Genomic DNA, 83,427 nt, shown 5'->3' with positions numbered 1-83,427 from the left:
GGAAATAATTAATTAGCATAACAATAAATGTATAGCAGTAACTGATTAGGTATTTAATGTGATAGAGCTTTATTTTTATGCAAGAAATACATTTTTCAGAAAGAATGTACTAAAGATGATACATTTTTGAAAAGAGATTAAAAAAAGAGCTGTTCGCATCAATTAAATAAGCTGACACGAACAGCTCTTTTCACATGCTTTGTGAAAATCCTTAATCAAATATAGTAATTAAACTAGTTTCCTGAAATTGAATTAATAATCTTCCAATTATTATTTTCCTTTTTAACGGTAAGTGCGCCGCTAAGTTTCATTTTCTTTGTTTTTTTAGTATCTTTATTTACCTCACTAAATTGGTACGTATAATTATAAGTTATAGTTTTAGCTTTCTTATCCTTTTCTGTTCCTGTAATCTTTATGCTGCTGATTTTTGCAAAGTAATTGTTATTAAAAGCATCTGCTATTCTTGTATAAGATGCTTTTTTTTCATCAAAAAACTTATAAGATGAGTTGCTTAAATATTGCTTGAATTTTTTAGTGTGCGATTCATAACTTTTATTATATTCATCGTCACCAGATGCTTTAGCATCGTTTGCCATCTGCTGATAATAATCAAAATCCTTTTGGTTAACTGTGTAATAAGCTTTCAAGAAATTTAATACAGTTTTTTCTCCATTATCAGTTTTGCAGGATACAAGTAAAGATATTGCAAACAATAATGTTATAATAAGTACAAATCTTTTTTTCATGTCGATTCCCCCTAGAATGATTTTTGTGTCAAATTAAAAGCAGCAAATAGGATATTTGATAGGATAAGAAATTTGACACAAAGTATATTATAATAGATATGGATGAGTATTACAACATAGTAAATATTAATCATACATATAAAATTATTCATGTAATTCTAAAGAGTATCATGTAAATACTTATTGTATATGGGTTCTTTATAAATTAATATAATATTATAACTGTTACATATAGGTATAAGGAGGATGAAACTATGGCAGTTCTAGATGTTAATTTTTATTCAAATGTATTAATGAGACCAGTTATCTATAAGGCCATAATTCCTATAGATGGACCGGTATTTCCAGGTACGGAAGCTAAAAAAACAAAAGAACTTGAGACGGTATATCTTTTACATGGAATTATGGGAAATTGTAATGATTGGACATTATACACAAGGGTAGTTAAGCTGGCCGAGCAGTATAATGTGGCTGTAATTATGCCATCTGGAGAAAACAGTTTCTATGTTGATCAGGAAACGCAATGGAATCATTATGGTGAATACATAGGAAAAGAATTAGTGGAAGAAACAAGAAAATTATTTCCACTGTCACATAAGAAAGAGGATACTTTTATAGCAGGCCTTTCCATGGGAGGGTACGGCGCTATACGAAATGGGCTAAAGTATAATGACACGTTTGGAGCTATAGCAGCTTTATCAGCCGCACTGGTGACTGACCAGGCATTGGAGGCTGACGAGAAAGCTGAGTGGTTTTTTTCTAAAAAGAGTTACTATGAGACTATTTTTGGAGATTTATCTAAATTAAAAGGAAGTGATAAAGATCCAGAATGGTTAGTTAAGAATATTAAAGCACAAAATGGTAGTATGCCGAGGATGTATTTGGCTTGCGGAACAGAAGATGATTTGCTAGTTGTTAACAGGCGGTATAGAGATTTTCTAAAAGCAGAGAATGTTAAGCATACTTATGCTGAGAGTAGCGGAATTCATGATTGGAAGTTCTGGGATGAGTATATCGAGAAAGCACTGAAATGGGTGTCTAATATTGGATAAATATGCAGTAGTATATTAGGATACAGGTATAAAGTGTTTATGCTGATGATTCTAGTACCATTACCTGCAGTTTTATTTGTATCGCTGCAAGGAGTACTAAAGCTTAACACTACCTATAGAAAATTAACAAATTTATACTATGAAAAAATATACAAAGCTGATGGACTTATATTAAACTCAGATAGAGATATGTATCAATCTTTGATAGCATTAAAAGCATTATCACAAAAAGGGGTTAGTAAGGTTGATAGAAAAAATGAGATTGTTGATTTGAATGAAAATGTTAATCAGACAAGAGACAGAATGAAAAACGCTATTGATATATTGACGGCAATTAAATCTGAAATAAGGGAAAGCAAAGATAAGGATACCAATAAAAATGTATTTGAAAGTTATAATGAATTTGTACTGAATTATGAACTTTGGCTAAAGCAATTTGATATTAGTACTGGCAAAATATCTGATCCACACCAATTTAATGAAGCTTTTGATGCTGCTAGGGGAAATATAGATACGATGACAAATACGTTAGATTTGGTAGCGCAAAACAGTAAAATTCATATGAAGGAATATATCAATACTACAATAGTTCAATTTTCCATATTAGCCTTTTCAGTAATAGCGATTACTCTGATTTTAGGGGTAATCATATCTAGAGATTCAACTAAGGTACTAATAAAAATAAAAGATCTTGCAGCAAGACTTTCAAATTATGACTTTTCAAAAGATCTTATGCTAAAGCGAAGTGATGAATTTGGTCAAACTGCAGATATTTTAAATAGAGCACAGCAAAATGTTAGGGTACTTGTAGATAGTATAATCGATAAAACTAAGAATATAGATTCGGACAGTCAGCAGCTAGCTATTTGAATAAATGATATAGGTAGAGATTTTGTAGAAGTAAATAAGGCTACAAGGATTATAAATTTGGGGGTTCAGGAGAATAGTGCACTGGCGGAAGAAATTTGAGCATCAGTGGAAGAAGTTAATTTAAATGCTGAAATATTATTTACAAAGGCTGCAGAGGGAGCTAGTAATGCAATTGATATTAAGGAAAGAGCAAACAATGTAGTTAGTAGCAGCAGCAGAGCTATTGAAGATATTAAAAAGTGTATGAAGAAAAAGAAGTAATGATAGTAAAATCAATTGAAGGGGGTAAAGGTGTAGCTGAACAATTAATTTGCTTTCTCTAAATACAGCAATAGAAGCTGCAAGAGCTGGTCAACATGGAAAAGGATTTGCTGTAGTAGCAGAGGAAGTTAGAAAATTGGCGGATCAATCCTCGGAAGCAGTACAAAATGTAAAAAGTATCATTGATAGGGTAGAAAAGTCTTTTGGAGATTTATCTCAAAATAGCAATGAACTTTTAAGATTTATGGAGAATGAAGTAAATAGCCAATTTAAAGATTTCTTAAAAATTGGTAACCAGTATTATAATGATGCAGAGCTTTCAAATGGTTTAAGTGATATGGTAAATAGGTTTAAGATAAAAATATAAAAAAGTCCAATATAAAAACAGTGAATTTATAAGAAGTTCAAATTATTTAGATTTCTTATCAATTCATTTTTTTTATTAAGAGCAATTTTATCAAAAAACACTATACAACTACATAATATCTGATTAATCACATAGATGGTAGTAAGCTATAGATAAATAGTACAAATATTTTTTCAAAAAAGAAGGAAAATTGACATTTATATTGAATATACTATAATATGAACCAAAATATTGTAACATATCAAATCAATATAATATAAATGACTAATTTAATATATATGATAATATTTGGAGGTGATACCAAAAAGTGTTAAGACTTAGTTGGATTGAAATATTTTTAAGATTGATTCCAGAAATGCTGCTTGTGAATTGGGGAATTTGTGTAGTCGCTAAGCAGAAAATAAGTGCTAATAAGTACATCGCCTCAAGTGTTATAATGGGATTCGTAACATTCATGGTCAGGAAATTACCCATATATTATGGAGTTCATACATTTATAATCTTGATTCTTACAATATGTTCTATGGCTATTATAGGGTTGCCAATTATTAAAGCTATGTATGGTACATTGGCAATGTTTACCTTACTCTCTTTTAGCGAACTCATAAATGTAGTATTGTTAGATATTTTTAGCATAAATACGAGTAGCAGGTTTACTAATGTAATTGTAAAATCTATTTGTGGGATACCTTCTATAATTATTATGCTTATTGTTATTAAATCTGTAGATTACTTTGTTAGAAAGGGTTTAAAACTGAAAAATGTCAATAACTGAAAGAATAGCTATTAGTTTTGGAAAAAAAACTAAGGATTACTTAAATATTAATGATGATAGAGAGGAAATTATTGTATATGGTGCAATAAGTTTATTGCAGACTATATTTTCAATTTTATGCGTAGTTGCTATGGGTGCAATGTTAGGAGTTTTATATGAAACACTTCTATTCTCCATAGCCGGTGCTTTGCTAAGAAAATATTCTGGTGGAGTCCATGCGTCATCTTCTTCCAGATGCATAATAATAGGTACTTTTGTATCTGTTATGTTTGGAATTTTCATAAATAAAATCCAAGTACTAAACATTCACTACGTATTGATATTGTGTATATTAAGTATGATTTTCGCTTTAATAACTGTTTTGAAAAATGCACCTGTTGATAGCATAAACAAGCAGATAGACAGTTTAGTTATGCGAAAAAAATTTAAGAAATTATCTGTTATTATTGTTATATTATTCTCTATTGTTATATTTACCGCTGGTTTATTATATAGCATAGATAATAATTCATACTATGTGAAAACAGCTGAATGCTTTGCATTAGGAAGTTTTTGGCAGGCTGTTACGCTTACCAGAGCAGGTACAATAGCTTTTAACAAAGTAGACTTTGTTTTAAAATATATTATGGAAAGGAAGTAACAGTAATGAAAAAAATCATGAAAAAAGCCATAGTTAAGGTAGCTGCAAAAGTTTGTTCATCTATGGCAACTTCAGTTTCAGCATCAGCATGCCTTTGGGGAGCATATCAACCTAAAGAACCAAAGAGTCTAAGAAAGTAGGCTTGAAATTAACAACAAGATTAAAGTTATAGTGAAAATTACTAATTGTATTATTGGTAATTTTTACTTTTTATGTGGTATTTAATCTATATTTTGGTGTGAAACTACATAAAGTAGGGGCTTCATATAAGATACTTTCAAATTAATAAAGTAAAAATGATTATTTAAGATAAATTATAATTTTAGACAAATTGTGCGTGACATTTATAGTGGAGGAGGATATTTATGAATAGTACTAGTGAAAATGTTGATGACAATGTGCTTAAGATGTTATCAGTTTTAAAAATGTCAATAGTAGCGTTTCTGATAATTATGATATATATGGATACACCTGAATATTATAAGATATTTAGAGCTAGATACGATTGGAAGTTTAATTTATATACAATAGGACTTCTTCTACTTTTGATGGGTTTAATATATGCTGTTTGGATATTGATAAATTTTAGGTTAAATGTATCAACGTTAACGTTTAAAATCTCGTGGACAATTGAAAATGCATTTTTCGCTTTGTTGATATGCTCACCTATATATCTATGTACAACTTACGATAATGTCTACAAATATCTATTTTTATTGCTCATAATATCCTCAGTTATTCAATATGGTTTAAAATATGGTATCATGACAGCACTGTTTTCTTCTGGATGTGTACTTGGCGCTGATCTTTTATACGCACCTGAGAAAAACGGTATCAATGTATATTTTCAGAAAGATTTAATTTTGGTGGGAGTTTTTATCTTTGTTGCATGGGTGCTGGGTTACTATGTTGAGTTAGAAAATGAAAACAAAAATAAAAAGGATAAACAGCTTAGAGTACTAAATGATGAGCTTCAGGAGCAGAATTCAGAAAGACTGATTTTTGAGGAATCATTGCTAAAAAACAAAATATGTTATGATATTTTGTTTGAAAATGCTCAAAATGCTATAATAGTACATTCTAACGGACTAATATTATATGCTAATAAAAGTGCGGCTAGACTATTTGGATATCAAAATCCTATGAAACTAAATGGTAAGTCAGTTTATGATCATTGTAACGAAAAAAATATACAAGCTGTATCCGAAAGATTCTCAAATATAGTTAGCAATAAGCTATCAAAGGTTACTTACGAAGAAGACATAATAAATTGTAGGGGTGATTCAATTTCTGTACGTAATACCTCTTCATATTTTATTTATGATGGAGAAGCATCAGTGTTGACATTTTTACTTGACATAACATCAGAAAAACAAATTGAACTATTAAAGCATGATGTAGAGGAGAATTTAAGACTATTAAATAAGTCAAGAGAATTTAATACACTTATTACAGAATTTTTTACTAATATATCGCATGAGTTCAAGACACCGGTTAATGTAATTTCGGTAGCTGTACAGACGATGAATTTATATCTTAATGATTTTAATGTTGATAACATAGACAAGTTTAAGGTGTATTTAAAAATGATAAAGCAAAATTGTTTTAGAATGACGAGACTAATAAATAATCTTATGGATATTACAAAGGTCGATTCTGGCTTTATTAAATTAAATAAAAAAAATGATAATATAGTAAGTGTTGTTGAGGACATTACTCAGTCAGTAGCAGCATATGTAAAAAGTAAGAATATTGAATTGGTATTTGACACAGATGTGGAAGAGAAAATAATGGCTTTTGATCATGATAAGATTGAACGTGTAATTCTTAATTTATTATCAAATGCTTTTAAATATACAAATGCGGATGGACATATATTTGTAACAATAAAGGATTTAAGTGGACAGGTTTCTATAAGTGTAAAAGATGATGGTGAGGGTATACCGAAAGATATGCTTAATATAATATTTGAACGATTTGGACAGGCTAATAGGTCACTGTCAAGACAATGTGAGGGAACAGGAATAGGATTGTATCTCGTTAAAACTTTTGTCAAAATGCATGGCGGAACAATAAGTGTTTTCAGTGAAGAAAAGCAGGGGTGTGAGTTTAGAATAATATTACCAGCAGACAAGGTTGAAAATGAAGCTGCTGAGGAAAGTAGAGATTTATATAAGAGCAATGTTGACAAGATAAATATAGAGTTTTCGGATGTATATTCGGTAACTATATAATTTGCGAACCAACGGTGGGGGCATGACCTATCGGTCATTGCGCCCTTCGGGTTCTGTAAATTAAATAGATGCAAATTAGGAAGTGTATCTTTTAAATATCAATTAATATTATGGCTATCACCGCATTTTACAGCTGGTATTTTTATTTCTACAGTAGTACCTTCAGATAATACACTCTTGTAGGTAAGACCATATTGTTCTCCATAGGATAGTTTAATTCTATCATCAATATTTTTTAGACCATAGCCGCTCCCTTTTTGGCTGTTTATTTCACCAGATAGTATTTTGTCAAGCATATCTTCGGGAATTCCAATACCATCATCTTTTACAAAGATTGTTATAATATCGTCATCAGTTTCACTGGTTATTGAGATATTACCACATTCATTTCCACGACCTAATATGCCATGAATAATTGAATTTTCCACTATTGGCTGTAATGTAATTTTAGGAATATCATAATCTTTGATTTTTTCATCAATATCTATAGAAAGATTTATCCTGTTTGAATACCTCATATTCTGTATCTCTACATATAATGAAACATGAGTTAATTCATCTTTTATTTTAGTTATAGCTTTTCCCTTATTTAAACTAAGCTTATAAAATTTTGCTAAATTTTTTACGGCTTCGCTAATTTCCTTATTCATATTTTTATAAGACAGCCAATTTATCATATCTAATGTATTGTACAAGAAATGAGGATTTATCTGGGCCTGCAAAGCCTTTAGCTCGGCATTTTTTACTGCCTTACCTGATTTGTATTGCTTCTCAATGAGAATGCCCATTTGACTTAACATATAGTTATAATTTTCAATGAGCTCGCCAATTTCATCACTGCTTGTATTATTAACAAAAGAATTCAAATTTCCCTCATGTACCTTTCTCATTGCTTTGATCAATTTGTATATTCTCTTTGTAAGTGAGTTTGAAAAATAAAAAGCAAGAGTAAAAGCAATAGTGCCTATAATTAATAGTAACAGTATAAGATCATTTCTTATGGATCTTATCTTTGAAAAAATGCTGTCTGTTGGTATGATGGTTACCATATACCAATCGGTGTTAGCTATTATAGAACTCTCAACAAGGCAGTCATTACCATGTATATTTACAGTAGACAATTTATTTGTGTTATTTGATAATCTCATTGCTAGTTTTGTAGTAATTTTATACTTTTTTAATAATTTCATATTTGAGGCAGTAACTATTGTACCTCTGGAGTTTTGTATATAAGTAAGACCTTTGTCTATGGTGTTTGCATTTTTAATTATTTGATCTATCATGCCCTTTTGAAAATCAATTCTAACAAAACCAATATCTTGACTGTAATCATTAGGATTTCTTATTGAAGTAACTACAGAAAGCAAATTTGGATCAGTATCACTAATTTTATCAAGGTAAGAGCTGGGGCACCATAAATTTTTTTTACCGCTTTGTTTTAGTATTCCATACCATCTTGAATGTTTTGCCTGATAATTGCCCAATATATTAACATTTTCTGAAGAGTAAGTAAATACATCATTTAGATAGACTCTAACCTTATATATGTCTACAGTGTCCTGAAAAGAATCTAGAAATTTACGCAAATTTGTCATATCTTTAATTTGATCGTGTATGTCATATTCATATGGATTCTTAGCTAATATTGAAATTAAATTATCATCAATACCGACTACGTTACAGACATTTAAAAATCTATATAATTTATATGATAAAAATAAATTAGTTTGATCAAAGGCTTGCTTTGATGAATAAGTTATATAGCTTTCAATCAGAGTAGATACCTTTTGATACGTCAACATTGATAAAAGCAATAGTGGAATTATTATAAGTAAAAAGTAGGACAAAAGAAATTTATGCATTAATTTAATCTGAGAAAAAAACTTTATTTTCATGAAAAAAACTTTTGCCTGTATTCTGAAGGCGTTAAGCCGGTATCCTTTCTGAATATTTTAGTAAAATAATTTCCATCACCATATCCTACTTTAGAAGCTATTTCATTTATCTTCATTGTCCTATCCTTTAGAAGCTTTTTAGCTTCATTAAGCCTGTATTCAAGAATATATTTGTTAACAGTCATTCCAGTCTTGTTTTTGAAAATAGTACATATATACGCAGTCGTCAGATAAGTATTTTCACTAATTTTCTGAAGCGATAAGTCTAAATTATCATAATTTTTATGAATGTAATCTAATACACTTGATACAGGATTATCATGTGTACTCTTTTGAGCCATATAATTAAAAATAGTCTCGATTTTGTCTGTTACGTAGGCTTCAGTATCATATATAGTATTAAATTCCAAAAATTTTTCAAACGGAATAGAAGCACTTAAATCGTTATCACTGACCCCTAGATTTCTTTCTGATGCAAATGACGTAAGTTTTAGAAACAATCTATAGTATATATCTTTTATATAATTAACAGGAGTAGCTGTATTCTGTTTAATATCACAAGTTAATCGCTTTATGGTAAGAAGACATTCCTGCTTATTTTCGGATATAAGCTTGTCATAGAAGTTGTTAAATAAATTATCTTCACTTTGATAAATGGAAGTTTTGTGTTCTGAATAGTATATTATTGAATTATGATAATAGTAAAAACACTCACTCATTGCGTCCATAGAAGTCTTATAAGATTTTGATAATTCACCAAGAGCAGGAACCTTTTTCCCTACAGCTATAAAAAAATTCGTATAACTGCTTAAATAGTCAGATATTGCTGAAAAAAGCTGATGCAAATATTTATCCTTAGAAAGGTTTAATTTATTCTTAATCCAGAATATGTGGACTACGATTCTTTTATCATCAATAAAGCTGCAAATACTTTCATAGCCATTTTTTTCAATCAGCTTTTCTACATTAGAAAGTATATCTTCTTTAATAAATTCATCATCGCCAATAAAGGATATGATAAGTGTCACGAAATTGGATTGCATGAGTTTATTGTATAGTTTTGCATCTATGGTATCTTTTAAGTCATCAATTTTTAAATCCTTCTCAGTAAGTTCTAATGCAAGCTGTTTTTTCATATTCTTGTTAGTCTGCATACTTTTAGATTTAGCACCTATGGCGTTTTTTAGTGATACTTGAAGTTCCTCTATGTCTATAGGTTTTTCTACATAACTTACGGCTTTTAACTTAATAGCCGCTTTAAGATATTCCTTATCTGAATATCCACTCATGAAAATGATTTCACAAGATGGCAGCATATCTCTGAGTCTAAAGGACAATTGTACTCCATCCATTCTAGGCATTCTAACATCTGTAAGAAGAATGTCAGGACTGAAAGTTGAAGCTATTTCTAAAGCATCTAATCCATCAAAAGCTTGTCTTACTTCCGAGACGCCAAGTTCATCCCAAGGTATTTGTTCTATAATACCTTCACGGGTAAAAATTTCATCATCTGCTATAAGTACCTTGAACATAAAAGCCTCCTATACGTTTAAATGTTTACAAGTTAATTATATAACCAGTTGCCACATAACACAATGAATTATTCGATATGTAAAAATATGTAATATGAACAGTAAAATATTTTACTATAATCTAAATATTTTACTAATGTAAACAGTTTAATTAGATGTTAATATTTTATTAACGAGTTGAAAACGTATTACTAACATTGGAAAGGGTGATATAAGTGGAGAAACAAGGTTTTATTTATAAAGTCAAAAAAAATAAAACGTTATTATTAATGCTTCTTCCAGCAACAATCTATTTCTTTATATTTGCTTATTTGCCTATGGCGGGAGTTGTTATAGCATTTAAGAGTTTAGATTATAGTAAAGGTATATTCGGAAGTCCTTGGGTTGGATTTGATAATTTTAAATTCTTTTTTATTTCAGGACAAGCTTTTAGCGTAACAAGAAATACTATTTTGTATAATTTAGCTTTTATTCTTGTTAATACATGTCTTCAGGTAACGATGGCCATATTCCTTGCAGAAATAAAGGGAAAATATTTTAAGAAAATTACTCAATCATTAATGTTTCTTCCGTATTTTATTTCTTGGGTTATAGTTGGAGTAATGGTATATAACTTATTCAATTTTGAAAACGGTACATTAAATTCATTCTTAAAAGCGCTGCACCTTCATACAATAGATGTTTATTCAAAGCCAACAGCTTGGATTTTCATAATAATAATTTTTAGTGCATGGAAAAATGTAGGGTATGGTACGGTGCTGTATCTAGCTGCTATAATGGGTGTTGATGCTGAGATATATGAAGCTGCTGAGGTTGATGGTGCCAATATTTTTCAAAGAATATTTAAGATTACTATACCTTGTTTAAAGCCTACAATGATTATTCTTATTCTGCTTGCTATAGGAAATATATTTAAAGGCGATTTCCAGATGTTCTATCAGCTGGTTGGAAATAATGGTCCTCTATTTAATGTTACAGATGTTATAGATACATTTACATTCAGATCATTAATTCAAAACAGTGAAGCTGGAATGGCAGCAGCTGCAGGATTATATCAATCAGTATTCTGCTTTATAACAATTTTGACAGCGAATTACTTGGTTAGAAGATATGATGAAGACTATTCATTATTCTAGAAAGGGGGGAGTAGAACATGAATAACAAAACGAAGATTAAAAAATCTAGCGACAAAGTAGCTTTTAACATAATATCATATGCTGCACTGATATTTGTAGCACTAGTCTGTTTCTTACCCTTCTTAATGGTAGTTTCAGGTTCATTCACATCAGAGCAGTATATTGAAAAACACGGTTTTGGACTATTACCTAAAGATTTTTCCACAGTGGCTTATTCCATGGCACTTAAGGATCCTATCGCAATACTTAGGGCCTATGGAGTTACTATAAGTGTAACTGTAATTGGAACTGTGATTGGGTTATTTATAACAGCTATGACTGCCTATGTGTTGCAGCGTAAAGATTTTGAGTGGAGAAATAAGTTTGCTTTTTACTTCTTCTTTACTACGTTGTTTAGTGGAGGACTTGTACCATGGTACATATTGATGGTGAAATATCTTCATATGAAAAATAACTATTTAGCACTTGTAATTCCTCCAATGCTCAGTGTATTTAATATGTTAGTTATGAAAAGCTTTATGAGCAGTATCCCTGGAGCAATATCGGAATCGGCGAAAATAGATGGTGCAGGAGATTTCACTATTTTTGTAAAACTGATATTACCTTTAGCTAAACCGGCACTGGCTACAGTAGGATTATTTACAGCATTAGGATATTGGAATGATTGGTATAATTCTATGCTGTTCATGCAGAATGAAAAATTATATAGTTTGCAATATTTTTTATATAAAATAGTTAACAATATAGAAGCATACAAACAGATAGTGTCACAGCATGCATCAGTAGATGTGAATATAGAGCTTCCGAGCGAATCTTTCAAAATGGCACTTACTGTTATAGTTACAGGTCCAATAATATTGCTATATCCGTTTGTTCAGAGATATTTTGTTCAAGGAATAACAATTGGAGCAGTAAAAGGATAGTTCCCTATAAGGGGTTATCATAGATAAATAATTTAAGGGGTGAATTTTAATGAAAAGATCAATAAAAAAACTTACTTTAGTAGTAGCTTTAGCTGTTTCATTAACTTCAGTACTAGGGGGATGTAGTAAGAAAAATGACAGCAGTAAGGCAAGCACCGATGTAAAGAAATTAAGTCCTGTTAAACTTAAAATGTACTTACTTGGAGATAAACCTAAGGATTATGATGAGGTTTATGGTGAAATAAGTAAGAAAATGAAGAAGAAAATAAATGCTACTATAGATGCTCAATTTATTTCCTGGGGTGACCAAAGTACAAAATATCCTTTACTATTCTCTTCAGGAGAAGATTTTGACTTAGTTTTTACAGCTGCAGGCTGGTGCTATTATAACCAGATGGCTACAAGAAATGGATTTTATGAATTAACTACCGACATGCTAAAAAAATACGCACCTCAAACTTGGAAAAATGAAACTAAGATAGCGTGGGATCAAGCAAAGGTAAAAGGCAAGATATATATGGTTCCTAATGACCAGGATGAATATGGATACAGAGTCGTAGGTGTAAGAGGCGACTTGATGGAAAAATATGGTATTTCAAAAATTGAGAGCCAGGCAGATCTTGAAAAATATTATGATGCAGTGGCAAAGAATGAAAAGAATATAGCTCCTATAGTTAATGGAGGCGGACAAAACCTTCAATATCCATATGAATTTGATGCAAATGGCTTGATTGGTGTAAATGGAACATATGCAGTCGATCCTGTTATAGTATATGATATAAATGATGCATCTGGAAAAGTATTCCCAATAGTAGGTACATCACAATTTAAGACTTATGCTGAAAAAATGAGAGAATTTGCAGTAAAGGGCTATTGGTCAAAGAATTCTATTTCAAGCAAAGAGACAAGAAACGATCCATTTATTAATGGTAAATCAGCATCTATGGTATGGAATGTAGGTTCTGTTGCGAACGCTTTAACAGCTATAAATAAGGCACATTCATCCTGGAAGCCTCAAATTGTAGATATAAATACTGGAGTAAAGAAAGAGGTAAATCCTTATACCAATAATGGTATGGCAATAAATGCAAGTTCTAAAAATCCAGAAAGAGCTTTAATGGCACTTGATTTATTAAGATATGATAGAGATATACAGGATTTATCCTTCTATGGAATAAAGGGTAAGCATTGGGAACCAGTAGGCACAGATAAATATAAAACTTTAGATGCAACTGCAAACTTCCCTGCTGGAAATGTATGTCCATGGGGTTGGCATACAAGCATTACTCGTCAAGATGCTAATCAACCTGCTATTGTAAATCAATATGTAGATAAATGGAAAAAGAATGATACTGTTCATCATCCATTAGAGACTTTTACATTTGACGATTCTAATGTTAAAAACGAAATGGCAGCTATTAATAATGTAGTAACTCAATATGGTCTTCCACTAAACTTAGGAATGATAGCAGATGTTGATAAGGGAGTTACTCAATATCAGCAGAAATTAAAACAGGCAGGTTTGGACAAAGTGTTAAAGGAAGTTCAAACACAGGCAACTGACTATGCAAAGGCGCATCCAGTAAAATAATAAAATAAAGATTTGATCAATCATGGCAGATGGCTTAGATGCAAATTGTTGCATGCTGTCTGCCATATTTAATAAATTGTTTTTTTATAGGAGATGTCATATGGATATTAGAACTAAAAGAAAAAGGTATAGTTTTGATTCAGGGTGGATGTTTTTTAAAGGTGACATTGATATAACTGATGTAAATAAGCTAAGCCATGATGAATGGCTTAATATAAACATTCCACATGATTGGAGCATAGATGGCCCATTTGATAAAGATAATCCGGCAGGTGGGGATGGAGCGTATTTACCTGCAGGAACAGGATGGTATAAGAAATATTTTTATATACAAAATAGACGTCAAGGTAAAAAGATATGGTTAGAATTTGATGGTATATATATGAATAGCGATGTATGGATAAATGGCGTCCATCTTGGAAATGAACCTTATGGTTATACTAACTTTTATTATGATATAACGTCTTATGTAAACTATGGTGAAAAAGAAAATGTAGTCGTAGTAAAAGTAGATAATTCTAAGCAGCCTAATTCCAGATGGTACAGTGGTTCTGGTATATATAGACATACTTGGCTGTCGTATTTAGATTATCTTCATATAGACTACTGTGGTATATTTGCATATTGTACAAATATATCAGAATTTGAAGCAGATGTTAATGTTAAAGCAACACTCGTGAATGAATATGATAAAGTAGTTGACTTGAAATTTGAAAGTTATATTTTAAATCAAAATGGTATTATAGTTGCTCAAACAAGCTCTTCAACATTAATGCAATTGAAGAGTAATACGGAACTTAAACAAGTACTAAAAGTTCAAGATCCTAAATTGTGGTCTCTGGATGAACCGTATATGTACAAACTTGTTACAGAAGTAAAATATGAAGATACCATAGTGGATAGTTGTACTACTAATTTAGGTATAAGAGAGATAGAATTTGATTCAGATAAAGGGTTTTTGTTAAATAATAAGAAGATTAAGCTTAATGGAGTGTGTATTCACCATGATGGAGGATGCGTGGGTGCAGCTGTACCAGAGCGAGTGTTGGAAAGAAGATTAGAACTTCTAAAAGATATGGGCTGCAATGCTATAAGGATGAGCCATAATCCTCCAAGTCCCGAACTGCTGGATATGTGTGATAAAATGGGTTTTTTGGTTATGGATGAAGCCTTTGATGAATGGAATATATCAAAAAATAAAAATGAAAGAAATGAATATGGCTATCATGAATATTTTAAGGAACATAGTGAGAGGCATTTGCTGAACATGTTAAGACGTGATAGAAATCATCCAAGTATAGTCCTTTGGAGCGTCGGAAATGAAATACCTGAGCAGAAGGAAAAAGGCGGAGAAGAGATTTTAAAAAGATTAGTTCAGGTGTGTCATGATGAAGATCCAACTAGGATGGTGACTTCAGCCTGCGACAATATAAAATCTGAACCCTGTGAGGCGACAGAGGAATTTCTTTCTTCATTAGATGTAGTCGGTTACAATTATGTAGCAAGATGGAGGAATAGAACTGAAACCTTCTATGCAGATGACCACCATAGGCAGCCTGAGTGGAGAATCATAGGAAGTGAGAATCCTTCCATTTGTACTATTCGAGGAGAATATTCATTTGATAAATCGAAGACTATGTGGTGGCAGGGGCCGTATAACACAACAATGATAAATGCAGAACAGTTATGGAAATTTACGAAATCTCATGATTATGTATCAGGTGATTTTATGTGGACTGGTATTGACTACCTTGGCGAATCTAGGTGGCCCCATAAGAGTTCTAGTTGTGGGGTTATTGATATGTGTGGTTTTCCTAAAGATTCATATTATTTTTATAAAAGTCAATGGACTAACAAGCCTATGGTACATTTATTCCCGCATTGGAATTGGAGAGGATATGAAGGAAAAGTTATACCTGTTTTATGTTATACGAATTGTGATTCTGTTGAATTATTTTTAAATGGCAAATCTTTTGGTATAAAAAGCTATGAATTTCCAAGACAGGGTATGTCTAAGGATTATGGGCATTTTGATAAGCCATACTTGTGTACAACAACTTCTGACTTGCATTTAAGCTGGGATGTTCCATACGAGCCTGGAACGTTAAAAGCAGTGGGCAAAAAGGACGGCAAAACTGTTTGTGAACAAGTCATTGAAACAACAGAGCCACCAGCTGCAATACAATTGCTCTCAGATAGAGTAAAGATAAATGCTGATGGAGCAGATGTATGCAATATAACTGTAAGAGTAGTTGATGGAAAAGGTAGGCTTGTACCTGATGCGGATAATCTTATAAATTTTGAAATTAAAGGCAAGGGACAAATAATAGGAGTAGATAACGGAAAACCAGATAGCATTGAATCATTTAAAGCAAATTACAGGAAAGCATTTAATGGTTTGGCTTTAGTAGTTGTGCAAGCAGGAATAGAAAGTGGAGAAATTTCTTTAAGAGCAGAAGCAGATGGGTTAGAAGCGGCGAAAGTAATTATTGAAGCAGAAGAAATTAAATAATGGGATAAAGATAACAGCTAAGGGTATGGAGTGCTCTGCCATTAAATTAGTGTCTATTCTTGTGATAAATCTATAAAAAAGTATAATATATATTGAAGTGTTTTTTACTTTTAAATAGAGTTTATAGCTAAAAAACGTAGAATTAGACGTATATGGGGTAAATTATCGAATGTTTATTGATCTTACATCGCATATATGTTAAAAACTATAATTGTTTAGTTATATCACAGAGAGGAAATCAGATATATGCAGGAAATAGTTCAATCTATCGACAGAGCATTGTGCATTATAGAAGTATTATCAGATTATGAGAACGGCCTTGGTATTAGTGAAATAAGTGAAAAGGTAGCTTTACATAAAAGTACAGTTCACAGGCTTTTAAACACATTAATATATAAAGGATATATAAAACAAAATCCCAGCAACAGCAAATATAGTTTAACATTAAAACTATTTGAATTAGGATATAAAAAATTGGCAGGCATGGATTTGGTTACTGTGGCTAGACCATATCTTAACGAGTTGATGAAAGAAATAAATGAAGTTGTTCATTTAGTAATTAGAGATGGATTTGAGATTGTATATGTTGCTAAAGTTGAACCACAAAAGTCAATAACCATGTACTCAAGAATAGGAATGAGAAAACCGCTTTATTGTACTGCAGTTGGAAAAGCTATGATGTCTTATATGTCTGAAAGTGAAATTAATGAAATATGGAATAAAAGTGATATAACGAAGCTTACCGAAAAAACCATTGTTTCTTATAGCCAGTTAAAAGAAAATCTTACGGAAATTAGGGAAAAGGGATTTGCACTTGATGATCAAGAAGTTGAAACAGGAATAAGATGCGTGGCTAGTGTAATCAAGGATCATAGTAACAGTGTTTGCGCTGCTATAAGTATTTCTTCGTCTATATTCACATTTACTGAGGAAAAAATAGATTATTATGCTAAGCTGATAATGGAATATGCAGATAAAATATCAGCAGAATTAGGATACAAAAAACAAAGGAAATAGTAATTTTACCTAGTGTAAATGTACTATATTTATTACCTGATATATCTTTTGAATAAGTAACAGAGGAAGGTGTAAAATACTATGAAAAAAGTTATAGATATGAAATCATTTCAAGTCAGAGAACTTTTACCTATCCCAGATTTTCAAGGAGTATCTCCTAAATATGGGGAAGTGTCTGTAAATGAAAAATATCTGCTAAAGAATCAAAAGCCTTGGCTGCCTATTATGGGAGAATTTCATTATTCAAGGTACCCGGAGGAATTCTGGGAGGAATCCATATTAAAGATGAAAGCTGGCGGTATTGATATTATTTCAACTTATGTTATATGGATTCATCATGAGGAGCTTCAGGGACAGTTTGAGTGGCAGGGCAATAAGAATTTACACAAATTTATAGACTTATGCAAAAAACATGAGGTTATGGTGTTTCTTCGTATTGGCCCCTGGAGTCATGGTGAATGTAGAAACGGTGGATTCCCGGACTGGCTGCAGCATATGGATATAGAACTCCGCTCTAATGATCCAACCTATATTAAGTTTGTTGAAGTGTTATACTCACAGATTTATGATCAGGTGAAAGGGCTGTTTTTTAAGGACGGCGGCCCGATTGTAGGAATTCAGTTGGAAAATGAATATGGACACTGCGGCGGACTAAACGGAAAAGAAGGAAAAGCTCATATTAGAAAACTTAAAGAAATAGCTGTCAAAATAGGCTTTGAAGTACCACTATATACAACTACAGGTTGGGGAAATGGGGTAGTTGTTGAAGGTGAGACTTTGCCAGTGCTTGGAGGTTATGCGGATGCTCCTTGGACTCAAAATACAAAACCGCTGGATCCACCCAAGGAATATGTTATAAGCCATATCTTAAAGGACACTACTATAGGCAGTGACTTGATGAAAGAAGGTCCCAGTGAATATGACTATGATGTTAGTAAATATCCTTATTTTACTGCTGAACTCGGAGGAGGAATACAGGTTACAGCGCATAGGAGACCACTTGTATCGGCCGCAGATGTAGAAGCAATAGCTTTTACAAAACTAGCTTCTGGTGCTAATTTGTTAGGCTTCTATATGTATCATGGTGGGACAAACCCCATGGGACATCTATCAACGTTGCAGGAATCAAGGGCAACGGGATATCTTAATGATCTTCCGGAGTTTTCTTATGATTTTCAGGCACCTATAAGAGAATTTGGCCAGATTTCGGATAAATATAGATATCTTAAGATATTAAGTATGTTTGCTAGAGATTTTGGTGAAGGAATGGCAGCAGCTGCATGTTTTATTCCAGAGGATACCTCAAATGATGCAAAAGATAGTAATACACTACGATATTCTGTTAGATTAGGTGAAAATGCTGGTTATGTTTTTGTAAATAATTATCAACGCTTTGCCGAAATGGCCTGCAGACAGGAATTGGAGTTTGAAATTAAATCGCCTGTAGGAAAATTTGAAATTCCGGCAGTTAATCTTCCAGACAAGAGCTATATATTTATGCCTTTTAATATGAAACTCGGTAATATAAGATTAATTTCAGCTAATGTTCAACCACTGTGCACTATAACAAGTTCTGTGGAAAAAGCTTATGTATTTTGGGGAGTTCCATCTAATAAAGCTGTTTATAATCTATCAGCAGAAAATATAGCATTGGTATCCTACAGAGGAAATAAGATAAGCTGTGAGAATAATAGGTATACTATAGAAATAGAAAATTGTGATGCTAAAGAGGGTATTGATATTACAACTGCATCAGGAGAAAAAATCACTATAATAACATTAAGCCGTGAGAATGCAGAAAATGCATGGAAAATAAAGAAAGATGATAAGGAATATCTTATTATATCTAAGTCAGATGTTATTCAAAGTGAGAAGGATATAACAGTGAGCAGCAGAAGATGTAAAAATGATATGTTTATATATCCTAATACAATTAAGCTAAAGCGTACCAATGGAGCTGACGTAAAATTTATTGCAAAGAATGATAAATTCAGCCGCTATGAAATAACGTTTGAAAAAGTTCTTCCAACTGTTTCGGCTAAACTAATTGAGAAGGACAAGGGTATTAAAACGTATGAGCTGAATGTGGAGAAATTTATTAATGACAGCGTAGATGATAACTTTCTATTAATCAATTTTGATGGTGATACAGCAGAGTTATTTATTGAAAATGAGAAGGCTGCAGATTGGTTCTATAATGGAGAAACCTTGGAAGTTGGACTAAAAAGATATTTGGGTAAATTAGCAAACTCAAAATTGAAACTGGTGATTCATGAACTAAAGGGCACAGATGATATTTATTTTGACGTTCCGCCCGAATTTAGCGAAACCAGTGTTTGCTGTATTAAGAATGTGGATATAGTACCAGAATATAAATGTACAATTGAATTGTAGGTTAATTGCAGAGTGTATAAATAAAAAATAATAGATTCTGATTAAGCCGTTAAACGCTGTATGTTAGTCAATTACATACAGCGTTTTAATTTTTATGCATGAGAAATAATATATTGATATAAATTTGTTATTCACTATTGAAAAATAGTAGATACCTCCCTATAATAAAAGTATAACCACTATGTGAAAACAAGTTTCACATAGTGAAACGGTGACTTATAATTTAATATATACTGATCTAAAAAGTGGTTTGCTTGTGAGATAGTATGTTTATATACAATAATTCTAGGAGGATGAAGATGGAAAAATATAATACATTAAGAAAAATATTAGACAGTGGTATTGTAGCAGTTGTCAGAGGAAACTCGAAGGAAGAAGCAATTAAAATATCCGAAGCCTGTATAAATGGCGGAGTAAATTGCATAGAGATAACTTTTACTGTACCAGAAGCTGATGATGCAATTAAAGAGATAAATCATAAGTATAAGGATGTAGTAGTTGGAGCTGGTACAGTTTTAGATGAATGTACCGCAAGAATAGCTATTATGGCTGGAGCAAAATTCGTGGTAAGTCCATGCTTTGATGAAGCTTCAGCAAAAATGTGCAATCTTTATCAGATACCATATATGCCAGGTTGCATGACGATAAATGAAATGAAAACGGCATTAAAATCAGGTGTGGATATTGTAAAGTTCTTTCCTGGAAATGCATATAAGCCCGAAATCGTGAAAGCGTGGAAGGCACCAATGCCGCAGCTTAATATTATGGTTACAGGTGGAGTTAATCTGGATAATATTGAAAAATGGTTTAATAGCGGAGTGGCTGCTGTAGGTGCCGGAAGCAATCTCACAGGCTTATACAATGGTGATGATTATTCTGGAATAACTGATATGGCTAAAAAATACATAGAAAAGATAAAAGAAATTAAAGGAAGATAAAAATTTCTTACTAAGAAGGAGAAAATCTTAATGGTTAATGATGTTGTTACATTTGGTGAAGCAATGTGCATGTTAATTGCTGAGAAAACAGGAGATTTGATTGATGTAGAAAAGTTTTCGAGAAATATGGCTGGAGCAGAAACGAATGTAGCCATAGGTTTAGCGAGATTAGGGTTAAAATCCGGTTGGGTGAGCAGGTTAGGAAACGATATATTTGGAACTTATATAATCCGTACCTTAAAACAAGAAGGTGTAGATATTTCAAATGTAAGACTAATAGACAGTAATTCTACGGGGTTTTTATTTAAATCAAAGACATTGAAGGGTGATCCGCATGTAGAATATTTCAGAAAATATTCTGCATGTAGTACAATGTCAATAGAAGACTACAATGAGCAATATTTTAGTTCTTTTAAGCATTTGCACGTTACAGGAATTTCAATTGCTTTGTCACAATCTGTAAAGGAATTTGCTGAATTTGCTATGAAGAATATGAAAAATAAAGGTAAGAGTATATCTTTTGATCCTAATCTTAGGCTCAGTCTCTGGAATAATGAGAAGGAAATGGTACGTGCAATAAATAGTTTTGCAGAGGATGCTGATATTATTCTTCCTGGCATTAGCGAGGGAAAAATATTAACCGGCTACAATAGTGCTGAGGATATAGCGAAATTCTATTTAGATAAAGGATTAAAAGTAGTAGTCGTAAAAACTGGGAAAGAAGGAGCTTATTACGATACTGGAAAGGAATCAGGTTTTGTTCCAGGGTATAAAGTAGAAAAAGTGGTTGATACAGTTGGAGCCGGAGATGGTTTTGCTGTAGGAGTTATTAGCGGTCTTCTAGAAAAACTCCCGATAACTGAAGCAGTTCGAAGAGGAAATGCTATAGGTTCTTTAGCTGTTATGAGTGAGGGAGACAAAGATGGCTTACCAACAAGGGAGCAATTAAATAGATATATGTCTTGTTAAGAAAATTGTAATACATTTGAATAAATATATAAATAAGTGAGAAACTCAAAAAGTGAGTTTCTCTTTGTTTTTTGATTGTGAATAGATGTAGATAAAAAAAGTGATAATATATTATTGAATAGTAAATATTTTGCTTATAGGAGAAACTTAATATGGAGAATATAGATTATAATAATAAAAATAGCTCTAAGGAACTGAAAAAACATATTGGGATGAATCCCATAACTACCTTTAGTAAAGAAAGCATAAAACCTTCTATAGAAGATACAGTATTTGTTGGACCGTTTTCTTCTATAATTGGAGATGTAAGAATTCAGAAAAATGTGTTTGTTGCTTCTAATGTAAACATAAGAGCAGACGAAGGAACCCCATTTTATATCGAAGAAAATACGAATATACAAGATGGAGTTACTATGCATGGACTTAAAGATGAAACAATTAGTGTAGATGGAGAAAAGTTTTCAATATACATAGGTAAAAATGTTAGCTGTGCTCATGGATGTATTATTCATGGACCATGTAAAATCGAAGATAATGTATTTGTGGGCTTTAATGCTATCGTATTAAATGCAGTTATAGGCAGCAATAGTTATATTGGACACAATGCTTTAGTTACAGGAGGCGTAAAAGTAGCCTCAAATAAATTTGTGCCAGCTGGAGCTATTATAGATAGCCAGGAAAAGGCCAATAATTTATCGGATGTATCATCAGAACAAAAGAAATTTGCAAAGGATGTTCAAAACGTAAATAAAGAATTTTCCGCTTCGTATTTGCAGTCGATGAAGGCTTAAAGGTGAGAGTAATCGTCGTAAGCTTATCTTAGCTATTAGAGTTGACTCTCACCTTAATTTATTCAAAACAGATTCTAAGGAATTTACAGCGGCTAAGGAGATATGTATGGAAATAATCATGTGTATTACTCTGGCTTCAAGGTCTTGGACAAAGGTATGGTTTAATCTGGAGAAACATTGATTGATGGTCTTATTAAGATGTATAAACTTTCGAATATAAATCACGTAAGCAGAATAGAAATAAGTGAACTTATTTATCGTTCTCATTCTCAAACTATCAGAAATTTTCAAATTATTTCAAAGCCAATATAGGATATCAAATAGATAATTTATATATAAAGGAGTGTACAGATTATGAATAGCTTAGTCATATATTATTCTCTTGAGGGAAATACAAAGTATATTTCAGAATGTATAGCTAATGCTGTAAATGGAGATATATTGGAACTAAAACCTAAGAAAGACATATCTCCAAATGGATTTGCTAGATATTTCTGGGGAGGAAAACAAGTATTATTTAAAGAAAAACCTGAACTAAACAATATCGATAAGAATCCTTTAGATTATGATTTTATATTTATTGGATCACCTGTATGGGCAGCGACATATGCACCGGTTTTTAACAGCTTTTTTAAGCAAGTGACGATAAAAAATAAGAAAATAGCGCTATTTGCTTGCTATGGAGGAAATGAAGGAAAAATATTCAATAGTTTTAAAAATGTATTAGTAGATAATGAAGTTGTAAGTGAAATAGGTTTTAAAGATCCATTAACTAATGATAAACAAGCAGCTGCTAGTAAGGTAACTGCTTGGGCACAAAGTATTGTAGGTAAATCGCAAAAATAATGAATTAATATTTTGAAAATATTTTTTAGTAAAAAAGCAGATAATAATGCTGTGAGAATTAAAAAATATGAATACGGAGGGATTTTATGAAAGCTGTTGTTGACAAAGATACATGCATTAGCTGTGGACTATGCCCGACAATATGTTCAGAGATATTTGAAATGGATGATGACGGAAAAGCAGTTGCAAAAGATGAGGAAATACCTGATGAGATATTAGACTCAGCTAAAGAGGCAGAAGAAGGATGTCCAGTTTCGGCAATTACAGTAAAATAGAGTATAAAAGAGATTGCAGTTGCAGTCTCTTTTATACTTTACAAATCATTTCAAAGAATATTATCTGTAAGCAATGCTGCAATAAATTAAAGTGTGAATATATATCAGTTCTCAAACATAGAACAATAAAATATAAAGATTAAGGACAGGCGGTGTAAACCTGTCCTTAATCTTTATACAATCTTTATACATTTCAAAGTAGTTTTAACACAGTCTTTATATTATTGATGCTATCATATGAAATATAAAAATAAGTAATGGGGGATAGAAACATGTTAGATATGATTTTTATAGCATCACTTTGTTTTGGTTTCTTATCAATAGTTTTATTTACAAAATGGTGCGAAAAGCAAATTGTAAAAAAGTAATTGATATGGGGGAATAAAAATGTGGATTCTTGTTTCAATCATAGCTCTTTTATTTATATATTTATGCTATGTTTTGTTTAATCCAGAAAAATTTTAGAGACATGGGGGAAAAATAAATGGAATGGTTACAGATAATAATAACTTTAATATTATTTATGCTGCTGGTGGTTACGGTAGGAAGATATTTATATCATGTAGCTTCTGGAAAAAAGATGTTTGGGGATGTTTTTTTCAATAAAGTTGATGGTTTTATCTATAAAATCTGTGGAATAAATAAAGATCAAGAAATGAATTGGAAACAGTATGTATTTTCTTTAATTGCAGTAAATGCTGTTATGGTACTTCTTGGTTATATAATTTTGAGAATACAAAGTATACATTTATTAAATCCAAATAAAATAGGCGGGATGGAAGAAAGCCTATCTTTTAATACAATCATTAGTTTTATGACTAATACTAATTTGCAGGATTATAGCGGTGAATCAGGACTTTCTCATTTAAGTCAAATGATAGTGATAATCTTTATGATGTTTACCTCAGGTGCTACTGGCGTTTCTGCAGCTTTGGCTTTTATGAGAGGCATAATTGGAAATAAAAAGACAGTGGGCAATTTTTTCGTTGATTTAACTAGAGTTATAACTAGAGTTTTATTACCACTTTCAATAGTAGTAGGAATGATTTTGGTAAGTCAGGGGGTACCTCAAACTTTATCAGGTACTCAGACGGTGACTACCATAGAAGGGAAAATGCAGGATATAGCTTTGGGACCTGTAGCAGCACTTGAATCGATAAAACACTTAGGAACTAATGGCGGAGGATTTTTTGGTGCAAATTCATCACATCCTTTTGAGAATCCTACACCAATTTCTAATTTAATAGAATTATTATCCATGATGCTTATACCAGGATCATTGGTTTTTACATTTGGATTGATGCTTAAGAATAAAAAACAGGGATGGGCAATATTTGCGGCTATGTCCATATTGTTTCTTATAGGTCTTCCACTATGCTATTTTTCAGAAAAAGCAGGCAACCCGGCCTTGGCTCATATAGGGTTAAATCAGCTAATGGGAAACATGGAGGGCAAGGAAGTAAGGTTTGGTATAGGACAGTCAGCTTTGTTTACTACTGTAACTACAGCTTTTACAACGGGGTCAGTTAACAATATGCATGATTCGTTAACACCTTTAGGCGGTGTAGTTCCACTTATAAATATGATGTTAAACGTAGTGTTTGGAGGAGAAGGTGTAGGTTTTATAAACATGATTATGTATGCAATACTTACAGTTTTCCTATGCGGTCTCATGGTAGGAAGAACTCCGGAATTTCTATCTAAAAAAATAGAGGGAAATGAAATTAAGCTTGTAGCACTTGCTATAATTATTCATCCATTTCTAATATTGATGTTTTCAGCATTAGCATTAATAGTACCACAAGGTTTAGCGGGTATATCAAATCATGGATTTCATGGATTATCGCAGGTAGTATATCAATTTGCATCTTCCGCTGCAAACAATGGTTCAGGCTTTGAAGGACTAGGTGACAATACTATGTTCTGGAATACTGCTGCTGGGGTAGTAATGTTCTATGGCAGATATTTATCAATAGCTTTACTTTTAGCAGTTGCAGGTTCACTGGCATCCAAAAGAGCTATACCGGTAAGCAATGGTACATTTAGGACAGACAATGCTATGTTCACAATAACTTTAGTTTTTATAGTACTTATAATAGGAGCCTTGACATTTTTGCCGGCATTAGCCCTTGGACCTATCGCTGAACATTTGACGTTATGGCACTGACTTTGTATTAGCATGCAATAATTGAGCAAGGAGAATGATATCATGAGTGATAATAAAAATAAATCTAAATTTATTACAAAAGAGATCTTAAGAAATTCTATTTTTGAAGCTTTTAAAAAATTAAATCCTAAATATATGATAAAAAATCCTGTAATGTTTGTAGTAGAGATTGGTTTCTTAATATCTTTAATGCTTACATTTATACCTGACATATTTGGTGATAAAGGAAATAATTTAAGAATTTATAATCTGATAGTTGGAGTTATTTTATTTATTACAGTGCTTTTTGCTAATTTTGCGGAGGCTGTAGCTGAAGGGAGAGGTAAAGCACAGGCAGAAAGTTTAAAGAAGACTCGTAAGGATACTATAGCTAAACTATTGGATTCAAATGGAAATATTGAAACGATAAATGCTAATAAGCTAAAAAAAGGCGATGTGGTATTAGTTGAAAATGGGGATATAATTCCTAATGATGGTGAGGTTATAGAAGGAATAGCATCTGTGGACGAATCGGCTATCACTGGTGAATCGGCTCCAGTGATGAAAGAAAGCGGTGGTGATTTTGCTTCTGTTACTGGAGGAACGAAGGTTGTTAGTGACTGGCTGAGGGTTAAAATAACAGCTACACCAGGAAAATCATTTCTTGATAAAATGATATCCCTTGTAGAAGGAGCTTCAAGACAGAAAACACCAAATGAAATTGCTCTTAACACTCTGTTGGTAAGTTTAACTTTAATATTTTTAATTGTAATAGTCACATTATATCCAATGGCTGTTTATTCACATGTAAAAATACAGACATCTACACTTATTGCACTTTTAGTGTGTCTTATTCCGACGACTATAGGCGGTTTGCTATCAGCTATAGGTATTGCTGGTATGGATAGAGTGACTAGATTTAATGTTATAGCTATGTCGGGAAAAGCAGTTGAAGCCTGTGGAGACGTGGATACAATGATACTTGATAAAACGGGTACGATAACTTTTGGTAATAGATTAGCTGCTGATTTTATTACTGTAGGTAAAGCAGATACATTGGATCTAATAAATTATGCTGTCATTTCTTCATTGAAAGATGATACTCCCGAAGGAAAATCAATTGTAGAACTTGGAACTAAACTTGGAACAACAGTGGAAATTGAACAATATAAGAATCTGAATTTTATTGAATTTACCGCTCAAACAAGAATGAGCGGGGTAGATTTAAAAGATGGAAGTACAATAAGAAAGGGTTCCTATGATGCAATAACTAAAAGAGTAAAAGTGATGAATGGAAATATACCAATAGATTTAGAAAAAATCGCAAATAAAGTAGCTAAACTGGGAGGAACCCCGTTAGTGGTATGTGTTGATAATAAGATATATGGTGTGATCTATTTAAAAGATACAGTTAAGCCAGGTTTAGTAGAGCGATTCCAGCGCCTAAGAGAAATTGGTATTAAGACAATAATGTGTACAGGCGATAATCCTTTGACTGCTGCTACAATAGCTAAAGAAGCTGGGGTTGATGGATTTATAGCTGAATGTAAGCCAGAGGATAAGATAAAAGCTATAAAAAAAGAGCAATCAGAAGGCAAAATAGTAGCAATGACAGGTGATGGAACTAATGATGCTCCAGCATTGGCACAGGCGGATGTAGGACTTGCTATGAACAGTGGAACTACAGCTGCAAAAGAAGCTGCTAATATGGTAGATTTAGATTCTGATCCTACAAAGATCCTGGAAGTTGTTGAGATAGGAAAGCAGCTGCTTATAACAAGAGGAGCATTAACAACTTTCAGTATAGCAAATGATGTGGCTAAGTATTTTGCTATAATACCAGCAGTTTTTACTGCTGCTATACCACAAATGCAGGTTATGAACGTAATGAAACTTTCAACTCCATATAGTGCAATACTTTCTGCACTTATATTTAACGCTGTAATAATACCATTGCTTATACCTATTGCTATGAAGGGTGTAAAATACAAACCTATGAAATCGGAAGCACTGCTTTTGAAAAATATGCTTGTTTTTGGACTTGGCGGTATTCTTGTGCCTTTTATAGGAATAAAAATTATAGACTTGGTTATTACTCCATTAGTTAGAATTCTTAATTTAGCTTAGAGTATGGGAAAGGAAGATTTGTTTATGCAGGTAAAAAAGATGTATGTAGATATTATGAAAAAGGCATTTATTATAAGTGTAGTTCTTATGTTATTATGCGGAGTAATCTATCCAATAACGATGACAGGCATAAGTCAGCTTGTTTTTAATAAAAAAGCAAATGGAAGTATGGTTATAGCAAAGGGGAAAAAAGTTGGTTCACAGCTTATTGGCCAGAATTTTACAAGACCAGAATTTTTTAGAGGAAGAGTTTCATCAGTAAATTATAACACCTATGAAAGTAAAGATAAAAATAAATCTTATGGTGGAGTAGCATCAGGTTCACAAAATTTAGCACCTTCTAATAAGGAACTTCAAAAAAGAGTACAAAAGGATATAAAGGAATTTTTAAAAACTCATCCTGGGGTTAAAAAAGAGAATATCCCTACAGATTTACTAACTAGTTCGGGGTCAGGCCTAGATCCTAATATAAGTCCTGAAGCTGCAAAAATTCAGATACCATCAGTTTCAAAAGCATCTGGTATAAGTGAAGAAAAACTTAAGAGTATAGTAGATAAATATACGGAAGGAAGATCGCTTGGCATATTTGGACAACCTAGAGTAAACGTGCTGAAAGTTAACCTTGAGATATCTTCAATTATGAGCAAAAGATAGTGTTACTGCATATAAAATTAAAATTTTATAGATTTAAGGAGATTTGCTATGAAGAAGATATCATTGGTATTGTTAGCTATGGCAGTTATAATTTTTGTTATTGCTGGGTTTTGTAAAGCAATCTTCTAATCGTAAATTCTACATTTATGTAAAAGAGTAGTATACTATAAATAAAGTGCCACTTATTGCTCTGTTTACGGCAAAAGTTATTATATAATTGTAGTTTGTTATTCAAAAATGTGAGTTTATGCTGTATCAAAAATGAACTTAATCAATCAAGGAGTGATTGAAATAGAAATTAATAGTAGACCAGATCCTAATTATCTTTTATACCAGATAAATAAGGAGGATAGTAAATCACGAAGTGGAAAATTAAAGATATTCTTTGGTTATGCCGCCGGAGTTGGTAAAAGCTATGAAATGCTTATGGAAGCTCATGATATGAAGAAACTGGGGAAGGACGTAGTTATCGGATATATAGAGCCACATGCAAGACCAGAAACTATGGCATTGGTTCGAGGACTTGAAAATATAGGGCCCAAAATTATAGAATACAGAGGAATATGTCTAAGAGAATTTGATTTAGATAAAGCATTAAAAAGGAAACCTGAAATAATATTGGTAGATGAATTTGCGCATACTAACGCTAAATCAAAAAGACATAGAAAAAGATGGCAGGATGTAGAGGAACTATTACAGGCTGGTATTGATGTGTACACTACACTGAATGTCCAACACATTGAAAGCTTAAATGATATTGTTGAAAGTATAACTCATATTTCAGTAAGGGAGACAGTACCAGATAAAATATTTGATGAGGCAGACAAAGTTGAACTTATAGATATTGAGCCAGATGAACTTTTAAAAAGATTTAGTGATGGCAAGATATATAGCAAGGAGCAGACCAAAAGAGCCTTTAATAATTTTTTTACAAAAAAGAATTTGTTCGCGCTTAGGGAAATTGCATTAAGAAGAACGGCTGATAGAGTAAATTACGAGGTGGAAAGTGCCAGACGAGCTAAGGGGCAAATAACAGTAGTACCTACCTCTGATCCTATATTAGCATGCATTTCAACTTCACCTTCATCGTCAAGAGTAATTCGTACAGCGGCAAGAATGGCCGAGGCACATCATTCTAAGTTGATAGTGCTTTATGTTGAAACTACGGAATCTGAAAACTTAAGTAAAGATGATAAAGAAAGGCTGAATGCTAACTTTACATTAGCGGAGCAGCTGGGAGGAGAGAATGTTACTATATATGGAGATGATGTGGTTGAACAAATAATTCAATATGCTAAATTTAGAAATGTGACAAAAATAATAATAGGTAAAAATCATAATAATGCGATGAACTTTTTCAGGTTTTATGCGAGAGATATAGTTGATAAACTTATGGATTCAAATTCTTATATAGATGTTTATGTTATTCCAAATTCGGCGTATAATAAAAAGCTTCGCAAGCATTCAAAGATACGTAAAGGTATTTTTAAAATATCAATGAAGGATGTTCTTATTGCCTCGGTAATAATGTTTATAGCTACTTTAATTGCATTATTTTTAGATTATTATTTGAAATTCAGAGAAGCAAATGTTATTATGGTCTTCATATTGAGTATTATGATTATATATATAAAAACTACTGGATATATGTTAGGGTTTATATACTCTATAATTAGCGTGTTGCTATTTAATTATTTTTTCACAGCCCCTAGATATTCGCTTAGAATTTATGATAAAAGTTATTTGGCAACATTTCCAATTATGTTAATCGTAGCATTTATAATGGGAACCCTTACTAGCAAATTGCAAAGGGAGGCTAATAATTCTCTTGCCAGAGAGAGTAGAACTCAGATTCTATATAGAGTGAGTAGAAAATTATTAAGTGCTAATAGTACTTCAGATGTTGTAAGTATTGGTATAAAATATATATCAAGGCTTTTAGAAAAGACAGTGGTTTGTTATCTGTTAAATGAGGACAAGCTATCTACACCATTTGTTTATTATAAGGATAAAGACAAAAAAGATAGTACTTTGTTTAGCCGTGATGAAGAAGCAGTTGCATATTGGACTTTACTCAATGGAAAAGAAGCTGGTGCTGGTACAAATACATTTTATGCTGCTAAAGGGTATTATATGCCACTAAAACGTCAGGGTAAAATATTAGGAGTTATAGGAATTTCATGTGTTGATGGAATACTTTTACCTGAGCAAAAGTTTATTTTTGAAACGGTAGCAAGTCAAATTTCTATTGCCTTAGATAGAGAAGTGCTTTCTGAAATTGAGAAGAATTCTAAGATGGAAATAGAGAGTGAAAGATTAAGGAGTAATTTGCTACGCTCAATTTCTCACGATTTAAGAAGCCCGCTAGCTGGAATAAAAGGTGCAGTAACAACGATTATTGAAAACGGATGTTTAATTACTCAAGAGACAAGGAATCAATTGCTTCAAGGTATATATGATGATACGGAATGGCTTATAAGGTTGGTAGAGAATTTACTTAGTATGACAAGGTTTGAAGAAGGTAAAGTGAAAGTAAATAAAAATGTTGAATTGGTAGAAGAGGTAGTATATGAAGCTGTACAGAGAACTACAAAACGATTTAAAGATCATAAAATTAAAGTTACAGTTCCTGAAAATGTAATAATGGCACCCATGGATGGAAGCTTGATTGAGCAAGTGATAATAAATCTTATTGATAATTCATTGAAATTCTCACCTCAAAACTCTTTAATAGAAGTAAAAGCTTATGAAAAAGACGAAAATATTTTCTTTGAAGTTATAGATGAAGGTATTGGTATATCAGATGAGATATTACCTCATATATTTGATAGTTTTTTTACTAATGGCAGTAAAATATCTGATTCCAGGCGTGGTGTTGGACTAGGACTTGCCATATGTAAATCTATTGTAGAAGCTCATGGCGGAAGTATTGAAGCTTACAATAAAAAGCATGGAGGAGCTATTTTTAAATTTAATATTCCAAAGGGTAAGGAGGAAAATGGGGATGGATAATAAACCATGTATTCTTGTGGTAGAAGATGATAAGCCAATAAGAAATTTTATTACTGCATCTTTAGAAGTTCAGGGCTTCAAGTATATTGAAACAGATAAAGGAGCTGAAGCTATTGCTCTTTCTATGTCTCATAGACCGGATTTAATGATTTTAGATTTGGGACTTCCTGATATTGATGGTATAGAAGTTATTATTAAAGTTAGGGAATGGTCAAACCTTCCTATAATAATTGTTTCAGCAAGAGAAAATGAGAGGCAAAAGGTAGAAGCATTGGACAAAGGTGCTGATGATTACTTAACTAAACCTTTTGGTATTGGAGAGTTGTTAGCAAGAATTAGAGTGTCTTTGCGACATGCTATAAAAAGTGAAGGCCTTTCGGAAAATGTTGATGTTTTCAAGGTCAAAAGATTAAGCATCGATTTTAGCAAAAGGCAGGTAGTTATAGATAACGAACAGATACATCTTACTCCTATGGAATATAAAATAATGGCATTGCTTTGCAAATATCCTGGAAAAGTGTTGACTCATAATTTTATTATTAAAGAAATTTGGGGAGCTGCTGTAGGAAATGAAACTCAATCACTTAGAGTTTTTATGGCAAGTTTACGAAGAAAGATAGAGAAAAACCCTGCACAGCCTGAGTATATCTATACTGAGGTGGGAGTTGGATATAGGCTGGTAGATGAATAATTAAAGTAAATAGATTATTGTAGAGACGATAGGGCAAATCTTTTTAGCAGAAGATAGCCCTAATTTTTATTAGAAGTTATTGACATAATAGACAGACTGGTCTATTCTTGTAAGAGTGGAATTAATAATTTATTAAGGAGATGTTGCAATGAAAATATCAGCAGTTCATATGAATTCAGTTTTAGCAGATGTAGATCATAATATGAATATAGCAGAGAATGAAATAAAAAAAGCAAAAGAAAAAGGAGCAGAAATAGTTGTTTTGCCAGAGTTTTTTTCAACGGGCTTTGCATTTACTCCTAAAATACCGGAAGCAGTACTTAAATATGAAAATCCACAGATTAAGCTGAGTATGTGGGCAAAAAAATATGATATAATCATAGGCGGATCATATATTTGGTTTAATGGAAAAGAGGGACTTAACACATTTAGCTTAACTTTTCCAAGTGGCCAAATCTATACGCATAGCAAAGATATACCCACTGTATATGAGCATTTTTGTTATACCTATGGAGATAGAGATAGTGTTTTCCAAACTCCTATTGGAAACATAGGTGTTGCGATGTGCTGGGAGCAGCTTCGAACAGATACAGTTAAACGTATGATTGGAAAAGTAGATTTATTATTAACTTGTTCCTGTTGGTGGGGATTTTGTGAAGATGATCCTGAAGAACTGCAGGCACTTTCTGATTATCATCATGAGTTGGCAGTAAATGCGCCTATAAAACTTTCCAAGATATTTGGTGTGCCTGTTATTCATGCAAGCCATCACGCCGTGTTCGAGGGGTTAGCCTTCTTTAAGGGACAAAAAAGACAAACCCGCACAATAGTAGGAGCTACTCAAATTATTAATGAAAAAGGCGATGTAATTGATAGAAAATTGTTTAATGAAGATGGTGGTATTATAACAGCAGAAATAAATATTAATTCGCAATCAGATAAAATAAATGAATACAACGGGGAAAATTATTGGATACCAAATTTGCCGCCTGTATATTTGCGACTATGGGAAAAGGTTAACCCATTTTGTGAAAAGTATTATAATGATGTTACTAAAACTTATTATTTAAACAACTATAAATAAAGTAAATATTGCTAGGAGAAATTATGGATAATTTTTATTATTATGAAACAGAAATAGGTACAATAGGATTGTTTGAAAGTAATGAAGCAATTACAGAACTTTGTTTTGGGAAAAAAATATACGAGATTGTAATTTCCAAGAATCGGATTTAATCAAAGCTGCATATGAACAGCTTCAACAATATTTTGAAGGTCGGAGAAAGATATTCGATTTGCCGCTGACTCCACAGGGTACTGAGTTTCAACTTAAAGTCTGGAAGGCTTTACAGCAGATACCTTATGGTACAACCTGTAGTTATAAAGATATAGCAGAAAAAGTTGGAAATATTAAAGCATGCAGAGCTATTGGTATGGCTAACAACAGGAATCCGATACCTATATTTATTCCTTGTCATAGGGTAATTGGAGCTGATGGTAAATTGGTAGGCTATGGTGGAGGCCTTCATATAAAAAAGCGATTACTGGAAATAGAAAATGTAAAGTTGAAGGTAAAATAGATATGAACGACGATATAAGAATTTCTCTTTTTAATCTATGTGATGAAAAATATAAGACATTTCAAATGAAGTTGTGCCCTGATAATAAAAATATTATCGGGGTAAGACTGCCTGCTTTAAGAAAAATAGCAAAAAGCATAGCTAAAGGCAAATGGAAAGAATATCTCAAATCTGCGCAGAACGATTATTTTGAAGAAATTATGCTGCAGGGAATGGTTATAGGATATATTGATGTAGAAATAGAAGAGCGGTTGAAGCTTATTACTTATTTTGTACCTAAAATAGATAATTGGTCTGTATGTGATAGTTTTTGCAGTGGTTTAAAATTTGTGAAAAAGAGTAGAGAATGTGTATGGGAATATTTAGAGACCTATATTAATTCAAAAGAAGACTTTAGGCTGCGATTTGCTATTGTGATGATGATCTTTTATTTTATTGAAGATGAATATATTGATAGAGTACTTCAGATAGTAGATGGAATTAAACATGAAGGATACTATGTTAAGATGGCAGTGGCTTGGGCTGTATCCATTTGTTATGTTAAATTCCCAGAAAAAACTATGGAGTATCTTAAAAATAATTCACTGGACGATTTTACATATAATAAGTCTCTTCAGAAGATAATCGAGTCCTTTCAAGTTGATAAAGATACAAAGACGCTTATTGGCAGAATGAAACGAAATTTAACCAGAAGTTAAATTTCTAGAAAACATTCAACTACGAATCCATTGGTAAATAGGGCAGATTAGTTTATACTATGACTATAGGGCCCTTGAGAATTTAATGAGATGGAGTGGTAAAATGGATAAATTGTCCATAGGTGAAACTATCTTTAGACTTAGAAAAGAGAAGGGATTTACTCAAGACCAATTAGGCAGCTTTATTGGGGTATCTACGGCAGCGGTATCAAAGTGGGAGAGCGGCATTTCCTACCCGGATATAACTTTACTGCCTGTGCTGGCTTCATTGTTCAATGTTTCAATAGATAAACTGATGAATTATAAAGCTGAACTTTCAGATGAAGAAGTAATGAGTATATATGCTAAATGCGAAGCAATTTTCAGCGGTGGCAGCATAGAAGAAGCTGTAAAAACAAGTAAAGAATATTTAAAGAAATATCCTAATAGTTATTATTTGAAATTTAGAACTGGCTTTCTATTTGTTATGTATTCCTGGAAAACTAATGATGAGGAAGACACTAGAAATATGATAGCATTTGCGATTAAGCTATTCGAAGAGGTAGTAGAAAATTGCAGCAGAGAAGATTTGGTTGAAGCAGCATTATTTCAGCTTGGAGCACTTTATCCTCAGATGGACGAGCAAGATAAAGCAATAGAAGCACTTAATAAAATTCATAAAAGTAGTGTTGACCCTAATGATTTGCTAGCAAGTATTTATATAGAAAAAAATGAGCTTAAAAAGGCCAGAGAGATACTTCAAAGCAAATTATACAAATGTACATTTGATATAACGCTAGCTTGCATGTCCTTAGCTAAGTCTTATGCGAAAGAGGAGAAGGATTTATCAAAGGTCGAGCAGTATTTTAATCTTATGATTAATATTAAGAAGACTATAAATGATGAAAAGGGAGAAGGGCTAAGTTTATATAATGAATATCTTCATTTTGGAAGGTCATATTTATTATTTAATGAAACTGAAAAAAGTATGGAAATGCTTAATAACATGATAGAAGATATGAGACATCGTGATATCAACGAACCTGGAGAATTTAAATCGTGTTCTTTTTTTAATTATATACCAGTAAGTAAAAGAACTATAACAATGAATCTATATGATAATCTGCTTAAAATCTTTGAAGAGCCTATTTTTGATGTTATACGTGAAAGAGAAGATTTTAAAAGAATCCTTAGTGAAATAAACGATTTGAAAGAAAAACATTTAAGGTAAAATAGAATGGACTTGCTCTTGAGCGAGTCCATTTATTTTAGAAAAAGAACTTAAAACTTATGTTTTAATTTTCTAATCATAATATAATACGAAATCATAAGCAGTAGTTCTGCTCCGACCCAGGCGGATACTTCCGCAAAACAGATTCCAAGAAAACTTATAAATATTGGCAGAGTAAGACCAAATAATAGTCTTAATGCTAGTTCAAGCACACCTGAAATCATAGGTATTACAGTGTTTCCCATTCCTTGAAGGGCTGAACGATAGATGAATAAAAGTCCTAAATCGCACACAAAAATAGAAGTTACAATCATATATTGACCAGAAACCTTAAATACTCCAGTTTCAGTTGGAGAAACAAACAGGCTTATTATCTGATGTCTAAATATAATTATAAGTAAGCTTATAATTATATTAACTATAACTGACATTTTAATACATTTCCGTATTCCTAAACTAATTCTATCGTATTTTTTTGCACCAAGATTTTGACCTGAAAAAGTGGCCATAGCTAGTCCAAAAGTTATGCCAGGCTGTTCTACTAGTGACATGATCTTAGTTCCTGCAGTATATCCTGCTACATAAATTGCACCGTACCCATTTACAATCGCTTGAAGTAACATACACCCTAATGCAGTGACTGAATTTTGAATCGCAGCTGGAATGCCTAAAATAAAAAGCTTTTTTAATATAGTAAAATCTATTGTCCAATCTAATTTTTTTATTTTCAGCATTTCGTGTTTTCTAAGTACCATAAAACCAAGTATACAGGAAAGCACTTGAGCTGAATCTGTAGCTATAGCAGAGCCTGCAACTCCTAATTTAAAAACTAATATAAAAAGCAGATTAAATACTATGTTTGCTAATGATGAAATTATCATTATATAAAAAGGTGCTTTACTATTACCAAATGCTCTCAATATAGATGCGATAAGATTATAGGATATAGTTGCAATTATTCCGATATATATAATACTAATATAAAGATTTGCATCATGGATTATATTAGCTGGTGTATTTAATAAACGAAGCAGCGGCATTGAAGTGATTAAGCTTAATGCAGTAACTACTATAGCCATAAAAAGAGAGAGATATACTGACATAGTAACTGCTTTTTTTACTCCATTTTTATCATTGGCACCGAATCGCTGAGCAACCATTATGCCAAAACCGTTGGAAAGTCCAATGATAAAGCCTATTATCATAAAATTGATAGAACCTGTAGAACCAACAGCTGCTAGGGCGTCTACACCGATTGTTTTTCCAACAACGATAGTATCTACCATGCTATAAAATTGCTGAAAGAAGTTCCCTATAAGCATAGGTATAGAAAATTCTAATAATAATTTAGTTGGATTGCCTGAAGTCATATCTCTTGTCATAGTAAAAATTCTCTCCATTTCTATAAGTATGAGTACATTATTTTTGCTGCATCAATTATTATAGCATAAAGACTATTTTCACAAAAAGGTATTATATTAGCTTTAAATTTGAACTGATAAATAAATAGTAACCTACTTTTTTATAAAAAATGAAAAGTAATAATTGCAAAATAGATAAATATATTTTAAAATATAGTAAAACATTTAATATTTATATAACAATTAAAACAATTTAAAAGAAGTTTAAATAATGCTGATAAAAAAGAACATGTTTTTAATATGAAAGGGGATATTCTACCATGCTTAATGACAAATACCTTATAGCTAAATATAATTTTGATGATAATGCAAATGTAGGCAAAGACAGTTCTGGAAAGGGTAATCATGGAGTACCTTCTGGTAATATAAGACCTACGATTATTACAATAGGTGGGAGAAAGGCTGCAAAGTTCAGTGGCGGAACTCATAATAATTCATATATACAGTTACCTGAAAATCTACTGGGAGATATAAATGACAATACAGGCTTAACTGTTTCAACATGGGTGTATTTAGGTAAAGTATCAAGTGTATGGGAGAGAATTTTTGATTTCGGAAAAGGATCTAAAGGCCCATATGTTTTTTTAACAAGAAATTTAAGAGGGGTATGTTTTGAAGGAACGGAACTTGCAGCAGATCCTAGAAAAACGTATACACCAGGAGAATGGATTCATGTGGCACTTTCAATTACAGGAACAAAAGGAGGAACACTAAGCGGTGCTGGACCAATTGTCTATGTAAATGGCGAGAAAGCAGGTGACGGTTTTATCAGTCAAACTTCTAGTGGTAATTATGCACAATTACGTAAGTGGTTTGATACTTTTACTGATAGACAAAATTATACAAATAACACCATTGGGATGTCTCAACATGATATTGATGTTGATTTTTGCGGTTATCTTTCAGATTTCCGTGTTTACAAAGCAGGGTTAACTCAAGATGAAGTTATAGATGTTATGTGTGATTCTCTAAGTGATGAAAGCATTGTAAGATTAGCGGAAGCCAAATATCTTTCAGCTCCAGCTAAAATTGTAACTAAGGACATAGTATTTCCAAGATCTCTTATGAGCGGAAAAGTAGAAGTTTCATGGAAATCAGATGATGTAACTGCAATTTCTGACGAGGGCTTTGTAAAAGCTGTTAATAAACCTAAGGGTGTCACTATCACAGCGGCAATAAAGAAAGGCCAATTTAAATTAGAAAAGAATTTTAATTTAACAGTGCTGCCAGAGAAATTACCAGGGTACACGTTGAATATTGATGGAAATAATGAAGTGTTAGATATTAGTGATACATTATATGGCTTATTCTATGAAGATATCAATAATGCAGCTGATGGCGGAATATATGCTGAGCTTGTTAAAAATCGTTCGTTTGAATCCTTTATATATGATACTTATTCAGCTGCATCAGGAATGGATGCAAAGTCTACAGGAAGAAAGCATACACCACTTGATGGATGGTCAGGAGATTTAGATAAAGTTACTGTAAAAAATGCAGGCGGATTAAATGAATACTTTAATGTTCAGGATAAAGATGTAAATGCATATTATATAACTGCTGCTGATGGAACTACAATATACAATAAAGGTTTTGCAGATACTAATCGGAATTGTTCAATGTGTATCAGAAAAAATGAAAAATATGATTTTACAATATGGGCAAAATCTAAGAAGGGTGGCAAGCTGATATTAGAGCTAAAGGATAAAGATAATAAAGCTATTAGTAATTTAGTAGAAGTTCAAATAGAAGACGGAGATAAGTGGAAGAAATATGGAATAGATGAAAAAGTTGTTTTAACAGGTTCTTCGTCAGCTTTTGGTAAGCTTACTATATCATTTAGCGGCGAGGTTTCAGTTGATATGGTATCATTAATTCCTGAGGATGTTTGGGGGGCTAAGGGCGAACCAGACTCTAGAACGGCTCATTCAAATTACATTGGCAATCCAAATTACAGACTTAGAAGCGACTTAGTTAAGTCACTTCAGAAGCTTCATCCAACCTTTCTTCGTTTCCCTGGTGGATGTATTTCAGAGGGATCTTATATATGGGAGAACGTATATAATTGGAAAGAGTCTGTAGGTGATGTTGAAGTACGTAAAGAAAATTACAATGTATGGGGTTACGTTATGACAATGGGGCTTGGCTATATGGAATATTTTCAGTTATCAGAAGACTTAAATGCTAAACCTCTTCCTGTCATGGCTTGCGGAGTGTTGTGTCAGGCAAGGTCAGATTATGCTAATCCAGCTGGAGGAAAATTAAGAGATAAGTACATTAAGAATTTTACAGATTTAATCGATTTTGCTATCAGTACAGATTTTGAAAGCAATAAATGGGCGATTCTACGTAAAAAAATGGGACATGTAGAGCCATTTGATTTACACTATCTTGGAGTAGGAAATGAAAACTGGGGAACAGAATTTTTTGCAAACTTTGAGATATTTAAAGCTGAAATTGACAAGTATATGGAAAAAAATTATCCTGCCCATGAACTTAATATAATATCTACAGTAGGTGCTCAAGCAGATGATGATGCTTATCAACAAGGATGGAAGTTCTTGATAGGAAATTACAAAGGGTCAGCTAAAGTTAGTTTTACAGATGGAGAAAGCAGTATAGAAGAAAATGTTTCTTGGTATAAGGATCAAAAACATTATATGGAAACTATAGCTGATGAACATTATTATCGTTCTAATGATTATTTGCTGAATAATGCAGATAGATACAACTATTATTACAGAGCTTTTAATGAGGATGGCAGTATCAATAATGCTGAAACTTCCAAGGTATTTGTTGGTGAATACGCATCTACCGACAAGAATACTTTAGCAGGGGCTATTGCGGAAGCCGCAGTAATGACTGGGTTTGAGAATAACTCCGATGTAGTAAGATTGGCGGCTACAGCTCCATTGTTTAATAAAGTATTGACAGATAACAGCTACAGATGGACCCCAGATTGTATATGGTTTGATGATGAAACTGTATGGCTTACACCTACTTATTATGTACAGCAGTTGTTTGCAAAATATATTGGTAAGAAGCTATTAGCTACTTCATTTTCAACTTATGTAAATGGTAAGCTTAAAAAGCTCATACCTCATGGCGGAATTGAAATTGCAGCAGGAAATGGGGAGATAATTGTAAAGAATATTAAAGTCACATCAAATACAACGGGTGATGTACTTTTTAATCAGGACTTTACAGAAGCTTTAGATTCTGCATGGAAAGTTATACCTGATTCAATAGGCTATGAACTTGATGCTGAAAAAGGATTAATATTAAAAGGTCAAAGCGAAGGACTTAATGGTCTGTATATAATGAATGATAGCTGGACAAATTACAAGGTTGAAGTTGAGGCTGTAAAAGTATCGGGAATTGATGGCTTTTATGTAGGTGTAGGACTAACAGATATCATTCATAATAAAAAGGATGTAATAGAATACGCTGTTGGCTACGATGGAAATACGACTGCAGTAAAAGTGTATAAGCAGGGAGTGGAAGGTTATAGATTAGGCGATTATTCATCAAGTACAGCTGCTGGTAATCTAAGGGCTTGCTGCGATGAAGAAATAGCAAGCAATGTCCAGTATTCAATTACTGTAAACTATGGCGGAGTTAGTGGAAGAAATCTTATCTGCTTCTACAGAACTGATAAAACTACAAGCAGAGTTTTGAATTATAAATTGGAAGCATATAATAGAGATATATTCAGCTCTGTTACAAGAGATGATAAACATTTGTACATCAAACTTGTAAATCCAGATGATGTGGACAAATTAACTGAAATAAAGTTAAAAGGCCTAACAGCTGCTAAGGAAGGTAAGTTAATTAGTCTAACAGCTGATTCTGACCTTGTTAATGTTCAAGATGTAAACAAAAAGAATGATGAGAAAGTAGTACCTGTAGAAAATGAGATAGTGATATCTAACAATTCAGCAGTAATAACTGTAGCCGCTAATTCTGTAAATGTATTGGTAATGGATATCTAATTATAGATAAATTTACAGCAAATTAAAAATGAGGATAACTCTTGGATAGTGCTAAGATACTTTTATATAAAGTAAAAAAGGTGGTTGCTAAATGAAAAAACGGTACAGCATTTTTACGAAGAAGTTAAAAAGAAACAGTAATATATTTTGAAGTTAGTGAATTAAGATAAGAAGGCAACAGAAGCAGTATAATAAGAGTATTTTGTGAATATTAAGAGTCAGGGCATTAAAAATGGTTACACCCGACGGAGGCATTTGGAGTGAGTTTAGCAATTATCCGTGTCTTTTAGGCAAATTTCCGTTAAGATGGCGAATTGTTTGAGGCGCAGCCGAGTTATGAGCCATTAGGAAATTTGACTAAAAGATGCGGTGAAATTGCTTAACGCAGCGGAATTAGCCGACATAGGGTGTAACCATTTTTTATTTATTATGGGACAGTTTTGATCTCTTTGTATACTTTTTTCCATTCGAATGAGAGCCTAGTTTTACACCGTTTTCCATACCTATTTCGGCACCAATTTTAGGATACATTTTTCTTAATTCAGCATTAGATTTTGGATGGTCTTTTATTCTGCTTTTATTATTATCCATAAAAAATTGCCTGGTTTCTAAAACTATGACAATTAACTTTTCACAATTTTTAATTCACAGTTTTATCTTTTCGTTGAGATTTATACTCAACTTCCTACAGAAACCAGTTATACCTCCTCTCAAATTTTTATTGATTGTATATCTTTGTTTCTATTTTTTCTAAGTAGCTGTTATTTTCTAAAATAATAATGGATACTATTTTTTAGCATGCCACTAATAGATAAAAATATTCCCTTTCTTCAAAGTCACTAATAAATTGATAAAAATAGTGAAAATGATTACAAAATTAAAAAAATATATAGCAATATAATGAGATGTTGACAGTGAAATTAAGCTACAGTATAATTGTTAAAAGAGAACGGAGGTTTTCTAATGCAATATTTAAAAGATGAAATACGGGAAAAAATAATTGAAAAGGCTCTGATAGAATTTAGTAAAAAAGGATATAAGGGTGCATCTATTAGGGTTATAGCAAAAAATTCAGGCACTTCAGTTGGAAATATGTATAAATATTTTAATAGCAAAGAGAGTTTATATGAGACACTTATAGGTGGTGTATACAACAAACTTATGGACTATATAGGTCAATTTAGAAAAGTAGAAATTAACGAAAATGCACAAAAGATATTTATTGCTTTAATGGATAAGATTATTGAAATATTCAAAGAGAATAGTCTTGAACTTTCAATTTTGCTAAATAAAAGTGCAGGCTCAAAATATGAAAATTGTAAAAGCGTTTTTATTGATTATATAACGAGAATAGTAACAGAGAACATGAAATTCCGTATGAAGTTAACGAAGTTAGAACAAAAAAATAATTATATAATATATATTTTGTCTTATAGTCTGGTTGAAAGTATCAGCCTAATATTAAGAGAAAAGAAAGATGGAGAAGAGGTGAAACAATTAATCCTTAAAATAATCGATATCTTTTATACAGATTTAGAAATAAAATTAAATGAACAAATAAGCTATTAATAAATTATTCAGTAGATGTAGCAGTTCTTTTGACTTAAAAGCGAACTATGGTTCACAAAATGACTGGAAAGAAGGTATCATATGAGCAGTTTTATTGAATTAAAAAATGTTAAAAAGACCTATAAAATGGGAGAGGTTACTATCAATGCAGTGGAGAACGTATCATTTTCTATAGATAAAGGTGAATTAGTAATAATCCTAGGGGCTAGCGGTGCAGGAAAGTCTACTATATTAAATCTTCTAGGTGGTATGGATCAAGTCAGTGGTGGAAATATACTAGTAGATGGAAATGATATAAGTAAATATAACAAAAGGATGCTTACTAAATACAGAAGAGAGGACATAGGATTTGTTTTTCAATTTTATAATTTAATACAAAACCTGAATGCTTTAGAGAATATAGAAATAGCAGTAGAAATGTGTAAAGATCATATTGATCCTAAAGAAGTGATAAAAAATGTTGGGCTGGAACATAGAATGTTTAATTTTCCATCGCAGCTTTCTGGAGGAGAGCAGCAGAGAGTATCTATAGCAAGAGCACTGGCGAAGAATCCCAAGCTTCTTCTTTGCGATGAACCTACAGGGGCTTTGGATTATAATACTGGTAAATCAATACTGAAATTGCTTTCGGATACATCTAAAAAGCAGAATATGACTGTTATTATTGTAACTCATAACTCTGCTATAGCGCCAATTGCTGATAAGGTTATTAAAGTAAAAAGCGGGAATATTGAGAGTATTGCTGTAAATGCTGAACCTATTCCGATAGAAAGGATAGAGTGGTAAGATGGGCAAGACTTTCTATAAAAATATTTTTAGGGATATAAAGAAAACTATATCTCGATTCATGTCTATCGTGATAATAATAGCTTTAGGCGTATCGTTTTATGCAGGAGTAAGAGCTGCCAGTCCGGATATGAAACTGTCTGGTGATTACTACTTTAATAAAAATAATTTAATGGATTTTCAAGTGATGTCTAGCTTAGGCATAACGAAAAAAGATATATCAGCGGTAAAAAATATTGATGGTATAGCAAATGTGGAGGGAGCTTATTCGATTGATGCTGTGGTTGAGAAAGATAAAAAACCCTTTGTTCTAAATGTGAATTCATTGCCGCAAAAAAATGTAATAAATGATTTGAAAATAGTTAGTGGAAGAAGAGCTTTCAATAAGAATGAAGCAGTAGTAGAAGAAAGGTTTCTAAAACAAAATGGATTTAAGTTAGGAGATAGCATAACATTTACTTCGGGTGATGACAGTAATTTAAAGGATAGTTTAAAAAACATAAAATTTAAGATTGTTGGTACTGCAGATTCACCGCTTTATGTTTCAGCACAAAGACAGCTTAGCTCAGTTGGAAATGGTACTGTAAGTGGATTTGTATATATATTACCAGAAGTATTTAAGAGTAAAGTGTATTCACAAATGTATATTAAAACAACCTATAAGGAAGCAAAAAACAGCCTGTTTATTAATGAAGATTACAAGAAAGCATTAAAAGCTATTGAAAAGAAAATTAAAACTTTAGGAATAAGGCAGTCAGAAATAAGGTATTCAGATATTGTAGAAGATGCAAATGAAAAAATAGAAAGAACTGAAAAAAAGCTTAATAGTGCACAGAAAAAAGCTTCTAAGAAGTTTAATGAAGCTTCAAAGAAGATAAGGGATGCAAAGCAGGATATTATTGATAATAAAGATAAACTAAATAGTGAAGAGATAGCATTCAACAATAAAATAGCTGCTGGATATAAAAAAATTAATGATGGAAAGAACAAAATAAAACAGGCTCAGAAAGAAATCACTGCAAAATCGAAACAAATTACAGATGGAGAAAACAAAATAGCTGAAGCTAAGAAAGAGTTAGACAAAGGTCAAAATGATTTGATTCTCGGAAAGAAGCAGGCCGTAGACAGTATAAGAAAAGCAATACTAAAAAGTATAAATCAGGCTAAAGCTACAAATAATGTTCAACAGTATACCTTTTTAAAAACTGTATACGACAATGATATAAAAGAAAAAAACTTTGATAGTATGTATAGCTCTATGGAGTCAGATGGAAGTTTATTAATAATAAATAAATCTTTCGACATAAAATCCATAAAAGATAAGTTTAATAAGGCTAATGCAAAACTCATAGCAGGAAGAAAAGAGTTAGCGTCCAAGGAGAAGTTGATTAATTCTGGTAAAGAGAAATTGGATGCTGGTAGAAAGCAAATTGAGAATAGTAAGAAAGAGATTACTAAAGCAGAAGTTGAACTAAAAAAAGGAGAACAAGAAGGAAAAGAACGAATTCAGCAGGCTAAGGAACAGCTTTCTAATGGACAAAAAGAAATTCAGAAGAATGCTATAAAACTAAAGAAAAAAGAAAAAAAAGTTAATAGTAAATTTGCTGATGCAAAAGAAAAAATCAGAAAAAGCAAAGATAAGATAAAGGATATTAAGAGTGGCAAATGGTATGTACTCGGAAGATCTCAAAACTTGGGTTATGAGAACTATAGGCAGGATAGTAGTAGAATTGATAATATAGGAAAGGTTTTTCCAATGATATTTTTTCTAGTTGCAGCACTGGTAAGTCTTACAACGATGACTAGAATGGTACAGGAGAGCAGAATAGAGATAGGAACGTTTAAGGCTCTTGGGTATTCAAGGTTAGCTATAGCAGCTCATTATTTCATATATTCTATTTCGGCAAGTGCTATTGGCAGTATAATTGGAGTAATGTTAGGGTTCAGGATATTTACGTCACTTGTAATGAACGCATATAGTTCGCTATATACTATACCCTATCGTATAATGCCATTTAACGTTAGTCTGGCAATTCAGGCAGCAGCTATAGCTATAGTGTTTACATCTGCAGCTTCGGTTTTAGCAGCACTGGATGAATTAAGGGAAGTTCCTGCATCACTTATGAGAACGAAGGCACCCAAGGCAGGAAAAATTATATTATTAGAAAAAATTACATTTATATGGAGTAGATTAAAGTTTACTCAGAAAGTTACTGCTAGAAATATATTAAGATATAAACAGAGATTTTTTATGACGGTAATAGGTATATCAGCGTGTACTGGACTTATGCTTACTGGTTTTGGTTTGAAGAGTGGTATAACAGGCTCAATAGAAAGACAGTTTAATAAGATATATAGATATAACATGCAAACTACACTTACGGAGGATGTAAGCCGCAGCAGAATGGAGAAAGTAAAAGACAGAATAATGGCAGATAGTAATATTAAATCCGTATTGTTCACGCATTCCGAAAATGCAACGATTAAAAATAAAAATTCAGGAACAGAGGACATATATGTACTGGTACCTGAAGGTAAAAATGATATCAATAAATATATAGAGCTTAACAATAATAATAAACAAATAAAATTAAAGGACAATGGAGTTATAATAACTAAAAAGCTGTCTAAGCTTACAGGCAAAAAGCAAGGAGATATGATAGAGATAAAGCTGGATGATAAGACTATTGGTGCCAAAATAAATGATGTAACTGAACATTATATACAGCATTATGTATATATGAGTCCGCGCTATTATGAAAAATTAACTGGAAAAACGTTAGAGTTTAATGGATTTTATGGTTTGTTAAAAAATCTTTCGGATAACAGTCAGAATAAGACCTCAAAAATAGTTTCAAAGATTGATGAGGTAAACTCTACAAATTTTAAGAATAATTCACACTTTGATTTCAAGAAGAATATGAAGAGCATGGATAAGGTAGTACTTGTACTTATAATATCAGCAGGACTTTTAGCTTTTGTTGTAATATATAATCTAACAAACATAAATATTAATGAAAGAAAAAGAGAGCTTGCAACAATAAAACTTCTTGGTTTCTATAATAATGAACTTGCTGGATATGTATATAGAGAAAATATTATTTTAACTGTACTTGGAGCTTTTGTTGGATTGTTACTTGGAATAGTCATGGATAATTTTGTACTGAGTACTGCTGAGACAAATGTAATGCTTATGTCTAGATATATTAAACCGATTTATTTTTTATATGCATTTATTCTTACACTATGTTTTTCATTGATAGTAAATGCAGCTATGTATGGAAAGTTTGATAGAATAGATATGATAGAATCACTTAAAAGTGCGGAGTAGTATTTACATTTTGATTTAAAATGTATATAATAAGATTGTATTTATTAAATTTAGAAAACTTTGATTAATTGGGAGCATTAGCTTTTGAATGTTCCCTTTCATTAGAAGGAGATGGAGTCTGTCGTGTGTCAATTTATGGTTCTTGCAATTAGATTAGCTTAACAGAGGGAGGAGTCTACCCTTTTTTAGCTGCTAATTGAATAGAATTGTAAATTGATGACAGACTCTTTTTGTTTTTTGAGCATAGGTACCATGCTCAAAAGGAAAGTTTTCGAATTAATAACGATATATTGTAAATATCGTAATAAGATTTGGATTATATATGAAAAAGAAAGAGGAACTGTGTTCCTCTTTCTTTTTTGTTACTGGGGTAGAGTTAATGAAAAATTATAGTTTATAGCATCGACTTCAGTTATACCCGGTGATATTAGAAGGAGTGATATTAAAATGAGTGTATTAAGTTTAGAAAATATAAATTTTGGATTTGGAGATAAAACGATATTAAAAAATGTATCCTGCAAGCTATTAACAGGCGAGCATGCAGGATTAGTTGGAGCTAATGGTGCTGGGAAAAGTACTTTATTGAATATTATTACAGGAGAACTGATTCCAGATGAAGGAAAGATAACATGCAGTGCAGGTTTAGAGCATATAGGATATCTTCATCAACATATGGATGAAGGTGAGGATAAAAAAACTATAAATGAAATATTAAAGAGTGCTTTCGAAGAATTATATACGAAGGAAGAAAAGATGATTTCCATCGGTAACAGACTTTCACTTGCAACAAATAATGATGAGGAGACTGAAAGACTTATCAATGAAATGGGAAAGCTGCAGGATGAAATAAATGCTAGTGATTTCTATTCTATGGATAGTCTAATAGATAATGTGGCCCATGGACTTGGCATTCATAACTTTGGTATGGACACAGTAATGGGAAGGTTGAGTGGAGGACAAAAGACCAAAGTTAGGCTTGCAAAGCTGCTGTTAAGAAAACCTGATATTCTGCTGCTAGATGAACCAACAAATTATTTAGACAAAGAACATGTTGAATGGCTTGGGAACTATTTAACAAATTATAAAAACAGTTTTATTGTTATATCTCATGATACGGTTTTTCTTAATAGAATAACCAATGTAATTTTCAATATTGAATTTACTATTCTTAAAAGATATAAAGGTGACTACAATACGTTTTTAAAGCTTAAGGAGGCTGAAACTAAGAGGTATATAGAAGAGTATAATAGGCAGCAAAAGCAGATAGCTAAAATGGAAGATTTTATAAATAAAAATATTGTAAGGGCATCGACTACCAAAAGAGCACAAAGCAGACAAAAACAACTAAACAAAATTGACAGAATGGAAAAGCCTAAGACTAATCCTAAAGCTAATTTTTCATTTTTGATGAGCAGGCCGTCTGGAAAGCATATTCTACAGATTCGGGATATGAGCATAGGGTATAATCATCCTGTAATGAATAACTTGAATCTAAACTTGATGCGGGAAGATAAAATAGCAATAACAGGCTGCAATGGGATAGGAAAATCTACTTTGCTGAAAACCATAATGGGAGTCATTCCAGCACTAAGCGGAAAAATTAAATTTGGTGAATATGTTTATCCTGTTTATTTTGAACAGGAAACTAAAGCTAGTGATAGAACAGCTATGGAGGAGGTTAGAGAGGAGTTTCCGGATAAAACCAATAGAGAAATAAGAGAGGCACTAGCCAGATGCGGATTGAGGCAGGAACATGTTACCGAAAAAATGAGCAGTTTAAGCGGTGGTGAGCAATCAAAAGTCAGGTTGTGTAAGCTTATGATGAAGCCTGGCAATTGGCTATTGTTAGATGAACCAACCAATCATCTTGATGTTGAAAGCAAAAAGTCTCTAAAAGAAGCTATAATTGCTTTTCAAGGTACTGTAATTGTCGTTTGCCATGAGAAAGAATTTTATGAAGAGTGGGTCACAGATGTATGGGATATGGAGAATAGAAAATAATAAATTGGATGAATATAGTCTTTATGGGCTATATTTATCCAATTTATAACTATAACTAAATTCGATTTTGATTTTATACATAAAAATAAATAAATATTAATAAATTAATACAAATTTAATAGATTGTCTGCTCATAATTTACACATTGCCAAAATTTAAAGCTAATGAAAATAATATTCCATATTATGTTATAATTAGATTGTTTTATATAGGCATTTTCTAATTGGGGATATTTGAAGATTCTTAAATTATTGAGATGCTGAAAAGGGGGTAAAAAAATGAAGAATAAAAAACTTGTTAAACTAGTAACTGTTGCAATGCTTGTTTTTTCAACAATGCCAGCTGGAGCAGTTACAAAACGAGAAGGTAACAATAATGCAGCAAGTAGCAAAAATGAAGTGCTTACTCAGTATAAGAATTACAAAACTAGCCAAGCAAAATTACAAAAGGTGATTAATGAAAACGCTGCTAAGCCAAATTATAAGCCTGATCAGAATGTAAAGGTAATAGTTAAGCTAAAGAAATCTAGTGTACTGGATTTAGAATCTAAAGCTAATGGCGGAAAAATGGAAGCATTAACAGCTACAAACAAGTACAAGCTGTCCCAAAGTGTTGTAAAAAAGCAGGAAACATTAAAGAATAAAGTAACGGCAGTAGACAAAAATATAAAAATAAAAAGAACGTATACTTATGTTATGAATGGTTTTAGTGCAGAAGTAAAATATAAAGATGTGAGTAAAATTGAAAAAATAGCAGGAGTTGATAGTGTATCTGTAGCCCAATCATATAAGCCGGATATGACTTCGGCTAAAGAACTTACAAAAGTATATGATGTCTGGAAGAACTCAAAATATAAAGGACAGGGAATGGTAGTCTCTGTTATAGATAGCGGAATTGATGCTGATCATAAAGATATGAGACTTACAGATTCCTCTAAAGCTAAGATAAAGGATAAATATCCGGAAGGACCAGGAATATATTTAACTTCTAAAGTACCATATGCGTATAATTTTGCTGATAATGATTATGATGTCAAAGATTCTACTGGTGTTGACCATGGTATGCATGTTGCTGGTATTATAGCAGCTAACGGAAAACAAGATGAAGTAGATTCAGGCAAAGCGGTACAAGGTGTAGCACCTGAAGCTCAGCTTCTTGATATGAAAGTTTTCTCTAATGACAAAGATTATCCTTCAGCCTCAACGGATGATATAGTTGAAGCGATAGATGAATCAGTTGCACATGGGGCAGATGTAATAAATATGAGTTTAGGATCTTCATCAGGTTTTGTAGAAGATGATGAGCCAATGTCAGCAGCTATAAAAAATGCTGAAAAGCATGGAGTAGTAGTTGTAGTTTCTGCTGGAAATGATACCTATTCCACGAATCCATATAAATTGAGCGATGTCGTGGATACATCATTGGTAGGTGCTCCTTCTACTGCAAAAGAAGCTTTATCAGTAGCGTCCTATGAAAATTCAAAAGTTAAATATCCGGCTGTATCCTATACTTCTGACAAAAGTAGTGGAGATATACCATATCTTTTGTCAGTTAATAATCCAGTAGGGAGCCTTAAGGACAATTATGACATTGTGGACTGCGGTATAGGCGATACATCAGATTTTTCAGGTAAAGACTTAAATGGAAAAATAGCACTTATTCAAAGGGGAACAATAGATTTTACAACTAAAATTTTGAATGCACAAAAGGCTGGAGCAGTAGCTGCTATAATTTATAACAAGGATGGAGATAACAGTTATGTAAGTATGGTTACAGATCCAGCGGAAACTATACCAGCTATGTTTATAACAAACACAGATGGAAAGAAGCTTAAAGCATTAATTGGAAGCAATTTAAAAGGTAAATTTGAAGGAAATGAAGTAACAATAGATAATCCAACAAAAGACAACATGTCTGATTTTACTTCTTGGGGCCCAACACCTGATCTTGAGTTTAAACCACAAATAACAGCACCAGGAGGAAATATTTATTCTACTCTTAATAATAACAGTTATGGATATATGTCAGGTACTTCTATGGCATCGCCGCATACAGCTGGAATAACAGCTTTACTAGTAGAACATTTGAAGGACCTAAATCTAAAAGCATATTCAAAATACAGCAAAGCTGAATTAGCTAAAACGATACTGATGAATACTTCGGTACCCCAGATGGATACTAATACAGATAAAAAGCTTCCATTTTCACCAAGAAGACAAGGTGCAGGGCTTGCTGATGCTGAAGCAGCTGTAAATGCTGATGTAGTTGTAAGAAATAGCGATGGACTTTCATCGGTGGCACTTAAACAGCTTAAGGGCAACAAAGCTACTTTTAAATTAACCCTTACTAATATGGGTAAAGAATCTAGAACTTATGCTTTAAATGATTTCAGTGGTGTAATGACAGAGCAGGGAAACGATATAAATACTATGTCTTATGATGTTCCTGTAAGTGGGTCTAAGATTTCATTCAGTAAATCGAAGATAACTGTGGCTGCTGGCAAGAATGCATCTGTTAACGTTACTTTATCACTCTCAAGTAAAACAAAGAAGAATATTTTCGTTGAGGGCTTTGTGAAATTTATTTCAAAGGATGGAGGACAAACTCTTAGTGTTCCTTATATGGGCTTCTATGGAAACTGGAGTTCACTTCCAATTATAGATAAGCCTGTTTGGGATAAAGATAGTTATCTTGGAGTTACAGGAGTTTATGATACTGCTACAGATTATTTGCTTGGACAAGAGGCTGTAGATGAGAATGGAAACTCTGTTGTAAACAAAAAGAATATTGCGGTGTCAACTAAGACAGGGGATACAGTAGTTCCAAAGATTGCACTATTAAGGGATGCTAAAAACATGAAGCTGGATATAGTTGACAAGAATCATAAGGTAGTAAGAACGCTTTATGTTGATTATGACATGATAAAGGATCTATTTACTTCAAGTGCTGCTGATCCTCTTAAAGATGACAACTATTCACCTGATTCAAAATGGATATGGGACTTAACTGTGTATAATTCTAAAACTGGCAAGTATGAAAAGGTAAAAGATGGACAGTATTATTTTAAATTTACTACTAATATAGACTATAAAAATGCTAAGAGTCAGACCTTGGAACTTCCTATAAAGGTAGATTCGGTTGCTCCAGCATTAAATATAGTATCTTCAAAAATTGTTGGTTCAAAGAAATATACTTTAAAATTTACAGCTAAAGATGATTTCTCAGGTATTAATACTAATACATTTAATATAAAAGTAAATAATAAGAACTATACTGACAAGAATGGAAAGAGTATTTTGAGTCTTACTCCTGATAAAGATGGAGTGTATTCTGTAGATCTTGATCTTGATGGACAATTGAATGATATACAGGTAAATGTTTTGGATAATGCCGGAAATTTAGCTACAGCAAATTCGACTGCTGATTTGCAGGCAGTGAAGATTACTTCAATTACTGATTGGCAGCATTTTGACAGCGGGAAGGTCAACATAACATATGAACCAACTGGTGAATATGCTAGTACTATAAAGAGCTACAATATATATGTTGATGGTGTAGTGGCAGCTACCGGTATAACAGACACGCACTATGAATTAAAGAATTTAGAAGCAGGAACTCACAGCGTTAATGTAGCTGCAGTAGATTTTGATGGAAAGGTACTTTCAAATGATGGAGTTAATATAATTGTAAAAGCTGAAGATTTATATGTTAATTTCGTCGGTGTAAGAAGAGAAGGAACTTTCTATAATAAGAGTACCGTTAAAATAAAAGGTGAATTGAACACTGATGTAAATAAATTTACAATAGGTGGCAAAGATGTTGCTGTAGCTAAGAATTTATCATTTAGTACAACTGTGAAGCTTAAACAAGGATTAAATAAGATACCTGTTTATGTAGAAGATTGCACAGGAAAGATTCAGGAATATGCACTTAATCTATATTGTGATACAAAGAAACCAGTAATTAATGCAGAAACCAAAACGGTGTATGTGTCTAACTCTGCCAAGACTTATACAGTAAAAGTAAAAGCTGCAGATCAGTTCTATCTACCTCAGGTATATATTAATGGTGATGCTGTAAAGAGCAATGCAACTGATCTATACACTAAAAAAGCTGTATTTTCAAAGAAAATAATCTTGAATGGTACTAAGACAATTGTAAAAGTAAGAGCTGTAGACATGGCAGGTAATAGTACTGAAAAAATATTTACTATTGTTAAGAAATCTAAAAAGTAAATAAAAGAGAGTAAAGTCTCTACGTGTCTAAATGACCTTCCATATCTTTGGAGGGTCATTTTTATGTAAAAGTTAATCATTATTAAAAAAGTATAATATAAATTTTATACTAAATTGGTATTATAATATAAAAATATTATTAATTTGTAACTGGTGACATAACATAAATGAATTAATAACAAATTTACAAATAATATGAATAAAGTGTATAAAGTAACATTTTTGAGGTGTATAATCACATTTGTATATAATTACTACTAATATATAAAAAATGTGGCAATGATGATTATATGCTGTATAACGTAAAAACTATATTTACCATATACAGTTATATTTTTTCATAAAATTAAAAGGGGGTAAAAAAATGAAAAATAAAAAGCTCATAAACTTAGTGACAGTTACCATGGTAGTATTTTCTGCAGTACCAGCTCAAGCTGCTGCAAAGGATGCAAAGTTAACAGATGAAAAAAAACAACTGATTGTACAATATAATAACTATAAGAATAAGTTTCAAAAATCAATTAATGTTGTTAATGAAAATTCAGTAAAGAAAGACTATGATGCTAATCAAAAGGTTGATGTTATAGTACAGTTGAAAGGAAAGAATGTACTCGACTTAGAAGGTCAAAATAGCTCCGGGCAAGTCGATGCTATTGCAGCACAAGAGGATAGATATAAGCTTTCTAAAAATATTGAGAAGAAACAGCAAGCGTTTAAAAATAAAGTAAGTAATATTGATAGCAGTACTAAAATAAAACGAACTTTTACATATGTTATGAACGGGTTTAGTGCAGAGGTCAAATATAAAGATATTTCTAAAATAAAAAAGATGGCTGGTGTAGAAAGTGTTTCGGTAGCTCAAAGCTATGTTCCAGATTTAAATTATTCTAAAGAACTTACAAAAGTCTATGATGTATGGAAAAATTCTAACTATAAAGGACAAGGAATGGTAATTTCAGTAATAGATAGTGGAATTGATCCTACACATAAGGATATGAGAATTTCCGATCCATCAAAAGCAAAAATAAAAAATAAGAATCCAAAGGGACCAGGGAAATATTATACCTCCAAGGTTCCTTATGCGTATAATTTTGCAGATAACAATGATATAGTAAAAGATACAACGGGAGAGGATCATGGTATGCATGTATCCGGAATAATTGCTGCAAATGGTACTGATGAAGAAGTAAAAGCTGGTAAGGCAGTAAGAGGTGTGGCTCCTGAAGCTCAGCTGCTAGATATGAAAGTGTTTTCTAATGATACTGATTACGCGTCTGCATCTACAGATAATATAGTAGAAGCTATTGATGAATCGGTAGAGCACGGAGCAGATGTAATAAATATGAGTCTTGGTAGTCCTGCAGGCTATGTTGAGCCAGATGAACCGGAGAACGCTGCAATAGCAAATGCGCAGAAGCATGGAGTCGTTGTAGTATGTTCGGCTGGAAATGAACAGTACTCTACTGCACCAAGTAAATTAAGTAGCGTAATAGATACATCTGTTGTAGGATCACCATCAACAACAAAACAGGCTCTGTCAGTAGCTTCCTATGAAAATTCTAAATTAGTATATCCTGTTTTAGAATATAGCACAGATAAAGAAAGTGGGAAGATCCCGTATTTACTATCAGTGAATGACCCAATAGGTACCTTAAATGGGGATTATGAAATTGTAGATTGTGGTCTAGGCTCAGTAGATGATTTTGCAGATAAGGATATAAAAGGTAAAATAGCACTTATACAAAGAGGCGGTAATACTTTTGTAGAGAAAAAGCTTAATGCTCAAAATGCAGGCGCTATAGCTACGATTGTTTATAATAAAGATGGCGACGATACATATATAAGCATGCAGACTGATGCTAAAGAGGTAATACCATCTATGTTCGTTTCGAATTCTGATGGAAAAAAACTGAAAGCATTTTTAGATTCCAATGAAAAAATAAAATTTATTAAAGAGACAGTAGTAAAAGACAATCCAACTAAAGGTGATATGTCAGACTTTAGTTCCTGGGGACCAACTCCTGATTTGGAGTTTAAACCTCAAGTAACTGCGCCTGGAGGAAATATTTATTCAACACTTAACGATAACAGATATGGGACTATGTCAGGAACTTCAATGGCATCTCCGCATACTGCAGGAATTACTGCCTTGTTATTAGAACATTTAAAGGATATGGATTTAACGAGCTATTCTAAATATAGTAAAGCTGAACTTGCTAAAACTATATTAATGAACACATCAATACCTCAGATGGATCCAAACACAGATAAAAAGCTGCCATTTTCACCTAGAAGACAGGGAGCTGGACTTGTAGATGCCGAGGCTGCTGTGAATACAGATGTTATAGTAAGGAATGGAGATGGACTTCCTTCGGTGGCATTAAAAGAACTGAAAAGTAAAAAAGTTTCATTTCAATTGACGCTTACAAATATGAGCAAAAAAAATAGAGTATATTCTATGAAAGATCTAAGTGGAGTTATGACTGAGCAAGGAAAAGATACAACTGATATGTCCTATGATGTAAAGGCAAATGGGGCAAAAGTTACTTTTGACAAAGCTAAGGTAACGGTAGCAGCTGGGAAGACAGCTAACGTTAATGTGACAATAACGCTTTCTTCTAAAACTAAAAAGAACGAATTTGTGGAAGGCTATGTTCAATTTGTTTCACATAATGGTGGACAAACGTTAACTGTACCTTATATGGGTTTCTATGGTGACTGGAGCTCGCTTTCAATTATGGATAAACCTATGTGGGACGAGAATTCAGACTTGGGACTAACAGGCGTTTATAATGCTGATACAGATGAAGTGATGGGAGTTACTGGTAAAGATAAGGATGGAAACACTGTTGTTAACAAGGATTGTATCGCAGCATCTACGAAAACAGGAGTAAAGGTAGAACCAAAGGTAGCACTGCTTAGAAATGCGAAGAATTTTAAACTTGATGTATTAGATAAAAATAAAAAGGTTGTTAGAACTCTATATGTGGATTATGATTTACAAAAGGATTTATTTGCATCCGCAGGAAATGACAGTGGTGACGACTATTCGGCTGCATCGCAATGGATTTGGAACTTAAAAGTATATAATGCTAAGACTGGTAAAAATGAGTATGTAAAAGACGGACAGTATTATTTTAGATTTACGGCTAATATCGATTATATTGGAGCTAAGAAACAGACAATGGATTTGCCGATTAAAGTTGATTCAGCTGCTCCTAAAGTAAGCATAACTTCTAGCAATGTTACAGATACAAACAAATACACATTGAATTTTAATGCTGCAGATGACTTTTCTGGTTTGGATGTATTTAATATAAAAGTGAATAATAAAGATTATATTGATGCTGATGGAAATGCTATGATAAAACTTACTCCAAATTCAAATGGAGAATATTCTGTAGATCTTAATCTTGAAGATGCAGATAATAAAATAGAAGTTAGTGCATTTGATAATGCTGGCAATTTAGTGACTAAAGATATAACTGTAAGCGTACCCAAGGTAAAAATAACTTCCCTAAGTGATTGGCAGCATTTAGACATTGGAGATATAAAGTTAGCTTATGAACCTAATTCTGAAATTGCTTCAAAAGTCAAAAAATATAATATAACCTTGGATGGACAAAGTAAAGCCGCAGGCATTACTGATACAAGTTATACTTTCAAATTATTGCCTCCAGGAAAACATGAAATTACAGTAACAGCATTAGATGCAGATGGAAAAGAGCTTTCTCATGATACAGTTAACTTCATAGTGCGAGAAAAGAAACTCTATGTTAATTTTATAAATGTTAGAAGAGAAGGTACTTATTATACTAAAAACAATATAACAGTAAAAGGTGAATTGAACACAGACGTAAAGAAATTCACAATCCAAGGAAAGGATGTTACAGTAAACAAAGATTTAACGTTCAGTTCTGATTTAACAATTAAAGAAGGATTAAACAAAGTTCCGGTCTATGTTAAAGACATAAATGGAAATGAACAGAAATATGCGCTAAATCTTTACGGCGATATGAAAAAACCTGTAATCAAAGCACCAACTAAAGATATACATGTATCAAGAGAAGCTAAAACTTATACAGTGAAGATTACAGCTAGTGATGAGTATGAGCTGCCAAATGTGTATATTAATGGTGATGCAATTAAAGGTAATGCTAATGATAGATACCTTAATAAGGGCGAATTTAAGAAGATTATTGTTTTAAAAGATAAAAAGACTTCGGTGACTATCAAAGTAACTGATAAGGCAGGCAATAGTATAGAGAAGAAATTTGTTATAATAAAAGATAAAAAGAATTAAATATATATTGCTAATAAGAGCTAGCCGCTGAGAGGTTAGCTCTTATTTTTGCATTAAATTTGAATAAGTGAGAAAAAGAGTACTTTTTAATTGATAATTAATGTAGATAGATTTATAATTATTACAAAGTAATATTGATTATTATATATTAAAGAAGGTGTGCAAAAAGCTCATGGAAAATAAAACAATTCTAGAAACCACAAAACATTTACAACAGGGAGAAATTACAGAAAAAAAGATACTTCTTCAAATTTCCAAAACTGTAAAAGATGAAAAGAACCGAAGTACTTTAATCAAGATGGCAGAGGAAGAACAGAAGCATTATGATATATGGAAATCTTTCACTAAAGTTAATATGAAGCCAAAAATGATAACAGTATTTATTTTTGCATTGATAGCAAGGATACTTGGGTACACTTTCGCTATAAAACGAATGGAAAGGTGGCAGAATGAATACAATGTGGATAGCAAAACATTAAAAATGCTAGAAAATGAGAATTCACAACTGATTTCTATATTTGAAGACGAAATTCAACACGAAAAAGAACTTATGAATATGCTAGATGAAGAACGACTGAAATACATTGGTTCAATGATATTGGGATTAAATGACGCGTTGGTTGAAATGGCTGGAAGTCTTGCAGGATATTCCTTTGCATTAGCTAGTAATAAACTTATAGCATTAGCAGGACTTATTACTGGCATATCAGCTACGTTATCTATGGCGTCATCAGAATTTTTATCGGCTAGATCAGATGGAGAGGAAAATGCGTTTCGCTCTGCTTCCTATACAGGAATAACTTATTTGTTTACAGTCATTTTACTTATACTACCATATCTGCTTTTGCCTGACAAAATGTTTGGAACAGCCCTTGTTATAATGATGATCACTGTAGTAGTTATAATTGCAGCTTTTAATTATTATATATCAGTAGCTAAGGATTACTCATTTAAAAAACGATTTTTTGAAATGGCTGGAATAAGTATAAGTGTAGCGCTTCTATCGTTTCTTATAGGTTTGTTAGTTAAGGAATTCTTGGGAGTAGACTTATAGAAGGATTTTAAGGGATTAGTGAATAGATAATAAGTGTGAAGTAAGAGGAAGATAGCTTTTAAGAAAATACTAATAAACCAATAAACAAGAAAAATAATTTGGGAGAAGAAATATAGAAAATAATGCTTTGTAAATGCATAGAGCCGGCATAAGGAAGAAAGTGGTTGGAGGAGGCATTTTCCAGCCGACGGAAATCACTTCCTTCCCTTATTTAGTCTATATGAATTTATGTATTTTGCCAATTGAGGATAACTTTTAATTAATATCAAGATACACCACTAAATAAGAGAAAAAGTGGTTATTAAATGAAAAAACGATACAACGTGTTTACGAAGAAGTTAACAAGAAACAGTAATATATTTTGAAATTAGTGAATTAAGAAAAGAAGGCAACAGAAGGAATATAATAAAAGTATTATGTAAAAATTAAGAGTTAGGGCATTGAAAATGGTTACATCCGACGGAGGCATTTGGAGTGAGTTTAGCAATTATCCGTGTCTTTTAGGCAAATTTACGTTAAGATGGCGAATTGTTTGAGGCGCAGCCGAGTTATGAGCCATTAGGAAATTTGACTAAAAGATGTGGTGAAATTGCTTAACGAGCGGAACTAGCCGACATAGGGTGCAACCATTTTTTATTTACATCCATTGCATGAATTACAGTTTTTGCATGAATTTTTGATGCTAAAAGTATATCTTTCAATCGTAAAAGAATATTTATCTATTTCCATGGAAATATCATTGTTAAATATTACTTTATTATCTTTAAATTCTATTAATAAAGGTGAGAGTTCCAATTCATCTTCACCTAGTATGCTTGGATTAAGCTCTGGCATAAATTGATACATAATCTTGTCTTTGTATAGAACTATTATAATATTAGAGGTTGAGGTAAGAGACTTTATTCTGCCGTCACTGTAGAAACTCAACGAATTTATATCACCATTTAGACCAAGAACTTTATTGTTAAATGCTTTTACTACTCCTATAGGAGTTTTTATATCTATAGGAAGTTGCGGTTCTAAAGTTTTAATACTGCCGTTTTCGTATAATGAAAAGCCTATTCTTACTGGCAAAATTCCTTGAGAAGTAGATATTTTCGCTTTTTCTTTAGGCCATAGAGTCACACTTTTTATATCTCCTGCCTTGTAAAAATAAAAGCCTATAATTTTATTATTAAAACTTCCGCAACTGAGATTGAAAGAGATATCATCAGCTAATTCTTTTTCGTCATCTTCATCCCAGTATGCTGATAGTTTACCATTTAGAGGAAAAATTCTTTTTATTTCACCGGTATCATAAAAAGTGATGTATTCTGCGGGTATAACCCCATATTTTGTAACTACTGGCGTTTGTGTTTGAAGAGATACACTTTTAATCATGCCATTTTCATAGAATGATAGTGAGCAAGTATTCTTACGACGTATTCCAGCATTTTCGTACTGAGGAACAAATTTACCGTAATCTGTTGAAAGCTGAAACATTCTATTTAATATGCAGCTTTTTAATTTACCGCTGCTATAAAGTTCGAAAAATAGAGGCTGTTCTATTATACCATATAAAGTGTGAAAAATTTTATTGCTCAAATTTCTTACCTCCCTCATAAATCTGTTTACATTTCAATACAATATGATTTTATAAACTTTCATTTATTAAAATAAGATTATCAGTGTCAAAGGTTATTTTCCATGGATAGGGTTGCTTTTTTATGTTTTTCCATTCTTCTACAGAGATGTCCCATAGTATATCATAGTCCGAGATATCAATAGGAGGAAAATTTAATTTTAAAAACACGAATCTCCTAAAACGTGTTTCAGAGCATGATGCTGGCCAGCAATCATAGGCATTTATTGATGAACTATCAGCTATTTTGATATAGTGGGCTCTTAAGCCTATGTGAGTCACATCGTGATAGATAGGTTGTTCTAATTTAATAGTACAATTCCAGTCTATAGCTTTCACTGTATAATCATCAGTTTTTTTGACTAAGCATATATTTTTACAACCGGTAAGTTTTAAAGCAGCAAGACTGGGCGGATTCATAAAAATTTCTTTTTTGTTTCCTTGTCCTTTACTTTGACCTTTTTCAAGAACTACAATGTCTTCGCATAGTTGATATGCTTCATCTACATTATGGGTTACCAGTATAGCTATACCATTGTAGTTTAATAATGTGTCTAGCATCTGTTTTATCATTATACTTTTTAATGTGTTGTCAAGAGCGGAAAACGGCTCGTCCAGTAAAAGAGCTTGTGGAGATACAGCTAATGCCCTTGCTAAAGCAACTCGCTGCTGCTGACCGCCTGATAATTGAGCTGGATATTTTTCTGTTATATCTTCTAATCTCATATTTTTTATGATATTTTCTAATGTATTTTTTTTAGCTTTTTGATGTAAATGATTAAGAGCATATGATATGTTCTTATATACAGTCATGTTTGAAAACAGTGCATAGTTCTGAAACAGAAAACCTATCTTTCTTTGTTGAACAGGCATATTTATTTTTTTAGAGGAGTCAAAGAAAACTCTTCTGTTTACAATTATCTTACCTTCATCGGGAGTTAATAAACCAGATATGCATTTTAATGTCACGCTCTTTCCGGATCCTGATTCACCTAATAGAGCTAATGAAGTGGAATTGCTATGAAAACTAATATTTAAAGAGAAGTCAGATAAGACTTTTTTTATATCTACTATTAATTCCACTAATATTCACCTCCAGATATGATGAATTTCCTGTGATGTGATGACCAGTTATTTGAGACAGCAATTATAATAAAAGATAAAATCATTATTATAATTACCCAATATACAGCAGTCTTCATATCACCGCCCTCTACGGCAAAATAGATAGCCATAGGGATGGTTGTGGTTTTACCAGGAATACTGCCTGCAAGCATAAGAGTCGCACCAAATTCACCTATAGATCTAGAAAAAGATAATACCGCAGCGGCAGCTATTCCTGGCCATGCAAGAGGAATTGTGATGGTCCAAAAGATCCTATTGTTAGACACACCTAAAGTTTTAGCGGCACTTAAAATATTATTATCTATTTGTTCGAAAGCTCCTTTTGTTGTTTTATACATTATTGGAAAAGATACGGCCACTGCTGCAATTACAGTGGCAGGCCATGAAAAGATTATCTGTATTCCAAATGAATATAGAATAGAACCTAACGCACTATTTCTTCCGAATATTATTAGTAAAATAAGACCAAGGACAGTAGGAGGAAGCACTAAAGGTAAAGTGAAAATGGCATCCATAAAATAAGCAAAGTTGCTTTGCTTATTATATAAAAGTCTCGCTGCACATATACCAATGAAAAATGTAATTACTGTAGAGCATAAAGCAGTTTTGACAGATATGCATAATGGTGAATAATCAAAATTCATATAGTCTCCTCCTTACAAATTAATTTTTACTCTGTTTGAAAACCAGCCTTTGTAAATATATCTTTTGCTTTAGTCCTGGATAGGAAGTTTAAAAAGTCTTTAGCAGCTTTTGAATTTTTGCTGGATTTTATGACTGCTGCAGGGTAGATTATTGGATCATGATCACTTTCAGAGGCGGTTGCTGCTATTTTAACTTTTGAAGAAGAAAGAGCATCGGTTTTATATACTAACCCTGCATCTGCATTTCCACTTTCAACCCAGCTAAGTACAGTGGTAACATCTTTAGCATATACTTCTTTAGATTTTATGGACTTTAATATGTTTAACTTAGTAAGAACCTGTTCACCATATTGACCGGCAGGTACACTGGCAGGTTCCCCAACTGCTATTTTTTTTATATTTTTATCTGTAAGCTGCTTAAAATCTGAAATGCTATTATCTTCATTTGGGACTATGAGCACTAAACTATTCTTAAGTAAGTCTAAACGTGTATTCTTGATTAAAAAATCTTTACTTTCCAAGTCATCCATTTGTTTAGCTGCTGCAGATATAAAAAGATCTACAGAAGCTCCTTGTTCAATTTGCTGCTGGAGAACTCCAGAGGCACCATAGTTGCAAACTAACTTAATATTTGAATTTTTTTTGATATATACTGCTTTTATTTCATCAAGTGAGTTTTTTAGGCTGGCAGCTGCAGAGATGTTCAATGTAACCTTTGTTTTAGCCGACGTATTCTTTTTGGCACTTGCTGACAGCAGTGAACAGGAAGAAAAGGATAGGGATACAGCGGCAGTTAACGCCAATGCAAGAAATTTGTTTTTTGATTTCATATTGATTCCTCCTAAAATTGAAAATATAAAACTATTAATACCTGTTCTTCATTTGTGCTTGTAAACTACTATGGTACAAATTTACATAACGTATATTAGCAAATTGCAATGAATAATAATGCTACTATTGCTAAAAAAGCAATATCACTAAATATTATTGCAAAATACTTAAAAATAGCATTTGTGTTTATATGATTTGTGATAATTTAATAATTAGTCTTTTTATATATGTATAATTATAGATGTGACAGCTGAAATTTAAAGAAAATTATTGAAATAATATATAATGCTTACACATTATTAAAAAAGTTAATAAAAAAACACAAAAAATTATTAAATTAATAAAATGGAATCGATAACAGAATGCTGATGCTTAAGAAAAATATAAATTCTGATGAAAAAATGAAAATTTTCTGAAAATGAATAATAATAAGACAAGGCGTTAATTCTTTATAAGATATCTGGAAAACGCACTAAAAATTTCAAGGAGGTTTTTTTATGAGACAGGTAGCTATTTACGGAAAGGGTGGTATAGGTAAGTCTACTACTACTCAAAATCTTACAGCAGGACTTGCAACTATGGGAAAAAAGATAATGGTTGTAGGCTGCGATCCTAAGGCAGACTCTACAAGACTTCTTCTAGGAGGTTTAGCTCAGAAAACAGTACTTGATACCTTAAGAGAAGAAGGCGAAGATGTAGAACTGGATGCAATAATGAAAACAGGTTTCGGAGGAATAAAATGTGTTGAATCCGGCGGACCTGAGCCTGGAGTTGGATGTGCAGGAAGAGGAATAATTACGTCCATAAACATGCTTGAGAACCTTGGAGCTTATGAAAATGATCTCGACTATGTATTTTACGATGTACTAGGCGATGTTGTTTGCGGTGGATTTGCAATGCCTATAAGGGAAGGAAAGGCACAGGAAATATATATAGTTGCCAGTGGAGAAATGATGGCAATGTATGCAGCAAATAATATATCAAAAGGTATTTTGAAATTTGCGCATTCTGGAGGTGTAAGACTGGGCGGAATAATTTGTAACAGCAGAAAAGTTGATAGAGAACACGAACTTTTAGAGGCATTTGCAAAAGAACTTGGTAGTCAGCTTATACATTTTGTTCCTAGGGATAACGTGGTTCAAAGAGCAGAAATACACAAACAAACTGTTATACAATTTGATTCAGAAGCAGCTCAGGCAGATGAGTATAGAGCTCTGGCAAAAGCGATAAATGAAAATGATATGTTCGTAATACCAAAGCCAATGTCTCAGGATAGATTGGAATCTATACTTATGGAATATGGATTAATGGATGCATAGTATCATAATAAAAATTAGGAGGGTCCACTTATGTTAATGATAAAAGCTATAGTAAGACCGGAAAAAACAACCCAGATTCTTTCAGAACTTTCAGATGGAGGTTTCCCTGCTGTAACTAAAATAGAAGTGGTTGGAAGAGGAAAGCAGCGAGGTGTTAAAGTGGGAGAAATCCACTATGATGAAATTCCTAAAGATATGCTTCTTTTGGTAGTAAATGATGAAAGCAAAGAAGATTTAATAAACATTATCATGAAAAATGCTAAGACAGGTGAAAAGGGAGCTTTTGGAGACGGAAAAATATTTGTATCAGAAGTTTCTGAAGCATATACGATAAGTTCTAATACTAAAGGATTGTAGGAGGAATAGCTATGAAGGAAATAATTGCTATAATCCGAATGAACATGATAAATAAAACCAAAGAGGCTCTTTTGTCAAAGGGTATATGCTCACTTCACTGCTTAAAAGTAATGGGAAGAGGTAAAAAGAGAATTGACTTATCATTTATAGGAGATGAAGCTGATATTGAAAATATAAACTATGGAAAAATCGAAGGCGAGATAATAGAAAATTACAGACTGCTCCCTAAAAGGATGATCACTATCATAGTAAATGATGAGGATAAAGATAAAGTTGTTCAGACTATAATAGACACAAATATAACTGGAAATCCTGGAGATGGAAAAATATTTGTGCGAGATATATCAGATGTCATAAAAGTAAGAACCGGTGAAAGAGACGAAGCCGCATTATAAAGAGAAAGAGGTGATATTTTTGAAAGAAGTAGTTACAAAGGTTCTGGAAAGATATCCAGCAAAAACATTTAAGTCTAGAAAAAAACATATTGTCATAAAAAATGAAAATGGTGAAATCCCTGAGATAGAAGCAAATGTAAGAACCATTCCTGGAATAATCACAAACCGAGGGTGCTGCTATGCTGGTTGTAAAGGTGTTGTTGTTGGACCAATAAAAGATATGGTTCATATAGTACACGGTCCTATAGGATGTTCCTACTATACTTGGAATGTTAGAAGAAATAAGGCTAAAGCAGAAAAAGGTGGAGACAATTTTATTCAGTATGTATTTTCTACGGATATGCAGGAGAAGGATATTGTTTTTGGAGGCGTTGCCAGACTAAGACAGGCAATAAAAGAAGCGGTAGAGATATTTAATCCGAAGGCTATATCTATAAATGCAACCTGCCCTGTAGGACTTATAGGAGACGATATCAATGCTGTAGCTGCAGAAGCTGAAAAACAGTATGGAATACAAGTCTTAGCATTTAACTGTGAAGGCTATAAAGGGGTAAGTCAATCTGCGGGACACCATATTGCCAATAATAATTTCATCAAAAATGTAATAGGAAACGGAACTGAAGATTACAGCAACAAGAAATGGAATATAAATATCCTTGGTGAATACAACATAGGCGGAGATGCCTGGGAAGTCGAACGAGTTCTCAGCAAAATAGGATACAATGTAATAGCTACACTTACTGGAGATGGCTCAATAGATCACATACGAAATGCCCACAAAGCTGATCTTAACCTGGTTCAGTGCCATAGATCCATAAACTATATCGCTGACATGCTTCACACAAAGTATGGCACACCATGGCTCAAAGTTAACTTTATAGGGATAGATGCCTTTATGGAGACGTTGAGAAATATGGCTAAATTTTTCGGTGATGCTGAACTTATTGATAGAACGGAAGCTGTTATAGCAGAAGAAGTAAGCTCTATGGAAGGACAACTTCAATATTATTATGAGAAGCTAAAAGGCAGGACGGCATTTTTGTATGTAGGAGGTTCCAGATCGCATCACTATCAGAATCTTTTAAAGAGTTTTGGCGTAGAAACAGTAGTTTCGGGATATGAGTTTGCTCATAGAGATGATTACGAAGGCAGAGAAGTTATACCTAATATAAAACCGGATGCGGATAGTAAAAATATTGAAGAACTAAAAGTTGAAAAGGATGAAAAAAATTACAGAATGATCATTTCTCAAGAGAGGTTTGAAAAACTGAAGAAGGAAATGCCTTTGGGTTACTATGGAGGAATAATCAAAGAGTCAACAGGGAATGCAGTAATAATAGATGATTTAAACCACTATGAAACTGAAATGTTTATAAAGATATTAAAACCGGATATGTTCTTTTCAGGCATTAAAGATAAATATGTGGTTCAGAAGATGGGAGTTATGGCAAAACAGCTTCATTCTTATGACTATTCAGGCCCTTATGCAGGATTTAGAGGTGCTCTTAATTTTGCACGAGATGTAGAAGCTGGTATGTTTACCCCAGCTTGGAAGTATGTTACTCCTCCTTGGAAAAAAGGAGCAGTACTTGAAGGTACGATAGCAGAGGAGGTGGCAACATGTTAGACATGACGCCGAAAGAACATTATGATAGAAAAGCATTGGTAATAAATCCAGCTAAAACTTGTCAGCCCATAGGTGCTATGTATGCAGCACTTGGAATTCATGGATGTCTTCCTCACAGCCACGGTTCGCAGGGCTGCTGCTCATTCCACAGAATGCAGCTTACAAGACATTTTAAAGAACCTGTAATGGCATCTACAAGCTCATTTACTGAAGGAGCTTCTGTATTTGGAGGAGGTTCAAACCTTAAAACAGCTGTAAAGAATATTTTTGCTATATATGATCCTGAAATAATAGCAGTGCATACAACCTGCCTTTCTGAAACTATAGGTGATGACCTTGTAACTTACATTTCGCAATGTGAGATACCTGAGGGAAAATATGTAATTCATGCAAATACTCCTAGCTATGTTGGTTCTCATATAACAGGTTTTTCTAATATGGTAAAAGGTATGGTTACTTATTTATCACAGAACATTAATGAGCCTAATGGAAAAGTAAATGTAATTCCTGGGTTTGTAAGTCCTGGTGATATGAGAGAAATAAAACGCATAATGAAAGCTATGGATATACCCTTCATAATGATGCCGGACACAAGTGGAGTATTAGATGCTCCAATGACTGGTACTCATGAAATGTATCCAGCTGGAGGTACTAAAATTGATGAGATAAAGGATGCAGGAAATTCAAAGCTTACAATGGCTCTTGGTAGTTTTAGTTCAGAAGCTGCTGCAGCGCAATTGGAGAAAAAATGTAAGGTACCTATGGAAGTACTTACTATGCCTATAGGCATTGAAGCTACAGATAGATTTGTCAGCAGTTTGGTAAAAAATACCGGAAAGGAAGTACCTTATGAACTCGAGGAAGAAAGAGGCCAGCTAGTGGATTTAATGCTTGATTGCCATCAGTATCTATATGGTACAACAGTAGCTATATCCGGAGATCCAGATACAGTAATAGCACTTACTGAATTTACTCTTAGCCTTGGTATGCAGCCCAAATATATAATAACTGGAACACCAGGTGAGGTGTTTAGCAAAGAGATTAAGGCTATGCTGGAGAAGACAGGAGCTGAAGGCTGTATTGTTAAAAGTCCTACTGATACTTTTGAACTTCATCAATGGCTTAAGAATGAAAAGACAGATTTAATTATTGGAAATTCACATCTTAAGCATATAGCAAGAGCTGAAGATATACCATTTGTAAGATTTGGATTTCCAATATTAGATAGATATGCACACCAGTATTTTCCGTTTACTGGATATAGGGGCGCAATAAGATTAGTAGAAATGATTATAAATGCAATCCTTGACAGAAAAGATCGGGATGCTGCAGAGGAAGATTTCGAACTTGTATATTAAGCATTAATCATTATATTAAGGGATTCAACTTACTGTTGAAGCTTACTTATTGAAATGGATCCCTTAATATTTTAAATTTTCAGTTTACTATAATGGGGGTGTGAAGATATGGCTGTTAGAGAGATGGACATTCTAATTAAGGAAAGAAGAGAATCTATATTCTGCAATCATAAGAGTAAACATGATAATTTTCAATGTGATAAAGAAAGTGTATCCGGAACTGTCAGTCAGAGAGCTTGTGTCTATTGTGGAGCCAGAGTTGTATTAAATCCAATTACCGATGCCTATCATATTGTTCACGGCCCTATAGGCTGTGCTAGCTATACCTGGGATATTAGAGGAAGTTTAAGCTCTGGAGAAGAGGTATATAGAAACAGTTTTTCTACGGATTTAAGAGAGATAGATGTAATTTTTGGCGGTGAAAAGAAATTAGCGGCAGCCATAGATGAGATATACACTAAATTCAAACCTCCTGTAATTTTCGTATATTGTACATGCATCGTAGGTGTAATAGGCGATGATGTAGAGGAAGTATGCAGAAAAGCTGAAAAGAGATATGGGATAAGAGTTATACCAGTAAAATCTCCAGGATTCGCTGGACATAAATCTATGGGATATAAGGCAGCTTGTAATGCTCTTATAGACTTAATGGGTGAATTAAAAGATAGAGATGCTTCAGTAAATAGTAAAAAGACAATAAATTATTTAGGAGATTTTAATATGTCTGGTGAGGTTTGGATACTTAAGAACTATCTAGAACAAATGGGAGTAGAAATAGTTTCTACAATTACTGGGGACGCAAAATGTGAGGATTTGAAGAAAGCTCCTAAAGCCGCTCTTAATGTAGTTCAATGTGCAGGCTCAATGACATATTTAGCTAAAAGAATGGAAGAAAAATACGGAATACCATTTATGAAAATAAGTTTCTTTGGAGTTGAGGATACAAAACTTTCGCTGCTAAATATAGCAAACTTTTTCAATGATGAAAAGATGGTTGAAAAGGCTGAGAAACTCATATTTGATAACGAAGGAATGGTAAATAGTGAACTTGAGTATTATAGAGCTAGGCTTAAAGGCAAAAAAGCTGCAATCTATGTAGGAGGAGGCTTTAAAGCTATATCGCTCATAAAGCAATTCAGAGATTTAGGGATTGATACTGTAGTTGTAGGAACGCAGACGGGTAAAAAGGAAGATTATGATGTCATAAGAGAAATTACGGAAGAGGGAACCATAATATTAGATGATGCAAATCCGTATGAACTTGAAAAGTTTATGAAAGAAAAAGGCGCCGATATACTCGTAGGCGGCGTAAAAGAAAGACCATTAGCTTATAAACTTGGTGTTGCTTTTTGTGATCACAATCATGAAAGAAAGCATCCGCTCTGTGGTTTCATTGGAGCTGTAAATTTTGCGAAAGAGGTAGATTACAGTATAAACAGTAATGTATGGAATATCATAAAAAGAGAAAGGGGTGGGCATTATGGCAAGGAATTATGTGAATATGAATGTGAATCCATGTAAGATGTGTATGCCTCTCGGAGGTGTGCTGGCGTTTAAAGGCATAGAAGGTGCTATGGTAATTTTGCATGGATCTCAAGGCTGCAGCACATATATAAGGAGACATATGGCAGCCCACTATAATGAGCCCGTAGATATAGCTTCTTCATCTTTAAATGAGGAAGGTACTGTTTACGGAGGAGCAGAGAATCTAAAAAAAGGTATTGTTAATATGGCTAAATTGTATTCGCCTAAGGTAGTAGGAGTGTTGACTACCTGCCTGGCAGAAACTATAGGAGAGGACACGAAGAGAATTGTTGAAGAACTTAAAAAGGAAGAAACAATGCTGGATGGCATTCAGATATGTGCATCACCTACTCCTGGTTACGGAGGTACTCAGTATGAAGGTTACTTCAGTGCACTGAGATCTATAGTTGAACTTATGTCAAAGTCTTCAGAAGTTTCAACCGAAAGGAATGAAAAGATAAATATAATTCTTCCTCCGTTAAGTCCAGGTGATGTAAGAAATATAAAAGCTATATTAGATGATTTTACTAATGAATATATATTGTTTCCGGATATATCAGAAACCTTGGACGGACCGTTTAAAATAGAATATACTAGGATTCCGGACGGAGGAACAAAAATAGAAGATATACAGGATATGAAAAATTCTAGGGCAACAATAGAAATTTCATTTCCTGTTTCAGATAATCTTTCACCGGGACTTTATCTAAAAGAGGAGTATGGAATACCTCTCTATAGAATAAAGATGCCTGTTGGGTTATATAATTGTGATGACTTTTTTAGCATTTTATCAAAATTAACAAAAAAAGTTATACCAAATAAGTATGTACAGCAGCGCGGAAGACTTCTGGATGCGATGATTGATGCTCATAAATACAATGCAGAAGTAAGAGCAATTATATATGGCGAGCCTCACCAATGTATAGCACTGACAGATGCTGCAGTTGAAAATGGTATGACACCTGTAATAGTAGCTAGTGGACAAAATGTAGAACTAAAAAGCAGCAGTTCTTTTATTTATATTAAAGGTGATCCGCTGGAGGAGCTGGATAATATTAAAAATCAGCATAAGACTGTGCTGATAGATGACACCGATTTTGATACTATTAAAAGGCTTGCAGTTGCACTTAATATAAATATGTTAATTGGAAGTTCAGATGGCAGAAGGATAGAAGAAAAACATCCTAAGATAAAACTTGTAAGATATGGGTTCCCTATACATGATAGGCTTGGCGGACAGAGAAAAGTATTTACTGGTTATGACGGAACGATGAACTTTATAGACGAAACCTCTAATACAATACTGTCTCAGATAGAAAGTAAATATAGAAAAGAAATGTATGACAAATATTTTATTAAGGAGGATGTTAAGGTGGAACAAAAACTAGAAATTTTAGATAAGAATATTATGATGAAAAAAACATTAGAGCATCCATGTTATAACGGATGTGCATCTGGTATGGCAAGAATGCATTTACCAGTAGCACCGAAGTGTAATATAAGCTGCAATTATTGTAATAGAAAATATGATTGTACTAATGAAAGTAGGCCAGGTGTAACCAGTGAAGTATTATCTCCTGAGGAAGCTCTAGAAAAATTCAAACTGGTAAAAGAAAAAGTTCCTAATTTAAAAGTTATAGGCATAGCAGGCCCCGGGGACGCTTTAGCTAATTTTGATACAGTGAAAGAAACATTCCGCCTTATAAGGCAGGAGGATTCTGATATAACCTTTTGCCTTTCAACAAATGGGCTTATGCTTCCGTTTTATGCTAATGAGATAATAGCTGCAGGAGTTACTCATGTTACAGTAACAATAAATACAATTGATCGGGAAATAGCAGGAAAAATATATAGAGAAATAAATTATCTAGGCAAGAGATACAATGGAAGAGAGGGAGCTGAGGTATTGATAAACAATCAGTTTTCTGGACTTAGATACCTTACTGAAAAAGGTATCATATGTAAAGTGAATACTGTTATGGTGAAAGGCATCAATGATGAAAAAATACCTGAGCTTGTTAATAAGTTAAAAGAATGCGGAGTATATATTCACAATATAATGCAGATGATACCTGCTCCAGGCAGTGTGTTTGAGAAAATGCCATTGGTTACGAGAAGCGAATTAGATGACATGAGAAGAAAGTGTGAAGCTGATGTAAAACAGATGTATCACTGCAGACAATGCAGAGCTGATGCAATAGGAACACTAGGTGAGGATCATTCCATAGAGTTTAGATGTAGTTCTAATAAAACAACTATTAAAAAGGTAGATAATGAAAGTGAAGCTGAGTTTATGAAAGTAGCTGTGGTAACTAAAAGTGGTATGAATATAGACCAGCATTTTGGACATGCAGAAGAAATATATATTTACAGCAGTGATGGTAAAGATGTGCAGTTTTTGGAAAAAAGAAATATAGAAAAATACTGTGGCGGAAAAGAAGAGTGTGAAGATAGAGAAGCTAAAATAGATAATATAATTGATATGATTGATGATTGCAGTGCTATCGTAGCTATGAGAATAGGTGATTCACCAAGGGAGAAACTTGAAGCTAAAGGAGTAAAGGTATATCAGATGTATGACACCATAGGTTCAGCAGTGCGAAAAGTGTACATGAACGCTGTTAAGGCATAGAGCCATGAGTACTATTATTGATATCACATTGCTGGAAGCAATACGTTGCAATGCTAATATTCTGCCGAATGAAATAATGAAAATTGCTTGGTATCTTATGGAAATGGGAGCAGATATGTTATGTGTAAACGATGAATTTGAAAAGTTTGCTATAAAAGCGCCTGAAGATATAAAATTTATAAACTTAAAAGATACATTCGTTGAAGTAGAACTTGATGAGATAACAATAAGAAACATTGAAGATGTAAAACAATACCTTCAGGATAAACCCTGTAAAGCGCTTATGTTTAATGGTTTATATAAGTGTCTTCCGTGGAAAATGAATGAATATATTTATGAGATAAAGAGCAATCTTAGTATGCCTGTTGGCTTATGCATAGATAATACTAAGGGTACAGCTACAGCACTTGCAGTAGAAGCAGTGAAAGCCGGGGTGGATTATATTGTGACTTGTTTTTGCGGTAGAGGCAGGTACAGAAGCTATCCAGCTTTGGAAGAAGTAATCATGGCAGTAAATTTGCTTTATGACTTTAACAAGCCAATGAATATGAAGAATGTACAAAAAATGGCTGATATTTATGAATGGGTATCGGGAATAAATATTCCTGCAGGTAAACCTATTTTAGGTAAAGATATATTCAAGTGTGAATCAGGAATTCATGGGGATGGCATACTAAAGGACAAGCAAACTTATGAACCTTATCCTGCTGAAATCGTAGGAAAGGAGACGGAGTTTGTAATTGGAAAACATTCAGGAAAAGCTATGCTGCTAAAAAAACTGAGGTCCATGAATATAGACTGCAGTGACAAAGAAGCTAATGAGATACTAAAGAGTGTTAAACAATTTAGAGAAGAAGGATTATATGTAGATGATGACTTACTAAAAAAGATATTCTTTAGTCTGCATGAAAATGTATCTAGATTGAGGTGAGTATATGAAATGCAGAATTGTAGATACAACATTAAGAGATGGAGAACAAATGCCAGGAATTGCATTTAATCAAGAAGAAAAAATCAGAATAGCTAGGTATTTAGATAGTCTCGATATATATCAAATAGAAGCTGGAACTCCTGCTATGGGCGGCGAAGAAAAAGAGAGTATAAGAAGCATTGCTAAACTTGGATTAAAAAGCAAAATAGCTGCCTGGAATAGGGTGAATATTGAGGATATTAAGCATTCCATGGATTGTTATGTAGATATCATACATGTGTCTGTACCGACATCTGAGATACAAATAAATAGAAAGATAAGTAAGGATCGACGGTGGGTTTTGCATAACATTGAAAAATGTATAGACTACGTATTGAATCAGAAATTTGATATATCTGTTGGGTTTGAAGACGCTTCCAGGGCAGATCAGACTTTTATCGGTGAACTTACGAAATTATGTAGAGCAATGGGGGTGTCGCAGATTAGATATGCAGATACCTTGGGAATAATGACACCTGCGAAAACATATGAAACAATAAAGAGAATTTTAGATGAAAATGATATAGATTTGGAATTTCATGGACATAATGATTTTGGAATGGCTCAGGCTAATACGTTAGCAGCTATATCAGCAGGTGCCAAATATGTAGATTGTACGCTAGGCGGTATAGGTGAAAGAACTGGAAATTGTGATTATGATAAATTGATCATAAATATGGATTTGCTATAACCTATAGGATATAATGTAATAAATTCATAAATGGATTTATCTAAATTTTATTCTAGTATTTTCTATGACCGAAAGGTGTGTGTACTGTGGAACGTGAAATTGACGATTGTGATGAAACAACTCATATAAATATACGAAATTTTTCATCAAATATATGCGAAAAGCTTAATATAAGTTCAGAAGCTTTAGAGGACTATATATTTGCGATGATAAGTATGGGGATGGTAAGGAATACACTTGTATATGACCAGCTGAACAGATTATATAATGAAAATAAGCTTAAATACTATAACATTGTTATGGAATCCTCGGCTGCAAAACATGTATTAATGAAACAAAGCACGCTGGCGGAAGAGGTTAACGGAAGAAAAATACTTGCAATAGTTTTAGCAGCCGAAAAAGATATGGAACTCAGAAGTAAGCTTATAAAAATAATGAGAAAAAATTATACTATTGTATATAATTCGGCGAAAAAGTTAAATAACGATGAGCTGAAGAACAGATACCTTAAGATGGATCAAGTTACTAGGAGTATTGAGGGAAAATTTGATGCGGCTATTTATTTTTATTTTGCAATATATTGTTTTCCTACGTCAGTAGATCAGATGCACATATTAGCTATTATTAAGGATGTTGTAGAATTTAATAGTGCGAACCCAATAACTGTTGATTTTGATAAAGAACTAAATAGATACAAAGATAAAATAAATGATATTAAAAGCGCTCTTAGAAAGAAATACGGTAAGATTTTTAGTAGTATGGATGCTGTTTGTAGTGATAATAAACTTGTAGCTGAAGCAGCAGAAAGATTTGAGAATCTTATGATATCAAATAAATTAGATCCCAAATATATATTTCGTAAAATCCAGTTTATAGATATTGATAAGATAATTCTTTCATTTATAAAAAGCGGACATAATGTAGAAGATTATGCTGATATTATGAAAAACTTAGTAGCAGGAATTTATATGCAGAGTTTAACTAATGAGTATTTAAATTGCAGAAAAATGTACTTTAATGATTGCCAGGAGACCATACACTTTAAGCTTTTGGATACTATGAATAGGAATGACATTTTAACTGATGAAAACATGCGGCTTAATGAAAAAATCAGTTTCTTAGAAACTGAAAATAAACGAATTAATGATGAATTAAGCGAAAAAGATAACAAAATAATTAAGGCCTATAAAAATGAGGTGGCAAAACTCGAAGCTAGGATTAAAGAACTGGAGCAGGCTATTGAGAATGAAAGACAGTATAGAATTGAACTGAATGAATTAAGAGAATACGCATTTCAAAAAAACGATGAATATATACCAAAGAAAAGTCAGATAGATATTCAAATGTATCTTCAAAAATTTAGTATTATTATTATTGGCGGACCAAAGGAATGGAGAAGAAAAATAAGAGAAAAATATCCTTATCTCAAAACTCTAAATGGATTTAATGAAAATTTTGAACTGCGAATTTTAAATAATGCTGATTATATATTTTTTTATACAGGCTTTATGAGTCATGCTACCTACAACAGAGCTATTAATTTTGTAAGGAACAGACAGGTTAACTTCGGTTATATTGGTAAAACAAATATAGAACTTGCAGAACAGGAAATAGCAGAACAGCTGGTAGAAACGTATGGAGAGAATTTTTGAGTATTTGTTATTAATAAATGTTTAGACAGGAGGGGTTAGAATGGATATTGCAGTGTTTTTAGATGAAAATGATAATGTGATTTCATTTAATTCATCTGGTACTGTAAGATTATATTCAAAAGTTGATAGAAACTGGAATATAAAAAAAGAAGTCTCTTTCAGTATAGATAGTACTATGGGTATTGGAAGTATAAGAGACAGTATAAAAAATATGGTACTGAAACTTGACGACTGCAAAGTTTTTGCAGCTGAAGATGTTACGGGTATAACGTACAATATACTAGAAAGCATGGATTTTAATATATGGAGAGTTTCCGGAAAACCTGTTGATTTTCTAGATTATATAGAACAGAATGAATTGAAGGAGCTGCAAGAAAAAAAGATTCCAGAAACAATTCCGAAGCCTATAGAAAAAGAGGAAGGTTACTATTTTATTGATTTAAGGGAGGTTATGGAACATAATGAAAAAGTGACTACAAAGCAGGTTTTACTGCCTTTTTTTCATAAAAAATTATTTTGCTATTTAGATATAATGTGCAGTCATATACCGCCATGGTTCAATAATGAACTCCCTAAACTTGGTTTTAAGTTTACTACTAATAAACTTTCTGAAAATAGCTTTTTAGTCAAGGTTATCAATAAATATGAAAAACGTATAACAAATTGTAAATTATAAAGTATTGTAAGAACATAGGGTTTGTATAAATGGAGAAGTAATCGGAGAAGGTATTTTGGACTGACAGAGATAACTTCTCTTTTTACTCTTGAATTAAATCATATTTATATAAAATAATATTTCATGATTTTTGTAATATTTTGTAGTATAATGTAGACAGAAAATGGTTAATATGGTATTATGAAATCAAATATATAATAAAAATATTGTAAGTAATTCTCAAATATTTAGTTAATAATCAATGATTAAAAGGCAAGTCTTCCGAAAGGTTGATACGCAAAGCCGTGAATCTAAAGTAGTATGCTGCCAAGATTGTCTGGTTACCATGATTAATATCTAATGTAAATATTATGTACAAATAGAGATAAAGGTAATAATAAAAAAACAAATGATTTATAATAAAATATATTTCTATTTAAGTCTTATTCAAAGCATTTCTTTAATTATGGTAGAATATGTTAATCCGTTAAGGTTATTGACTAGAAAAAAATGCTGTAAAGGGGGTTAGCTTTATAGATAGCTAAGCAAAAAGCTAAGTTATCTAAAATTCTTGTGTTTTCTTTTTCGGTAAATTTTATTCATGTCAAATTGGAAAAATATTCTTTAATTTAATCTTAATTTAATTCCTTGATGCAGTAATTGCGCATGAAATGTATTATTAATACATTTATAAGCTAATAATTTAATGCTGCATTGCTTATCTAAAATTTTTATATCTATGTAGAAAATTTAAAGTCAATATATTAGACATATTAAGGGGGAACAGCTATATGAAAAAAGTGTTGATAATAGATGATGCTATGTTCATGAGAGAGGCTTTAAAAATATCTTTAAGAAAAAATGGATTTGAAGTTGTTGGAGAGGCTGAAAACGGTATAAAAGGTGTAAACTTATACAAAGCTTTGAAACCTGACATTGTAACAATGGATATAAATATGCCTGAAATGGACGGAATGGGTGCTTTAAAACAAATTATAAATTTTGATTCAAAGGCAAAAATAATTATAGTTTCTGCATTAGGACAAGAAGTACAGGTGAGGAGAGCTCTGCTAAATGGTGCCAAAGCTTTTATTGTAAAACCATTTAAAGAGGATTATGTAATTGAAACATTAAATAAAGTAGCGGCACTATAATGGAAAAGTTTTGCAGAGGTGAAATTTATGGCAGATGAATATAAGAATGATTCTATGCTGGATATTTACATATTTGAAACGTCGCAGCTTATTGAACAACTGGAGCAACTTATTCTTTATGCTGAAAGAGAGAACGAGTTTAGTTCCAATGATATAAATGAAATATTTAGAATTATGCATACTATAAAAGGATCGTCTGCGATGATGAGCTATCACAATATTTCTACTTTGGCACACGAATTAGAGGAGTTATTTTATTTTATACGTGAGAAAAAGGTAAAGTATGTAAATAAGAGTAAGCTATCTGACTTAGTTTTAGATGGAATCGATTTTATTAAAATAGAATTACAAAAAATAAAAAACTGTGATGACGTTGATGGCAATGCAGCGGATATTATAAATAATATAAAGAAACTGCTTCAAGCATCTAAGGATTGTAACAACAACGGGGATTGCAAAAAACAAAACAAATCTACAAAAATCTTGATTAATAAGGAATTAGTACATAAGTATGATTATAAAGCCGTAATTAAATTTGAAGAAGAAAGCGGAATGGAAAGCTTTAGAGCTATCATGGTGCTAAATAACTTAAAAGAACATACAGATGATTATTATTACATACCTGAAGATATTCTGGAATCTGAAAATTGTGAAGGCTTTATAAAAAGAAATGGTTTAATAGTATTCTTTAATTGGGACAATGAGTATGAAAAGATACAAACTTTTTTAATGATACAACTATATCATTAAAGAGCCTGGAACTTATTTACTTACATGCTCATAATATTGAAAAAGATGAAAATATAGACGGTGTAAAGTGTGAAATAGTTAAGCAGGATGATAGCACCATAGGTACGGTATTTCAGAGAAATGAAAAACCTAAATCCCAGTATCAAAATATTATCAGTGTTAATGTAGATAAAGTAGACAAGCTTATGGATTTAGTTGGAGAAATCGTTATCGCAGAAGCTATGGTTAGAGAAAATCCAGATGTAAGCAATATGGATTTGCCTAATTTCAAGAAAGCAACTGTTCAACTTCATAAGATAATAAATGAATTACAAGCTATAGTTATGTCAATACGAATGGTTCCTCTTGCTAATACGTTTTATAAGATGAATCGAATTGTAAGAGATATGGGAAAAAAGTTAGATAAAAAAGTCGAATTAAAAATATATGGACAAGATACAGAGGTAGACAAAAACATAATTGAGCATATATCAGATCCGTTAATGCATTTGATTCGTAACTCGGTAGATCATGGCATAGAGAGTGATGCTGAAAGAAAGGAAAAAGGTAAAAATGAGCCTGCGGAAATAACACTAGAAGCTAAGAATTCTAGCGGAGAGGTTCTTATTATAGTAAAAGATAATGGTAGAGGACTTAACAAGGACAAAATTTTAGCAAAAGCTAAAGAAAACAATTTATGGAATGATTTAGGTAAGGAGGTTACAGCTAAAGAAATATATAAGTTTATTTGTATGCCAGGATTTTCCACTAAAGATAACGTAAGTGAATTTTCGGGTAGGGGAGTTGGAATGGATGTGGTGTGCAAAAATATAGAACGGATAGGCGGAACTGTAGAAATTGAAAGTGAACTGGGTGAGAGTACGACTATAGCCCTTAAAATTCCATTGACATTGGCCATTATAGATGGAATGAATATCACTGTTGGTAAATCAAAATATACTATCCCAACTACAGCTATAAAAGAATCTTTTAAGGTTAAAAAGCAAGATATTATTATGGATACAGATGGAAATGAAATGGTTATAGTGAGAGGAAAATGTTATCCAATAAAAAGATTACATGCAATATATAACGTTGCTACGTCTATTCAAAATATCTGTGATGGTATATGCATAATGGTAGAGAATCAAAACAAGGGAGTAGTGGTATTTGCTGATGAGCTTATTGGTGAACGTCAAGTTGTCGTAAAAGCGCTGCCTAATTATCTTAAAAATGTTAAAGGATTAATGGGCTGTACATTGCTAGGCGATGGAAGTATTAGTCTGATAATTGATGTCGAAAATTTATTTGGTTAGATTTTATAAGAGAGGTGTCAAGATATGATAGATGATACTGAAGAAGTAGAAATTAATGAGGAAGACACTCAAAAAGACAAGTATCTTATATTTGAAATTGAGAAAGAGTTTTATGGAGTTGAAATTAGATATGTAACAGAGATAATTGGAATACATCCAATTACAGAAGTGCCTGAGGTACCTGATTATATTATGGGAATAATTAATCTTAGGGGAAAGATAATTCCCGTAATGGATGTACGCATTAGATTTAAAAAAGAGTTTAAGAACTACACAGACAGAACTTGTATAATCATAGTGGATATGAATGATGTATCAGTTGGGCTAATAGTGGATGGTGTTGCAGAGGTTATATCTATAAGTGAAGAGAATGTTGTGCAGCCACCTGAATTTAATGGAACCTATAATAAGTATATCAAAGGTATCGGTAAAGCAGGTGATAGTGTAAAGCTGATTTTAGATTGTGATAAGCTTTTAAGTGATAAGGATAACGAAATAATAAATGGTATATAAATGGAGGCGCAGTGAAATGAAATTTTTTAATAATGTCAAATTATTCGTAAAATTAGTAATAGGATTTTTTATTGTATCAATAGCATCAATAGCAACATTTACAGCAGTAATGTCACCTAAAATTGATTACGGGAATGCGCCTACAGTACTAGTGGCTCTAGCAAGTATAATAATTATAAATGGAATAATAGCATATATTATATGCCGAAGTATAACAGATCCATTAGGGAGACTCACTAGCATAGTAAATGATATAGCTGACGGTAATATTGATATGAAATTTAAACTAAAAAGAAAAGATGAAATAGGAATTTTAGAAAATTCGCTGGAGAAATTAATATGTACTTTTACTACTCTAGTGGGTGAACAGCTTAAAGTAAATAAATTGGCTGATGAAGGAAAATTAAATGCACGCTGTAATACTGAAAAAGTAAATGGAATATATAAAGAAATACTGGAAGGAACTAACAACATGCTCGATAATATTGTTTTGCCTATAACTGAAGCAAAGGGAGTATTGGGTAGAATGGCAGTAAATGACTACACAGTTTCTATGAGAAATGCATACGGAGGTCAATTAAATGAATTAGCTGAAGCGATAAATACAGTTCAAGAAAGAATATTTAATGTTGTCGATATCTTTAATAGAATATCTAAGGGTGATATAAGCAGATTAGAAGAATTTAAAAAATTAGGCAAAAGGAGTGATAATGATGAATTGATGCCTGCTTGTGTAAGAATGATGGATACGATAAAGGAATTGATTGAAGAAGTTGAGGCACTGGCTGATTCAACGATAAATGGGATCTTAAATGTAAGAGGAAACGAGAACAAATTTGAAGGTGGATATCAGGAAGTTATTAATGGTATGAATAGAACTATGAATGCAGTGGTGAAACCTATAAATGAAGCTGTAGATATTATGCAGAAAATGGCTAAAGGAGATTTAACTGCAAATATGAGTGAAGGCTACAAAGGAGAGTATGCTCTTTTAAGTGAGGCTATAAATAACACAATAAAATCATTTAATGAAGTATTAAATAACATTAATGGTGCAGCAGAGCAAGTAGCAGCAGGAGCAAAACAAATATCTGATTCAGCTCAAGAACTATCTCAAAGTTCAACTGAGCAGGCAAGCTCCGTTGAAGAATTAACTGCTTCATTAGAACAAATTTCTGCACAGACTCAACAGAATGCTGATAATGCTAATCAAGCAAATGAGATGGGTATAGTGGCAAAAGAAACAGCATTAAGCGGCAATAAGCATATGGAAAATATGCTTAGGGCTATGGAGGAGATAAACGAATCATCAAATAATATATCAAAAATCATTAAAGTAATAGATGAAATAGCATTTCAAACTAATATTTTAGCCCTTAATGTAGCAGTGGAAGCAGCTAGGGCAGGACAGCACGGAAAAGGCTTTGCAGTGGTAGCAGAAGAGGTTAGAAACTTAGCAGCAAGAAGTGCTAATGCAGCTAAAGAGACTACTGTACTAATTGAAAGTTCTATGCTAAAAGTCGATGATGGCACTAAAATAGCAAATGACACAGCTTTGGCACTAGATAAGATAGTTGAATCAGTTGCAAAAGTAGATAGTCTAGTAGAGGAAATAGCTATTGCCTCTAATGAACAGGCTTCAGCTATTTCTCAGATAAATCAAGGCATTATACAAGTGTCGCAGGTAGTTCAGACGAATTCTGCAACATCCGAGGAGAGTGCTTCTGCAAGTGAAGAGCTAGCTAGTCAGGCACAATTGCTAAGAAATTTAGTTAACAGATTTGAGCTTAATAAAATGATGTTAAAGGAAGGAGTCCTAGAAGAGCTGAGTCCGGAGATACTGAAGATGCTTGAAAATATGAAGAATGAAAAATCTAAAGCAGAAAGCTCTTCTAAAATAAAAATAGATTTAAGCGATACTGAGTTTGGTAAGTATTAGTAAGATATTGTAATAGTTTATTAGAACAGGTGATATCATGGTAGGTATAACAGAGCAAGAATATTATAAAATAGCTGAACTCATAAAAGAAACATATGGAATAAATCTGGGTGACAAAAAGCAGGTGCTCTTAATTGGAAGGCTGCATAATGTTCTTATTGAAAATGGAATTGATAATTTTACGGAATATTATAATTATGTTATTTCTGATAAAACAGGAAGAGCTATAAATACACTTGTGAATAAGATTACTACAAATCATACATTCTTTATGCGTGAATCAGAACATTTTGTTTATTTTAAAGAAAATATTCTACCATCCCTGAAAAGCAGAATAACAGATAAAGATTTAAGAATATGGAGTGCAGGATGTTCTAGCGGTGAGGAGCCATATACTGTAGCTATGATATTAGACGAATTTTTTGGCGCTGAAAAGAAGCAGTGGGATACAAAAATTTTAGCTACTGATATTTGTGCTACTGTTCTAGAAAAAGCGATAAGAGGAGAGTATAGTAAGGAATCAATTGACTCTTTACCGCCGTTTTGGTTAAGCAGATACTTTAGAAGCAGTGGTACCGATAAATATCTTATAAGCGATAATATAAAAAAGGAAATTATTTTTAGACGATTTAATTTGATGAAAAGTACTTTCCCGTTTAGACGCAAGTTTCACGTAATTTTTTGCAGAAATGTAATGATATACTTTGATGACATTGTTAGGAAAAATTTGGTTAACAAATTTTATGATATATTAGAGGATGGAGGGTATCTTGTAATAGGACATTCTGAATCGCTTAATAGATGCAGTACAAAATTTAAATATGTAATTCCAGCTTTGTATAGAAAGGAATAATACTTATAAATATAGAAGCATTCGTAGCAGAGTTTATTATTTGAGCACATATATTATACTTCGTATAAGAAGATATTACTAATATAGTAAAAAGGATATTTGCTAAATTTAGTGTTTATGTTTTTGTATAACTTTCTTTGTTTAGGTTAAATTAAGAAAAAGGAGTTGAGTTATATGAAAACGTTATTATATATAAGTATAAATTCAAAACCAGAAAATTTGTCTTCAAGTAAAACTGTAGCTCGAAAATTCATTAATGCTTTTTTAGAAAAGCATAAAGAATTTGTATTGGAAGAATTAGATTTATATAAAACTCATATACCCAGACTTAAATATGAATACTTTGAGAATAGAAACAGTATTTTAAAGAAAGAAGATTTCAATAAACTTACTGAAAGAGAAAAAGATGAGGTACATAAAATAGTAGAATTAGTTGATCAATTTAAAAATGCTGATTTGTATGTTTTTGCAGCACCAATGTGGAATCTTTCATTCCCTGCACCCTTGAAGGAATATATAGATTGTGTAGTTATGGATGGGAAAACTGTTAGTATTAATGATGATAAAATAGAAGGATTGCTAAACGATAGATATAGAGCTGCATTGTATATACAGTCTTCGGGAGCATCGATCCCCTGGCTTTTAAAAATAGTTATGAATAAAGGATTAAACTATGTAGAAGACATTATGAAATTTATGGGAATCAAAAAATTTGAGGAATTATTGGTTGACGGTACCGGAAGTACGGAAAAAGAAAAGGAAAAAGCTATAGCGTCAGCAGAGGATAAGATAAATGAAATAGTGGATGACATATGGAGAAAATAGTATTTTTAAGGTGGAATTTTTGATAATTCCACCTTAATTTATATAAAGAAAAATTAATTTGCTTGTTTACAAAATAGAATGAAAGTAGTAATATTTACTTGTATAGGAAATACGATATTATAT

The 83,427-nt window shown here is 32.5% G+C and carries 63 protein-coding genes, 1 pseudogene and 1 riboswitch; of the genes and pseudogenes, 55 read left to right on the top strand and 9 right to left on the bottom strand.

Annotated features, from left to right (window positions below):
* Positions 1 to 233: 233 nt before the first annotated feature.
* Positions 234 to 746 (bottom strand): hypothetical protein, encoded by a 513-nt coding sequence (locus CLORY_RS10280; protein ID WP_079423934.1) that lies wholly within the window; start codon positions 744 to 746, stop codon positions 234 to 236.
* Positions 747 to 1,000: 254 nt separating this feature from the next.
* Between CLORY_RS10280 and CLORY_RS10275 the strand changes: the two genes are divergently transcribed.
* From CLORY_RS10275 to CLORY_RS10245, 8 genes are all read left to right on the top strand, one after another.
* Entirely contained in the window at positions 1,001 to 1,798 is a 798-nt protein-coding gene (locus tag CLORY_RS10275; protein ID WP_079423931.1) for an alpha/beta hydrolase, read from the top strand.
* Between the two features lie 39 nt (positions 1,799 to 1,837).
* Positions 1,838 to 2,668 (top strand): methyl-accepting chemotaxis protein, encoded by an 831-nt coding sequence (locus CLORY_RS10270; protein WP_139376013.1) that lies wholly within the window; start codon positions 1,838 to 1,840, stop codon positions 2,666 to 2,668.
* A gap of 105 nt (positions 2,669 to 2,773) precedes the next feature.
* Entirely contained in the window at positions 2,774 to 2,929 is a 156-nt protein-coding gene (locus CLORY_RS23270) for a hypothetical protein (protein ID WP_169911585.1), read from the top strand.
* A gap of 49 nt (positions 2,930 to 2,978) precedes the next feature.
* Entirely contained in the window at positions 2,979 to 3,296 is a 318-nt protein-coding gene (locus tag CLORY_RS23980; protein ID WP_423236517.1) for a methyl-accepting chemotaxis protein, read from the top strand.
* Positions 3,297 to 3,603: 307 nt separating this feature from the next.
* A complete protein-coding gene (locus tag CLORY_RS10260) occupies positions 3,604 to 4,071 on the top strand; it encodes a hypothetical protein (protein WP_079423925.1) in 468 nt (155 codons plus the stop codon).
* Positions 4,058 to 4,711, top strand: a complete 654-nt coding sequence (locus tag CLORY_RS10255; protein WP_079423923.1) for an accessory gene regulator ArgB-like protein — start codon at positions 4,058 to 4,060, stop codon at positions 4,709 to 4,711. Before CLORY_RS10260 ends, CLORY_RS10255 begins: the two co-directional genes overlap by 14 nt.
* 5 nt (positions 4,712 to 4,716) lie before the next feature.
* The gene (locus tag CLORY_RS10250) at positions 4,717 to 4,851 is read left to right on the top strand and encodes a cyclic lactone autoinducer peptide (RefSeq protein WP_079423921.1); all 135 of its coding nucleotides are present in this window, start codon (positions 4,717 to 4,719) and stop codon (positions 4,849 to 4,851) included.
* 225 nt (positions 4,852 to 5,076) lie between these two features.
* On the top strand, positions 5,077 to 6,945 hold the full coding sequence (locus CLORY_RS10245) for an ATP-binding protein (RefSeq protein ID WP_079423919.1): 1,869 nt from the start codon (positions 5,077 to 5,079) through the stop codon (positions 6,943 to 6,945).
* 98 nt (positions 6,946 to 7,043) lie between these two features.
* Here CLORY_RS10245 and CLORY_RS10240 read toward each other — a convergent pair whose 3' ends face one another.
* Entirely contained in the window at positions 7,044 to 8,840 is a 1,797-nt protein-coding gene (locus tag CLORY_RS10240) for a sensor histidine kinase (protein WP_079423917.1), read from the bottom strand.
* On the bottom strand, positions 8,837 to 10,372 hold the full coding sequence (locus CLORY_RS10235; RefSeq protein WP_079423915.1) for a response regulator: 1,536 nt from the start codon (positions 10,370 to 10,372) through the stop codon (positions 8,837 to 8,839). The genes CLORY_RS10240 and CLORY_RS10235 overlap by 4 nt, the downstream gene beginning before the upstream one ends.
* A 269-nt stretch (positions 10,373 to 10,641) precedes the next feature.
* Between CLORY_RS10235 and CLORY_RS10230 the strand changes: the two genes are divergently transcribed.
* The 21 genes and pseudogenes from CLORY_RS10230 (at position 10,642) to CLORY_RS10130 (ending at position 35,882) form a co-directional block, all read left to right on the top strand.
* Positions 10,642 to 11,508, top strand: coding sequence for an ABC transporter permease (locus CLORY_RS10230; RefSeq protein WP_079423944.1), 867 nt, complete (start codon positions 10,642 to 10,644; stop codon positions 11,506 to 11,508).
* A 17-nt stretch (positions 11,509 to 11,525) separates the two neighbouring features.
* Entirely contained in the window at positions 11,526 to 12,431 is a 906-nt protein-coding gene (locus CLORY_RS10225; RefSeq protein WP_079423913.1) for a carbohydrate ABC transporter permease, read from the top strand.
* A 49-nt stretch (positions 12,432 to 12,480) separates the two neighbouring features.
* Entirely contained in the window at positions 12,481 to 14,022 is a 1,542-nt protein-coding gene (locus CLORY_RS10220; RefSeq protein WP_079423911.1) for an ABC transporter substrate-binding protein, read from the top strand.
* A gap of 100 nt (positions 14,023 to 14,122) precedes the next feature.
* The gene (locus tag CLORY_RS10215) at positions 14,123 to 16,534 is read left to right on the top strand and encodes a glycoside hydrolase family 2 TIM barrel-domain containing protein (RefSeq protein WP_169911584.1); all 2,412 of its coding nucleotides are present in this window, start codon (positions 14,123 to 14,125) and stop codon (positions 16,532 to 16,534) included.
* A gap of 246 nt (positions 16,535 to 16,780) precedes the next feature.
* Positions 16,781 to 17,551 (top strand): IclR family transcriptional regulator, encoded by a 771-nt coding sequence (locus CLORY_RS10210; RefSeq protein WP_079423906.1) that lies wholly within the window; start codon positions 16,781 to 16,783, stop codon positions 17,549 to 17,551.
* An 81-nt stretch (positions 17,552 to 17,632) separates the two neighbouring features.
* Positions 17,633 to 19,945 (top strand): beta-galactosidase, encoded by a 2,313-nt coding sequence (locus tag CLORY_RS10205; protein ID WP_079423904.1) that lies wholly within the window; start codon positions 17,633 to 17,635, stop codon positions 19,943 to 19,945.
* Between the two features lie 299 nt (positions 19,946 to 20,244).
* The gene (locus tag CLORY_RS10200) at positions 20,245 to 20,883 is read left to right on the top strand and encodes a bifunctional 2-keto-4-hydroxyglutarate aldolase/2-keto-3-deoxy-6-phosphogluconate aldolase (protein ID WP_079423902.1); all 639 of its coding nucleotides are present in this window, start codon (positions 20,245 to 20,247) and stop codon (positions 20,881 to 20,883) included.
* A gap of 30 nt (positions 20,884 to 20,913) precedes the next feature.
* Positions 20,914 to 21,852 (top strand): sugar kinase, encoded by a 939-nt coding sequence (locus CLORY_RS10195; protein ID WP_079423900.1) that lies wholly within the window; start codon positions 20,914 to 20,916, stop codon positions 21,850 to 21,852.
* A 152-nt stretch (positions 21,853 to 22,004) separates the two neighbouring features.
* Positions 22,005 to 22,643, top strand: a complete 639-nt coding sequence (locus CLORY_RS10190; protein ID WP_207652193.1) for an LbetaH domain-containing protein — start codon at positions 22,005 to 22,007, stop codon at positions 22,641 to 22,643.
* A gap of 354 nt (positions 22,644 to 22,997) precedes the next feature.
* A complete protein-coding gene (locus CLORY_RS10185) occupies positions 22,998 to 23,489 on the top strand; it encodes a flavodoxin family protein (protein ID WP_079423898.1) in 492 nt (163 codons plus the stop codon).
* 86 nt (positions 23,490 to 23,575) lie between these two features.
* A complete protein-coding gene (locus CLORY_RS10180) occupies positions 23,576 to 23,764 on the top strand; it encodes a ferredoxin (protein WP_079423896.1) in 189 nt (62 codons plus the stop codon).
* 387 nt (positions 23,765 to 24,151) lie between these two features.
* Positions 24,152 to 24,229, top strand: coding sequence for a K(+)-transporting ATPase subunit F (kdpF, locus tag CLORY_RS24205; protein WP_079423940.1), 78 nt, complete (start codon positions 24,152 to 24,154; stop codon positions 24,227 to 24,229).
* 19 nt (positions 24,230 to 24,248) lie between these two features.
* On the top strand, positions 24,249 to 25,931 hold the full coding sequence (kdpA, locus tag CLORY_RS10170) for a potassium-transporting ATPase subunit KdpA (RefSeq protein ID WP_079423894.1): 1,683 nt from the start codon (positions 24,249 to 24,251) through the stop codon (positions 25,929 to 25,931).
* A 42-nt stretch (positions 25,932 to 25,973) separates the two neighbouring features.
* Positions 25,974 to 28,037, top strand: coding sequence for a potassium-transporting ATPase subunit KdpB (gene kdpB, locus CLORY_RS10165; protein ID WP_079423891.1), 2,064 nt, complete (start codon positions 25,974 to 25,976; stop codon positions 28,035 to 28,037).
* A 24-nt stretch (positions 28,038 to 28,061) separates the two neighbouring features.
* On the top strand, positions 28,062 to 28,691 hold the full coding sequence (locus CLORY_RS10160) for a K(+)-transporting ATPase subunit C (RefSeq protein WP_242954390.1): 630 nt from the start codon (positions 28,062 to 28,064) through the stop codon (positions 28,689 to 28,691).
* Positions 28,692 to 28,982: 291 nt separating this feature from the next.
* Entirely contained in the window at positions 28,983 to 31,703 is a 2,721-nt protein-coding gene (locus tag CLORY_RS10155; RefSeq protein WP_207652194.1) for a sensor histidine kinase, read from the top strand.
* Positions 31,696 to 32,394 carry a response regulator gene (locus CLORY_RS10150; protein WP_079423887.1) on the top strand — a complete coding sequence of 233 codons (699 nt, stop codon included), beginning with the start codon at positions 31,696 to 31,698 and terminating at the stop codon, positions 32,392 to 32,394. Before CLORY_RS10155 ends, CLORY_RS10150 begins: the two co-directional genes overlap by 8 nt.
* A 148-nt stretch (positions 32,395 to 32,542) precedes the next feature.
* On the top strand, positions 32,543 to 33,478 hold the full coding sequence (locus CLORY_RS10145; protein ID WP_079423885.1) for a carbon-nitrogen hydrolase family protein: 936 nt from the start codon (positions 32,543 to 32,545) through the stop codon (positions 33,476 to 33,478).
* 23 nt (positions 33,479 to 33,501) lie between these two features.
* A pseudogene (locus CLORY_RS10140) lies at positions 33,502 to 33,974 on the top strand (methylated-DNA--[protein]-cysteine S-methyltransferase).
* Between the two features lie 2 nt (positions 33,975 to 33,976).
* Entirely contained in the window at positions 33,977 to 34,672 is a 696-nt protein-coding gene (locus tag CLORY_RS10135; protein WP_079423884.1) for a DNA alkylation repair protein, read from the top strand.
* 103 nt (positions 34,673 to 34,775) lie between these two features.
* Entirely contained in the window at positions 34,776 to 35,882 is a 1,107-nt protein-coding gene (locus CLORY_RS10130) for a helix-turn-helix domain-containing protein (protein WP_079423882.1), read from the top strand.
* 50 nt (positions 35,883 to 35,932) lie between these two features.
* Here CLORY_RS10130 and CLORY_RS10125 read toward each other — a convergent pair whose 3' ends face one another.
* Entirely contained in the window at positions 35,933 to 37,264 is a 1,332-nt protein-coding gene (locus tag CLORY_RS10125) for an MATE family efflux transporter (protein WP_079423880.1), read from the bottom strand.
* 299 nt (positions 37,265 to 37,563) lie between these two features.
* Here CLORY_RS10125 and CLORY_RS10120 point away from each other — a divergent pair, with 299 nt between their 5' ends.
* Entirely contained in the window at positions 37,564 to 41,295 is a 3,732-nt protein-coding gene (locus CLORY_RS10120) for an alpha-L-arabinofuranosidase C-terminal domain-containing protein (RefSeq protein WP_079423878.1), read from the top strand.
* A gap of 420 nt (positions 41,296 to 41,715) precedes the next feature.
* Here the strand turns inward: CLORY_RS10120 and CLORY_RS23040 are convergent, their stop codons facing one another.
* Entirely contained in the window at positions 41,716 to 41,886 is a 171-nt protein-coding gene (locus CLORY_RS23040; RefSeq protein WP_139376012.1) for a hypothetical protein, read from the bottom strand.
* Positions 41,887 to 42,258: 372 nt separating this feature from the next.
* Between CLORY_RS23040 and CLORY_RS10115 the strand changes: the two genes are divergently transcribed.
* The 7 genes from CLORY_RS10115 (at position 42,259) to CLORY_RS10085 (ending at position 58,574) form a co-directional block, all read left to right on the top strand.
* Positions 42,259 to 42,864 (top strand): TetR/AcrR family transcriptional regulator, encoded by a 606-nt coding sequence (locus CLORY_RS10115; RefSeq protein ID WP_079423876.1) that lies wholly within the window; start codon positions 42,259 to 42,261, stop codon positions 42,862 to 42,864.
* Positions 42,865 to 42,945: 81 nt separating this feature from the next.
* Positions 42,946 to 43,650, top strand: a complete 705-nt coding sequence (locus tag CLORY_RS10110; protein WP_079423874.1) for an ABC transporter ATP-binding protein — start codon at positions 42,946 to 42,948, stop codon at positions 43,648 to 43,650.
* A gap of 1 nt (position 43,651) precedes the next feature.
* Positions 43,652 to 46,981, top strand: coding sequence for an ABC transporter permease (locus tag CLORY_RS10105; RefSeq protein WP_079423873.1), 3,330 nt, complete (start codon positions 43,652 to 43,654; stop codon positions 46,979 to 46,981).
* 447 nt (positions 46,982 to 47,428) lie between these two features.
* Positions 47,429 to 48,982 (top strand): ABC-F family ATP-binding cassette domain-containing protein, encoded by a 1,554-nt coding sequence (locus CLORY_RS10100; protein ID WP_079423871.1) that lies wholly within the window; start codon positions 47,429 to 47,431, stop codon positions 48,980 to 48,982.
* A gap of 278 nt (positions 48,983 to 49,260) precedes the next feature.
* Positions 49,261 to 53,217: a S8 family serine peptidase gene (locus CLORY_RS10095; RefSeq protein ID WP_079423869.1), complete on the top strand. Its 3,957-nt coding sequence runs from the start codon at positions 49,261 to 49,263 to the stop codon at positions 53,215 to 53,217.
* Between the two features lie 364 nt (positions 53,218 to 53,581).
* Positions 53,582 to 57,520, top strand: a complete 3,939-nt coding sequence (locus CLORY_RS10090) for a S8 family serine peptidase (RefSeq protein ID WP_079423867.1) — start codon at positions 53,582 to 53,584, stop codon at positions 57,518 to 57,520.
* Positions 57,521 to 57,692: 172 nt separating this feature from the next.
* Complete coding sequence (locus CLORY_RS10085) at positions 57,693 to 58,574, top strand: VIT1/CCC1 transporter family protein (RefSeq protein WP_079423865.1); 882 nt, start codon at positions 57,693 to 57,695, stop codon at positions 58,572 to 58,574.
* Positions 58,575 to 59,207: 633 nt separating this feature from the next.
* On the opposite strand, the gene CLORY_RS10080 is transcribed toward CLORY_RS10085, so the two are convergent.
* Genes CLORY_RS10080 through modA form a run of 4 tightly spaced genes read right to left on the bottom strand, consistent with a single transcriptional unit; the run spans position 59,208 to position 62,794 of the window.
* Positions 59,208 to 60,158, bottom strand: coding sequence for a hypothetical protein (locus CLORY_RS10080; RefSeq protein ID WP_079423863.1), 951 nt, complete (start codon positions 60,156 to 60,158; stop codon positions 59,208 to 59,210).
* Between the two features lie 49 nt (positions 60,159 to 60,207).
* Entirely contained in the window at positions 60,208 to 61,278 is a 1,071-nt protein-coding gene (locus CLORY_RS10075) for a sulfate/molybdate ABC transporter ATP-binding protein (protein WP_079423861.1), read from the bottom strand.
* Positions 61,278 to 61,964 (bottom strand): molybdate ABC transporter permease subunit, encoded by a 687-nt coding sequence (gene modB / locus CLORY_RS10070; RefSeq protein ID WP_079423859.1) that lies wholly within the window; start codon positions 61,962 to 61,964, stop codon positions 61,278 to 61,280. Before modB ends, CLORY_RS10075 begins: the two co-directional genes overlap by 1 nt.
* A gap of 26 nt (positions 61,965 to 61,990) precedes the next feature.
* On the bottom strand, positions 61,991 to 62,794 hold the full coding sequence (gene modA, locus CLORY_RS10065) for a molybdate ABC transporter substrate-binding protein (protein ID WP_079423858.1): 804 nt from the start codon (positions 62,792 to 62,794) through the stop codon (positions 61,991 to 61,993).
* 498 nt (positions 62,795 to 63,292) lie between these two features.
* On the opposite strand from modA, the gene nifH reads away from it, so the two are divergent.
* From nifH to CLORY_RS09975, 18 genes are all read left to right on the top strand, one after another.
* The gene (nifH, locus tag CLORY_RS10060) at positions 63,293 to 64,114 is read left to right on the top strand and encodes a nitrogenase iron protein (RefSeq protein WP_079423856.1); all 822 of its coding nucleotides are present in this window, start codon (positions 63,293 to 63,295) and stop codon (positions 64,112 to 64,114) included.
* Between the two features lie 30 nt (positions 64,115 to 64,144).
* Entirely contained in the window at positions 64,145 to 64,471 is a 327-nt protein-coding gene (locus CLORY_RS10055; RefSeq protein ID WP_079423854.1) for a P-II family nitrogen regulator, read from the top strand.
* Between the two features lie 11 nt (positions 64,472 to 64,482).
* Positions 64,483 to 64,866, top strand: a complete 384-nt coding sequence (locus CLORY_RS10050; protein ID WP_079423852.1) for a P-II family nitrogen regulator — start codon at positions 64,483 to 64,485, stop codon at positions 64,864 to 64,866.
* A 19-nt stretch (positions 64,867 to 64,885) separates the two neighbouring features.
* A complete protein-coding gene (nifD, locus tag CLORY_RS10045; protein ID WP_079423850.1) occupies positions 64,886 to 66,493 on the top strand; it encodes a nitrogenase molybdenum-iron protein alpha chain in 1,608 nt (535 codons plus the stop codon).
* Entirely contained in the window at positions 66,487 to 67,851 is a 1,365-nt protein-coding gene (gene nifK / locus CLORY_RS10040) for a nitrogenase molybdenum-iron protein subunit beta (RefSeq protein ID WP_079423848.1), read from the top strand. The genes nifD and nifK overlap by 7 nt, the downstream gene beginning before the upstream one ends.
* 108 nt (positions 67,852 to 67,959) lie before the next feature.
* On the top strand, positions 67,960 to 69,372 hold the full coding sequence (nifE, locus tag CLORY_RS10035; protein ID WP_079423846.1) for a nitrogenase iron-molybdenum cofactor biosynthesis protein NifE: 1,413 nt from the start codon (positions 67,960 to 67,962) through the stop codon (positions 69,370 to 69,372).
* Positions 69,332 to 72,007, top strand: coding sequence for a nitrogenase cofactor biosynthesis protein NifB (gene nifB, locus CLORY_RS10030; protein ID WP_079423844.1), 2,676 nt, complete (start codon positions 69,332 to 69,334; stop codon positions 72,005 to 72,007). The genes nifE and nifB overlap by 41 nt, the downstream gene beginning before the upstream one ends.
* Before the next feature lie 4 nt (positions 72,008 to 72,011).
* Entirely contained in the window at positions 72,012 to 72,938 is a 927-nt protein-coding gene (locus tag CLORY_RS10025) for a homocitrate synthase/isopropylmalate synthase family protein (protein WP_079423841.1), read from the top strand.
* A 4-nt stretch (positions 72,939 to 72,942) separates the two neighbouring features.
* Entirely contained in the window at positions 72,943 to 73,668 is a 726-nt protein-coding gene (locus tag CLORY_RS10020; protein WP_079423839.1) for a beta/alpha barrel domain-containing protein, read from the top strand.
* A gap of 86 nt (positions 73,669 to 73,754) precedes the next feature.
* Positions 73,755 to 75,320 carry a hypothetical protein gene (locus CLORY_RS10015; RefSeq protein WP_079423838.1) on the top strand — a complete coding sequence of 522 codons (1,566 nt, stop codon included), beginning with the start codon at positions 73,755 to 73,757 and terminating at the stop codon, positions 75,318 to 75,320.
* A 40-nt stretch (positions 75,321 to 75,360) separates the two neighbouring features.
* Positions 75,361 to 75,996, top strand: a complete 636-nt coding sequence (gene anfO, locus CLORY_RS10010) for a Fe-only nitrogenase accessory protein AnfO (RefSeq protein ID WP_079423836.1) — start codon at positions 75,361 to 75,363, stop codon at positions 75,994 to 75,996.
* A gap of 241 nt (positions 75,997 to 76,237) precedes the next feature.
* A riboswitch (cyclic di-GMP riboswitch) is annotated at positions 76,238 to 76,324 on the top strand.
* Positions 76,325 to 76,766: 442 nt separating this feature from the next.
* Positions 76,767 to 77,129: a response regulator gene (locus CLORY_RS10005; protein WP_079423833.1), complete on the top strand. Its 363-nt coding sequence runs from the start codon at positions 76,767 to 76,769 to the stop codon at positions 77,127 to 77,129.
* Between the two features lie 27 nt (positions 77,130 to 77,156).
* Positions 77,157 to 77,879 carry an Hpt domain-containing protein gene (locus tag CLORY_RS24325; protein WP_079423831.1) on the top strand — a complete coding sequence of 241 codons (723 nt, stop codon included), beginning with the start codon at positions 77,157 to 77,159 and terminating at the stop codon, positions 77,877 to 77,879.
* Between the two features lie 185 nt (positions 77,880 to 78,064).
* Positions 78,065 to 79,174, top strand: a complete 1,110-nt coding sequence (locus tag CLORY_RS24320) for a chemotaxis protein CheA (protein ID WP_079423829.1) — start codon at positions 78,065 to 78,067, stop codon at positions 79,172 to 79,174.
* A 24-nt stretch (positions 79,175 to 79,198) separates the two neighbouring features.
* The gene (locus CLORY_RS09990; RefSeq protein WP_079423827.1) at positions 79,199 to 79,687 is read left to right on the top strand and encodes a chemotaxis protein CheW; all 489 of its coding nucleotides are present in this window, start codon (positions 79,199 to 79,201) and stop codon (positions 79,685 to 79,687) included.
* Positions 79,688 to 79,703: 16 nt separating this feature from the next.
* Positions 79,704 to 81,626 (top strand): methyl-accepting chemotaxis protein, encoded by a 1,923-nt coding sequence (locus CLORY_RS09985; RefSeq protein WP_242954389.1) that lies wholly within the window; start codon positions 79,704 to 79,706, stop codon positions 81,624 to 81,626.
* Between the two features lie 37 nt (positions 81,627 to 81,663).
* Positions 81,664 to 82,479 (top strand): CheR family methyltransferase, encoded by an 816-nt coding sequence (locus tag CLORY_RS09980; protein WP_079423825.1) that lies wholly within the window; start codon positions 81,664 to 81,666, stop codon positions 82,477 to 82,479.
* Positions 82,480 to 82,653: 174 nt separating this feature from the next.
* On the top strand, positions 82,654 to 83,304 hold the full coding sequence (locus CLORY_RS09975; protein WP_079423823.1) for an FMN-dependent NADH-azoreductase: 651 nt from the start codon (positions 82,654 to 82,656) through the stop codon (positions 83,302 to 83,304).
* Positions 83,305 to 83,427: the final 123 nt, after the last annotated feature.

The sequence above is a fragment of the Clostridium oryzae genome, from assembly GCF_002029235.1.
Lineage (GTDB): Bacteria > Bacillota > Clostridia > Clostridiales > Clostridiaceae > Clostridium_AE > Clostridium_AE oryzae.
The sequence above is the reverse complement of the archived record's forward strand: the minus strand, read 5'-3'. Positions and strand labels throughout refer to the sequence as shown.

Coding starts and splice junctions, on each gene's coding strand:
- CLORY_RS10280 (WP_079423934.1), bottom strand. CDS start 746: ATGAAAAAAAGATTTGTACTTATTATAACATTATTGTTTGCAATATCT.
- CLORY_RS10275 (WP_079423931.1), top strand. CDS start 1,001: ATGGCAGTTCTAGATGTTAATTTTTATTCAAATGTATTAATGAGACCA.
- CLORY_RS10270 (WP_139376013.1), top strand. CDS start 1,838: ATGCTGATGATTCTAGTACCATTACCTGCAGTTTTATTTGTATCGCTG.
- CLORY_RS10255 (WP_079423923.1), top strand. CDS start 4,058: ATGTCAATAACTGAAAGAATAGCTATTAGTTTTGGAAAAAAAACTAAG.
- CLORY_RS10250 (WP_079423921.1), top strand. CDS start 4,717: ATGAAAAAAATCATGAAAAAAGCCATAGTTAAGGTAGCTGCAAAAGTT.
- CLORY_RS10245 (WP_079423919.1), top strand. CDS start 5,077: ATGAATAGTACTAGTGAAAATGTTGATGACAATGTGCTTAAGATGTTA.
- CLORY_RS10240 (WP_079423917.1), bottom strand. CDS start 8,840: ATGAAAATAAAGTTTTTTTCTCAGATTAAATTAATGCATAAATTTCTT.
- CLORY_RS10235 (WP_079423915.1), bottom strand. CDS start 10,372: ATGTTCAAGGTACTTATAGCAGATGATGAAATTTTTACCCGTGAAGGT.
- CLORY_RS10230 (WP_079423944.1), top strand. CDS start 10,642: ATGCTTCTTCCAGCAACAATCTATTTCTTTATATTTGCTTATTTGCCT.
- CLORY_RS10225 (WP_079423913.1), top strand. CDS start 11,526: ATGAATAACAAAACGAAGATTAAAAAATCTAGCGACAAAGTAGCTTTT.
- CLORY_RS10220 (WP_079423911.1), top strand. CDS start 12,481: ATGAAAAGATCAATAAAAAAACTTACTTTAGTAGTAGCTTTAGCTGTT.
- CLORY_RS10215 (WP_169911584.1), top strand. CDS start 14,123: ATGGATATTAGAACTAAAAGAAAAAGGTATAGTTTTGATTCAGGGTGG.
- CLORY_RS10210 (WP_079423906.1), top strand. CDS start 16,781: ATGCAGGAAATAGTTCAATCTATCGACAGAGCATTGTGCATTATAGAA.
- CLORY_RS10205 (WP_079423904.1), top strand. CDS start 17,633: ATGAAAAAAGTTATAGATATGAAATCATTTCAAGTCAGAGAACTTTTA.
- CLORY_RS10200 (WP_079423902.1), top strand. CDS start 20,245: ATGGAAAAATATAATACATTAAGAAAAATATTAGACAGTGGTATTGTA.
- CLORY_RS10195 (WP_079423900.1), top strand. CDS start 20,914: ATGGTTAATGATGTTGTTACATTTGGTGAAGCAATGTGCATGTTAATT.
- CLORY_RS10190 (WP_207652193.1), top strand. CDS start 22,005: ATGGAGAATATAGATTATAATAATAAAAATAGCTCTAAGGAACTGAAA.
- CLORY_RS10185 (WP_079423898.1), top strand. CDS start 22,998: ATGAATAGCTTAGTCATATATTATTCTCTTGAGGGAAATACAAAGTAT.
- CLORY_RS10180 (WP_079423896.1), top strand. CDS start 23,576: ATGAAAGCTGTTGTTGACAAAGATACATGCATTAGCTGTGGACTATGC.
- kdpF (WP_079423940.1), top strand. CDS start 24,152: ATGTGGATTCTTGTTTCAATCATAGCTCTTTTATTTATATATTTATGC.
- kdpA (WP_079423894.1), top strand. CDS start 24,249: ATGGAATGGTTACAGATAATAATAACTTTAATATTATTTATGCTGCTG.
- kdpB (WP_079423891.1), top strand. CDS start 25,974: ATGAGTGATAATAAAAATAAATCTAAATTTATTACAAAAGAGATCTTA.
- CLORY_RS10160 (WP_242954390.1), top strand. CDS start 28,062: ATGCAGGTAAAAAAGATGTATGTAGATATTATGAAAAAGGCATTTATT.
- CLORY_RS10150 (WP_079423887.1), top strand. CDS start 31,696: ATGGATAATAAACCATGTATTCTTGTGGTAGAAGATGATAAGCCAATA.
- CLORY_RS10145 (WP_079423885.1), top strand. CDS start 32,543: ATGAAAATATCAGCAGTTCATATGAATTCAGTTTTAGCAGATGTAGAT.
- CLORY_RS10135 (WP_079423884.1), top strand. CDS start 33,977: ATGAACGACGATATAAGAATTTCTCTTTTTAATCTATGTGATGAAAAA.
- CLORY_RS10130 (WP_079423882.1), top strand. CDS start 34,776: ATGGATAAATTGTCCATAGGTGAAACTATCTTTAGACTTAGAAAAGAG.
- CLORY_RS10125 (WP_079423880.1), bottom strand. CDS start 37,264: ATGACAAGAGATATGACTTCAGGCAATCCAACTAAATTATTATTAGAA.
- CLORY_RS10120 (WP_079423878.1), top strand. CDS start 37,564: ATGCTTAATGACAAATACCTTATAGCTAAATATAATTTTGATGATAAT.
- CLORY_RS23040 (WP_139376012.1), bottom strand. CDS start 41,886: ATGGATAATAATAAAAGCAGAATAAAAGACCATCCAAAATCTAATGCT.
- CLORY_RS10115 (WP_079423876.1), top strand. CDS start 42,259: ATGCAATATTTAAAAGATGAAATACGGGAAAAAATAATTGAAAAGGCT.
- CLORY_RS10110 (WP_079423874.1), top strand. CDS start 42,946: ATGAGCAGTTTTATTGAATTAAAAAATGTTAAAAAGACCTATAAAATG.
- CLORY_RS10105 (WP_079423873.1), top strand. CDS start 43,652: ATGGGCAAGACTTTCTATAAAAATATTTTTAGGGATATAAAGAAAACT.
- CLORY_RS10100 (WP_079423871.1), top strand. CDS start 47,429: ATGAGTGTATTAAGTTTAGAAAATATAAATTTTGGATTTGGAGATAAA.
- CLORY_RS10095 (WP_079423869.1), top strand. CDS start 49,261: ATGAAGAATAAAAAACTTGTTAAACTAGTAACTGTTGCAATGCTTGTT.
- CLORY_RS10090 (WP_079423867.1), top strand. CDS start 53,582: ATGAAAAATAAAAAGCTCATAAACTTAGTGACAGTTACCATGGTAGTA.
- CLORY_RS10085 (WP_079423865.1), top strand. CDS start 57,693: ATGGAAAATAAAACAATTCTAGAAACCACAAAACATTTACAACAGGGA.
- modB (WP_079423859.1), bottom strand. CDS start 61,964: ATGAATTTTGATTATTCACCATTATGCATATCTGTCAAAACTGCTTTA.
- modA (WP_079423858.1), bottom strand. CDS start 62,794: ATGAAATCAAAAAACAAATTTCTTGCATTGGCGTTAACTGCCGCTGTA.
- nifH (WP_079423856.1), top strand. CDS start 63,293: ATGAGACAGGTAGCTATTTACGGAAAGGGTGGTATAGGTAAGTCTACT.
- CLORY_RS10055 (WP_079423854.1), top strand. CDS start 64,145: ATGTTAATGATAAAAGCTATAGTAAGACCGGAAAAAACAACCCAGATT.
- CLORY_RS10050 (WP_079423852.1), top strand. CDS start 64,483: ATGAAGGAAATAATTGCTATAATCCGAATGAACATGATAAATAAAACC.
- nifK (WP_079423848.1), top strand. CDS start 66,487: ATGTTAGACATGACGCCGAAAGAACATTATGATAGAAAAGCATTGGTA.
- nifE (WP_079423846.1), top strand. CDS start 67,960: ATGGCTGTTAGAGAGATGGACATTCTAATTAAGGAAAGAAGAGAATCT.
- nifB (WP_079423844.1), top strand. CDS start 69,332: ATGGCAAGGAATTATGTGAATATGAATGTGAATCCATGTAAGATGTGT.
- CLORY_RS10025 (WP_079423841.1), top strand. CDS start 72,012: ATGAGTACTATTATTGATATCACATTGCTGGAAGCAATACGTTGCAAT.
- CLORY_RS10020 (WP_079423839.1), top strand. CDS start 72,943: ATGAAATGCAGAATTGTAGATACAACATTAAGAGATGGAGAACAAATG.
- anfO (WP_079423836.1), top strand. CDS start 75,361: ATGGATATTGCAGTGTTTTTAGATGAAAATGATAATGTGATTTCATTT.
- CLORY_RS10005 (WP_079423833.1), top strand. CDS start 76,767: ATGAAAAAAGTGTTGATAATAGATGATGCTATGTTCATGAGAGAGGCT.
- CLORY_RS24325 (WP_079423831.1), top strand. CDS start 77,157: ATGGCAGATGAATATAAGAATGATTCTATGCTGGATATTTACATATTT.
- CLORY_RS24320 (WP_079423829.1), top strand. CDS start 78,065: ATGGATTTAGTTGGAGAAATCGTTATCGCAGAAGCTATGGTTAGAGAA.
- CLORY_RS09990 (WP_079423827.1), top strand. CDS start 79,199: ATGATAGATGATACTGAAGAAGTAGAAATTAATGAGGAAGACACTCAA.
- CLORY_RS09985 (WP_242954389.1), top strand. CDS start 79,704: ATGAAATTTTTTAATAATGTCAAATTATTCGTAAAATTAGTAATAGGA.
- CLORY_RS09980 (WP_079423825.1), top strand. CDS start 81,664: ATGGTAGGTATAACAGAGCAAGAATATTATAAAATAGCTGAACTCATA.
- CLORY_RS09975 (WP_079423823.1), top strand. CDS start 82,654: ATGAAAACGTTATTATATATAAGTATAAATTCAAAACCAGAAAATTTG.